At 51.5% G+C, this 102880-nt stretch carries 102 protein-coding genes, 2 tRNA genes and 6 pseudogenes; 71 read left to right on the forward strand and 39 right to left on the reverse strand.

Going from position 1 to position 102880, the window contains the following annotated elements:
• Positions 1 to 206: 206 nt before the first annotated feature.
• Genes H9X84_RS08155 through H9X84_RS08165 form a run of 3 tightly spaced genes read right to left on the reverse strand, consistent with a single transcriptional unit; the run spans position 207 to position 4322 of the window.
• Positions 207 to 1745 (reverse strand): ATP-binding protein, encoded by a 1539-nt coding sequence (locus tag H9X84_RS08155; RefSeq protein WP_205133799.1) that lies wholly within the window; start codon positions 1743 to 1745, stop codon positions 207 to 209.
• A gap of 6 nt (positions 1746 to 1751) precedes the next feature.
• Positions 1752 to 3131 (reverse strand): VWA-like domain-containing protein, encoded by a 1380-nt coding sequence (locus H9X84_RS08160; protein ID WP_330612308.1) that lies wholly within the window; start codon positions 3129 to 3131, stop codon positions 1752 to 1754.
• A gap of 15 nt (positions 3132 to 3146) precedes the next feature.
• Complete coding sequence (locus H9X84_RS08165; protein WP_205133800.1) at positions 3147 to 4322, reverse strand: leucine-rich repeat domain-containing protein; 1176 nt, start codon at positions 4320 to 4322, stop codon at positions 3147 to 3149.
• A 240-nt stretch (positions 4323 to 4562) separates the two neighbouring features.
• Between H9X84_RS08165 and H9X84_RS08170 the strand changes: the two genes are divergently transcribed.
• A tRNA-Arg gene (locus tag H9X84_RS08170) sits at positions 4563 to 4639 on the forward strand.
• 186 nt (positions 4640 to 4825) lie between these two features.
• Here H9X84_RS08170 and H9X84_RS08175 read toward each other — a convergent pair.
• The 4 genes from H9X84_RS08175 to H9X84_RS08190 form a co-directional block, all read right to left on the reverse strand.
• On the reverse strand, positions 4826 to 6220 hold the full coding sequence (locus H9X84_RS08175) for a site-specific integrase (RefSeq protein ID WP_205133801.1): 1395 nt from the start codon (positions 6218 to 6220) through the stop codon (positions 4826 to 4828).
• Between the two features lie 20 nt (positions 6221 to 6240).
• Positions 6241 to 6447 (reverse strand): helix-turn-helix domain-containing protein, encoded by a 207-nt coding sequence (locus H9X84_RS08180; RefSeq protein WP_003510854.1) that lies wholly within the window; start codon positions 6445 to 6447, stop codon positions 6241 to 6243.
• A 526-nt stretch (positions 6448 to 6973) separates the two neighbouring features.
• Complete coding sequence (locus tag H9X84_RS08185) at positions 6974 to 7216, reverse strand: helix-turn-helix domain-containing protein (protein WP_003510855.1); 243 nt, start codon at positions 7214 to 7216, stop codon at positions 6974 to 6976.
• Complete coding sequence (locus tag H9X84_RS08190; RefSeq protein ID WP_243423656.1) at positions 7209 to 7634, reverse strand: sigma-70 family RNA polymerase sigma factor; 426 nt, start codon at positions 7632 to 7634, stop codon at positions 7209 to 7211. Before H9X84_RS08190 ends, H9X84_RS08185 begins: the two co-directional genes overlap by 8 nt.
• A gap of 495 nt (positions 7635 to 8129) precedes the next feature.
• On the opposite strand from H9X84_RS08190, the gene H9X84_RS13305 reads away from it, so the two are divergent.
• On the forward strand, positions 8130 to 8351 hold the full coding sequence (locus H9X84_RS13305; protein WP_330612309.1) for a helix-turn-helix transcriptional regulator: 222 nt from the start codon (positions 8130 to 8132) through the stop codon (positions 8349 to 8351).
• A gap of 169 nt (positions 8352 to 8520) precedes the next feature.
• Here the strand turns inward: H9X84_RS13305 and H9X84_RS08200 are convergent, their stop codons facing one another.
• From H9X84_RS08200 to H9X84_RS08230, 7 genes are all read right to left on the reverse strand, one after another.
• Positions 8521 to 8892, reverse strand: a complete 372-nt coding sequence (locus H9X84_RS08200) for a metal-dependent transcriptional regulator (RefSeq protein WP_205133803.1) — start codon at positions 8890 to 8892, stop codon at positions 8521 to 8523.
• A gap of 11 nt (positions 8893 to 8903) precedes the next feature.
• Positions 8904 to 10652: an ABC transporter ATP-binding protein gene (locus H9X84_RS08205; protein ID WP_205133804.1), complete on the reverse strand. Its 1749-nt coding sequence runs from the start codon at positions 10650 to 10652 to the stop codon at positions 8904 to 8906.
• Positions 10645 to 12426 (reverse strand): ABC transporter ATP-binding protein, encoded by a 1782-nt coding sequence (locus H9X84_RS08210; protein ID WP_205133805.1) that lies wholly within the window; start codon positions 12424 to 12426, stop codon positions 10645 to 10647. Before H9X84_RS08210 ends, H9X84_RS08205 begins: the two co-directional genes overlap by 8 nt.
• A gap of 126 nt (positions 12427 to 12552) precedes the next feature.
• Positions 12553 to 13512: a helix-turn-helix domain-containing protein gene (locus H9X84_RS08215; protein WP_205133806.1), complete on the reverse strand. Its 960-nt coding sequence runs from the start codon at positions 13510 to 13512 to the stop codon at positions 12553 to 12555.
• Positions 13513 to 13517: 5 nt separating this feature from the next.
• A complete protein-coding gene (locus H9X84_RS08220; protein ID WP_205133807.1) occupies positions 13518 to 14930 on the reverse strand; it encodes an ABC transporter ATP-binding protein in 1413 nt (470 codons plus the stop codon).
• Positions 14931 to 14934: 4 nt separating this feature from the next.
• Positions 14935 to 15618: an energy-coupling factor transporter transmembrane component T gene (locus H9X84_RS08225; protein ID WP_205133868.1), complete on the reverse strand. Its 684-nt coding sequence runs from the start codon at positions 15616 to 15618 to the stop codon at positions 14935 to 14937.
• A complete protein-coding gene (locus H9X84_RS08230) occupies positions 15618 to 16223 on the reverse strand; it encodes an MptD family putative ECF transporter S component (RefSeq protein ID WP_205133808.1) in 606 nt (201 codons plus the stop codon). Before H9X84_RS08230 ends, H9X84_RS08225 begins: the two co-directional genes overlap by 1 nt.
• A 401-nt stretch (positions 16224 to 16624) precedes the next feature.
• Here H9X84_RS08230 and H9X84_RS08235 point away from each other — a divergent pair, with 401 nt between their 5' ends.
• On the forward strand, positions 16625 to 16954 hold the full coding sequence (locus tag H9X84_RS08235; protein WP_003510872.1) for a plasmid mobilization protein: 330 nt from the start codon (positions 16625 to 16627) through the stop codon (positions 16952 to 16954).
• Positions 16915 to 18264: a relaxase/mobilization nuclease domain-containing protein gene (locus H9X84_RS08240; RefSeq protein WP_205133809.1), complete on the forward strand. Its 1350-nt coding sequence runs from the start codon at positions 16915 to 16917 to the stop codon at positions 18262 to 18264. Before H9X84_RS08235 ends, H9X84_RS08240 begins: the two co-directional genes overlap by 40 nt.
• A gap of 6 nt (positions 18265 to 18270) precedes the next feature.
• Here the strand turns inward: H9X84_RS08240 and H9X84_RS08245 are convergent, their stop codons facing one another.
• The 20 genes and pseudogenes from H9X84_RS08245 to H9X84_RS08340 all read right to left on the reverse strand — a co-directional run.
• Complete coding sequence (locus H9X84_RS08245; protein ID WP_205133810.1) at positions 18271 to 20016, reverse strand: ABC transporter ATP-binding protein; 1746 nt, start codon at positions 20014 to 20016, stop codon at positions 18271 to 18273.
• The gene (locus H9X84_RS08250; RefSeq protein WP_205133811.1) at positions 20013 to 21797 is read right to left on the reverse strand and encodes an ABC transporter ATP-binding protein; all 1785 of its coding nucleotides are present in this window, start codon (positions 21795 to 21797) and stop codon (positions 20013 to 20015) included. The genes H9X84_RS08245 and H9X84_RS08250 overlap by 4 nt, the downstream gene beginning before the upstream one ends.
• Positions 21798 to 21858: 61 nt before the next feature.
• Positions 21859 to 22476: a TetR/AcrR family transcriptional regulator gene (locus H9X84_RS08255; RefSeq protein WP_205133812.1), complete on the reverse strand. Its 618-nt coding sequence runs from the start codon at positions 22474 to 22476 to the stop codon at positions 21859 to 21861.
• Between the two features lie 117 nt (positions 22477 to 22593).
• Entirely contained in the window at positions 22594 to 24681 is a 2088-nt protein-coding gene (locus H9X84_RS08260; RefSeq protein WP_205133813.1) for a heavy metal translocating P-type ATPase, read from the reverse strand.
• A gap of 57 nt (positions 24682 to 24738) precedes the next feature.
• Complete coding sequence (locus tag H9X84_RS08265; RefSeq protein WP_122789722.1) at positions 24739 to 24999, reverse strand: DUF6110 family protein; 261 nt, start codon at positions 24997 to 24999, stop codon at positions 24739 to 24741.
• Between the two features lie 177 nt (positions 25000 to 25176).
• On the reverse strand, positions 25177 to 26079 hold the full coding sequence (locus H9X84_RS08270) for an AraC family transcriptional regulator (protein WP_205133814.1): 903 nt from the start codon (positions 26077 to 26079) through the stop codon (positions 25177 to 25179).
• A gap of 38 nt (positions 26080 to 26117) precedes the next feature.
• Complete coding sequence (locus H9X84_RS08275; RefSeq protein ID WP_205133815.1) at positions 26118 to 26366, reverse strand: heavy-metal-associated domain-containing protein; 249 nt, start codon at positions 26364 to 26366, stop codon at positions 26118 to 26120.
• A 129-nt stretch (positions 26367 to 26495) separates the two neighbouring features.
• Positions 26496 to 27164, reverse strand: coding sequence for a class I SAM-dependent methyltransferase (locus H9X84_RS08280; protein WP_205133816.1), 669 nt, complete (start codon positions 27162 to 27164; stop codon positions 26496 to 26498).
• Between the two features lie 492 nt (positions 27165 to 27656).
• Positions 27657 to 27839: a hypothetical protein gene (locus tag H9X84_RS08285; RefSeq protein WP_205133817.1), complete on the reverse strand. Its 183-nt coding sequence runs from the start codon at positions 27837 to 27839 to the stop codon at positions 27657 to 27659.
• Positions 27836 to 29695 carry an antirestriction protein ArdA gene (locus H9X84_RS08290; protein WP_205133818.1) on the reverse strand — a complete coding sequence of 620 codons (1860 nt, stop codon included), beginning with the start codon at positions 29693 to 29695 and terminating at the stop codon, positions 27836 to 27838. Before H9X84_RS08290 ends, H9X84_RS08285 begins: the two co-directional genes overlap by 4 nt.
• Before the next feature lie 12 nt (positions 29696 to 29707).
• Positions 29708 to 30235, reverse strand: a complete 528-nt coding sequence (locus H9X84_RS08295; protein WP_205133819.1) for a hypothetical protein — start codon at positions 30233 to 30235, stop codon at positions 29708 to 29710.
• Entirely contained in the window at positions 30225 to 32321 is a 2097-nt protein-coding gene (locus H9X84_RS08300) for a type IA DNA topoisomerase (protein ID WP_205133820.1), read from the reverse strand. Before H9X84_RS08300 ends, H9X84_RS08295 begins: the two co-directional genes overlap by 11 nt.
• On the reverse strand, positions 32318 to 33214 hold the full coding sequence (locus tag H9X84_RS08305) for a CD1107 family mobile element protein (protein ID WP_330612311.1): 897 nt from the start codon (positions 33212 to 33214) through the stop codon (positions 32318 to 32320). Before H9X84_RS08305 ends, H9X84_RS08300 begins: the two co-directional genes overlap by 4 nt.
• A gap of 250 nt (positions 33215 to 33464) precedes the next feature.
• Positions 33465 to 33746 carry a DUF4315 family protein gene (locus H9X84_RS08310; protein ID WP_087314357.1) on the reverse strand — a complete coding sequence of 94 codons (282 nt, stop codon included), beginning with the start codon at positions 33744 to 33746 and terminating at the stop codon, positions 33465 to 33467.
• A complete protein-coding gene (locus H9X84_RS08315) occupies positions 33733 to 34506 on the reverse strand; it encodes a phosphoadenosine phosphosulfate reductase (RefSeq protein WP_207750548.1) in 774 nt (257 codons plus the stop codon). Before H9X84_RS08315 ends, H9X84_RS08310 begins: the two co-directional genes overlap by 14 nt.
• Positions 34481 to 34930 carry an XF1762 family protein gene (locus H9X84_RS08320; RefSeq protein WP_205133822.1) on the reverse strand — a complete coding sequence of 150 codons (450 nt, stop codon included), beginning with the start codon at positions 34928 to 34930 and terminating at the stop codon, positions 34481 to 34483. The genes H9X84_RS08315 and H9X84_RS08320 overlap by 26 nt, the downstream gene beginning before the upstream one ends.
• Positions 34931 to 34943: 13 nt before the next feature.
• Positions 34944 to 36842 (reverse strand): C40 family peptidase, encoded by a 1899-nt coding sequence (locus H9X84_RS08325; RefSeq protein WP_205133823.1) that lies wholly within the window; start codon positions 36840 to 36842, stop codon positions 34944 to 34946.
• A pseudogene (locus H9X84_RS13400) lies at positions 36843 to 37859 on the reverse strand (DNA cytosine methyltransferase).
• Positions 37847 to 38485, reverse strand: a complete 639-nt coding sequence (locus H9X84_RS08335; protein WP_205133824.1) for a hypothetical protein — start codon at positions 38483 to 38485, stop codon at positions 37847 to 37849. Before H9X84_RS08335 ends, H9X84_RS13400 begins: the two are co-directional and overlap by 13 nt.
• A 2-nt stretch (positions 38486 to 38487) precedes the next feature.
• Positions 38488 to 38826, reverse strand: a pseudogene (locus H9X84_RS08340) (VirB4-like conjugal transfer ATPase); the annotation flags it as partial.
• A gap of 37 nt (positions 38827 to 38863) precedes the next feature.
• Between H9X84_RS08340 and H9X84_RS08345 the strand changes: the two are divergent.
• The 16 genes and pseudogenes from H9X84_RS08345 to H9X84_RS08410 all read left to right on the forward strand — a co-directional run bounded on the left by H9X84_RS08345 (position 38864) and on the right by H9X84_RS08410 (position 53722).
• Positions 38864 to 39022 carry a hypothetical protein gene (locus tag H9X84_RS08345; RefSeq protein WP_243423658.1) on the forward strand — a complete coding sequence of 53 codons (159 nt, stop codon included), beginning with the start codon at positions 38864 to 38866 and terminating at the stop codon, positions 39020 to 39022.
• A complete protein-coding gene (locus H9X84_RS08350) occupies positions 39019 to 40908 on the forward strand; it encodes a C40 family peptidase (protein WP_243423660.1) in 1890 nt (629 codons plus the stop codon). Before H9X84_RS08345 ends, H9X84_RS08350 begins: the two co-directional genes overlap by 4 nt.
• Before the next feature lie 21 nt (positions 40909 to 40929).
• Positions 40930 to 41664 carry a phosphoadenosine phosphosulfate reductase gene (locus tag H9X84_RS08355; RefSeq protein WP_207750549.1) on the forward strand — a complete coding sequence of 245 codons (735 nt, stop codon included), beginning with the start codon at positions 40930 to 40932 and terminating at the stop codon, positions 41662 to 41664.
• Entirely contained in the window at positions 41651 to 41932 is a 282-nt protein-coding gene (locus H9X84_RS08360; protein WP_205133825.1) for a DUF4315 family protein, read from the forward strand. The genes H9X84_RS08355 and H9X84_RS08360 overlap by 14 nt, the downstream gene beginning before the upstream one ends.
• Positions 41922 to 42650, forward strand: coding sequence for a DUF4366 domain-containing protein (locus tag H9X84_RS08365; RefSeq protein WP_205133826.1), 729 nt, complete (start codon positions 41922 to 41924; stop codon positions 42648 to 42650). Before H9X84_RS08360 ends, H9X84_RS08365 begins: the two co-directional genes overlap by 11 nt.
• The gene (locus H9X84_RS08370) at positions 42647 to 44749 is read left to right on the forward strand and encodes a type IA DNA topoisomerase (RefSeq protein WP_205133827.1); all 2103 of its coding nucleotides are present in this window, start codon (positions 42647 to 42649) and stop codon (positions 44747 to 44749) included. Before H9X84_RS08365 ends, H9X84_RS08370 begins: the two co-directional genes overlap by 4 nt.
• The gene (locus H9X84_RS08375; protein WP_243423662.1) at positions 44736 to 45272 is read left to right on the forward strand and encodes a hypothetical protein; all 537 of its coding nucleotides are present in this window, start codon (positions 44736 to 44738) and stop codon (positions 45270 to 45272) included. Before H9X84_RS08370 ends, H9X84_RS08375 begins: the two co-directional genes overlap by 14 nt.
• 12 nt (positions 45273 to 45284) lie before the next feature.
• Positions 45285 to 45839: pseudogene (locus H9X84_RS13455) on the forward strand (antirestriction protein ArdA); the annotation flags it as partial.
• 483 nt (positions 45840 to 46322) lie between these two features.
• Positions 46323 to 46511: pseudogene (locus H9X84_RS13460) on the forward strand (hypothetical protein); the annotation flags it as partial.
• A gap of 39 nt (positions 46512 to 46550) precedes the next feature.
• Entirely contained in the window at positions 46551 to 47144 is a 594-nt protein-coding gene (locus H9X84_RS13465) for a DUF3846 domain-containing protein (RefSeq protein WP_420314291.1), read from the forward strand.
• Positions 47141 to 47317: a hypothetical protein gene (locus H9X84_RS08385; protein ID WP_205133829.1), complete on the forward strand. Its 177-nt coding sequence runs from the start codon at positions 47141 to 47143 to the stop codon at positions 47315 to 47317. Before H9X84_RS13465 ends, H9X84_RS08385 begins: the two co-directional genes overlap by 4 nt.
• 421 nt (positions 47318 to 47738) lie before the next feature.
• Positions 47739 to 47912, forward strand: a complete 174-nt coding sequence (locus H9X84_RS08390) for a helix-turn-helix transcriptional regulator (RefSeq protein ID WP_205133830.1) — start codon at positions 47739 to 47741, stop codon at positions 47910 to 47912.
• Positions 47913 to 48383: 471 nt separating this feature from the next.
• Positions 48384 to 49709 (forward strand): hypothetical protein, encoded by a 1326-nt coding sequence (locus tag H9X84_RS08395; RefSeq protein ID WP_205133831.1) that lies wholly within the window; start codon positions 48384 to 48386, stop codon positions 49707 to 49709.
• Between the two features lie 6 nt (positions 49710 to 49715).
• Positions 49716 to 51350: an HD domain-containing protein gene (locus H9X84_RS08400; protein WP_205133832.1), complete on the forward strand. Its 1635-nt coding sequence runs from the start codon at positions 49716 to 49718 to the stop codon at positions 51348 to 51350.
• Entirely contained in the window at positions 51340 to 52542 is a 1203-nt protein-coding gene (locus tag H9X84_RS08405; protein ID WP_205133833.1) for a DNA methyltransferase, read from the forward strand. Before H9X84_RS08400 ends, H9X84_RS08405 begins: the two co-directional genes overlap by 11 nt.
• Positions 52543 to 52546: 4 nt before the next feature.
• Positions 52547 to 53722: a dCTP deaminase domain-containing protein gene (locus tag H9X84_RS08410; RefSeq protein ID WP_205133834.1), complete on the forward strand. Its 1176-nt coding sequence runs from the start codon at positions 52547 to 52549 to the stop codon at positions 53720 to 53722.
• Positions 53723 to 53828: 106 nt separating this feature from the next.
• Here H9X84_RS08410 and H9X84_RS08415 read toward each other — a convergent pair whose 3' ends face one another.
• The 3 genes from H9X84_RS08415 to H9X84_RS08425 all read right to left on the reverse strand — a co-directional run bounded on the left by H9X84_RS08415 (position 53829) and on the right by H9X84_RS08425 (position 56077).
• Positions 53829 to 55172 carry a relaxase/mobilization nuclease domain-containing protein gene (locus H9X84_RS08415; protein WP_205133835.1) on the reverse strand — a complete coding sequence of 448 codons (1344 nt, stop codon included), beginning with the start codon at positions 55170 to 55172 and terminating at the stop codon, positions 53829 to 53831.
• Positions 55133 to 55462: a plasmid mobilization protein gene (locus H9X84_RS08420; protein WP_205133836.1), complete on the reverse strand. Its 330-nt coding sequence runs from the start codon at positions 55460 to 55462 to the stop codon at positions 55133 to 55135. Before H9X84_RS08420 ends, H9X84_RS08415 begins: the two co-directional genes overlap by 40 nt.
• A 246-nt stretch (positions 55463 to 55708) precedes the next feature.
• Entirely contained in the window at positions 55709 to 56077 is a 369-nt protein-coding gene (locus H9X84_RS08425) for a helix-turn-helix transcriptional regulator (RefSeq protein ID WP_205133837.1), read from the reverse strand.
• Between the two features lie 300 nt (positions 56078 to 56377).
• On the opposite strand from H9X84_RS08425, the gene H9X84_RS08430 reads away from it, so the two are divergent.
• The 8 genes from H9X84_RS08430 (at position 56378) to H9X84_RS08465 (ending at position 61102) form a co-directional block, all read left to right on the forward strand.
• Positions 56378 to 56761 (forward strand): hypothetical protein, encoded by a 384-nt coding sequence (locus H9X84_RS08430; RefSeq protein ID WP_205133838.1) that lies wholly within the window; start codon positions 56378 to 56380, stop codon positions 56759 to 56761.
• A 2-nt stretch (positions 56762 to 56763) separates the two neighbouring features.
• Positions 56764 to 56961 carry a helix-turn-helix transcriptional regulator gene (locus tag H9X84_RS08435; protein WP_205133839.1) on the forward strand — a complete coding sequence of 66 codons (198 nt, stop codon included), beginning with the start codon at positions 56764 to 56766 and terminating at the stop codon, positions 56959 to 56961.
• 14 nt (positions 56962 to 56975) lie between these two features.
• A complete protein-coding gene (locus tag H9X84_RS08440) occupies positions 56976 to 57563 on the forward strand; it encodes a stage II sporulation protein M (protein WP_205133840.1) in 588 nt (195 codons plus the stop codon).
• A 10-nt stretch (positions 57564 to 57573) separates the two neighbouring features.
• Positions 57574 to 57759, forward strand: a complete 186-nt coding sequence (locus H9X84_RS08445; protein ID WP_207750550.1) for a cysteine-rich KTR domain-containing protein — start codon at positions 57574 to 57576, stop codon at positions 57757 to 57759.
• Between the two features lie 523 nt (positions 57760 to 58282).
• Positions 58283 to 58714, forward strand: a complete 432-nt coding sequence (locus H9X84_RS08450) for a sigma-70 family RNA polymerase sigma factor (protein ID WP_205133841.1) — start codon at positions 58283 to 58285, stop codon at positions 58712 to 58714.
• A gap of 5 nt (positions 58715 to 58719) precedes the next feature.
• Complete coding sequence (locus tag H9X84_RS08455; protein ID WP_119345203.1) at positions 58720 to 58953, forward strand: helix-turn-helix domain-containing protein; 234 nt, start codon at positions 58720 to 58722, stop codon at positions 58951 to 58953.
• A 526-nt stretch (positions 58954 to 59479) separates the two neighbouring features.
• Positions 59480 to 59686, forward strand: a complete 207-nt coding sequence (locus tag H9X84_RS08460) for a helix-turn-helix domain-containing protein (protein WP_080906690.1) — start codon at positions 59480 to 59482, stop codon at positions 59684 to 59686.
• A 21-nt stretch (positions 59687 to 59707) separates the two neighbouring features.
• Positions 59708 to 61102, forward strand: coding sequence for a site-specific integrase (locus tag H9X84_RS08465; RefSeq protein ID WP_193499870.1), 1395 nt, complete (start codon positions 59708 to 59710; stop codon positions 61100 to 61102).
• A 189-nt stretch (positions 61103 to 61291) separates the two neighbouring features.
• On the opposite strand, the gene H9X84_RS08470 is transcribed toward H9X84_RS08465, so the two are convergent.
• A tRNA-Arg gene (locus H9X84_RS08470) sits at positions 61292 to 61368 on the reverse strand.
• Positions 61369 to 61668: 300 nt separating this feature from the next.
• Between H9X84_RS08470 and H9X84_RS08475 the strand changes: the two genes are divergently transcribed.
• The 15 genes and pseudogenes from H9X84_RS08475 to H9X84_RS08545 all read left to right on the forward strand — a co-directional run bounded on the left by H9X84_RS08475 (position 61669) and on the right by H9X84_RS08545 (position 74416).
• Complete coding sequence (locus tag H9X84_RS08475) at positions 61669 to 61872, forward strand: helix-turn-helix domain-containing protein (RefSeq protein WP_205133842.1); 204 nt, start codon at positions 61669 to 61671, stop codon at positions 61870 to 61872.
• A gap of 259 nt (positions 61873 to 62131) precedes the next feature.
• A complete protein-coding gene (locus H9X84_RS08480; RefSeq protein WP_205133843.1) occupies positions 62132 to 63031 on the forward strand; it encodes a DUF6017 domain-containing protein in 900 nt (299 codons plus the stop codon).
• A 5-nt stretch (positions 63032 to 63036) separates the two neighbouring features.
• A complete protein-coding gene (locus H9X84_RS08485; RefSeq protein WP_205133844.1) occupies positions 63037 to 63516 on the forward strand; it encodes a PcfB family protein in 480 nt (159 codons plus the stop codon).
• Positions 63516 to 65285 carry a VirD4-like conjugal transfer protein, CD1115 family gene (locus H9X84_RS08490; RefSeq protein ID WP_205133845.1) on the forward strand — a complete coding sequence of 590 codons (1770 nt, stop codon included), beginning with the start codon at positions 63516 to 63518 and terminating at the stop codon, positions 65283 to 65285. The genes H9X84_RS08485 and H9X84_RS08490 overlap by 1 nt, the downstream gene beginning before the upstream one ends.
• A 29-nt stretch (positions 65286 to 65314) precedes the next feature.
• Positions 65315 to 65443: pseudogene (locus H9X84_RS08495) on the forward strand (Maff2 family mobile element protein); the annotation flags it as partial.
• A gap of 652 nt (positions 65444 to 66095) precedes the next feature.
• The gene (gene tet(W), locus H9X84_RS08500) at positions 66096 to 68015 is read left to right on the forward strand and encodes a tetracycline resistance ribosomal protection protein Tet(W) (RefSeq protein WP_002586627.1); all 1920 of its coding nucleotides are present in this window, start codon (positions 66096 to 66098) and stop codon (positions 68013 to 68015) included.
• Between the two features lie 50 nt (positions 68016 to 68065).
• Positions 68066 to 68833 (forward strand): class I SAM-dependent methyltransferase, encoded by a 768-nt coding sequence (locus tag H9X84_RS08505; protein WP_002586626.1) that lies wholly within the window; start codon positions 68066 to 68068, stop codon positions 68831 to 68833.
• Positions 68834 to 69004: 171 nt separating this feature from the next.
• Positions 69005 to 69427, forward strand: a complete 423-nt coding sequence (locus H9X84_RS08510; protein WP_002586616.1) for a sigma-70 family RNA polymerase sigma factor — start codon at positions 69005 to 69007, stop codon at positions 69425 to 69427.
• Positions 69420 to 69632, forward strand: coding sequence for a helix-turn-helix domain-containing protein (locus tag H9X84_RS08515; RefSeq protein WP_002586615.1), 213 nt, complete (start codon positions 69420 to 69422; stop codon positions 69630 to 69632). The genes H9X84_RS08510 and H9X84_RS08515 overlap by 8 nt, the downstream gene beginning before the upstream one ends.
• A gap of 497 nt (positions 69633 to 70129) precedes the next feature.
• Positions 70130 to 70528 carry a plasmid mobilization protein gene (locus H9X84_RS08520; protein WP_002596229.1) on the forward strand — a complete coding sequence of 133 codons (399 nt, stop codon included), beginning with the start codon at positions 70130 to 70132 and terminating at the stop codon, positions 70526 to 70528.
• Entirely contained in the window at positions 70500 to 72125 is a 1626-nt protein-coding gene (locus H9X84_RS08525; RefSeq protein ID WP_002596230.1) for a relaxase/mobilization nuclease domain-containing protein, read from the forward strand. Before H9X84_RS08520 ends, H9X84_RS08525 begins: the two co-directional genes overlap by 29 nt.
• A complete protein-coding gene (locus H9X84_RS08530) occupies positions 72115 to 72501 on the forward strand; it encodes a cysteine-rich VLP domain-containing protein (RefSeq protein WP_002596231.1) in 387 nt (128 codons plus the stop codon). The genes H9X84_RS08525 and H9X84_RS08530 overlap by 11 nt, the downstream gene beginning before the upstream one ends.
• Positions 72502 to 72573: 72 nt before the next feature.
• On the forward strand, positions 72574 to 73368 hold the full coding sequence (locus H9X84_RS08535) for a replication initiator protein A (RefSeq protein WP_006356266.1): 795 nt from the start codon (positions 72574 to 72576) through the stop codon (positions 73366 to 73368).
• Entirely contained in the window at positions 73365 to 74207 is an 843-nt protein-coding gene (locus H9X84_RS08540; protein WP_002596233.1) for an ATP-binding protein, read from the forward strand. The genes H9X84_RS08535 and H9X84_RS08540 overlap by 4 nt, the downstream gene beginning before the upstream one ends.
• 14 nt (positions 74208 to 74221) lie before the next feature.
• Positions 74222 to 74416, forward strand: a complete 195-nt coding sequence (locus H9X84_RS08545; RefSeq protein ID WP_002596234.1) for a transposon-encoded TnpW family protein — start codon at positions 74222 to 74224, stop codon at positions 74414 to 74416.
• 64 nt (positions 74417 to 74480) lie between these two features.
• Here the strand turns inward: H9X84_RS08545 and H9X84_RS08550 are convergent, their stop codons facing one another.
• On the reverse strand, positions 74481 to 74681 hold the full coding sequence (locus H9X84_RS08550) for a hypothetical protein (RefSeq protein ID WP_002596235.1): 201 nt from the start codon (positions 74679 to 74681) through the stop codon (positions 74481 to 74483).
• A 225-nt stretch (positions 74682 to 74906) separates the two neighbouring features.
• On the opposite strand from H9X84_RS08550, the gene H9X84_RS08555 reads away from it, so the two are divergent.
• The 28 genes and pseudogenes from H9X84_RS08555 to H9X84_RS08690 all read left to right on the forward strand — a co-directional run bounded on the left by H9X84_RS08555 (position 74907) and on the right by H9X84_RS08690 (position 102653).
• Positions 74907 to 76523 (forward strand): recombinase family protein, encoded by a 1617-nt coding sequence (locus H9X84_RS08555; protein ID WP_002596236.1) that lies wholly within the window; start codon positions 74907 to 74909, stop codon positions 76521 to 76523.
• Between the two features lie 87 nt (positions 76524 to 76610).
• A pseudogene (locus H9X84_RS13105) lies at positions 76611 to 76706 on the forward strand (Maff2 family mobile element protein); the annotation flags it as partial.
• A gap of 23 nt (positions 76707 to 76729) precedes the next feature.
• Positions 76730 to 77596: a VirB6/TrbL-like conjugal transfer protein, CD1112 family gene (locus H9X84_RS08565; protein ID WP_205133846.1), complete on the forward strand. Its 867-nt coding sequence runs from the start codon at positions 76730 to 76732 to the stop codon at positions 77594 to 77596.
• A gap of 18 nt (positions 77597 to 77614) precedes the next feature.
• Complete coding sequence (locus H9X84_RS08570) at positions 77615 to 78040, forward strand: PrgI family protein (protein ID WP_205133847.1); 426 nt, start codon at positions 77615 to 77617, stop codon at positions 78038 to 78040.
• A 7-nt stretch (positions 78041 to 78047) separates the two neighbouring features.
• The gene (locus tag H9X84_RS08575; RefSeq protein ID WP_205133874.1) at positions 78048 to 80441 is read left to right on the forward strand and encodes a VirB4-like conjugal transfer ATPase, CD1110 family; all 2394 of its coding nucleotides are present in this window, start codon (positions 78048 to 78050) and stop codon (positions 80439 to 80441) included.
• Entirely contained in the window at positions 80442 to 82202 is a 1761-nt protein-coding gene (locus tag H9X84_RS08580) for a C40 family peptidase (RefSeq protein ID WP_205133848.1), read from the forward strand. It begins immediately after the preceding gene.
• Positions 82203 to 82233: 31 nt separating this feature from the next.
• Positions 82234 to 82482 carry a DUF4315 family protein gene (locus H9X84_RS08585; protein ID WP_205133849.1) on the forward strand — a complete coding sequence of 83 codons (249 nt, stop codon included), beginning with the start codon at positions 82234 to 82236 and terminating at the stop codon, positions 82480 to 82482.
• Positions 82472 to 83617: a CD1107 family mobile element protein gene (locus H9X84_RS08590; protein WP_205133850.1), complete on the forward strand. Its 1146-nt coding sequence runs from the start codon at positions 82472 to 82474 to the stop codon at positions 83615 to 83617. The genes H9X84_RS08585 and H9X84_RS08590 overlap by 11 nt, the downstream gene beginning before the upstream one ends.
• Positions 83618 to 83731: 114 nt before the next feature.
• Positions 83732 to 84217, forward strand: a complete 486-nt coding sequence (locus tag H9X84_RS08595; protein ID WP_205133851.1) for a helix-turn-helix transcriptional regulator — start codon at positions 83732 to 83734, stop codon at positions 84215 to 84217.
• Positions 84218 to 84234: 17 nt separating this feature from the next.
• Positions 84235 to 85017, forward strand: coding sequence for a YkvA family protein (locus H9X84_RS08600; protein ID WP_243423665.1), 783 nt, complete (start codon positions 84235 to 84237; stop codon positions 85015 to 85017).
• A 1-nt stretch (position 85018) separates the two neighbouring features.
• A complete protein-coding gene (locus tag H9X84_RS08605; RefSeq protein WP_205133852.1) occupies positions 85019 to 86911 on the forward strand; it encodes a hypothetical protein in 1893 nt (630 codons plus the stop codon).
• A gap of 14 nt (positions 86912 to 86925) precedes the next feature.
• On the forward strand, positions 86926 to 87228 hold the full coding sequence (locus tag H9X84_RS08610) for a hypothetical protein (RefSeq protein WP_205133853.1): 303 nt from the start codon (positions 86926 to 86928) through the stop codon (positions 87226 to 87228).
• A gap of 3 nt (positions 87229 to 87231) precedes the next feature.
• The gene (locus H9X84_RS08615; RefSeq protein ID WP_205133854.1) at positions 87232 to 88725 is read left to right on the forward strand and encodes a hypothetical protein; all 1494 of its coding nucleotides are present in this window, start codon (positions 87232 to 87234) and stop codon (positions 88723 to 88725) included.
• A gap of 11 nt (positions 88726 to 88736) precedes the next feature.
• Positions 88737 to 89327, forward strand: coding sequence for a DUF1294 domain-containing protein (locus H9X84_RS08620; RefSeq protein WP_243423666.1), 591 nt, complete (start codon positions 88737 to 88739; stop codon positions 89325 to 89327).
• Positions 89328 to 89407: 80 nt separating this feature from the next.
• Positions 89408 to 91570: a DNA topoisomerase 3 gene (locus H9X84_RS08625; protein WP_205133855.1), complete on the forward strand. Its 2163-nt coding sequence runs from the start codon at positions 89408 to 89410 to the stop codon at positions 91568 to 91570.
• The gene (locus tag H9X84_RS08630) at positions 91501 to 92157 is read left to right on the forward strand and encodes an LPD16 domain-containing protein (RefSeq protein WP_243423668.1); all 657 of its coding nucleotides are present in this window, start codon (positions 91501 to 91503) and stop codon (positions 92155 to 92157) included. The genes H9X84_RS08625 and H9X84_RS08630 overlap by 70 nt, the downstream gene beginning before the upstream one ends.
• Positions 92158 to 92172: 15 nt before the next feature.
• Positions 92173 to 93207: an ArdC family protein gene (locus tag H9X84_RS08635; RefSeq protein ID WP_205133856.1), complete on the forward strand. Its 1035-nt coding sequence runs from the start codon at positions 92173 to 92175 to the stop codon at positions 93205 to 93207.
• The gene (locus tag H9X84_RS08640; protein WP_205133857.1) at positions 93204 to 93428 is read left to right on the forward strand and encodes a transposon-transfer assisting family protein; all 225 of its coding nucleotides are present in this window, start codon (positions 93204 to 93206) and stop codon (positions 93426 to 93428) included. The genes H9X84_RS08635 and H9X84_RS08640 overlap by 4 nt, the downstream gene beginning before the upstream one ends.
• Positions 93412 to 93636: a transposon-transfer assisting family protein gene (locus tag H9X84_RS08645; RefSeq protein WP_420314290.1), complete on the forward strand. Its 225-nt coding sequence runs from the start codon at positions 93412 to 93414 to the stop codon at positions 93634 to 93636. Before H9X84_RS08640 ends, H9X84_RS08645 begins: the two co-directional genes overlap by 17 nt.
• A gap of 10 nt (positions 93637 to 93646) precedes the next feature.
• The gene (locus H9X84_RS08650) at positions 93647 to 93979 is read left to right on the forward strand and encodes a plasmid mobilization protein (RefSeq protein WP_205133858.1); all 333 of its coding nucleotides are present in this window, start codon (positions 93647 to 93649) and stop codon (positions 93977 to 93979) included.
• A 129-nt stretch (positions 93980 to 94108) separates the two neighbouring features.
• Positions 94109 to 94417, forward strand: a complete 309-nt coding sequence (locus tag H9X84_RS08655) for a hypothetical protein (RefSeq protein ID WP_205133859.1) — start codon at positions 94109 to 94111, stop codon at positions 94415 to 94417.
• A gap of 80 nt (positions 94418 to 94497) precedes the next feature.
• A complete protein-coding gene (locus H9X84_RS08660) occupies positions 94498 to 95946 on the forward strand; it encodes a relaxase/mobilization nuclease domain-containing protein (RefSeq protein ID WP_205133860.1) in 1449 nt (482 codons plus the stop codon).
• Between the two features lie 296 nt (positions 95947 to 96242).
• The gene (locus H9X84_RS08665) at positions 96243 to 96599 is read left to right on the forward strand and encodes a YodL domain-containing protein (RefSeq protein ID WP_205133861.1); all 357 of its coding nucleotides are present in this window, start codon (positions 96243 to 96245) and stop codon (positions 96597 to 96599) included.
• A gap of 39 nt (positions 96600 to 96638) precedes the next feature.
• A complete protein-coding gene (gene dndB, locus H9X84_RS08670; RefSeq protein WP_205133862.1) occupies positions 96639 to 97682 on the forward strand; it encodes a DNA sulfur modification protein DndB in 1044 nt (347 codons plus the stop codon).
• Positions 97675 to 99138: a DNA phosphorothioation system sulfurtransferase DndC gene (gene dndC / locus H9X84_RS08675; RefSeq protein WP_205133863.1), complete on the forward strand. Its 1464-nt coding sequence runs from the start codon at positions 97675 to 97677 to the stop codon at positions 99136 to 99138. Before dndB ends, dndC begins: the two co-directional genes overlap by 8 nt.
• Positions 99139 to 99148: 10 nt before the next feature.
• Positions 99149 to 101131, forward strand: coding sequence for a DNA sulfur modification protein DndD (dndD, locus tag H9X84_RS08680; RefSeq protein ID WP_205133864.1), 1983 nt, complete (start codon positions 99149 to 99151; stop codon positions 101129 to 101131).
• A 2-nt stretch (positions 101132 to 101133) separates the two neighbouring features.
• Entirely contained in the window at positions 101134 to 101523 is a 390-nt protein-coding gene (dndE, locus tag H9X84_RS08685; RefSeq protein WP_205133865.1) for a DNA sulfur modification protein DndE, read from the forward strand.
• Positions 101523 to 102653 (forward strand): cysteine desulfurase family protein, encoded by a 1131-nt coding sequence (locus H9X84_RS08690; protein ID WP_205133866.1) that lies wholly within the window; start codon positions 101523 to 101525, stop codon positions 102651 to 102653. The genes dndE and H9X84_RS08690 overlap by 1 nt, the downstream gene beginning before the upstream one ends.
• The last annotated feature ends 227 nt before the right edge of the window (positions 102654 to 102880 follow it).

A 102880-nucleotide genomic window follows, 5' to 3' on the forward strand; every position in this document is an offset into this window, starting at 1 on the left:
ATAGTGGCTCATAGTTCCTCCTAGTTTAATGGATGTCTTTGCAAACACCATTTTACCAGAAACTGTGAGTCATTTTTACTTGTTGCACTTAGATTATAAATTCAAACCATAAAAAACAGAACTTCAGATGTATTTCACATCTTCATAAGCAAACAAAGAAAGCCGGAATCCTTGCAAAGGATTCCGGCTTTCTTATTTTTCTGAAATCAGAACAGCAGGTTCACGCTGTCCTTCGCCTTAGCGATGTCCTCCAGAATGGACTTCTGTTTTTCCTCAAACAAGAGCTCTTTATTATAGCGATAGTAGGCGTCGCTGCCGTTTTCGCTGATGAACTGTACACTGTAATAGTTGGCCGTCAGCTCCGTCACAAAGATCACCATTTCCTGTCCTGTACCGAAGGTTTCCTCTAAGAAGGCGAAGGAATGTTCCAAAAAGGCGGCGGCTTCCTCTACCAGACCTTCCCGCTCCTCTACCAGCGCGGCAAACTGCCCTTTCAGGCTATCGAAGGCCTCGTCCTTTGTCCGGGCACCGCTTTCCTTGGCTTTTTGTCCGTAGCCTTCCAGCAGGTCCAAAGCAGCCCTTCTGGCTCTGCTTTCATGCTTATCCAGCAGATTGGCCTTCTTTTCCCGGTCATAGCCCAACCGCTCTTCCTCCAGAAATCCTTCCAGCAGAGTCTCCCAGGCAGTCTCCGCACAGTAAGGGCTCTGGAACCGCTCTTTTGCCTCCAAAAGCGCCTGATGAACCTTTGTGGTCCGTAAATCCGCCTCATAAGCCGCTGTAAAGGCTTCTGTCAGCCGGCTGAGCAATAACCCCATGACACTCAAACGCTCGTCAAAGGGCGCGTCCTGGAGCTTCTGAACGGCATCCTTGCCATACTGACCCCGCAGAATGTCCTCCACCTTGTAATCCGTCTCGTATTTCCGGTAAAGATCCAGATAATTTGCAAAATCCTTGGCGATCTTTCTGTGCTGGAGATACTGATATACCAGCCCTTCGTCCGGTGTAATGCCCAGCCCTTCATAGACCTGCAGCACATTAGAAAGATCCTCCCAGCCTCTGGCCGTAACGAAGCGCTTTCCGTCCACTGTGGTCTCCATGGCGTAGAAATTGTTTTTCTTGATCTCCAGATAAGACAGCACGGCCCCATGAATGCCCTGTTTCCAGGCATATTCCTTCCAAACAGGGAAGTCCGGCTCCACATCAATCTTCTTCACACGGTCCAAAGTCACCACGTCGAACTCCCGGACGCTCTTGTTGTACTCCGGCGGATTGCCTGCCGCCACAATGATCCAGCCTTCCGGCAGCCGATGAGAGCCAAAGGTCTTGGCCTGCAGAAACTGCAACATAGCAGGGGCCAGTGTTTCGGAAACACAGTTAATCTCATCCAGAAACAAAATCCCCTCTTTTAAGCCCGTTTCCTCCATTTTGTCATAAACAGCGGCGATAATCTCGCTCATGGTGTATTCTGTGACGGCATATTCCTTTCCGCCGTAGTTCTTATGGCTGATAAAAGGCAGGCCAATGGCGCTCTGGCGGGTATGGTGGGTGATGCTGTACGCCACCAGTCCAATGCCGCATTCTCTGGCTACCTGCTCCATGACCGCCGTTTTGCCGATCCCCGGCGCCCCCATGAGCAGAATGGGCCGCTGGCGCACCACAGGGATCTGATATTCCCCAAAATCATCTTTGGCAAGATACGCCGCGATGGCGTGTCGGATCTCTTCCTTCGCTTGTTTGATATTCATGGTCCTTTACTCCTTGTTATATGAAATTTCCAGATCTTCTTTGCCTAATACCACCTTCATGGCCCAGGGCGGTACTTCTCTTTCGTTATAGGCCCCGTCGTCCAGAAAGACAAACGCCGTGTCATAGGACGGGCGCTTTTTGGGGAACTGCCCCCAGCCGTCGGTAAAATAGATCAGCCCTTTCAGGCTTTGAAAAGCCTTTTCCTCCATGAGCTCCTCCACATAGGAAAACACCGGCCGGAAATCTGTTCCGCCGCTGCCCCGCAGGTCAAAGGCGGCCATGTACTGGGCCAGCTCCTCCTGGGAGGTGATCTTCTGATCCTGCTGTATTTTGGCGTCGCACTGTATGATGTGGAGATTGAACTTGTGGAAAAAACTCTCACTCTGGCGGAGGATGGCATAGGTCTCCTCCAGGAACCGCCGTACCACATCTCCCTCGCAGGATTCGGAGGTATCAATGGCAATGACCAGCTCCTCCACCTTTTTTACTTCCTTGTACTCCAGCGCCTCGATCAGGGGCATATTACCGTAAAGCTGAAGGCCATAGGTATAGAAAATATAGTCATAGCTGTCGTCGTCCACCTGAATATCCTCTTTCCAGGTAACGAACTTTTCCAAAAACCGGCGGTAATCATACCGCTCCCGGTTCTCCACCCGCAGGTATTGCAGCAGATCGCCGGCTTCTTCCCCGGCGTCCTTGGAAAAGGTCTCCAGATCCGTCTGCATTTTTTCGCTGATCTCCCGCCATTTTTCTTCCATTTCCTGACGGCGCTCCTCCTCGCTCTGAGAAGGATCGTCCTGATTTTGATTCCGGTCGTTGTCCTGATCCTGCGAATCGTCGTCCTCTTTTTTCTTCTCCCAGAAAACATGGTCGTCCACCCAGAATTCCAGCTGTAATTTGCCAAATTCCTGGATAGACAGTTTTTCCTCCTGCAATACCTGATAGATCCCCTCCGCCGTCAGCACCTTCAGCCGCCGGCGCAGCTTTTCGTACCATTCCTGCCGCCGGTCAGAAACCACCAGCCGTACGGCGGAAAAAGGCAGCACATCCACCATGGACTCCACAGCCATATCGCAGGCCAGGTTCCAGTATTCCTCGTCCCGCTCCCCCTGATGGAAGGGATGGCGGAACAAACAGTGCAGCAGCATATGCAGATAAGCCCGGTTCACCAGCACCGGGTCTGACTGATACCGCTCCATCAGATATCTGGGGTTGAACAGTATTTTCTCCCCGTCCGTCCCCACATACAGAGAGGACAGGTTCATTTCGTAGCGCAGGGCACTCAGCGCCATATCCAGAAACCGCATGGATAAATACAGCTGATTCCGGGAGGCGCTTAAAATACGGCTGCCCAGCTCAATTAAATTACGGTGTGTTTCATTCACAAATCCACCCTCTTTTTATAAGTCAAAGGTCTTTTTCTTCTTCTGGAAATGCTGGTGCTCATATTCCAGCAAAAACCCTGTGATTTCTGTTTTCTTGGCTTCTCCCGCCTTTTTCAGCAGCGCCGCCGTACTTTCCGCCGTCAAAAGCCCCCACTGGGCAAACAGGCGGATCTTGCGCAGGTCCCCCATGGAAATATAGTAAGAAGCCGCCCACAGAAAATGCTCCTTTAGATACTGGAGATAATCCGCCTTCCTGTTCTCCTGAAGGCGGTAGGGGTATTCCAGACGGTACATTACCAGAAACAGCACCATCAATGCCTCGTCCTCCCGCCGGGTCAGATAAAACAGCTCGTCAAAACGGCGGAAATCAATGTCGGAATTGCCGATGCACTGGCGGAAGAGATGGCCCGTCCCATAATTGACCTGATGGAACTGGCGGGCAGGGGTATCCTCGATATATTCATACTGATAATCCGGCAGCAGCAGCTTAGCTGTCTCTCCGTTTTCAAAGGTAATGGTCAGATGCAGCTCCTGATTCAGCACCGAAATCAAATCGGCGATATGGCGGCATCTGCCAAAGGAAAGCATCCGCAGATGGTCGCAGTTCAAAAACAGGCCCGTACCCAGATCCCACGTCGTTCCGGGGATATGGATCTGTTCCATATTCCGGCAGTTATAAAAGGCATAGCCGCCGATCTTCTCCACCGTCTCCGGCAAAATCATTTTTTTCAGACTGCGGCAGCCATAAAAGGCATAGCCCTCGATCTCCCGCAGACCCTGCGGCAGCGCCACAGACTCCAACGCGGCACAGTCCGACAGCAGATGATCCGACAGTCTTTCCAACCCTTCCGGCAGATGCAGCAGCGTCAGCGCCGTACAGCCATAAAAGGCATAGGGGCCGATCTCCGTCACCGTATCCGGCAGGAAAATCTGTTCCACGGCAAAGCCCTCTGCCTCCTTGGGCGGTGCTTTGCGCTCCTGCGGGACCACAGGCACAAAGGACAGCTGTGTTTCCTCCTCTTTTTCCGCCTTCGGAAGTTCCGCGGCCACAGCAAAGGCATAAGCCCCCACCGCCGTCACCGGCTTTCCTTCGATCCTTTCCGGCACCCGCAGCACAGACGCCCGTCCCTCGATGCCGATGATCTTTGCCCCGTCTTCCAACAGGGTATATTGTATCCTTACAGAACCCATAGTCGTTCCTTCCTTTTCTTTTTTAGGCAATGCCTTAATATATAATTATACTAGGGTTTCCCTATGGCTGTCAAAGAAAAAAGACTTGACGGCGGCAAAGAAACTCTCTAAAATAAAAAAGAAGTCCGCGCCGCGGACTTCAAACATGTCTCTGTAGCTCAGCAGGATAGAGCGTCCGCCTCCTAAGCGGCAGTTCGTTCGAATCCGTTTGGGCGGAAAAATTGAATTTTTTTGATATATGTCCCAGTAGCTCAGTTGGATAGAGCACGAGCCTCCTAAGCCCGGGGTCGCACGTTCGAGTCGTGTCTGGGACGCCAAAAGCTCCGCTGCAAGCCGTTTTTCGCCGGTTTGCAGCGTTTTTTATTTTTCTTCTCCCGGCCTGCCGCTCGTTTGAGGCCGGGAGGATTTTATGCGCTGCTATGTATATCCTGCTAAGAAGAAACGAACGATTTCCACGTCCTTGCTAAGAAAAATCCCATCTTTGCTAATTGGAGTTTTCGGACTTACCTGCCGCCCGGTGCCGCCGAGAGCAGCGCAGCCAGGGTATTTGCCAGTTCCGGCGACTGCCGGAGCTGTTCCACCAGGGCCTCCAGGTCGAGCGTCGCCGGTGCCGGTTCCTTCGGCTCCTCCGGCGGGCGGACCGCCCGAAGATCTGGCTTGGCATAGAAGGCGCTCTCAAACTTCTGGGCGTTGATCTTGCGGTCCTCGTCCAGGATATGGGCATACACGCTGGTAATCATGTCGATCTCCGCATGGCCCGTGTCGCCCTGGGTAGCCTTCAGGTCGCCGTGGTTCAGTTTCAGCTTGTAGGTGGTGCTGGAATGACGGAGGGAATGAAAGACCACTCTGGGCAGCCTCGCCTTCTCCCGTAGCTTCTCAAACTCCTTTAGGATGATGCGGTCCTCACAGGGGCGCCCATTGGGCAGCGCCACCACCAGGTCAAAATCCTGGTACTCGTCACCGAGAAATCCGCGAAGCTCGTCCTGGGACTTTTTCCATTCCCGCAGGATGTAGGCCAGCGTCTTGGGCAGCCATACCTTGCGGATACTGGAGTCCGTCTTGGGCTTTTTCAGAATCACCCTGGTGCTGGTGTTGGGAAACAACGGCGTAAAGATGTGGTAGACATCCTTCTGCCCCAGCATCTCAATGGCCCGCTTGGAGGCCCGCGCCAGCTCCTTGTCGATGAAAACATAGGCGTTGTCATCAGCAATATCGTCATCGGAGATGTGGACATTGTTCCAGGTCAGCCCCAGGATCTCACCCATCCGCAGGGAGCAGGCAAAGGACAGGTTCATCGCTACATAGAGCTTGCTGTCCGTACACTGATCCAGAGCAGTGCGGATCATATCGGCGGTCCAGATGTCCCGCTTCTTATACTCCGTCTTGGGCAGTACCACATTGTCAAAGGGGTTCTTGGCGATCAGCCCCCACCGTACTGCCTGCTTGAAAGCGCAGCGCAGGAGTTTGATGATCTTCTCAATGGTGGAATTGGTCACAAAGTCCGTCTTTGCGTGATGGGTCCTTGTATTCACCGCAGGGGTTTTCTGCAAAGTCTGGATGTACTTGTCCACTACTCGCGGGGTGACCTCCTGCACCTTCATATCCCCAATGATGGGGTTGATGTAGTTGGCGATTGGCGAGTTTTGGCTGTCGTACATGGAAACGCCCCACTTCTTTTCTCCGTAGAGGGAAACAAAGTCCAAAAGAAATTCTGCGATGGTCTGGTTGCTGGGCGGAAGAAAGGTCCCCGTGAACTGCTGGTTCTCCACCTCCGCCTTGCGCTTCAATGCGTCCTGGTAAGAGGTGCGGGTTTCCCATTTCTGCCGGGTCTCACCATTTTCATCCGTATAGTTGTAGACAATGGAATAATTCTTTTTGCGTTTGATAATCGAAGCCATAACGATACTTCCTTTCTAAGTCATAGGTCAAGTGACTCCAGCCACTCATCGAATGACCGCTTGGAAATGCGTATGGCGTTGCCAATTCGTACGATCTTAAAGTGTCCTTCCTTCACGAGAAGATAAGCGGATGTTCGGCCAATACCCAGGATTTGAGTAATGTCCTCAACCGTATAAGTTCTTCGCTCCGGGGACTCCTTCTTCGTACCGTTCCATGCTTGTGACATGGCAGCCCCCTTTCTAAATCAGAAACGGCACGAATAAGAATGGCTCATAATTTACCCATTCTCATTTTACCGCGCCGTTTTGTGTTTGTCTGCTGCTAATCGAAAAGTTTACGAACTATCCATAAACTTAAAGCAACAGGATTTGCTTAAAAAGAGAGAGGCAGAAAACGGACGGCTGCTGGCACAGCTCCACGGGAATTTCACCCCGGCCCATGCTGATGGGTGCGGCGCACGATGCTTTGCGGGCGTCCAATGCGCGAGTCTCATTATCCTGCCTGCGTATCCTCGCCCACAGGCTGCCACACCTGTTTTGCGGCCTGGTGTTCGTCGCTCTCCTGTTTGGTAGGGGTCCCGTCCTGCGGACTTGCAACAGGGTCATGGCGCACCGGCCGACCGGCTCCACGCAGACAGATCGTATCCGTCTGCCTTATACTGCGCCGGAGGCCACCCGCCGGGCTTTCTTTGTCAAGGAGCTATAACGGGACGCCGCGTGGAAAGGGGAAAACACGCAGCGCCCGGCCCTGGATCAGCTCAGGTCAAAATCCAGGATGGAGATAATCAGCTTTGCTTCCAGCCGACCGCGCAGATCTTCGTCCACCTGGGGACGGGGATAGCCGTCAGGGCCATAGCTCGTCCGTGTAGACAGCGCGGCGATGTAGCCGGAATAGTGCCGGACTACCCGGCTCACCGCTTCGGGGTCTCCTCCGACAGCGGCGGCGATCACCGGGTAAGGGATCAGCGATGCCCGCGTGCACGCAGATTTAGTCATCCGCTTCACCTCCCATCAGCTCCTTCAGCAGCCGATAGGCTTTATGCCTGCGGGTATTGACCGTCCGGCGAGGCATGTTTATGTACCTGGCGATCTGTGCGTCGGTCATCCGCAGGAACCAGTGCATCATAAAGATTTCCCGGTCCTCCTGGGACAGCCCCAGAAGCGCCTCGGCCAGCCCGTCGTCCTCGATCAGGATCACGGCCCCTCCCACAGGGAAGGTCGTGTATTCCCACGAGTAGCGGTCATAAACCGCAAGCTGGGCCATTTCGGCCTCGGACAGCTCCTCCAAAGACGCGAAACGCTTCTGGCGTTGGCTGATCTGGCGATAGCCGTTGCACGCCTCGCATTTCAGCACCTTCTTGCAGTAGCTGTCAAAGGCGTACTGCTTGTGCTCGTAGTGGCGGTCAGGTTTCAAGTTCTCACCTCCCTTCGTGCCGGGAGGCAATTCTTTTCTTCCCCTTTCGCTCACTACTCGTTCACGAGAGGTCCTGTTTGGCTGGTTTTCGGGATCTATCTGAAAAAATTTTTTGCCGCTCATACTTGGCTCCTTTCGTTTCGTTCAGATTGACAGGCCGGAACGAAACGGGGCGGGGAGCGGCAGCCCACGCCCAGGCGCAGGCGGTCACGGGGACGGGCTTTGTTGGATATGAGCCGCAGTATATAAAAAGCGAGCCATAACTCACTTTCATGAGCATGGCTCGCTGCTGCGTTATTGGAATATTTTTCGTAGTGGCATGGGCGTCCGCCGCATAAGCGGTAAACCCCGCCTTATTTTGACCTCCTTTGTGTTGGCGCTCTCATCCATATCTCCCTTTACTCCGAAATATGAGTTATAACTCACTTTACATGAGTTCTATGGTTATTTATATGAGCGGAAGCACACCCTACAATGATGTAGAGGTGATGTGCAGTGAACAATCCGCTGGATCTATTTGCATGGAAGGTGCGGTCAGAACGGAAGCGGCAGCATCTGACGCAGAAGCAGTTGGCTGAACGCCTCGGTATGAACCCCCGCACGATCATAGATTTGGAGACCTGCCAGAGTAATCCGAAATTTGAAACGGTGGTCCTTGTCGCCAAAGAATTGAATATCAGCGTGGAAGCCGCCATCTTCCCGGAAATGGTAAATTAGACAGTCTCGAAAACAGTCGTGGACTTCTTTGCCGGGAAAAGCGAAGCAGAGATTGAAAAGTTTATCGCACTCTGCAAACAGGCGGAAGCCTTCCAAAAAGACGAGTAACGCGGTCGGGTTCGATGTGCCCGGCCGCGTTACTGTTTCACCCGTTTGCTATGCGGGCAGTTTATTCTTCTTTTGTTTTATAAGCATTTTTCAGACGCTCGAAGGACTCCTGGCTGATAACATGCTCCATCCGGCAGGCATCCCTTTCCGCTGTTTCCGGGTCTACGCCGGCTTCAATCAGTCGGTCAGTAAAGAAGCGGTGCTTTTCGTAGATCCGCTCCGCCACTTCCTGGCCCACATCGGTCAGATGCAGGAAATAGTCGCTGTCCATTGTCAGGAACCCCCCTTCACGCAGCGTCGCCACCGCATGGCACACGCTGGGCTTTGACACCTCCATGTGCCGGGCCACATCTACGGAGCGCACCATGCCCATCTTCTTATGGAGAACAAGGATGGCCTCCAGATAGTCCTCCCCGGACGCATGAAGTTTCATTAAGACCTCCCTTACTGTATTCGCCAGCCTTCGGCTTGTTCGCGGATCTGGATGAACTTTTTATAAGTCCCTTCCTGTTGCAGCAGTTCCTTATGCGTACCCCTCTGAGCCACAGTTCCGCCATCAATCACAAGGATTTGGTCGGCGTTCTCAATCGTGGCCAGACGATGGGCAATCGTAATAATAGTTTTACCGTGTGTTAGAGCAGAAATCGCTTCTTGGATCAAATGCTCATTCTCTGGATCAATACTTGCGGTTGCCTCATCCAAGATAACAATGGGAGCATCCTTGAGCATCGCCCTGGCGATAGAAATTCTTTGCTTTTCACCGCCGGAAAGCGAAGAACCCCCTTCACCAATCACTGTGTCATAACCGTCCGGCAAAGCCATTATGAAGTCGTGACAGCGGGCTGCTTTTGCGGCGGCGATAATCTGTTCATCCGTAGCGTCCGGGCTGCCGAATTTAATGTTATTCTTGATGGTATCCCGGAACAAATAGACATTCTGAAAAACCATACTGATATTTTTTAGCAAGCTATCGCAGGTAAATCGGCGAATATCTGTTCCGCCAACGGTAATCGTTCCGCTGTTCACATCATAGAAACGAGCAATCAGGTTACACAGCGTAGATTTTCCGCTGCCAGATGGCCCCACGATGGCCGTTGTGCTATTTTGCGGAATTTTGAAGTTCAGGTCATGCAGAACAATCCGGCTGTCATATCCGAAAGAAACATCCCTAAACTCAATATCATAGGTTGCCGGTTTTATATCGGTGCCATCCTGGTCGATATAGTTTACATTCTCTAATGCTTCCAACTTGTTCATGGCAGAGTCCACAACTCCAAGCGTATGGGCCGCGTCATTGATATTCTCCACACTGCCGAACATCACAAAAGAGAACAGGACAAACATCAGGAAGAACGCCATACTCATTTGTCCCTGCAATGCCTGCCATGCACAAATAAAGACAATTCCCATCGAAGCCAGTTTCAAGGCAAACAGATGCAGACAATTAAATGGAGTAAAGCCTTTTTCCACCTTGATATGAATATCTTTCAGATCTTTACTGGCATTGCGAAAGTTTTCAATAGATGCCCCTTCCTGTCCAAAGGACTTCACAATGGAAAGACCCCGGATATATTCAATCGCCGCGCCGGACATATCTTCCATTGCTTTATGGGTTGTTGCAGCGGTTTTTTCACTGTGTCTGCTGATCCCCTGCAAAGCCAGCGCCGAAAGAACAACACCGACAACAGAAATAACTGCAGCGACGGGGCTGAAAAAGATCAGGCATAAAACGATGGCAATAAACTTTGCATATCCATTGATGATGACATCCACCATTTTCATGCCCTGTAATTCCAAAGTAGACAATTCCGTGGTAACACCTGCCAGAATGTCACCGACACTGTTCTGTGAAAAGTACCCAAGGGGAACCCGTTTCAGTACATCGCCCAGATGAATACGCTGTCCGGCGGCCACTTCATATCCAATGCTTTCCTGCAACACTGCCCGGAGATAAGAAAGCAGGAAGTTCAGCACAATCGAGCCAATAATGATCCACAGCGTTTGCCAGATTAAAACAGTATCAATCGCAGTATTCGTCCAGTATGCCTGGATCGCTTTATCCAGCGCGAATGCGGCTGCCATTGTAGGAATAGCAGTAGACAGACTGCTGAAAAAGGAACACACAGAACCTAGATAGAGGCGGCCTTTATATTTGCCAGCCCATCGGATAATGCGTTTCATTGACTTAAACATTGACAGCCACCTCCTTTTTCTCGCCCACAGACCAGTTCTTTGCACCAATATGCGCCTGCCACATATCCGCATAAAGCGGGCAGCGTTCCAGGAGTTCCTCCTGCTTTCCGCAGTCAACAATCTGTCCTTTCTTCAGAACAACAATCTGATCTGCGTTTTGAATTGTAGACAGACGATGGGCAATCACCAGCAGGGTCTTTCCTTTGGAAAGGGCCATGATGGATTTCTGGATTTTATCTTCATTCTGCGGGTCAGTGAAGGCAGTTGCCTCGTCCAAAATCACAATAGGCGCATTTTTCAGAATTGCTCTCGCAATAGCGATCCGTTGCTTTTCTCCGCCGGAGAGCCGCTTGCCAGCATCACCGGCCGGGGTATCATATCCTTTTTCCAGCCGAACAATAAAATCATCGCAGCAGGCCGCTTTTGCGGCGGCATACACTTCCTCATCCGTAGCATTTGGATTACCCAGGCGGATGTTCTCTTTGAGAGAGCAGTTGAATAGGAAATTGTCTTGTGTCACAAAACTGACCAATTCGGAAAGCTGTCGGATGGAAAGTTCCTTGATATTCGTGCCGCCGATGGAGATGCTGCCGCCGGTCACATCCCAAAATCGGGCAATTAGGCGGGCAACGGTGGACTTGCCGCCACCGGATGGCCCAACCAGGGCTGTAAAACTTCCCTGCGGCATTTTCAAGCTGATGTCATGTAACACTTCGTTTTGTTCGGTGCTGTCATAGGAGAAAGACACATTCTGTAAAACAATATCTGTGTGCTCAGTAGGAACAATCTTGCCTGCATCCGGTAATATGGGCAGGTTCAGGATTTCGTTTGCAGCTTCTACTGCGTACTCCATTGACTTTGCCTCATTGATAAACGTGGTGGCTTTCATCAGCGGGCCGACAATACTCAGCGAAAGAATAATTCCCATCGCCAGTTCAGCAGGCGTGATGCTCCCGCTCTGCATCAACAACAAACCGATGGGAAGTACCCCCAAGAGGGTGGTAGGCATAATCGCCATCATCAGGTTCATTGTTTTCCAGGTGCTTTTGAACCATGCCAGAGTAAAATCCTTAAAGGACTTTACCGCTCCCACAAATTTTTCATAGGATCTGGTGCTCTGATTGAATGCCTTAACAACCTCAATGCCTTCCACATACTCAATGATGACATTGTTGACATGGTTGTTTGCCTCCATATAAGCTGCGTACTGGCTGTTATAGTTCCGCATGAGAAAAAACATGGGGATCATGGCCAGAACCGGGGCAATCAGGACTGCAAGGCCCAAACGCCAGTCAATCGCCAGCATCCAGATAAAAATGGCAATCGGAAGGAGCAAGTTCGATGTCAGCTCCGGGATCATGTGAGCCAGAGGCGGCTCCAAATCCTCCACCTTGTCCATGATAATATTCTTCAAGTAACCGATCCTTCGCCCCAATACTTCGCCAAGGGGCGCCCTCATCAGGCGGTTTGCGATTTTCAGGCGGATGCCTTCCAGTATCGTGTAAGCGGAGATATGTGCCAAAATTGTGGAAATGCCAAAGCAGATGACACGGATCAGGTATCCGCCTACGCCTACCAGACACCAGAGCATGATGTTGTTCAAAGTAGCGGTCCGGTTAATGAACAGGAGAAGAATTTCATACACCGCCCAAAACGGAACAAAGCCTCCGGCAACACTTAAAATGGCACACAAAACTGAGAGGGTCATTTTCCCTTTGCATGGCCCTGCAAAAGAGAAAAGTGTTTTTACCCAGTTCTCTTTCTGTTGCTTCATAGTAGTTCACCTCTTTCACTCGGTTTGGTCAGCAAAAGAAAAAGGATGGTTAAACTCTGCTAACCATCCTTAATGCTACCATGATTCAATTTTTCTTTCCGCTCCACACGGCCTTTTCTGCACCAATCAGATAATTGATTTTCGGTATTCTAACGGCGTTTTCCCCATTGTCTGATGAAATGCAGAAGCAAATTTGCTGGGACTGTCATATCCTACAAGTCCCGCTATCTCAGCCACCTTCAGCGTCTTATCGGATCGCAGCAAAGAAGCGGCATAGTTCATTCGGTAATTCCGCATATATGTGAAAATTGGGCTGCCATATACCGACTTAAAACAATTTTTCATGGGAGTTAGAGCGATGTCAAACCGCTCGGAAAGCTCCTCTAATGTATAGTTCTGTGTTAAGTCCTGAGTTAGGAGCGCCTGAATTGCTTTAATCTTCTCAATCTGCCCTTTGTAGAAATACGGGCGTTCTTCTGTATGCCCTGCCAATTCCAGAGCATCCAGATACAACAGCAGCTCCAGCACCTTGATTTTGAAATAATCCCTCTTGATTTTGACCGGAACATTGTAAAGCTCAGAAAAGATGTGTTCAATCGCCGGTTCACCAGGAATGACATAGGGTGTACGGTCACTGCAATATTTATTTTGTAATTCGTAAAGGTCAACAGAAAAGCCCTTCATATAGGCTGGAATTTCTTTTGCCGCGGTTTCCATTTGAAAGCCAATGGAAATACCGTGGTAGTGGCAAAGGGGAAATTCTACTTTGCCGGAATGATGGATGCGGCGATCTACCCGAAGATCGCCAGCCTCTAAATAGCTAAAGGCATTTTGGCCGACTTCCTGCTCAATGCGCCCTTCTCGGCAGTGGTCTATACAAAGCAGATCCATATCTGTCTGGAAGCCCGAAACACACTCCTTCATGTGGAAATCATTATACATGAGAAATACACCGGGAAAGACATGATAGAGCGTCATCATGCCTTCTCCGGAGTTATCGCTTAAACGCATGACCTTACAATCATCTGACTCGATTAGGTTTTGAACATTCGGGCCGTAGTACATTTCCCGGAATAGTTCCGGCATAGACGCTACCTCCTTTCTATGGAGCATCCCTCCATATCAAATATTTTATCACAAGTCCGGCCCAAAAACTCAAAATCATGGGAAACAATGATGATAACTTTATTCTCATCATTCAACTTGCGGATCATATTGCTCACTTCCAGCATACGGTGATAGTCCAGGCCACTGGTCGGCTCATCAAAGACAAGTACATCCTTGTTGGAGAGAATAGCGGTTGCCACCGCAAGGCGCTGTTTCTGACCTCCTGACAGGGCCATCGGATGGCGGTCTTTGAAATCCAGCAAATAAAAAGACCTGAGAATTTCTTCAATCCGCTCCGGCGGACAATCCGGCTGCGCCAGTTCACATTCGTTCCATACGCTGTCTGAAAAAAGCTGATGGTTCACATCCTGCATAACACAGAAGCTGGCCTTATTGCGCTGTTTTGCTTTCAGTGTTTGCCCATCCAGTCGAACCGTTCCGTTCACTTCTTTCAAAAGCCCGCACAGGCAGCGCGTCATCGTCGTTTTTCCTGCGCCGTTATGACCGACAATTCCCAACACTTCACCCCGTTTTGCAGAAAAGCCAAGACCACTGAATACTGGCTGCTTATCAAAAGCACAGGAAAGATTTTCTACGGACAAGCCTTCCTGCGCTCCTGGCAGATCAGCGGGAGGTAACTCCATCACAGGATGGACAAGACCTCTAAGTCCCATCCTGATACGCTGCTCATCCGAAAGACTGCGAAACTCGTTCCCGGAAAATATCTGAACGATTTTTCCCTTTTGAATGAAGATTGCCCGGTCAATCAGATCCATCAGGAAATATAGGCGGTGTTCGGCAATAACAACCGTCCGCCCTTCTTTTTTGATCTGGATAATCTGCTGGCGTAAGGTGTCAATCGCGTCGGCATCCAAATTTGCTGTCGGCTCGTCCAGCACAAAAACGGACGGGTTCATGGCATATACAGAGGCAAACGCAAGACTTTGTTTTTCCCCGCCAGACATGGAAAAAATGTTTCTTCCCAAAAGCGATTGAATTTTCAGGGCGGAAACAGTGGCCTCATAGCGCTCTTTGATTTTCTTTGGTTCGACGCCTGCATTTTCCAGACCAAAAGTAATTTCGCTGTCCGAGTCAATATTGAAAAACTGAGATTTCGGATTTTGGAACACAGAGCCAACCTGTTCTGCCAGACGGTACATTTCTGTTTTCGGCACTTCCATACCGTTTACAATCGCCCGGCCAGATAAAGTACCGCCCTCGACAAAATGAGGGATTAAGCCGTTAATCAGTTTTGTCACTGTGGTTTTGCCACAGCCCGACTCTCCTGTAAGGACAACACATTCTCCCTGATAGATATTCAGGTCAATATGGGAAAGCGTTCCCTGCTCTTTCTCATATTCAAAGGATACATCCTGAATTTGGATCACATGGAACACCTCCTTATCCCACTGTAATTGAAATTATGCAGAAAACCACACCTACCGCCAGACATAAAAAGTCCTGCACACCGAACTTCATTTCAATCATACTTGTCTTTGGCGCAGGGTTTTCAATACCCCGCGTAACAGCGGCGGCGGATAATTCTTCCGCTGTCGTTGTGGCAGAGATCATGGTCGGCACCAGTAAGCACTCAATTTTTTGTACTCCATGAATATTACGGAGCTTCATGGCATCCCGGATATAGCCGGTTTCTTCTTTTAAAGCCGGAAAATATCGGACAGTTACAGACAAAGGAATAATCAATCCCTGCGGGATATGCCATTTCCGAAGTGCAACCATCAATTCCCGGACGGGCGTTTTCTGTAATACCATTGTACCAACAATCAAACAAGGGAAAATCTTTCTTGCATAAGATACAATGATTGTGAAGCTGCTGGCTAAAATTTCCGGTCCGTTTGGAAATACATAGTATTGTAGCGCCAGACAAATTCCAAATGCGATTGCCAGTTTGCCTGCGGATTTTTGGCATCCGCAGGCAACGATCAGCAGGAGCAGAAAAATAACCCATGTAATTTCAACCCATACGGAGTGCTGGGTAAAGGCCACAATATTTGCCAGCACTAACAAAAGTAATTCTGTCCGTGGATCGAACCTTAATGTGTGCTTTTTGCCCGCTCCATTCATCACACAATTCCTGCCTTTACAAAGTGCTTTTTGAACAAACCTCTGGCGATAAAGGCTCCGATGATACCACCGATGATTGGAGCAACAAACAGAACGATTAGCATCGCATTGGATGACAGAGCTTCAACTGCCGCGACATAATCAGCGGGCATTCCCTGTTCCGTAATCTGCGCCAGGAAATCGGCCTTAAACAACCAGATGGGAAGGGGAGAACCAACCATTCCCATCGAAAAAATCACATAGGCAATCGAATTTCCCTTGAAGCTATTATATTTAGTCACCGCCCGGACAACTTCGGCCAAAATGCAAGTTGAAGCCATTGAGATCAGGATCACCAGGGTAAATTGTCCAGTGGCAAAATAGATGAGAGCAGTGATAAGCCCCATCAGGAAAACTGCACCCAGTTTTTGAACCTTTGCGACCATCAGCATAAAGGGAATGCCTGCAAACACAGCGATGAAGCCAGGCATCAGCATCCAAAGAACAGGGTGAATACCTCCCAGAAGCATGAAGGCAAAGTTGATAACAAAGTAGATTGCGGAAAAGATACCGATGGTAATGAGGTCTTTTCCTTTCAGTTTTTTGTCCGTACTCACTTCAGACATTGAAAATTCCTCCTTTTAGTTAGGTTGTGCTAACCTGTAGGCTTTTTGAAAGCGCCCTTCGGCGCTTACAGTAACCATCATAGCAGACCTGAAAAGTCTTTTCCACTCCAATCAGCCTTTTTTGTTCCAATCAGACGATTTCTTTTTATCAGAGTTTTGCTTGAGTGAATTTTATTGTTCTTATGAAATTTACAGTTTAATTTTACTCTGCTTAAGCCATTTCGCTTGTTAAGGATTGTAGTATTAGTAGAGGGGGAAAACGAGGGTAGGGTTACGGTAGCAAGCACAGCCAGCGAGTACCCACTGGCGGATTTTGTGTTTAGGGAGACCCCTGCCCCTAAACACAAAAATTGCTTGCTGGGATAGTCCCAGACCCTTATAAGAAACGGAGGCGAAATGGCATGGCAAATCGAAAACGAAATATCCAGATGAAGTTCTGGGTGACAGAGGAGGAAAAGCGGCTCATCGACGAGAAGATGAGCCAGCTTCCCACAAAGCGATATGGCGCCTACCTGCGGAAGATGGCGATTGACGGGTATATCATCCAGGTGGACACCACCGACATCAGGGAGATGACAAAGGCCCTGGGCTCCATCGGCCGGAACATCAACCAGATTGCCAAGAGGGTGAACGCCGGCGGCCCCGCTTATCAGGCCGATATGGAGGAGATACGGGAGAGATTGGAGCAGATATGGCAGTTACAAAGACGCATCCTATTAAGTCAACGCTGAAAGCGGCCATCGACTATATCTGCAATCCAGACAAGACGGATGGGAAGCTGCTGGTGTCCTCCTTCGGCTGCACCGCGGAAACCGCCGACATCGAATTTGCATGGACCCGCCGCCATGCTATCGACAAGGGCACGAACCTGGGCCGCCACCTCATCCAGGCGTTTGAGCCTGGGGAGGTCACGCCGGAGGAAGCCCACCGGATCGGCATGGAGCTGGCGCGGGAGGTCTTGGGCGGCAAGTATGAATTTGTTCTCACTACCCACATAGACAGGGATCACGTCCATAATCACCTGATTTTCAATGCGGTCAGTTTTCAGGACCACAAGCACTATCACTCCAACAAGCGGAGCTATCACTTCATCCGCCACGCCAGCGACCGCATCTGCAAGGAGCATGGCCTGTCTGTCATCGTCCCCGGCCGGGACAAGGGCAAGAGCTACATTGAGCACCAGGCAGAACAGGACGGCACCAGCTATAAAGCAAAGCTGCGCTCCGCCATCGACCGGCTTCTGCCCGGCTGCGCCGACCTGGAGGACCTGCTCCGCCGCCTCCAGCGGGAAGGTTACGAGCTGAAACGGGGCAAGTACATCTCCGCCAGGGCTCCGGGCCAGGAGCGGTTCACCCGTCTGAAGACCCTGGGCGCCGACTACGCTGAGGAGGCCCTGACCGCTCGGATCGCCGGAAGGCCCAGCCCCTCCCGCCAACCGAAGCAGCGCACCGGGAAGCCCAGCCTGCTCATCGACATCCAGAACAACATCAAAGCCCAGCAGAGCGCCGGCTACAAGCATTGGGCGAACATTGAGAACTTGAAGCGAGCGGCGGAAACGCTGAACTTCCTGACGGAACATGGCATCGGAAGTTTGGAGGAGCTGTCCGAGCGGTGCGACGGGGCGGCGGCCGCCACCGCCAGGGTGAAGGCGGACCTCCGGGCGACGGAGAAGGAAATGGAGCGGCTGACCCTCACCATGAAGCACGCCGCCACCTACCGCCAGCTCCGGCCCCTGTATGAGGAATACCGCCAGTCCAGGGACAAGGAGAAATTCCTCCGGGGGCATGAGGGCGAGATCATCCTGTTCGAGGCGGCGGCAAGGGAGCTGAAACGCCTGGACGCCGTACCCCTGCCCGCCGCCCAGCGGCTCCGGACAGAAATGGATGAGCTCACCGCCAGAAGGACCGCCCTGCAATCGGAATACAGGAAGGCTCAACAGAAAGAACGGGAGTACGACACCCTCAACCAAAACGTCCGTATCTTACTGGAACGGTCAGAGGATGTTGTACTCCCGAAGGAAAGATCGAATGAACTTGAATAGACGGAATTAACCCAGCCGCCACTGGGCGTTCTCGTTTTGAAGCTCCACCATACGGCGGTAGAGGCCGCCCTGCTCCATCAGCTCCGCCGGGGTGCCCTGCTGGGCCACATGGCCGTCCTCCAGCACCACGATGTGGTCGGCCCCTGCCACGGTGCGCATCCGGTGGGCGATGACCAGCACTGTCTTGCCCCGGAGCAGGCGGGAGAGGGCGGCCTGGACGGCACTCTCGTTCTCCACGTCCAGGCTGGCGGTGGCCTCGTCCAGCAACACCACCGGCGCGTCCTTTAGAAGTGCCCGGGCGATGGAGATCCGCTGCCGCTCCCCGCCGGAGAGGGTGGAACCGTTCTCCCCGATCACCGTCTGATAGCCCTGGGGCAGTTTGCGGATAAATTCGTCGCATTGGGCGGCCCTGGCAGCCTCCAGCACCTCCTCATCGGTGGCGCCCCGGCGGCCCAGACGGATGTTCTCCATCACCGTGTCCCGAAACAGCACCACGTCCTGGAACACCATGGAGTAGGAGCGCAGGAGGGCCTCCGGGTCCACCGTGGACACGTCCGTCCCGCCCAGGGACACCTTCCCGCCGGTGACATCCCAAAACCGGGCGGCCAGCTTGCAGGCGGTAGACTTCCCGCCGCCGGAGGGTCCGATAAGGGCGGTGACTTCCCCCTGGCGGGCGGTGAAGCTCACATCCTCCAGCACCCCTGCACCCTCCCGGTAGGCAAAGGAGACATGGTCAAAGGTGATGTCGTAGCGGTTGGGGCGGAAATCCTCCGTTCCCGTCTGAACCGGCTGCTCCAGAATGGAGCGCATCCGTTCAATCTGCAGCTTGGTGTTGAAGGTAGCGGCGATATTCTGGAGCACCACCCCCAGGGGATCATACAGCCGGGCGGCAGCAAAGAGGAAACCCAGGAAATAGAGGAAGGGGAGCTCCCCGGCCAGCAGCAGCGCCCCGCCGGTGAGCACCGTGGTGGCAAGCCCCAGCCGCAGGAAGGCCTGGGCGGAGCAGACGAACACGCCGGTGGCCAGCTCGGAGCGGATGGAGCTGCCCTCCATGGCGGCCAGCTTTGCCTCCAGGCCGTCAAGGTACCGCTCCTGCCGGTGGCAGGCCTTGATGTCCCGGATGGTCTCCAGCCCCTCCTGAATGCAGTCGGCCACCGCCCGCTTGTTCAGGATATTTTTCGTTCCAAAGGCGTCCTGGATCTTCTTACTTCCCGCTGTCAGCGCCACCGCCACGGGCACCACCCACAGCACAGCCAGGGCCATGCGCCAGTCACAGGCGAACATGCACACCCCGATTACCAGTGTGGAACCGACGGAGGCGAACAGCTGGGGCACATAGTGGGAGAACATTTGATCCAGGCTGGAGCAGTCGGCAATCATGGTGGAGGTCAGGTCGCTGAGATCCCGGTTGCCGAAGAAGGACAGGGGGAGTCTCCGCAGCGTCTCTGCCAGGCTCACCCGGCGGTTGGCGCTCTCCCGGTAGGTGGCGATGTAGAGGGAGGCGTACTGAAACCAGTGGAGGACGAACAGCAGGATCAGCACCACCAGGGCAAAGCCCACATAGATCCAGAACCCGTCCATGGGACTGCCGCCGCCCTCCAGGCAACCCAGAAGATGCTGAACCGTGAACAGTACCGCCCCCACGGGGAACATGAGGGCCAGATTGCACACAAAGCACCAAATCACGGCCTTCACCAGGTCTCTGGCACCCTTCTCGCTGAGGGCGAAGATATGTTGTAATTTCTTTATCATACCGCTGCCTCCTTTCCAACCTTCCACTTTGCGCTACGCTGATAGTCCGCCCACATGGCGGCGTAGACACCGTTTCTTTCCAGCAGGGCGCTGTGATTGCCCTGCTCCGCAATCTTTCCCTCGCTGAGGACGATGATGTTGTCCGCGTTCTGCACCGTGGACAGCCGGTGGGCGATCATCAGCACTGTTTTATTCCGGGTCAGCGTCTCAAAGGCCTTTTGGATCTGATGCTCATTCTCCGGGTCGGCAAAGGCGGTGGCCTCGTCCAGTACCACGATGGGGGCGTCCTTCAAAATGGCCCGGGCCAGGGCGATGCGTTGCTGCTCCCCGCCGGAGAGATAGACGCCCTTTGCGCCCACCACCGTGTCCAGCCCCTGGGGCAGTTTTTCCAGGATGTCATCGCACTGGGCGGCATGTGCGGCGGCAAGCACCTCCTCCCGGGATGCATCCGGCCGGGCAGCCCGGATATTCTCCAGCAAGCTCTCCTTGAACAGCCGGGTATCCTGGAACACAAAGGCCACCTGCCCCATGAGGGAAGCGCTGTCCAGCTTCCGCACGTCCGCGCCGCCCACGGTGACGCTGCCGCTGTCCACATCCCAGAACCGGGGAATCAGGCTGGCGGCGGTGGTCTTTCCCCCGCCGGATGGACCCACCAAAGCCACCACCTGGCCGGGCTGGACGGAAAAGCTCACATCCTCCAGCGCGGGCCGGTCGGCGCCGGGGTAGGTGAAGGTCACGTGTGCAAAGACCACGGCGTCGCCAGCCGGCTTCTTTTGTACCTTCGATTCCTCCATGGGCTTCTGGCTCAGGATCTCGTCCAGGCGTCCGATGGCCTCGTCGGCCTCCATTACCGCCTCGCTCATATACATGATGCGGTTGATCATCTGACCGCAGGCAGGGGCGAACAGGGCGTAGAAGATCAGGTTCACCAGCGCGGTACGCACATCCCCGCCGGAGGCGATGAGCAGCGCCGCCGGGATCAGCAGGGCGAAGGCTCCGTTGATGAAGGTGAGGAAACAGGTCTGGCCCGTCCGGCAGCTCATGGCGTACTGACTGGCCAGGTCGCTGTAATCCTGGATGGCGGCATAGAAGGCCTTGAAGGAGTAGACCGTCTGCTGGAACATCTTCACCACCGGGATGCCCCGGACATACTCCACCGCCTCGCCGCTCATGCGCTCGATCTCCTGTTGATAGCGGTGGAAAAAGCCGGCGTTCTTGCCGCCCATCATCATGCACATGGAGAGCAGCGCCAGCACCATGGTGAGCAGACACAGCAGACCCATCCGCCAGTCAAAGAGGAACAGTACCACGATGGCGGCGATAGGCGTCACTGCCGTGGCGGCCAGGTCGGGGAGCTTGTGGGCAAGCAGGTCCTCGGTGAGCCCGGCGTTGTCGTCAATGAGCTTGCGCAGCCGCCCCGACTGGTTCCCGGCAAAAAAGCCCAGGGGGAGTTTCAGAACATGGGTCATGGCGGCGCGCCGGATGTTCCGGGCGGTGCGGAAGGCCGCGATATGGGTGGACATGAGGGCGGCAAAGTACAGCAGGATGCTGCCAACGGCAGTCCACACTGCCATCCAGCCCCAGAGTCCCAGGTTCCCGGCCCCGTCCAGGCCGGGCCAAGTGGACAACACGCTTCTGGCCACCAGCCAGACACACAGATACGGCGCCAGCCCCAGCACCGCCGACAGGGCGGACAGGATACAGCCCAGGATCGTTAGATTCTTGTGCCCGCCCGCATAGCCCAGGATGCGGGTCAGGCTGCTTGGTTTCTTTTGCTTCAAAGTGATCCCTCCTTGTTAAAATAGTTAGTCGAAGCTAACCTGTATTCAAAAAAGATAGGGGTTAAGCCCCCATCAATTTCAGCCATCCGGCGGTATAGAAATCGCGGAGTTGATCCACGTCCCGCAGCGCCTGCTCCCGGGGCATATCGTGGATCACGATCTCAAAAATGCCACTCATCATCCCGCTGGCGATGATGTGACACAGAGACTGGCTCAGTTCCGGAATGTCCCGGCCCAGACGGCGGAGCACCTCCATGTATTGGAGGGTGTACTCTACCTCCACCTCCACCATGCTGTGGACGAAGTGCTCATAGCTGGTACCCTCTGCGCGGGTGAGGAGCAGCTTCACCGGCTCCCGGTGCTGGCAAATGTAGTCCACCATCCAGTGGACGCAGTTGCTGGATTCCTCCCCCATGTGATCTGGCTGCTGCTCCTCAGGCAGTTCGGCAAAGGAAGTCTGGGCCTCCATGAACCGCCCCATCAAAGCGGCCGCGTGCGGCTCCACGATGGAGGCAAAGAGCGCCTCCTTGCTGGAGAAGTAGCCGTAGAAGGCCCCGGTGGTTACCCCAGCGTTCTTTACGATCTGCCGCAGAGAAGCCCCTTGAAAGCCCTTGTCCAGAAATTCGGCCATGGCCGCCTCATGGATTTTTTCCAGCGTGGCGTTAGACTTTTCTTCCATAGACTCTCTCCTTATAACAGCGTTATATAACACTGTTATAATACGACTGGAGCAGTAGTTTGTCAAGTGGAATACGAAAAAAGCCCGGCGCATACGCGCCGGACTCTGTCAGGAAACTTAATCTTGCTTTTTCTGGGGCAGGGCAGTCATACTGTGGAGGCTTACGCCAAGAGTAGACAGGTTGTGGAGCATGGCGGAGGTGGTTGGAGGCAGAATGCCCGTCACGCCAAGACCGATGAGCGCCCCGTTGAACCCGATGACAAAGCGGTAGTTATTCCGGATGCGGCGCATCAGGGCCATGGCCAGCTGCCGCAGGCGCACCAGCTCCCACAGGCTGTCGGCGGCAATGGTGATGTCGGCGATCTCCCTGGCGATGGCCGCCCCATCGCTGATGGCGATGCCGGCATCCGCCTCGGAGAGGGCCGGAGAGTCGTTGATGCCGTCTCCCACCATAAGGACAGTATGCCCTTCCTTCCGCAAAGCGGCCACATACTCCGCCTTGTCCGCTGGGAGAACCCCGGCCCGGAAGTCATCTACTCCCAGTTGCTCCGCAATGGAAGCGGCGGTACGGGGGCTGTCCCCGGTCAGCATCACCAGTTTTTTTACGCCCAGATTTCTTAGGGCAGATAGGACCTCCCGCGCCTCCTCTCGCAGAGGATCGGAGATGCAGATTACGGCGGAGAGCACCCCGTCGATGGCCAGATAGAGCTGGGAATACTCTGGGGGCAGCGCGTCGAACTTGGCCCGTTCCTCCTCTGGGATCACGCACTTCTCATCCTCGAAGATGAAGTGGGCGCTGCCGATGCGCACCTGCTCTCCGTCCACCGAGCTGGCAATGCCGTGAGCAACCAGGTACTCCACCTTAGCATGGCGTTCTTCGTGGCTCAACCCTCGGCGTTTGGCCTCCTCTACCACAGCGTTTGCCATAGAGTGAGGGAAATGCTCCTCCAAACAGGCGGCAAGGCGCAGCATCTCCGCCTCCTCCATACCATTGAAGGGGATGACGCGGGCCACCCTGGGGCAGGCATGGGTGAGGGTGCCGGTCTTATCAAAGACAATGGTATCGGCGCTGGCCACAGCCTCCAGGAACTTGCCGCCCTTGACCGTGATGTGCTCCCGTCCCGCCTCCCGCATGGCGGAGAGCACCGCCAGGGGCATGGCCAGTTTCAGGGCACAGGAGAAGTCCACCATAAGTACCGACAAGGCCCGGGTCACGTTCCGGGTGAGGGCAAGGCTCACCAGGCTGCCGGCAAAGGTATAGGGCACCAGTTTGTCCGCCAAGTTGGACGCTTTGGCTTCGGCGGCAGACTTCATCTGCTCAGACCGCTGGATCATCTCCACAATCTGGTCATAGCGGCTCTGGCCGGTGGCCTGCTTCACCTCCAGGACACACTCTCCCTCCTCCACTACGGTGCCGGCGTACACCGCGCCGCCGCGCCGCTTGGCCACGGGGACGGACTCGCCGGTGAGGGACGCCTGGTTGACGGTGATCTCCCCCTCCTCCACCACGCCGTCCAGGGGGATGACGCTTCCGGCTCGAACCACGACCCAGTCGCCGGGTCTGATCTGGCCGATGGAGGTGAGCACTTCACCAGCCTCGGTTTTCAGCCACACCCGATCCACATGGAGAGACAGGCTCTCTGCCAGGTCGGCTACGGATTTCTTCCGAGTCCAATCCTCCAGCAGTTCACCGATCTCCAACAAAAACATGACAGTGCCGGCAGTACCGAAGTCCCTGCGGCAGACGGAGATCCCGATGGACAACGCATCCAGCATCTCCACCTTGATCTGACGATGTCCCAGGCAGCGCAGACCTCTGTGCAGAAAGGGGATCATGTGCCAGACAATCCGGGCGATCCGCAGCGGGGCGGGCAAAAACAGGGTAGTGGCTGCTTTCAACGCCACCTTTCCCACCAGTTTCTCCTGGAACTCTCGGTTCAGAGTCCGGGTGCTGTGGCCGGGCAGGGTGACGGATGACTCCGCCCCGGCCCAAGTGAACGCGCCGAGGGCGGAGAGGACGGCTTCCCGGTCTCCCGTATAGGTTACGATGACGCAGCAGGTGCGCTCATGGACCACGGCCTCCCGGGTCCAGGGCTGTCCCTTCAGCCAGGTTTCCAGCAGATCCGCCTGGCGAATGGATATATTTTTTTGACGGAGCCGCAGACGCATCCGCCCCCGGCTCTCATGTACGATGGTTGCTTGCATACTAAATCTCTCCTCATGGAAAAAAGGGAGCCGTTTTCCGGCTCCCTTCCGCAATTTTCAGGCTTCCTGATCCTCCACCTGGGTCTCAGCTTCCTTGGCGGCTCGGGTCTCGTTGATGTCCTTTGCAGAGGCCAAGATGTCGGCGGCGTTCTCCTGCACACAGGTCACAGTTTCCATCACGCTATCCTTCATCCGCAGGCCGGCGGCGGTAATGTGAGTATAAGCTTTCTTGGCGTCTTTGCTGGTGAGCAGCTTCACGCCGACGGAGCCGAACAGAGTGCCGCCCACGAAGCAGGCCAGTCTGACATAGTGTTTCATCATGGAAATCTTTCCTTTCTGCTTTATTTGTGTTTGTAGCCCGTAATCATCACCATGACCATGCAAATCACGGCGCCCCAGGCCCAGAAGCGATGTTGTTTCATTGAAATCTCCTCCTGTCCGGAAACAAGATTTTTTATGTATCTAAGTATTATAAAGGATAAACAATGCTGTGTCTCACCGAATCGGACGATGTTGTGCCGGTTCAGACATTTTTCGATACACGGTCGGCGACATACCATACTGCCGCCGGAAGGCGGCGGAGAACTGGCTGGCACTGCTGTATCCCACTGACTGGGCTACCCCCAGCACGCTGAGGGAGGAGTCCCGCAGCAGCTCCGCCGCGCGCTCCATCCGCCGCTGCTGCAGCCAGGTGTGGACCGGCAGTCCGTACAGGCGGCGGAACCCCTCCTTGAATGTAGTTGCAGAGAGGCAGGCACGGCGGCTCAAAGTTGATATGGAGAGGGGTTCGTCCAGATTCTCCTCCATATATCGGCGGGTTTCTGCCAAGGTCCGGATCATCTCCTGATCCAGCACCGGGGCCATTTCCGCCGCTGGTTCCCCCTGGGCAGAGAGTAGATACAACAGTTCCACCGACTTCCACACGCACCAGCGTGCCCGCTCGCTCCGGGGCAAACGATCCAGGTCAGCAAAGGCCGCCTGGCTCCAGGGAGAGGGACCCTCCACGGCGCAGCCGCCCCGGCTGGCCATCCACCGCCGCACTTGCTCCGTGTTCAAGGCCAAACCGCCCAGCAGGCGGCAAATGGTTTTTAGACTCTCCCGGGCGCCCCGGGCGTCCACCGCCACCAGCACACCCTTTAAGCCGGTCTCCACTCTGGCATGGGTCAGATCAGAGATGTCGGTGAGGAGAAGCACCTGCCGGGTACCTAACCTCAGAACCGAACCATCCCGCCGGGTCAGAGTCACCATCCCGGCCAGGCAGAACAATACCTCAAAGTGCAGAGGTTCCAACCGGAGGGGCAGAGGGAATGACCTCTCGCACAGGGAGAACAGGCAGGCTCGCGCACCAGGCATCACTTGTGTCCATTCCCCCTGTTTTGACAAAAATTCTGCCAGCATCCGCTTGCCTCCTCTCCATTGATCTGTGTCTCAGATACTTATCGGCCAAACAGCCCTTTCTTGTGCCAGGATTCCTTCCAAATCTCCCCCACATCATAGCCAGTGGCGGAAATAGCCGCCTGTAAAGTCTCTTGATCCAGTTCCATTTCCGTGATTACCACAGTCTCTTTTTTACTCCGAGATGAAGTGACCTTCTTCACCGGAAATGCTTTCCGCACCGCATCGTTCACATGGCTCTCGCACATACCGCACATCATGCCGTCTACTTGGATTGTGTATTTCCACATCTTCTGTCCCTTCATTCTTCTTAAAGTCCGTTTCGCTGGTTCCAGCATATACGGTACACTTCATCAGAAGCATTCCAATGGTTGAATAGTAAGTCAAATGCTGTGCTCAGCCGCACCATTTGCCGCTTTTTATGAGATGCCACTCGGTTCTTCATTTTCCAAAAGGCTGCTGTTTTCCCGCATCGCCAGAACGCAGAGCCAATGCTTTTTTGCATTCCGATTTACGATGATCTCAGAAAAACCTGCCTCGGTGAGAAAACGGGCAAGTTGGTCTCCATCGAAGATCCTCATCCCATCAATGACAGAAAGCCACTTGCTGGCGTGGGGATCTTCTCCGTCCGACTCATTGACGATCAGAAAGATGCCGCCCGGCCGCAGAGTTCGGTACACCTCCCGGAAGCTCTCCGTAGGACCAGGCCAGAAATATACAGTTTCAAATGCGGTCACTAAATCAAATACGCCATCCTCGAAGGGAAGGCAAGACACATCTCCCTGTATGATACGGCAGCGGCTGGCTTGCAGCCCCTTGCGGTTAACACTCCTGGCCTTTTCCACAGATATTTCTGAATAGTCCAGAGCAGTAATAGTCGCAGCCGGATATTTTCGCAAAAGCGCCCGAATGTTCCGACCACCACCGCAGCCCAGTTCTGCAATCTCGGTGGGACCTGTTTCAGGCAAATGGCTAAGGCCCCAATCCGCGAGGACAGCATGGGCATGATTCATGCTGCCCACCATGCACCTGCCCAGCAATCCTTTCGGCTTGCGGGTATTGTTGAAAAAAGCCTTTAATATTCCCATAACTTCCTCCAGGAGTCGAAATTATAGTTAGCATTGACTAACCATAATTCATTATAAATCCTTTCTTGCGGAAAAGCAATATACAAGTATGCTATCATGCTATTTTCCGCTATGGGAAATGTGGAAAACGGCCGCTCCGCCGATGGAAAACAGATATTCACGGCCCGATGGAAAAACTGCCAGCTTTCCCACAGCCCGCAAATATTGTTTCCCACAGCTCCGCAGACATGGCCGTTTACGCACATTCCCACAGCGCCTGCTGCTGCGAACATCCTTCCTGTCCGATCCTGATTGAAAGAGAAAAAAGAGAACAAAAAAAGAAGTGGGAGCGTTACCCTCGGTCCAAACCGAAGGCGGCGCTCCCACTCTGTTATGGAAAAGTGTTCAAAACAGCCTCTTTGTCCCCCCTCAAATCAGAGGGAGAGGCCCACATGGGGAAATCATAAGGGCGGCTCCCGGAAAAGCCGCCACAGGCGATTTTTCAGCCCGTTTTCAACCCCTATTCCCGCATTTTTTCGAGCGTGCGGACTGGTAATGGGGACAGGCGATGAGGACTGCCCGGAAACTCTGCTTGCAGGGATGGACGCAGCCCTTGCAGAGCTTGTTATACTTGCGTCTGCCGTTCTCCCCCAGGAAGAAGGACCATTCCAGCCGCCACTTCTTGCTCCGGCTCATAGGTCGTGCTCCGGGGGCTTCTTCTGCTGAGTCTTGTCCGGGGGCTTGCGCTCGCCGCACTCCCGCTTGGCCTCCGCCAGCCGTTCCCGGATGGAGGGCTTCTTCTCCGGCGTGGTCCTGCGCGCCTCACCCTGGGCCTTCTCTAACTCCTCGCCCTTGCGACCGTTGTTCAGCACCCCGTCGATCATCCCGTAGTCGTCCTCCAGGGTCATCTCGGCGGTGCGGAGCGGGTTCTCCGGCTCCACCGGCAGGGCGATGATCTGCCCGTTCAGGCTGATGAACTGTTCCGGCTGCTTGAAGTGCTCCGTGTATTTCTGCACCTGCTCCGGGGTCAGGGAGGTGAAGGACTCCTCACCCAGCCCCACCACCAGGAAGGTGCCGGCCATGACGTCGTAAATCTCCCCATGCTCATCCCGCAGGCCCCGGTTCAGCTCCAGGCCGATCAGCTTGCCCTCATCGTTGCAGACCAGCCCCACCGGGTCAGAGAATGGATAAGCGGTGGCAATATCGCCGCCCACCTCCGCCTGTAACGAATGGAGGCCGGGGTCGATCTCCTTCACATAGGGCTCCTTCATGGGCTCCACCACCAGGACGGTCATCTTCTCCGGGGCGGCGTGCTCCTGGGCCTCCTCGCTGCGGATAGCGAAGGAACGGGAACCATTGCCCATGATGAGGTACTTCCCATCATCAGACTGATGGTGCAGACCGTACCCGGCCGCCTCCATCTGCTCCCGGCTCATATCCGTCACATAGAAGGTCCCCCTGGGGGTGCGTACCGTTTCGCTGGTCTCCCGGTCATCCGGGGAGGGCACCGTGGCCTGCCCAGCCAGCTCCGCCTCATACTCCCGGCCCGCCTGCTCCGCAAAGGCCAGCATCTCGTCCACATGGGACTTGTCCGGGTTCTGGATGGCCTCCCGGATCACCGCCGGATCAAAGTCGAGAAATTCTTCATAGCCGGTGGCGTCCTTGAACTTCTCGATCTCCGAAGGGAGATAGTCCTCCTGGGTCTGCCCCAGGGCGGCCAGCTTCTCATCCAGGGCAGAAATGCGGCCGGCCATCAGGTTTTCGTAGATCTCCTCCTTGGCCGCGTGCTCCTCCGGGTGCTCGGCGGCGTACTGCGGGTCGTGCTGGCGGAAGAACTCGTCCATATCGTAGGCGATGTCCATCGCCCACTCGGATTTTTCCTCCTCGGTCAGCTCCTTTGCGTCCTGGAAGGTCATCACCCGGTATTCCTCCGGGATGCTTCCGTGTTCGCCGTCGTAATACTCATGGAAGCTGCTCCCGGTATCCCGCACATACCCCAGGTTGGTGAACTCGCCGCCCTCCTCCAGGGCGACGTCCCGGCCGTAGGCCTCATAGTCGATGTAGTTCCGCAGATGCTCCGGCACCTGCATGGCATCCAGTTCCTCGATGTAGTAACGGCCCAGGTCGTCGTGGTCGTGGATGTCGGGGTAAATGTCGTAGCAGTCCAGGTTCTCGGTCAGGTTGATGATCTCCTGCAAGCTGCCCGAATGGTCGCCGATCTCCATCGCCGCCTGGAACTGTTCATACTCGCCCTGGCTCATCTCGTCCAGCTTGGAGGCCAGGTAGTTGAGCTCGTCCAGGCTCTCATACTCGCCCAGCTTGTCATAGAGGCCGTCCACATAGCAGTCATAGTCGGTAATGAACCACTCCTCATAGGGCTGGCCGAAGTCGTCCTTCTGCCCAATGCCGATCCGTTCAAACACCTTCTGCATCTCCTCCGGCGTGGTGGGGAACTTCACCCATTCGCCCACCAGGTCGCCCTCGTTGTACTTGCCCAGGTTGGTGATGAAGGCGGCAAAGGGATAATCTTTGTCATAGTCATAATGGGGCATAGCGACACCTCCTTACAGCTCCGGCTCAGACTTCCCCTTGTGGGGCGCCTGAGCCTTATTTTTGTTCCTGCACTCCTGTTTGCTCTGTTCCAGCCGCTCCTTGACGGAGGGCTTGCGGTCCGCCTGCTTCGCCTGGGGGCGGTCGTGCTGCCATGAATCATCCGTGGGGAACAGATACCCCCGGCTGGTGAAGCACCCCCGGTCCTCCTCCAGGGCGCGCCGGCCGAAGGGGGCGGGGTCAATGGCGGCCCGGAGGTCGTCTGTCAGGTCGATGGTCAGTTTCTCCTCCAGGTACTCCCAGCCCAGGTCCTCCAGGGTCTGGACATGGGGCTCCAGCACGAAGCAGTCCACATTTTTCTCAAATTCCAGGAACTGCTCCGCCGTAGTCAGCCGATAGGGTGACTCCTGGACAGCGGCCAGGAGGTCACGGTCCTCCTGAGAGAGGGCGGCGATGGCTTTCGCCACCGCCGCCCAATCCTCCTTGCTCATGCTCTGCTCCGCACCTCCCAGGGAAATATCCGGGATCGCCTTATCTGCCATTCAAGCCCTCTTTCCGTTTGGGGAACTCCAGTTTGAAGCGGACATACTTCTCGCCGGTATCATCCAGCACCACCACCGCGTCATAGGCGGCGCCCTTCTTTTCAGACCACATCCCCTTAACGGAGGTGCGGCCCTTCTTCAAAAGGTCGGCGGCCATCTTCTTTGTCAGCTCCTTCTTGCGGGAGGTCCAGAAACGGTCGTCCTTCCACAGCACGAAGCGGCAGGAGCGGTCGGAGCAGTAAAAATTCTTCTTGCCCTCATAGACCGGCTTGCCGCAGCGGGGGCAGAGGCCCACGGCCTCCCGCTCCGGGGCAAACAGCTTCTGGCCCTCCTCGGAGATGTGGGAATAGGTTTTCACCAGCTCCCGCGTCATGTCAGAGATCCCCGCCATAAAAGCGGCGGGGTCGCCTGCGTCCCTGGCGATGGCGGTCAGCTTCTGTTCCCACTCCGCCGTGAGCATGGGAGAGGTCAAAGTATCCGGCAGGACGGTGACCAGGTTGATCCCCTCCTTGGTGGGGATGAGGCTTTTGCCTTTGCGCTCCACAAACCCGGCCGCCACCAGCTTTTCCAGGATCGCCGCCCTGGTCGCCGGGGTGCCCAGGCCCTTGCGCTCGGCGTCCTCCGGCATCTCCTCTTTCCCGGCAGTCTCCATCGCCGCCAGGAGGGTGTCCTCCGTGTACGCCTTGGGCGGGGCGGTGAAGTGCTCGGTGACAGCGGCCTCCACCCGGTCAAAAAGTTGACCTTCGGTGAAGTCCGGCAGGGCGGCGGGTTCCGCCTCGTCCTCCGGCTGATCCTTCAGGGAGGCGCGGAAAATGCGGTCGATCTCACGCCAGCCCTCGGAGAGGATGCGCCGCTCCTTGGCGGTGAAGGTCTGTCCACCACAGTCAAAAGCGGCCGTGACTGCTTCGTACACATAGGGCTCCGCCGCCGCGCACAGCAGTTCCCGGCACACCAGCAGGAGGATATTGCGCTCGCCCACGGGCAGTTCGGATAGACTGGCCTTCTCCAGCTCCAGGGTAGGGATGATAGCGTGGTGGTCGGACACCTTCTTGTCATTCACCAGCAGGGACACATCCGGGAAGAACTCCCCGCACCCGCCAAAGGGCGGCACCTTGGCTGCCAGGTGGAGGACCGCCGAAGCGGTCTCCGCCATATCAGCGGTCAGATACCTGCTGTCCGTCCGGGGATAGGTCAGCAGCTTCTTCTCGTAGAGGGATTGCGCGTAGTCCAGCGTCTGCTTGGCCGTGTAGCCGAACAGGCGGTTGGCCTCCCGCTGCAAGGTGGTCAGGTCGTAGAGCCTGGGCGGCGCCTCTTTCTTCTGTTCACGGGTGACGGAAGTGCAGACCGCCTCCGCGCCGGCACAGGCCGCCCGCAGGGCCTCCGCCTCCTCTGGGGCAGTAATCTTCTCGGACACCGCTTCGGCCCCATCCAGGGTCAGGCGCACATGGTGGTACTTCTCCTTGCGGAACATTGTGATTTTGCTGTCCCGGTCCACCAGCATGGCAAGGGTGGGCGTCTGGACACGCCCCACATTCAGGGTGCGGTGGTATAATACCGAAAATAATCTTGTGGCGTTGATCCCGATGAGCCAGTCCGCTTTCTGGCGGCAGAGGGCAGACTGATACAGCGGGTCATACTCCGCGCCGGGGCGCAGGCCGGCAAAGCCCTCCCGGATGGCCGCGTCCTCCATCGAGGAGATCCACAGGCAGGAGAAGGGCTTCCGGCAGCCCGCCATCTCATAGACCAGCCGGAAGATGAGCTCGCCCTCCCGCCCGGCGTCGCAGGCGTTGACCAGCTCCGTCACATCCGGGCGCTCCATAAGGCGTTTCAGGTTCTGGAAGGCGTCCTCTTTGCCCTTCGCCAGCACATAGCGGAAGGGCTCCGGCAGGATGGGAAGATCGTCATACTTCCACTTCTTATAGCCGGGGTCATACCCAGCCGCGTCCATCGGGGACACCAGGTGTCCCACACACCAGGAAACGATGAACCCATTCCCTTCAAAACAGCCATCGGCCCTGGATGCGACACCCAGGGCCGACGCAACGGCTTTTGCAACACTCGGTTTCTCGCAGATCACCAGCTTCATTTCGTATCCTCCACTTCTTCCTCCGGTTCCGGCTCGTCCTCGTTGATATATTCCTCCTCATCCTCAAAATCATAGTCGTCCGGGTCGGCGCTGACCTTTGCGCCCTGCTTGGGCTTGATAAACTTGATGTAGGCGAAGGCTCCGCCGCCGCCCAGCACCACCAGCGCCAGGACCAGCGCCAGGGCGCCCATGCCCCCGGACTTCTCCGCCTCCGGCTCCGGTTCGGGTTCCGGCTCCGGCTCCGCGCCGGCGCACTCGGCCATATTCACCGCGCACACCTCGCAGGAGGTGTTCACCGCCCCGGCCTGGCATTTCTCCGTACAGGTGCAGACCGCCGGCGCCTCCTGGGCCTCGCCATCCTCCATCAGTGCCAGGAGGTCCGCCTCGTCCACCTGGTTCAGGAAGTGGACGGTCTGCGCCCCCTCGTCGTCCCGGTCGATGATGAGATAGAACACATTGCCGCCCTTGGTCTCCACGGTGATGAACTGTTTGCCGGAGGAAGCCCCGCCCAGGTCGTCGATAAGGGAGAGGTTCCCATCCGGGGTGAGGGCGGCTCCTCCTCCATCGGAGAGGCCGGAGGGGAGCAGTTCCAGCAAAGCGGAGAGGTCTGCCCCATCCAGAGAGAGGGAAAAACTGCCCGTATCCGTGATGGTCAGGTAATCGGAATGAACATAGCCCTCCCGCTCCGGCAGAAGCACCTTGACCCACTCGCCCTCGGTGCCGATGACCTCCACCTGCGCCCCGTTGGGAAGCTGGGTGAAGGCGTCATTGTCCAGCCCCGCGCCGGTGCGGACATTCAGATTGCCACCGCAGGTGGTCACGGTGCCGGTGCGCAGGGGCTCCAGCCCCTCCAGGTTGGGGGTGAACAGGATACCATCCTCGGTGACAGTCACGGTTCCCAGGCTGCCCAACAGTTCGGTGAGCTGGTCCAGGGTGTCACCGCTGGCCTCTGCATTATCGCCGCTGGCAGTATCTTCATCATCGGAAACCGTGATTTCCGGGGTCTCGTCATCCTCCGTGAGGTCTGCCTCCGTCTCGGTGTAGTAAGGTTCACCCTCCCCGCCGCCGGCAAAGGCAGGGATCGCAAAGGCCGTGGCACAGAGCGCCACGGCCAGCGCCGCCGTAAACAAGCGGATGATTGTTTTATTCTTCATACTCGGCGTCCTCCATCTCGTTCTCGCCGGGGTCAGCCGACGCCTCCGCCTCCATCATGCCCTCCGGCAGGGCGATGAGGCCGCTGGCGTATGCCTTCAGGAAGGCCGTCAGCTCCCGGTTGTCCATCTTCACCGCCTTAACCATGCGGACGATCTCCAGGTTCTCCTCCTCCACAAGCTGCGCCTCCAGAGAGCGGAGGCGCTTCTGCTGCTCAGAGATCTTCTCCTTGGTCTTTTCGATGTCTCGGCGGATTTTTTCAACAGTTGCCATGTGTGCAATTCTCCTTTCCAAACCGTTCTTTCCATGAGTAGTTGCGGCCCAGGCCCTGGACCGTTTTCAAATTGGGACGGGCGTTGTCCTCCAGCGCGATGGCCCGCCGGAACAGGTCCGGGTGGTGGTCCCGAAGCCGGATGATCTCCTCCGCCCTCATGCTGGGGCAGAAGAAACAGGAGGACTTGCCCGGCTGGGGAAGCCCCGCATCATCAATGGCCTGCTGACAAGCCCCCCGGTCCCATCCCCATTCCATCAGGGGATACCACTTGCTGTACTTGGGGTCGGCCAGATCCCCCAGCAGCACCTTGTCGCTGCGGTAGCCTTCGCCGGCGTCGTAGCCGATGAACTTGACCACCCGCTTGCCCGCCGCCCATACCTTTTGACACGGCGGATAATGGTTGCAGAACTTTTCCTGCGGCCCGATCTTGTGTTTCAGGGAACACCGCTTGAAGCCATAGGCCATAGAAGGCAAGGTGCCGCTCTGCAAACACTCCTGTTCCAAGGTCAGCCGCTTTCCGTCCCGCGTGGTCTTATACACTCTGGTAATGGGCGGCATCCCGTGGTCCTTCAGCCAGCGGTCCATGATGTCCAGGTAGGCATAGGTGTGGGGATGCTCCGCCCCAGTATCCGCAAAGAGGATCAGGTCTACCGGGATATGGTGCTGGTGCAGACCGACTAAAAGGGCGGTGCTGTTGACACCGCCCCCGTAAGAAACCATATTGATGTGTGTTTCACCTCCCGTTCCATTCTTTTTCATATCGGTATTTCATTTGTGCGGGATACAGAGGTTCGGAAGGACGGCGTTTTCCGGTCCACATCTTGCCTCCGGCCAGGCCGGCGCATTTCCAGCCTGCCGCCCGGAGACTTACGCCATTCTCCGTATCCAAAATGTAAGTGATGATTTTTCGGTATCCTATGGTCCTGGCTGCCCGCGCCGCTGCGCCGTAGAGGAAACTGCAAGCATTTTGCGTCCCATCCGTACACAGCCGGTTTACTTCGAGGGTCAGCCCGTCATCCAAATACCGGCTGACAGGCCGCCCCACGATAGCGACGCCCACAAGTTGCCCATCCACCATACAGCCCAGAGAGAACTTGTGCCCCCGCACCGGCTTATGGTGGCGGTGGTGCTCAGCGACAAAGGCATTGGCCTCGGCCAGGGATACCGGCCGTAATGTGAGCATGGCGCACCTCCCATCAGTTGTATGGAGGTCTGGCATACGCATAAAAATGAGATTGCCAGTAGCTTGTGTTCAAATTAGTGTAGGAAATCGGGTCGCCGCAGTGCAGCATCATCCCGTCCCCCACATAGATGCCCACATGGGAGATGCCGCTGGTGTCATAGGTGCCCACAAAGAACACCAAATCGCCCGGCTGGGGGTCGGATACCGGAGTGGAGATATTGTAGAGCCCCTGGGCGCCCAGCCGCCCGGTGTTACACAGGCCGGTGCGGGTCAGCACATAGCTGACAAAGCCGGAACAATCAAACGATGTCTCCGGGCTGCTCCCGCCCCACACATAGGGGTATCCCAGGTATTTCTCCGCCTCGGTGATGAGGGTGGCAAACCGCTCATCCGTCAGATACTCTGCGGGGATGTCCCAGGCCGTGGGCGGGTTCTCAATGTACTTGCCCACATACCCGGAGGACGGGAACAGGTCCGGCCGGTTGCCCAGAGTGGACATATACACGGCGTACATGGAGAGCTGGTCCTCGCCCATGATGTAGACCGGCACATGGGAGAGGTCGAAATTCTCCAGCGTGACGGTGCAGATATACCAGGTATAGGGAACCTCCACCTCGTACTCATTGCCCTCGTTGTCCGTCCTCGTTTCTGTCCGATACCTTGTTTCGGTGGTCACGGTCTCGGTGAGAATGTACTGCTTTTCAAACAGCATCTCCAGATCCCCTTGCACCTCGTCCAGGGTAAACACCCCTTCATGGAGGGCGGACAGGATGGACAGCAGCACATAGGGGTCATGCTCGATCTCGTCCAGCTCAAAGTGATACTCGTCGTAGTCGTGGGTTGCCTCATAGGTGTCCAGGTACTCTTGTAGTTCCGCCTCCATCTCACAGTAGGCGGCCTCGGCCCCGGTCAGATCCGCGTCCTCGGAGAGATAGGAGGACGCCACCAGGCCGGAAGTCCCGCCCCCGAACATAGAGGTACAGGACTGCATCAACCCCATGATGAGCATGAGGATCAAGCCGATCCCGCCCACGATGAGAAGGGTGTGCTTGTTCTTGGTGACGAAGCCGCCCAGCTTCTGGGCGATGGTCCCGCCGCCCTTCTTCGCTGCGGAGGCGGCGGTCTGGGACGCCTTGCCCGCAGCCTGGGCCGCGCCGGTCCCTGCCCGATGTGCGGCGGCATACTGCTTTTGCAGCCGCTTTTTCTGCCACAGGCGGGAGATGGGGTTACTGGATGCAAGCTGGGGATTTTCCATGACGGACTTCCGCCAGTAGAAATCGGCATTGGCTTTCACCGCTGCCTGCTCCGCCTGCTTCACATCCCGCCAGGGTTTCAGTTTCCGGTCCGCACGCGCCTGATGGAAACGCCGGCCGCCATAGCCCACGGCCTTCTCGATCTGCCGCTCCCCCAGGTGGCCGGCCTGGACGCCGGAGTTCTCGCCCTCCACCTTGCTCACCTCGCCGTGGAGGGTGGACTTGACCTCCTGCACCGGCCGGGATAAGGGATTGCCATGCTCCTTACCGGGAGGCTTTACGGGAACGGCGGCCTTTGCCGCGTCCAGCTTATCCGCCGCCTTGTCGGACTTGCGGACAGCTTTTTTCAGTTCCGGCGCCGTCTGGTCTGTCTCGGAAAACTGCAAACGGGAGGAAGGGCGGTCCCTGGCCGCCTCACCCTCCCGAAAGGTGTCGCGCCGCTTTCGCCGCGCCTTTTTCGCCTGTCGGTGTTCCCGGTGTCCCACCACCTCGTCCGCCGCCCGGTTCAATGCCCCCGCCGTTTCATCCGCAGAAGAATAATCCTGCTCCGGGGGACGGTCCGAAATATGGGTGGCTTCGCCAGTCACCAGGTTCACCGAGATGGCCCCATCACGGGTCATCTTCTGCGCCTCTTTTTCGGAGGCTTTCCATTCCTGCATTTATCCGTCACCTCCTCCGTAGGGGCAGATGCCGGCGCACGCCCCGGTCTCTATCAGGGAAATGTAGTGAAAAATGGGATAGGCCTGGGGCGGGCAGACCGCGTTGCCCAGGGTTTTCAGCCGCAGGGCCCGGTCCTTCGTGTCCTCCGTTATGCGGGGGACGTCCTCCGGCTCGCCGGCCCAGAGGATACGGCCGTCCATCCTTTCGGGAAGCCCATGAGCCATTCCACCCAATCCGGGTTCAGCGCCGCCTTCTCCGACAGGGGCTGCTCCTGGTGGATCACCTGTGCCGAAAGGTTGCTGGACGGGGACTTGCCCCGGAAGGCCGTGGGTTTCAGGGTGGAGCGGTAGCCCTCCGACGCCGCCGGCGTCAGGTAGAACACCGCCGCCGACAGGCTCAGGCTCCAGATCGTCCCGTCCCTATTCCGCTTGCGGAAGATCCCATTGTCCGACAGGTACACATCCAGGTTTGCCGCGTCCCTGCAGGTGGATTTGTCGGAGGCAAGGGGCGTGGGAAACATCAGCCGCGACGATAAAAGTTCGCTGGCGCTCATGCCACGCGCCGACGCCGCAAGCCGGAAATACGAATGGGAGAACAGCGTATCCCGCTTTTGCCAGGTCAAAAATCGTTTTGTCGAGCCCCATATTGATGAAGCCAGCAACATTTTCCCCAAGCACCCAACGGGGCCGCAGCTCGGCAATAACCCGGCACATCTCCGGCCACAGGTAGCGTTCATCCGCAAAGCCCTTCCGCTTTCCCGCGGTGGAAAAGGGCTGGCAGGGGAAGCCGCCGGAGAGGATGGTGACTGTTTCAAGTCCTGTTTTCTCAAAAAACGCCTCCTTCGTAAATGTGGTGATGTCCCGGAACTTCGGCACGTTCGGCCAGTGCCGCTCCAGGACGGAATAGGGATAGTCCGCCCATTCACACTGGCAGACGGTCTCGAACCCGGCCGCCTCCGCCGCCAGGTCCAGACCGCCGATGCCGGAGAACAGGCTTACATGGGTCAGTCGCTCCATACCTCGTCCCCTTCAAGGTCGCCCTCATCCTGGGGCTCCTCCACCACATCCTCCAGGCGGACCATGCGGTGGCGGCGGATGATGGACTCCTCCAGGATGTCCTGGGCGGCGTTGCTGTCCTCCGGGAGGCCCAGGCTGCGGTAGAGTTTTTTCAGCACCTTCTCATAGCTGCCTGCCTTTTTCTTCAGGCGGAGGAAGTCCTTCTCCGTCTCCGCCTCCGAAAGTCTGCGGGCCAGGGAGTGATAGAGAACGATCAGGTTGTAGATGTCGCCCACCAGCATACGGAAGCCATAGCCGGGGATGATGTACTCATCCTTATACTTCTTGGGCTTCGGCTCCTCCACGGGCACCGGGGTGGCCTCCGCCAGCTCCTTTGCCATAAGGTCCTTTAGGTCTTTGGGGTCGCCGAATACCAGGTAGCGGCCGGGGATGCCCCAGCCCTGGAATTTCTCCTCGGCGATCTCGCCGTAGCGCTTCGCCGCGTCCAGCACATGGAACACGTCCTCCTCGTCCTTGATCCGGCCCGCCAGGAAGGCGAGCTGGTGGAGAAGGCCGTACAGGTGGACCTCATCGTTGATATGGTTCAGATAGGTTTTACCCTCGATGACATACAGTTTGTTTTTCATATTCACGCCTCCGTTTCTGCCGCCGTGTGTTCCACCTCGCTGGGCTTGGTGGTGAGCAGTTTATAGAGTTCGGTATCCTTCGGGAAGTCATCCGCAAAGGGCAGGATGACATTGTTGAAGAACAGCAGCCCGTGGCCGGGATCGGAATTGGTCACATAGGCAAGCTGCTCCGCTGAAATGCCCAGCCGCTCCGCCAAAATCTTGCGGTCGCCGGCGGCCTGGTTGAGCATATAGATGAAATCGCTGTTTTCCAGGATGTTCTCGATCTCCGGGGAGGAGAGCAGGTCCTTGGGGTTCTGGGTCGCCCCGGTAGGCACGCCGCCCCATTTTCTAAACCGACGCATCCTCTGGCGTGCCGAGCCCGAAGGAGTCCCCCGCATGACCGAGGATACCGACAACCGGGCGTTGCGGCTGAAAACCCTGGGGAACGCAGTCTGCCCGCCCCAGGCCTATCCCATTTTCCAGTACATCGCCATGATCGAAACCGGGGCGTGTGTCAACATCTGCCCCTATGGAACAGGAGGTGACGCACCTTGAAAGAATGGAAAGCCCCCGAAAAGGAGGCGCAGAAGATGACCCGTGACGGGGCGGTATCCGTCAATCTGGTCACGGGCGAGACGACCTATCCCTCTGACCGGACGCCGGAGCAGGACCATTCCGTATCCGGCGACACGGCGGGCGCCGCTGGAAAAGCGGTGGACCGTGCGGAACTGCACCGGGAACAGGCAGCAGCCAAGAAGAAGCGCCGGAAACAGCGCAGAACCTACCGGGAGGGCGAGGCGGCAGCGGGCCGCCCATCCTCCCGATTGCAGTTTTCCGAGGCAGACCATGCCAAGCCGGAGCTGCAAGGGGCCATCCGCAAGTCGGACAAGGCGGCGGACCGGCTGGACGCGGCAAAGGCTGCTGTTCCGTCCAAACCGCCATCCCCCCAGCATACCAATCCGCTGTCCCGCCCCATCCAGGAGGCAGGCGCAGCGATCCACGGCAAGGTCCGGGAGGTGGAGCAGGAAAATTCCGGCGTCCAGTCGGGCCACCTGGGAGAACGCGGTATTGAGAAGGTTGTGGGCTACGGAAACCGCCGTGTCCAGAATTGGCGGGCGGAACGCAAACTGAAACCCTGGCGGGACGCGGCAAAGGCGGAGCAGGCGGTAGTCAAGGCCAATGCGGATTTCTACTATCGGAAAGCCGTGGCGGAGAACCCCCAGTTTGCATCCAATCCCATCTCCCGCCTGTGGCAGAAACGGAAGCTGCAAAAGCAATATGCGGCGGCATACTGGGCGGCGGGCAAGACCGCCCAGGCTGGAAAAACAGCGGAGGCCACGGCAAAGGCGGCCAAGAAAACCGCCCAGGAGTCCAAGCGAACCGCCCTTTTCCTGAAACGGCATTGGAAGGGCGCGCTGATCGTGGGCGGCATCGGCCTTCTGCTGGTGATGCTGCTGGGCTCCCTGCAATCCTGTTCCTCCATGTTCGGTGGCGGGATGTCCAACATTATGGCGTCCTCCTATCTCTCCGAGGATTCCGATATGCTGGCGGCGGAAGAATCCTACTGCGCCAAAGAGGATGAATTGCGGGAGTACCTGGACACCTACGAGGCCACCCACGACTATGATGAGTATCACTTCGACCTGGACGAGATCGAGCATGATCCCTATGTGCTGATCTCCATTCTGTCGGCGCTCCATAAAGGGGTGTTTACCATCGATCAGGCACAGGGCGACCTTCAAACCCTCTTTGATAAGCAATACATCCTCACCGAAACTGTGACCACGGAGACCCGCTATCGGACAGAGACACGGACGGACAGTGAGGGCAACACCTATACGGTTCGGGTGCCCTATACCTGGACCATCTGCACCGTCACGCTGGAAAACTTCGACCTCTCCCATGTGCCGGTCTACATGATGGGCGAGGAACAGCTTTCCTTGTACGCCACCTATATGTCCACCCTGGGCAACCGCCCCGATCTGTTCCCATCCTCCGGGTATGTGAACAAGTACATCGACAACCCGCCCACCGCCTGGGAGATTCCCGCTGAATACCTGACGGACGAGCGGTTCAACACCCTCATTACCGAGGCGGAAAAATACCTGGGTTATCCCTATGTGTGGGGCGGCAGCAGTCCCAGCACTTCTTTCGATTGCAGCGGCTTCGTTAGTTATGTGCTGACCAACAGCGGCCTGTGCAATACCGGGCGGTTGGGCGCTCAGGGGCTCTACAACATTTCCACCCCGGTATCCGACCCCCAGCCCGGCGATCTGGTGTTCTTCGTGGGCACCTACGACACCAGCGGCGTGTCCCATGTGGGCATCTATGTGGGCGACGGGATGATGCTGCATTGCGGCGACCCCATCCAGTATTCCAACCTGAACACGAGCTACTGGCAGTCCCATTTCTATGCATATGGCAGACCGCCGTACAACTGATGGAGGTGATGAAGCATCAATATGGTTTCCTACGGGGGCGGCGCCAACAGCACCGCCCTTCTGATTGGGCTGCACCATCACCGTATCCCGGTGGACCTGATCCTCTTTGCAGATACGGGGGCGGAGCATCCCCATACCTACGCCTATCTGGATGTGATGGATTCCTGGCTGAAGGACCACGGGATGCCGCCCATTACCAGAGTGTATAAGACCACCCGTGACGGAAAACGGCTGACACTGGAGGATGAATGTCTGCAAAGTTGCAGCCTACCATCCATTGCCTACGGCTTCAAGCGGTGTTCCCTGAAACACAAGATCGGGCCTCAGGAAAAGTTCTGCAATCATTACCCACCGTGTCAAAAGGCGTGGGCGGCGGGCAAACGGGTGGTCAAGTTCATTGGTTACGATGCGGGCGAGGGCTACCGCAGCGACAAGGTGCTGCTGAGAGACCTGGCTGACCGAAAATACAGCAAGTGGTATCCCCTGATGGAATGGGGATGGACGCGGGACGATTGCATCCGGCAGATCGAGGCGGCAGGGCTGCCCCAGCCGGGAAAATCGTCCTGTTTTTTCTGCCCCAGCATGAAACCCGACGAGATCACCGCCCTGCGGGAGCAGCATCCCGATTTGTTCCGCCGCGCCCTGGCGCTGGAGGACAACGCCCGGAAAAACCTGAAAACGGTCAAGGGCCTGGGGCGGAACTATTCCTGGAGAGAACGATTTGGAAAGGAGTTTTGCACACATGGCAACGGTTGAGAAAATCCGCAAGGACATTGAAAAGACGAAGGAGAAGATTTCCGCCCAGCAGAAGCGCCTTCGGGAGCTGGAGGCCCAGCTCACCGAGGAAGAAAACCTGGAGATCGTCCGCATGGTCAAGGCGGTGCGGATGGACAACAAGGAGTTGACCGCCTTCCTGAAGGCCTACGCCAGCGGCCTTATCACCCTGCCCGACGGGATGATGGAGGTGGAGGCGGCGCCGGACCCCGACGACGAGGATATGGAGGACAGCGACCATGAAGAATAAGAAAGTGATCCGGCTGTTTACGGCGATGTTGACGGTGGTTCTGTGCATGACCGCCTTCTCCGTCACCGCCTTTGCGGGTGGTGGGGATGGCGATTACTACACCGGGGAGTCCGCCGAGACGCCCCCGGAACCCACCGAGGAACCCGCCACCGGGGGCATGGAGCCGGAAGGCCAGCCCCTTACCCCGGAGGGCAACGCTACGCTGGTGGACGATTATTACGGTGACAAGCAGCTTATCACCGTGACCACGAAAGCGGGCAACTATTTTTACATCCTGATCGACCGGGCCAACGAGGACAAGGAGACCACCGTTCACTTCTTGAACCAGGTGGATGAAGCCGACCTGATGGCGTTGATGGAAGATGGACAGACGGAGGAAAAGCCCGCGGCTTGTATCTGCGCCGAGAAATGCCAGGCCGGTGCGGTGAATACTGCCTGTCCGATTTGCGCGGTGAATATGAGCGAGTGCGCCGGAAAAGCGCCGGAGGTGGAGCCGGAGCCTGAACCGGAGCCGGAGAAAGAGTCCGGCAGCGGCGGCGCCCTGGTGCTGATCCTGATGCTGGCAGCCCTGGGCGGCGGAGCCTTCGCCTATATCAAGTTCATCAAGCCCAAACAGGGCGCAAAGGTCAGCGCCGACCCGGACGATTATGAGTTCGAGGACGAGGAATACGAAAACGAGGATGTTCCTGAACAGGAAGAACAGGAGGACCAGAATTGAGCAAATTGGTGATCTGCGAAAAGCCGAGTGTAGCAAAGAGGATCGCGTCGGCCCTGGGTGTCACATCCAGGGCCGATGGCTATTTTGAAGGCAGTGGCTGGCTCATTTCCTGGTGCATCGGGCATCTGGTGGGGCTGGCAGACGCGGCCGTCTACGATGACCGCTACAAGAAGTGGCGGTATGAGGACCTTCCCATCCTGCCCGACCCCTTCCGCTATGTGGTGTCCGAGGAAAAGGCGGCCCAGTTCCACATTCTCCGCTCCCTGATGGAACGCCCAGATGTGACAGAGCTGGTCAACGCCTGCGACGCGGGGCGCGAAGGTGAATTGATCTTTCGGCTGGTCTATGAGGCCGCCGGATGTTCCAAGCCTTTCTCCCGTCTCTGGATTTCTTCGATGGAGGATGCGGCGATCCGGGAGGGCTTTGCCGACCTGCGCCCCGGCGCGAACTATGATTCTCTGTATCAATCGGCGCTTTGCCGCCAAAAGGCGGACTGGCTTATCGGCATCAATGCGAGCCGCCTGTTCTCCGTCCTCTACCACCGCACCCTGAATGTGGGGCGGGTGCAGACGCCCACCCTGGCGATGCTGGCCGACCGGGACAGCAAGATCGTCCTATTCCGCAAGGAGAAATACCATCATGTGCGGCTGGCGCTGGAGGGAGCCGAGGCGGTCAGCGACCGTATTGTTTCCCCGGAGGACGCCCAGGCCATCCGGGATACCTGTGACGGGCAGCGGGCCGTGTGTGTATCCCTGGTGCGGGAGAAAAAGACGGAGAAGCAGCCCAAGCTGTACGACCTGACCACCTTGCAGCGGGAGGCAAACCGGGTGTTCGGCTACACGGCCAAGCAAGCCCTGGACTACGCCCAATCCCTCTATGAAAAGAAGCTGCTGACCTATCCCCGCACGGACAGCCGGTATCTGACCGGTGACATGGCGGAGACCGCCTCCGTGGTCCTGCATCTGGCGGCACGAGTGGCGCCCTTCGACGCCTGCCCGGAGTTTTTCCCCGATGTTCTGGCGCTGGTGAATGACAAGGAGGTATCCGACCACCACGCCCTGATTCCCACCCTGGAGCTGGAAAAGGCGGATGTGCCTGCGCTGCCTGTAGGCGAGCGCAATATCCTTCTTCTGGTCTGCTGCAAGCTGCTGTGTGCGGCGGCGGAGCCTTTCGTGTATGAGGTGGTCACGGCCACCTTTGACTGCAGCGGCCACACTTTCACGGCAAAGGGAAAGCAGGTGCTTTCCCAGGGCTGGCGGGCCATCCGGGAGGTGTTCCGTTCTTCCCTGAAGGAGAAGCCGGAGGATGAAGATTCCGAGAGTGTCCTTCCGGCCTTGACCGAGGGGCAGGTCTTTGAGCCGGTCGCCGCCTCCGTCACCGAGCACTTCACTTCGCCTCCCAAGCCCTACACCGAGGACACCCTTCTGTCGGCTATGGAGAACGCGGGCAAAGAGGACATCCCGGAGGATGCGGAGCGGCGCGGCTTGGGCACCCCGGCGACCAGGGCGGCCATCATTGAAAAGCTGGTGTCCGGCGGATTCGTGGAGCGCAAGGGCAAGAACCTGATCCCCACAAAGGCAGGCGTCAACCTGGTCACGGTGCTGCCGGAACTGCTGACCTCTCCCAAACTCACGGCGGATTGGGAGCAGCGGTTGAACGAGGTGGCAAAGGGTCAGGCGTCGCCGGAGGACTTCATGGGCGGGATCGAGGCGATGGCGGCGGAGCTGGTGCGGAAATACTCCCACATTTCCGAGGATGGGCAAAAGCTGTTCCAGCCGGAGAAGGAGACGGTGGGCCTCTGCCCCCGCTGCGGCAAACCGATCTACGAGGGCAAAAAGAATTTTTACTGCTCTGACCGCTCCTGCCGCTTCGTGCTGTGGAAGGATGACCGCTTCTGGACCAGCCGTCGCAAGGAAATAACCCGGAAAATGGTGGCCGACCTTCTGAAAAAAGGCCGTACTTCCGTCAAGGGGATGTGGTCGGAGAAGAAAGGTTCCACCTATGACGCCGTGGTGATCCTGGACGATACCGGCGGCAAGTATATCAATTTCAAGCTGGAGTTTCCCAAACGAAAGGATGGTGTGCATGGCAAAAAATAAAGCTGAGGTCAACTTCATGGAGCATTTGAAACCGCTGCTCCCCGCTGGCGGTGACGCAAGCGATCTGGAGGCGGCGGCCCAGACGCTTGCCGGACTTTCCCCGGAGGACCGTGACCTCCTGGCCGCTGTCCAGGAGTCGCCCTATCGTCTGACCACCCTGGAGCAGTTCCGGGAGTTTCCCGCCAACACCGAGTATTTTGTCCTGGAGCCCAACATCCGCAAAGTGGAGGATGTGGGCTGGCGCTATCTGGCGCAGCATTTGGACGTCCTTCTGCCCCCGGAGCTGCTGGACGCCATTGATCCCGTTCCCTTCGGCAATCATGCCATGCAGGAGGAACAGGGCTGCTTCACCAGTAGAGGCTATCTCACCCTCTCCGGCGACGAGTGGGAGCATGAGCGCCCCAGGGAGAGACAGACAGAGAAAAAGCCCTCCATCAAGGAGCGGCTGGAGCAGAGCCGGAAGGAATGTGCCAATCAGAGCAAGGCGCAGCCCCATAGGGAAAAGCCTGCACCGGAGCGATAAGGAGGTGTCGCTATGCCCCATTATGACTATGACAAAGATTATCCCTTTGCTGCTTTCATCACCAACCTGGGCAAGTACAACGAGGGCGCCCTTGTGGGCGAATGGGTGAAGTTCCCCACCACGGCGGAGGAACTGAAAAAGGTCTTTGAGCGCATCGGGATCGGCGCGAAAGACGACTTCGGGCAGACCTATGAGGAATGGTTTATCACGGACTACGACTGCTATGTGGACGGCCTCTATGACCTGCTGGGTGAGTATGCCAACCTGGACGAGCTGAACTACCTGGCCTCCAAGCTGGACGATATGAGCCAGGATGAATACGAGCGGTTCCAGGCTGCCATGGAGATCGGCGATCACACGGGCAGCATCCAGGAGCTTATCAACCTGACGGAGAACCTGGACTGCTACGATGTTTACCCCGACATCCATGACCACGATGATCTGGGCCGGTATTACATCGAGGAACTGGACACTATGCAGGTGCCGGAGCATCTGCGCAATTACATCGACTATGAGGCATACGGACGGGACATCGCCCTGGAGGAAAGCGGTCAGTTCACCGACCTGGGCTATGTGCGGGACACCGGGGACAGCTTCCATGAGTATTACGATGGCGAGCGCGGCAGCATCCCGGAGGAATACCGGGTGATGACCTTCCAGGATGACATCCCCAAAGAAGAAATTTCGGAATGGGCTATGGACCTTGCCTACGATATGGACGAGTTTTTCCGGCAGCACGATCCGCAGTATGCCGCCGAGCACCCGGAGGAACACGCGGCGAAGGAAGAAATCTACGAAAATCTGATGGCCGGGCGTATCTCCGCCTTGGACGAGAAGCTGGCCGCCCTGGGACAGACCCAGGAGGACTATCTGCCTTCGGAGATCGAGAAGTTCAAGGACGCCACCGGCTATGAGGAATGTCTGGATGTGGCCCCCCAGGCAATCCGGGAGGCGATCGAAAACCCGGATCAGTCCCATGTGGACGAGATGTTGGCCTTTGCGGAACAGGCAAACCGGGAATATGAGGCGGAGTTGTACGGCCAGCAAGCGGCGCCCACCCCGGATGACCGGGAGACCGGCGAAACGGTGCGGACCCCCAGGGGCACCTTCCATGTGACGGATATGAGCCGGAAACAGATGGAGGCGGCCGGATACGGTTTCCACCACGAGTCCGAGGACGGGAAGTATCTCATCATGGCCAACGGAAGCCGCGCCTTCGCCATCCCCAGCGGAGCTGCCCCCGAACATACCGCGCCGGAGAAGCTGACCGTCCTGGTGGTGGAGCCCATGAAGGAGCCCTATGTGAAGGAGATCGCCCCCGGCCTCCATGCGCTGCAAGCGGAGGTGGGCGGCGACATTGCCGCCTCCTATCCCTTTGACGATCCGGTGGGGCTGGTGCTGAATGATGAAGGCAAGCTCATCGGTCTGGACCTGAACCGTTCCCTCCGGGACGAGCATGGCGAGATTTACGACATTGTGGCGGGCACCTTCCTGGTGGTGGGCCTGGGGCCGGAGAGTTTCGCGTCCCTGCCCCCGGACATGATCCAGAAGTACACTGAGCAATTCAAGCGGCCGGAGCTGTTCGCCAGCATCAACGGGCAGATCGTGTCCGTTCCCGTGGAGCCGGAAAACCCGCTGCGCACGGCGGAAATGACCCTGGAGGATGATTACGGCATGATCGACGGGATCATCAACAACGGCCGCCGTGGGGAGGAATTGGAGAAAGCCCAGGCCGAGGCGCGCAGGACCACGCCGGAGAAAAAGCCTTCCATCCGGGAGCGGCTGGAGGACGCAAAGCGGGAGTGTGGGTCGCGAAAAGGCCCGGACAAGCCCACCCCGCAGAAGAGGCCCCCGGAGCTGGGCGACTTATGAGCCGGAGCAAGAAATGGCGTCTGGAATGGGCGTTCTTCCTGGGCGAGAACGGCAGGCGCCAGTATAACAAACTCTGTAAGGGCTGCGTTCATCCCTGCAAGCAGAGTTTCCGGGCGGTGGTGGTGTCCTGTCCGCACTATCTTTCCCGCCGTTCCAAAAAGTGTGGGAATTAGAGTTCAAAATGGGCAAAGAAACCGCATGTAGCGGCTTTTCCGTGTAGGGGCAGTATGATTTCCCATGTGGAGTGGCAGAGCGTTTCTGCATAGGGAAAACGCCGGATTTTCATCTTTTATCAAGCAAAATGGGAGCGCCACCATCGGATCAAAGTTGTCCGACGGTGGCGCTTTCTTTTTTGGGATATAAACTTTTGAAAGGCAGTTTGTGAAGTATTTACTTTAAATTCAAACTAAGATGTGCATGTCAATTTATCAGTTGATCCTGTTAAATATAAGTTGTTTTCTTCTGTAGTGACCTTAAGTGGGAACCCAATTTTAGGCACGGTAGCACAAGAATACTTGACGTTTTTCTCTCAATTATGATACTCTATGATTAAAAATGAGGAAATATGAGGAACAGTATACAGAGGTGGTTTGAATGAACAGAGAATATATTACTCTTAACGAATTGGCCAAAAGTCTGAAAATCAGCAGGGCAACTATTGATCGCTGGCGAAAAGAGGGCATGCCTTATTACAAAATTGGTAATGGAGTTCGTTTTATAGAAGCAGAGGTCAATGAATGGATAACACTTTATAAATCTCAAAAATAACTTCGCTGGTACGAATGGAGATTATTATGGTGCATCTAAAATATTTATGGCTAATTTTGGTAAGGAGTACACGCAATTTATTACATAAATTGCCTACTATATTTTCTTATTTTTTTCTGGCATTTAGCGTTATATGCTGTTTGATAATTCTATTTCCTAGTTGCTTTAATAAGGTACCAGTGCTTTCATATTACATTATTGAGGAAGAGCTTCCCATAACCTACACATTGAATGGTGAAGTAAAAGTGCTCGATAAGGATGGAAATATAATTAATAAAAATATTGAAGTATTTGTCGGCGGGTATAGTACCTTTTTAGAATCAGAACATTTTAATCTAATATTTTCCGCCCCTACAACAGATGAAGTGTATGTTGTAATTCGGTATGAAGTAAATGGGAATATGGACGAATTCACTGAGTGTTTGGAAATTAAGAATAATAATCATTCAATCACAAAGGAGTTTATTATTTATGCCTGATATTTTTGAGTTTGGGATCATTGGAATGGGACCGGCTGGAATTGGAATGGCAATGAGTTTGTGCAGAACATCCATTAATAATATTAAGAATACAATATGCTTTGAGCGCGGGAGTTATCCCAGCGCAAAAATTTGTTCTGCTTTTTTGCAAAATGAATGCTGCCATTCCGATATATGTACTGTTATTTCTGGAATTGGTGGGGCTTCGACTTTGAGTAGTGGAAAGATCAGCAATTTCCCTGCTGGAAGTGGTTTAGTGGAATTTTTTGATTCGGAACAACAGTTAAAAGAATTACTTAATGAGATTATTTTGTTCTTATCCAACAAAATTGTTTTAAAAAAGGTGGAAATTGACAGCAAAATCAAAAAAGATGCGCAAGAATTTTATGAGCAGCGACATATTAAATATAAATATTACGATGTTTACGAGTTTGATGGGAAGGACTATAGAAATTTTATTCAAGATACCATCCAAGAACTTAAAGATCAAGGGCTGCACATATTTGATAATTCGGAAGTTATAGATGTCAATCGTGATCCCAGTGACTTATATTTTTGTGTCAAAGTTAAGACGCCTAATGGTGAGAGAGTGTTCTTGATTCGAAATTTGATACTAGCAACAGGAGCGCTTGATATTCAAGACAGGCTCATAGAAAAAATAATTGGATCAGTTAAAAATCAGTATGAAATAGGCGTTCGGATTGAAGCTCCAGCTAGTGCCTTTGGTAATATACTATCAACACATGGCGATTTAAAACTTAAATGTGGCTCTGGGCGAACATATTGTGTAACAGCTAACGGGAAAATAATTTCTTATCAAACTGGCGGAGCAATGTTCTTAGAAGGAAGCATGGAATCTTCCGAAACAACTGACTATACAAATTTGGCAGTTTTAGTAAAATGCAATGATGATAAGGAAATCTGCAATTTTTTCAAGCGATATTATGAGGATTTTTGTGGACTTCCAGTCAAGCAAAGATTAGTAGATTACATAAATGGTAAGATAAGCAATAATACAATAAATGCTACATTAACTTCCGCTGTTTATGGTGATATTAATACTCTATTTCCCACTTCTATTAACGATATGATCAAAGGGTTTATTGACGATGTTATAATAGGCGCGATGGGCATATCAAAAGATGTAGTAGTTGTTGTAGCTCCTGAATTAAAAATCTTAAGGAATTTGCAATTTAGTGAAAATTTTGAATTGGATAGAAATTTTTTTGTTATCGGGGCAGCAACAGGGAAATTTCGGGGCATACTTCAATCGTTTTGCTCAGGAGTAAGATGCGGACAATTATTAGGTAGGGAGTGAATTGGAATGTATATATGGGATGCACTTTACGGAAAAATCGAATTCAGTCCTTTGGTTTATAAGTGCATGCTATCTCCTGAAGTTCAGCGTCTTCGTGAAGTTAGGCTGTGCAATATTAATTCTCTTTGTATTACAGGGAGTTCAAATACAAATCGCTTTGAACATTCTGTAGGAACCGCATATCTTGCAGCACTCAATATTAATTCTAATCTACAGAAGCATTTGAAAATCAGTAAAAAAGAAAAAGAGACATTTATAATTGCGGCTCTACTACATGATGTAGCAAACGGCCCATTTGGTCATTCTTACGAATATATTATGGAGAAAAAGGGGTTTGTTCCAGAACAGGGATTAGGGGATGTGTTTACAGATGTAGCTTCTTTAGGTAAAGGTGCACATAAAAATATTTCTCCCTTTGAAACGATTTTCTTTGGAAAACTTCGAGCTTTAACTTCCATACTCAATACGGAACAAAAAGAAGCGATTTCACAAATAATTGCCGGGAACCATCCTTTAAGCAAATTAATAAGTGATTCTATAGATCTCGATAACATTGATAATGTGTTTAGGATGGCCTATCACATGGGGCTTAACTTTAGGAAAGAAGCCCCGGTAAAACTTGCCGAGTCGATGTTTATAGAAAATAATTGTATAGTCTTTTTGCAGGAAGCTAAGACATATCTTGAAGAGTGGTATACTATAAGAGAGAAAGTTTATAAGTTTTTATTATTAAATCCTCAAGAATTTGCAGGAAAATACATGCTTACGGAAGCAATGGATATATTGTTTGAGTGTATATCTCAAGGCAAGGCAGAAGGCCGCGATATAAAATGGAACTATACTGATTATCAGTTAATGGAGGAATTGAACCAGCTCAAAGAAACCTGGCTCAAGCGTAAAACATTACTCCTCGAAAATATTGATACTGGAGTAGTAAATAAAATCAGAGAAACAGAACCTGAGGATAGTCAAAGGCTTTTATTGGAGGATTATCTTGAAAGTCTAATATTATCAGTGCCAATTAAAGAAAAAGGGAAAACTGGTCAAAGCAATAAGATAGCATTGAGCCCTAATTTTTCTTATAAGTTTGAGGAAAATGGTGCAGTTACAATAGAGAATCGGAATATGACCTTTGAGATTAGCGAAAGCAAGTTATATAAAGTGGTCAATATTCGTTACAATTCATCGCAGATCATTTCAAGACTTATGACGGGAGATTTATATCAATGTTTGATGATCCTTGAAACTCAGGATATTAGTAAATACGGTGCCTTTCTGGAATACTCAAAGCGCATAGCTATTGAAGATGAGTTGGAGGCTAGAGTCAGAACAAGCAAAGATTTTTCGCGTTTAAACATTGGACTTCACCCCATACTCGATGTAAACAAGACTGAAAGACAACTCAAAGTAACATTTAAAGGTGTAAACGCCCCTGTTGTTATTGGGAATATGGCATCAAAAAAGTTACTAATTGGTGTCTTTATAAAAAATGAGCCTTATGGCTTAAGGCATGCAAAATTCTCGCTGGGGAAAAATCAAAATAAGCTCATTGACATTGTAACAGAATACTTCGCCTCTTATTTTGAAAATGGTGCGAAGGTCGTTCCATTGTATGAGGAGGCTGATAGATATGGACAATAGTGAAATTAAGAAGAGATTAAATAGTATAAATTGGAATTTTGATTTTACAATCGACTATGGAGGCGATGCCCTCCACCCTTTTAATTGTCGTAGATACTATTCTTATCCTGCAACTTTTATTCCAGAAATACCTTATGCGATGATTGAAATATTGTCTCAAAAAGGGGATGTTGTTTTAGACCCGTTTGGAGGAATTGGAACCACATTTATACAGTCTTTATCTTTAGAGCGGATACCATATTCTTGTGATATTAATCCAGTTGCTACAAATGTATGCAAAACTTTGTATATGTTATTTGATCCTTCTATTAATAAGGAGATAATAAGGGAGCAACTGTTGCAGTTGTGCGAAGGGTACGATGAGACAAAGGACTATACAACAGGCCTTTCAACGCAACGAAAAGAATTGAGCGGTTGGTTTGAAAAAAGTACATTCAATGAAATATCTTTCTTATTTTACAAATTTGATCATCTGCAAGATAAAGTTGTTCAAAATGTGATGAAATTGATTTTATCCAGCATTCTTGTAACACTTTCCAGTCAAAATAAGGGGTGGGCCTACATAGCAGATAATGTAAAGCCCAAAAAAGACGAATTAAGAGAAAAACCTGTGTTTGATCAATACGCAATTTCCACGAAAAATTTGATGAATGATGTTATTGACCATGCGCATCGCTTACCAAGCAGTTTTGTAGCATTTTATTCTAAAATTTCCCATGAACCTCGTATTTTCGAGAACTCTCTCGTTAATACTCCTATAGAATCAGAAACTGTAGATTTGGTAATTACATCTCCACCATATCCTCGAATGATTGACTATGTTAAGTCTCAGCGACTCTCTTTTAATTTTTTTAATGAAAATTTTGCGGATTATGTTGGAAGAGAAACAGGAGCTAGATACAGAAGAAGTCGCCGAGATTGCTTGACTAGTTATGAACAAGACATCTGTCAAATTAATAAAAAAATCTCTGATGTACTAAAGCCTGGTGGTTATTTCTGTGTTGTTCTTCCTGATTATGATGCAAAAGACCTCCGAAAGAATGTTATTGACAGAATTGTTGAAGATTACACCAAGCTTGGGATGGATAAAGTGTTTGAGGTTGGCAGATATATTCCAAGTCATAAGCGAACCCTAAGCATACAATGGGCTACGCTTGTAAATGAACGAATATATATTTTCCAGAAAGGGTGAGACAATGCCTTTTGAGAGTGTAATCATTACCGGAACTTCTTGTGCGGGGAAAAGTACAATCGCCCAAAAGCTGTGTAATGAAGTTGGTATTTGTTTTGAACAAGTAAAAGCTATTACAACTAGGGATAGACGCCAGGATGACTTAAACTATGAATATGTAAGTAACGAAGAATTTGATCAACTGCTTGCAGGCCAAAATCTGCTGGTGAATAGTACATATCGCGGGAAAAAATATGGCATTAAAAAAGAAGAGTATAACAAGTTACTAAGGCAAAACAAAATCCCACTTCTTATAATCACTCCAGTTTCTGCTGCAGAACTTTTAGCAGAGAATCAAGAAAAATACATGAGTATTTTTCTTGATTCCCAAGACGACATATTACTTGATCGTTTAATTGAACGATCAAGTAATACGCCTGATAAAAAAACTAAAAAATCGTTTTTTGAGCAAAATGAAATAGACCGCAGGTATCAAGATAAAGCTCACTACATTGTCAACAATATCGACCTAGAATCAACAGTTAGTTTGATTACTTTATTGTGGAAATACCAGAATTGTGGAGGTGCGTTATCTCAAAAGATAATCACCTCCATGATTAAATGCGGAATGCTTCTAAGAAATGCCGATCCCAAAATGGTAAAGGGTGCGTCATATGACTTGCGCCTAGGCGATGAGTATTACTATGATGGTAAAATACAAAAATTATCGGACAAAAAACCATTTTTGACTATAGAACCATACGACTATGCAGTTGTTTCTTGCATGGAAACCGCATGGATGCCTAGAGATATTATTGCTAAATTTGGATTGACAGTAGGATTATTTTGCCAAGGAGTAATCCTTTCTAACGGGCCACAGATTGATCCGGGATTTCGTGGCACACTATTTTGTTTGCTGTTCAACACTTCCAATCGCGCTGTTCACCTGAAACGAGGAAAACACTATGCTACAATAGAATTTAATAAGCTAATAGGATACGCTGGACCATATGAAGGAAAATATCAAGGTAAAACACATATTATTGACTATATTCCTGAAAATGCGTTGCATGGGGCAATTAATGAACTAAAAAAAGAAGTAGAACAATTAAAAACAGAAAGTCGCATTATGCAAAATATATATTTGGGAGTAGTCGCATTAATGTTTGCGATCATATCCATTTTACTAGTCATCAAATAAATTTACTGTATGAATTCTTAGTAGTTGATTCCCTGCACATAAATAAGTTTCAGTAACCATTCAAAGTTGGCAACAGTTCAATTACTGTGTATATTTCTATGCCGCTCTAAAATAGTTCTAATTCCATACTTGCCCTTTGTCCCTTTTCTCTTTCCATTAGGACATCTACATTCTGGCGGAGGGTGTCATACTCCCTTTCTTCCCGCTGTATCTTCCGAAGTTCCGTTTGCAGAGCAGCCTTGTGAGCGGAGAGTCCATCCAGTTCTGCTTTCAGCTTTTCGGCTGAAGGGAGTCTGGGAAGTCCTGCCTTCTTGATGTCCCTGGCTGCCGCCTCGAACAAGATGATCTCGCTTTCAAACCCACGGAGGAATTTTTCCTTGTCCTTTGATGCCTTGTAGCGGTCATAGACGGGTTTTAGTTTGCGGTAGGTGTCGATCTGCTTTCCCAGGAGGGCAAGGTTGGTGATTCGCTGCTCCGTATCCCGCAGGCTCTCCCTGGTGCGGATGGAAGCGGCAGCAACGGCGTCGCACCGTTCTACCAATTCCTCATAGCTTCCGATGCCGTGTTCGGTGAGAAAGTTCATGGTGGCGGCTGCCCGTTTCAGATTCTCAATGGTCGCCCACCGCTGGTATCCGGCGCTCTGCTGAGCCTTGATATTGTTCTGAATGTCAATGAGCAGGCTGACCTTCCCGTTGCGCTGCCGGGGCTGTCTGGAGGGCCTGGGGCCTCCGGCAATCCGGCTGGCAACGGCTTTTTCTGTGTAATCGGCGCCCAGGGTTTTGAGCCGGGTAAACCGCTCCTGATCCGGCGCTCTAGCGGAGATATACTTTCCGCACTTGATCTCGTATCCTTCCCGCTGCAAGCGGGCAAGCAAATCTTCCAGGCTGGAGGATGCGGGTATCAGCCGGTCGATGGCGGCTTTCAGCTTTGCTTTATAGCTGGTGCCGTTCTGTGCGGCCTGATGCTCAATATAGCTCTTGCCTTTGTCCCGGCCGGGGACGATAACGGACAGACCGTGTTCTCGACACAGCTTATCGCTGGCCCGGCGTATCTCATGGTAGCTGCGCTTGTTGGAATGGTAGTGCTTGTGGTCGGTAAAGCTGACCGCATTGAAAATCAGATGGTTGTGAATATGCCCCTTATCAATATGGGTGGTAAGTACAAACTCGTACTTGCCACCCAATATTTCTTTTGCCAGCTGCATCCCAATCTCATGGGCTTCCTCGGCGGAAACCTCCCCAGGCTCAAAGGCTTGGATCAGGTGGCAGCCTAGGTGTGTGCCCTTGTCAATGGAATGGCGGCGTGTCCATTCAAATTCAATGTCTGCGGTCTCGGCAACGCAGCCGAAGGAAGATACCAGCAGCTTACCGTCCGTCTTGTCGGGATTGCAGATATAGTCAATGGCCGCTTTCAGCGTTGACTTAATAGGATGCGTCTTTGTAACTGCCATATCTGATCCAGCCTTTCCCAGATTTCCTCCATGTCGGCCTGATAGGTGGGGCCTCCGGCATTGACTCGCTTGGCGACCTGATTGATGTTCCGGCCAATGGCGGACAGGAGCTTGTTCATCTCCTTGATGTCCCTGGTGTCCACATAGATGATGTACCCGTCAATCGCCATCTTCCGCAGGTAGGCCCCGATCCGCTTTGTCTGGAGCTGGGCCATCTTCCGCTCGATTAGGGTGCGCTCTTCCGCTGTTACCGGGCAACGCAGGATGATGGGGCGTTTTCGATTTACCATAGGGCGACACCTTCCTTTCTGCATAAGGGTTTGGGAGTATCCCAACAAGCAATTTTGTGTTTAGGGGAAAGGGGTTCCCTAAAGCAAAAATTCGCAAGTGTGGCTACACTTGCTGTGCTTGCTCTACGCTCCTTCCCCCGTAAATACAATGCCGGGAACATCTTCATCTGCCCACAAAATCCCGGATTTTTCAAAAAAGAAAAGGGCGGCAGAGCCGCCCTGGAGAAACGAAAACAGAGGATGCTTTCACACACCCCCCGTTTCTTTCGCTAATTGTTCAATTTTCAGCGCCCCGTCGATTGCGCCCTCAATGACTGGTAAATAGTGCTCCGGGCAAAGTTTCAGTTTGTGGCTGACACGCTGCCGTTGTGCGCTTTCCTCCCGCATGACCTCTGGATTAAAGTATCGTTCCACGGGAAGTCCACACACTTTGATAAGCTGTATAATAACCGGCAGAGCGGGAATCGTACCCTCGTTCTCGATATTTGCGAGATACCGGGAGTCGATGTTGACGATTTCCGCCAATGTCCTGCGCGACAGATGCTTTGCGTTCCGTGCGGCTTTTACGTCGGCACCGAAAGTTTCAAAACCGGGGCAATCTTCAATATTCGCCATATAGCATCACCCACTTACATTTTATATTTCATACTTTGCCCGTGGAATGTTGCTATATGTATCAAAACTGCATTTTATTATTCATATTTAGTAAAAGAAGACAGGCTATTAGATTGCCGATGTCGCTACAATCTAATGGCCTGTTTTTGTAATCTTATTGTTTTGTTTTCTTCAAGTAGTTTTTAAGGGATTGGTATTCTTTTTAATCTCTGGCAAGGCGTATACCCTATTGACACCGACAATCAGGAGTGATATATTTATAACATCATGAAGTTACAAATATATCACTCGGAGGCTGTTATGAAAAAAATTAGTCTAAGGACACTTATGTTTGTTCAAGCCATTGTCGCATTTTGTATTCCTGTATACTATCACTTGATGGTGGTTTACAGGTTGAACTCCAATGCGCCGGTGTGGATTGCAATTATTCTTCTGGCTGTTGTAAGTTGGCTGAAAAGAAATTCTGATGTCATGGATGAGTATGCTAAAAAGACTATGCAGATCGCAGATGCAATCTGCTTTAAGGTTGCACTTGTCTTTATGGGAATTATTATCTTTCCCTTTTTGCTGCTGGATGGCAATTCTCCATATTTAGCTGGTTATCTTTTGACGGGCGGTATTTTTATTTTAGTGCTAGTTCGAGCCATTGTCTTTTACTGGATTGATAAAAACGGGATGGAATAACAATGTTAAAAACAAAGATTAAAGAATATAGAGAAAAAGAAAATATGAAACAAAGTGAGTTAGCCGCATTGATTGGGGTTCGCAGAGAAACAATCGTTCATTTGGAAAATGGGCGATATAACCCATCTCTCAAACTGGCAATGGATATTGCGAAAGTCTTTCATACGACGGTGGAAGAGTTGTTTGAATTTACAGACTGAAAGAAGGCATGGGTATGTTTGGTAAAACAGCAAGATTTTTTGGTAAGCACATCTTAAAATTATTTTTGTTGACACTCGGAGCAATAGTTTTACTTACAATCGTTTTTTTCTATTATTATGAACAAAATCCTGCGTATGCAATAGAAGAAATACAATCTTTTAAGGCTACGACTGCTAATCTCATAACCTCAGACAATAAGATTTCTTTCATAGCTCTATTTCTTAACAATATCAAAGCAGGAACATTCTATTTACTATTTGGCTTTATTGCACCACTATCTGTCCTTGTGACCGTAATACTGACTAAAAGTTTAGGGGCCTCACTTGTATATTCGCAAGTAGAAAATTCAATTCCAGCGTGGAAAGGCTTACTGGTTAATGTTCTTCCACACGGCATATTTGAATTATCGGCGGTCTGCCTTTGCATTTCCGTTGGCCTTTATATTGGTACATATTGGTTTCGAAAAAATAAAGTTTACAGAGGAAAACAACTGATAAAATACACCGTAATATTGTATGTTTGCCTTGTCTTTCCGCTTATGCTTTTGGCTGCACTTATTGAAGCCTACATTACTCCACAACTTGGGGCCATGTTCTTATGAGGATGAAATTATGAGTGAAAATTGGATATTGTGTCCGATATGCGGAAGTAAAACAAGATTGAAAATCCGTGAGGACACTGTGCTTGAAAAATTCCCTCTATATTGCCCAAAATGTAAACACGAAACACTGATCGAAGTTCATCAACTGAATATGTCCGTTATCAAAGAGCCAGACGCTAAGACGCAGAGCCGATAACACCGAGGGAAAACCTCGTAGGTTATCGGCTCTGTTTTTATATTCTCAATGATCTGCCCGGCGGCAGAAAAGAAAAAAAACGCCGCGGGGCAGACGGCTTTCTGCGCGCAAAAGCACTTTCTTCACGGCGGTTCGATTCGAGCCGCCGTTTTTCTTTGCCCTGACAGCTTCCGCGGCGGCATAAAAGGAGGATGCCGCCATGCTGCGCCGGATACTATCCCCGCCTGATCTGACAAGGATTAGCCGCTCAAAAAAAGCCCGTTCCAGTCGGCGGAGAGGTTCGGCCATGAGTATGAACTATACCATGTAAACAATCTGCATATTACTTGCTATTGCGCCCGGTGGGTCTGTGACCTGCCGGGCGATTTTTGTCGTTTCCTGCGGTCAAGATGGCTGGCCGTTGATTTTCTCAAATTTTCTTCAAAAAGGAGGCGCTTAGCGGGCAGAACACGCTCTCGCAGGATTGGTAGTAGCGGAAAGGGAGAGAACCACCTGATCCCCCCATGGAAAGGGGGTGAAACTGATGGAATCTGACCCCCGCGACTATGGCGAGCAATGCCGGTTCGATGCTTTTTGCAAGAAGGTATTGCGAAACGAGGCCAGAGCCTACCTGCGGAACATGAAACGCCAAAGAGAGCGTGAAGCCTTCTTTAGCGACTTGTCCCAGGCGGAACTGGACAAGCTCTGCGTCGTGGATCGTTACCCCAGCGACAGCATTGTGTTCTCGTCGCACGGCTACGATCTACATATCGACAACGAGCTTGTGGCCGAGGCTTTCTCCGCTTTGCCGCAGATGGAGCAGAGCATTTTGATTTTGCACTGCACCCTGGACCTGGCAGATGGAGAGATCGGCAATCTCGTTGGGATGTCCCGGAGCGCCGTTCAGCGGCACCGGACGAAGGCGCTGCAGGAGCTGCGCGAAGCATTGTCGGCGCTGATGCCGAAAGGAGGCTGAGGAAGATGACAGAGCCCATCCACAAGGGAAAGGACCTGCCGCCCGTTTGGGTGATCCATGCGGCCTCCAGCGGTGACAGCGAGGCCATGGAGCAAGTGCTGCGGTACTACGACGACTATATGAGTCGCCTGTGTACCCGTACGCTCTATGACAAGGACGGAACCCCTCATGTGTGCGTGGATACCCACATGAAACGCTGTCTGGAAATCCGACTGATCCGGGCTGTGATGCGCGCCTGATCCTTTCCGCTCTGGCAGAAAGCAAGCGGCTTACCCTTTCCTCCTTTGCCGATGCCAGGGCCACCCCACCTTGACAAAGAAAGCCTTCGGGCAGCATAAGGCAGACGGATACGATCTGTCTGTGTGGAGCTGGTCGGCCGGTGCGCCATGACCCTGTTGCAAGTCCGCAGGACGGGACCCCTACTAAACAGGTGAGCGACAAAATCAGGCCGTAAAACAGGTGTGGCAGCCTGTGGGCGAGGATGCACAGACAGGATAATGAGACTCCCGCGTTGAACGCCCTCAAAGCATTGCGCGGCGCACCCATCAGCATGGGCCGGGGTGAGATTCCCGTGGAGCTGCGGCCAGCAGCCATCCGTTTTTTGCCTCTTTTATTTTCAGATAAATCTTCTGCTTTTCTGTTTACGGATAGTTCGTAAACTTTCCATTAGCAGCAGACAAACCCGAAACGGCGCGGTACAATGAGGGTGGAAGTTATGAATGAACACCTCATTGCGTGCCGTTTCTGACAGGAAAGGAGGCTGCTGTGTCAGAGATTCAGAACGGTACGGAGAAAAGGCCTTTGGAGTGCCGCACCTATACGGTCAATGAGGTTGCCCGTATATTAGGCGTCAGTCGGACACAGGCATACCGCCTTGTGCAGGAGGGCCTTTTCAAAAGCGTACGAATTGGTAACGCCATACGAATTCCCAAACGGTCGTTTGACAAGTGGCTGGAGCCGCTTGACCTGTGACACAAGAAAGGAAGGTTCGTTATGGCATCCATTATCAAAAGAAAGAAAAACTATTCTATTGTTTATACCTATGTGGACGAGAACGGCGAAACCAAGCAGAAATGGGAAACCCGCACTTCCTACCAGGAGGCATTGAAACGCAAGGCAGAGATTGAGAGCCAGAAAAGCTCCAACTCCTTCCTTCCGCCCACCAATCAGAATATTGCGGAGTTCCTGTCGGACTTCGTCTCCCTCTACGGCGAAAAGCGGTGGGGTGTGTCCATGTATGACAGCCAGAACTCGCTGATTGCCAACTACATCAACCCCATCATCGGGGATATGAAGGTGCAGGACATCACCACGCGGGTGGTGGACAAGTACATCCAGACCTTGCAGAAAACCCCTGCAGTGAACACCAGGACACACCACGCCAAAACGGAGTTTGTCACCAACGCTACCATCGAAAAGATCATCAAACTTCTCCGCTGTGCATTCAAGCAGGCGGTTCGGTGGGAACTGGTTGCAAAGAATCCCTTTGACAATGTGGTGCTGCCCAAAGTGGAATACAAGAAGCGGGACATCTGGACAGCCGATATGATCCGCACCGCCCTGGACCAGTGTACGGATAGCAAGCTCTATGTGGCAATGAACCTGGCCTTTGCCTGTTCGCTGCGCATGGGTGAGATTCTGGGGCTGACCTGGAGCAATGTTCACATCTCCGATGAAGAAATCGCTGATGACAACGCTTATGTCTATATCGACAAGGAGCTGGCGCGGGCCTCCAAGCGGGCCATTGAGATGCTGGGGCAAAAGGACATCTACCATGTGTTCACGCCGCTGTTTCCCAACACCAGCACCAGGATCATCCTGAAGAAGCCCAAGACCGATTCCAGCATCCGCAAGGTGTGGCTGCCCAAGACCCTGGCTTACATCCTGCGGGAATGGAAATCCGCGCAAGACGAGCTGCGGGCGCTGCTCCGCGACGAGTATCAGGACTACGATTTGGTGGTGGCACTGGCCAATGGCCGCCCCTGTGAGGACCGTATCATCCTGAAGTCGTTTGAGAAGCTGCGGGAGAAAGCAGGGCTTCCCAAAGTGGTCTTTCACTCCCTGCGTCATTCCAGTACCACCTATAAGCTGAAGCTCAACCATGGCGACCTGAAGGCCACCCAGGGCGATACGGGCCACGCTCAGATCGACATGATCACCAGCGTGTATGCGCACATTCTGGACGAGGACCGCAAGATCAACGCCCAGAAGTTTGAGAGCGCCTTCTATGCCAATCCTGACCTGCGTTCGGTTCGGCCCCCGGAGGAACCGAAGGAACCGGCACCCGCCACATTGGATTTGGAGGCCCTGGTAGAACAGCTTCGCAAGTCGCCGGAACTGGCCAACACACTGGCTGCATTGCTGGCGTCGGCCCCATCCGAAAAATAGGGCGGAAAAATCGTATTAGCAAATCGGCGTTTTTTATTAGCAAGGCCGGAAAAATAGTTCGAAGCCAATTAGCAGGCATACAGCGGAAAATGTATAAAATTGTTCCGGCGGAGCGGCAAAAACGCTCCAATGAAATGATAACAAAAAACCGCTGTAAACCATCAAAAAACGGCTTACAGCGGTCATTTTTGGCACCCCCGGCTGGGTTCGAACCAGTGGCCTGTCGCTTAGGAGGCGACCGCTCTATCCAACTGAGCTACGGGGGCTTATACAGAAAATATTCAATTTTACAGGGCTCCAGGATTCGAACGATTCGATTTTTAGGAGTATGGCGTGCCGCTTGGTACATCGTCCGTTTCATAATTTGCCTTGTTGTTTTATCCGAAATTGTATTGCCTGGTTACTGGTCAATCTGCATAAAAATCCCTGTGATGCCGCCTCGTGACGGGGCGTTCAGAAAGTCAAATTAGCAAATTCTTAGCAGGAATGGTGTCTGACAGGGCCTTTCCCATCAGGGAAACCGGGCAGGTATGGGCAAAATGCCGACAAGAAACGGGAGGCAGATTATGAGTGCATCGGGCGGAAAGCAGACGCCGAAAAACAGAACCTATACCGTGGAGGACATAGCCGCTATCCTCGGCATTGGAAAATCCTCTGCCTATAAGCTCGCAAACTCCGGCGAGTTTCAGACGATCCGGATTGGAAACATGATCCGCATTTCCAGAAAATCCTTTGAGGATTGGCTGGGGATGGAGGACAACGAGGAGTAAGTAATGAGCAACTGAATACAGACCGGCCATCTGCCGGAGCAACGCCATAGGTTACACAAACCTGTGGCGTTTTTTATGCCCTGCCGAGGGTGCATGAAACTGTATGAATACGGGTGGGAAATACCCTGTTTTTTTGCCTGTGGGCGGCGAAAGTGAAACCTCCCATATTCTTTCCCTCATGGGAGGCGGGGTGGTGATACAGGGTCGAAAATCCGCCGAAACGAACACTTTTCAAAACCGAAGGAAGGAGGTATCCAATATGGCGGTATTCCGCATTGAGAAAACCCGTGATTATACGGTGATGTCCAACCACCACCTGCGGGACAAGTCGCTCTCGCTGAAAGCGAAGGACCTTCTCTCCCTCATGCTCTCCTTGCCGGAGGAATGGGACTATACCACCAAGGGGCTGGCTCGGATCTGCAAAGATGGCGTTGACAGCATCTGCGCCGGGGTGCGGGAGCTGGAGGAACACGGCTATGTGATCCGCCAGCGGGTCCGCAACGCAAACGGTCAGCTCGGCGCCATCGAGTACACGATCCTGGAGCAGCCCAGACCGCCGGAACCTAAACCGGGAAAACCTGAACGGGAAAATCCAGTCTTGGATAATCCTGAACAGGCTTTACCTGTCTTGGCAGAACCTGAACAGGAAAACCCCGCACAATTAAATACTAAAGAATCAAGTAAAGATAAATCAAAAAAAGATTTATCAAGTACGGAAGGATCAAATCCTATCCTATCAAGCCCCCAAACCCCCAGGGGCCCGGATAGGGCCGGACGGGATTGGATGTGGGAGCGAGAGAGCTATCGGGAATTGATTTTGGAGAACATCGAGTATGACTATCTCATCCAGAACCACCAGCTTGACCGGGACCGTTTGGATGAACTGGTGGAGCTCATGGTGGACACGGTGTGCTCCAACCGGGAGATGATCCGTATTGCTGGGGACGACTACCCGGCGGAGGTGGTCAAGTCCCGGTTCCTGAAGCTGAACAGTTCCCACATCGAGTATGTGCTGGACCGGATGCGGGAGAACACCACCTATGTCCGCAATATCAAGAAATACCTGCTGGCCGCTTTGTATAACGCCCCGGCCACCATCGACAGCTACTACACTTCCCTGGTGAGCCACGATATGTACGGCGGCGGAGATCGGAGGTGATGTGCGTGCAGGAAGAAATCACCCAGGGCGTGGTCTCCCTCTCGGTGGAGACCGGCAAGATGACGGCGGACCTGCTCCAAAAAGCCGTGAAGAAGGTGCTGGATGAGATGCAGAAGAAGCCATCCCAGCGCAGCTTACACCAGGGAAAACAGACCCTGCACCAGCTCAAACAGCATGGGGCCTCCCTGACCAACATTGAGATCACCGAACAGAACATTAAGGCGTTTTCGGCGGTGGCGAAAAAGTATGACATCGACTATGCCCTGAAAAAGGACCCCACCACGGAGCCCCCGCATTACTATGTGTTCTTCAAGGCGAAGGATAAGGACCAGCTCCAGCCGGCCTTTAAGGAGTTCACCGCCATGACCCTGGGCCGGGAGAAGCGCCCCACCATCCGGGAGCGGCTGGCCCAGGCCCAGGAACAGGCCAAGACCCAGCACCGCCAGCGGGAGAAGGTCAAGACCAAGGACCGGGAGGTGACGTGATGACCGATAAACTGAAAAAGCAGCTCATCCTCAACCTTCCGTATCTCATCTTTGTGTATCTCTTTGACAAGCTCTGCCAGGGCGTGCGGCTGGCTCCTGGGGCTGACGCCTCGGAGAAGCTGCTCCATATCGGGCAGGGCTTTTCGGCGGCCTTTGCCAGCCTGGCGCCCAGTTTCCATCTGCTGGACCTGTGCGTGGGCGCCGCCGGCGCGGTGCTGATTCGGCTGGCGGTCTACTCCAAGGGCAAAAACGCGAAGAAATACCGCCGGGGGATCGAGTACGGGAGCGCCCGATGGGGTACTCCGGCCGACATCGCCCCCTACGCAGACCCGGACTTCTTCCAGAACGTCCTCCTCACCCAGACGGAACGGATCACCATGTCGAGTCGCCCCAAGGAGCCCAAGTACGCCAGAAATAAGAATATTTTGGTCATCGGCGGTTCCGGCAGCGGCAAGACGCGGTTCTTTGTCAAGCCCAACCTGCTTCAATGCCATTCCTCGTATGTGGTCACGGACCCCAAGGGCACCATCTTACAGGAGGTCGGCGCCCTGCTGGAGCGCAGGCAATATCGTATCAAAAGCCTGAACCTCATCAATTTCAAAAAATCCATGAAATACAATCCCCTGGCGTATATCCGCAGCGAAAAGGACATTTTGAAACTGGTGAACGCCCTCATTCTCAACACCAAGGGAGAGGGCGAAAAGAGTTCCGAAGATTTTTGGGTCAAGGCCGAGCGGTTATACTATTCTGCCCTCATCGGCTACATTTGGTATGAGGCGGAGCCGGAGGAGCGCAACTTCATCACCCTGCTGGACCTTATCAACGCATCAGAGGCCAGAGAGGATGACGAGGAGTTTCAGTCCCCGGTGGATCTGCTGTTTGCCAAGTTGGAAAAGGAGCCGCCGGATCATTTCGCCGTGAAGCAATACCGCAAATTTAAGATGGCTGCCGGCAAAACTCTGAAATCCATCCTGATTAGCTGCGGCGCCCGCCTCTCTCCCTTTGATATTCAGGAGCTGCGGGACCTTATGGCGGAGGACGAACTGGAGCTGGACACCCTGGGCGACCGGAAATCGGCGCTGTTCGTCATCCTTTCGGACACGGACAGCACCTTCAATTTTGTGGCAGCACTCATGTACTCCCAGCTTTTTAACCTCCTTTGCGACAAGGCGGACGACTTCTACGGCGGCCGCCTGCCGGTCCATGTGCGGTGCCTCCTGGACGAGTTCGCCAACATCGGGCAGATACCAAACTTCGATAAGCTGATCGCCACCATCCGGAGCCGGGAGATCTCGGCTTCTATTATTTTGCAGTCACAAAGTCAGTTAAAGACCATCTACAAGGACGCCGCAGACACCATTGTGGGCAACTGCGACAGCACCTTGTTTTTGGGAGGCAAGGAGAAATCCACCCTGAAAGAAATCTCGGAGCTGCTGGGCAAGGAGACCATCGACAGTTTCAATCAATCCGAGAACCGGGGCAGCCAGGTCTCCCACGGCCTTAACTATCAGAAATTGGGAAAGGAGCTGATGACACAAGACGAACTGGCAGTAATGGACGGAGGCAAATGTATTTTCATGCTGCGGGGCGTGCGCCCGTTCCTTTCGGACAAGTACGACCTGACCAGGCATCCCGATTACAAATATACTGCCGACGCCGACAAGAAGTACCTCTTTGATATGGAACGGTACATGAAACGCAGACCGGCCATCGTAAAGCCGGATGAGCCTTTCGAGATGTACGAATTGACAGCCGCAGACCTTCAATAACGATTCTACAACGAAAGGAAATATGAATTATGGATTTTTTCACTAACGCTATCGACGTTTTGCAGACTCTGGTCATCGCCCTGGGCGGTGGCCTGTGCGTGTGGGGCGGCATCAACCTTCTGGAAGGTTACGGCCAGGACAACCCCGCCTCCAATGCTCATGTACGGTAAGGAAGCAAGCAACCGAAAACAAGAGATAGACCGCCAGCACTACACTATTCCGAACCAAAGACCAAAAGATAAGCATTGTGGGAAAATCTAAACTTTTGGATTTTCCTACAATGCCAACTACGGCGGAATCCCTCCCACTCCTTATATCTTTCTGTATACATTGAATTTGTATTTAGTAAAATGCAGACAACACCACGGATCGGCTTTTGGTTGGACAATTCCAACCAAACACCACAGCAGACAGCAGAAAACATTCTGAACGCTAGGAAGCCGGTATGATTGTTACATATAAGGGGAAGAAAAATTTCTTTTAGGTACTTGCTTTCCTAAAACTGATGTGATACAATGATTTAATCCAGAAAAGGAGTAAAAAATATGCGGCAAGGTATTCTTAAATAAAACTATAATCAAATAGTGGGAACAAAGGATTATGATAGCTCCTTTTGTAGGGGCTTAGTTTTTTGTACCCAATTTAAGAATACTTTTGCCTTATCAATTTTGACATATCCCCAAAAACAGCAATCACAAACAGGTGTATGCTGTATATGTGTATGTCCGCAACTTATAATCCCCAGTGGTAAAAGTATTTTACTGCTGGGGATTTTTATGCCCTTTGGGGCTGTAAAGGGAGGACAATCACATGAAAATAATCAATATTGGAATTCTTGCCCATGTAGACGCTGGAAAGACGACCTTGACGGAGAGCCTGCTATATGCCAGCGGAGCCATTTCAGAACCGGGGAGCGTCGAAAAAGGGACAACGAGGACGGACACCATGTTTTTGGAGCGGCAGCGTGGGATTACCATTCAAGCGGCAGTCACTTCCTTCCAGTGGCACAGATGTAAAGTTAACATTGTGGATACGCCCGGCCACATGGATTTTTTGGCGGAGGTGTACCGCTCTTTGGCTGTTTTAGATGGGGCCATCTTGGTGATCTCCGCTAAAGATGGCGTGCAGGCCCAGACCCGTATTCTGTTCCATGCCCTGCGGAAAATGAACATTCCCACCGTTATCTTTATCAACAAGATCGACCAGGCTGGCGTTGATTTGCAGAGCGTGGTTCAGTCTGTTCGGGATAAGCTCTCCGCCGATATTATCATCAAGCAGACGGTGTCGCTGTCCCCGGAAATAGTCCTGGAGGAAAATACCGACATAGAAGCATGGGATGCGGTCATCGAAAATAACGATGAATTATTGGAAAAGTATATCGCAGGAGAACCAATCAGCCGGGAAAAACTTGCGCGGGAGGAACAGCAGCGGGTTCAAGACGCCTCCCTGTTCCCAGTCTATCATGGCAGCGCCAAAAATGGCCTTGGCATTCAACCGTTGATGGATGCGGTGACAGGGCTGTTCCAACCGATTGGGGAACAGGGGGGCGCCGCCCTATGCGGCAGCGTTTTCAAGGTTGAGTACACCGATTGCGGCCAGCGGCGTGTCTATCTACGGTTATACAGCGGAACGCTGCGCCTGCGGGATACGGTGGCCCTGGCCGGGAGAGAAAAGCTGAAAATCACAGAGATGCGTATTCCATCCAAAGGGGAAATTGTTCGGACAGACACCGCTTATCAGGGTGAAATTGTTATCCTTCCCAGCGACAGCGTGAGGTTAAACGATGTATTAGGGGACCAAACCCGGCTCCCTCGTAAAAGGTGGCGCGAGGACCCCCTCCCCATGCTGCGGACGACGATTGCGCCGAAAACGGCAGCGCAAAGAGAACGGCTGCTGGACGCTCTTACGCAACTTGCGGATACTGACCCGCTTTTGCGTTGCGAAGTGGATTCCATCACCCATGAGATCATTCTTTCTTTTTTGGGCCGGGTGCAGTTGGAGGTTGTTTCCGCTTTGCTGTCGGAAAAATACAAGCTTGAAACAGTGGTAAAGGAACCCTCCGTCATTTATATGGAGCGGCCGCTCAAAGCAGCCAGCCACACCATCCATATCGAGGTGCCGCCCAACCCGTTTTGGGCATCCATAGGACTGTCTGTTACACCACTCTCGCTTGGCTCCGGTGTACAATACGAGAGCCGGGTTTCGCTGGGATACTTGAACCAGAGTTTTCAAAACGCTGTCAGGGATGGTATCCGTTACGGGCTGGAGCAGGGCTTGTTCGGCTGGAACGTAACGGACTGTAAGATTTGCTTTGAATACGGGCTTTATTACAGTCCGGTCAGCACGCCGGCGGACTTCCGCTCATTGGCCCCGATTGTATTGGAACAGGCATTGAAGGAATCGGGGACGCAGCTGCTGGAACCTTATCTCTCCTTCATCCTCTATGCGCCCCAGGAATACCTTTCCAGGGCTTATCATGATGCACCGAAATACTGTGCCACCATCGAAACGGCCCAGGTAAAAAAGGATGAAGTTGTCTTTACTGGCGAGATTCCCGCCCGCTGTATACAGGCATACCGTACTGATCTGGCCTTTTACACCAACGGGCGGAGCGTATGCCTTACAGAGCTGAAAGGATATCAGGCCGCTGTCGGTCAGCCGGTCATCCAGCCCCGCCGTCCAAACAGCCGCCTGGACAAGGTGCGCCATATGTTTCAGAAGGTAATGTAAAGATACATAATCGTCAAGACGGCAACAATCAGAAGTTATGGAGGGTAACAATGGAATATAGTAAGGAAGATTTAATGGAAGCAAAAAAGCAAATTTGGGGAGTGGGAGAGAACATGGGAACAGAGGAAAGTAAAAAAATCTGGGAGGAGAACGCACAATTTTGGGATAATGCAATGGGTGACGAATCTAATGAATTTCACAGAGAGGTAGTGCGTCCCAAAGTAACGGAACTTCTATCTCCTAATCCTGCGGATTACATTTTGGATATTGCGTGTGGCAATGGAAATTATTCTTCGTATCTTGCACAAAGAGGCGCTTCGGTTGTCGCTTTTGATTACAGCAAAAAAATGATAGAATTGGCTAAAAGACGGCAATCACAATATGCAAAACAAATTGAATTTTGTGTGGCGGATGCGACCGATAGAAAAAGTATATTAGAATTAAAAAGAAATCGAGCCTTTACGAAAGCAGTTTCTAATATGGCAATTATGGATATTACGGATATTGAACCACTTCTTATGGCTGTTTATGAACTGTTGCAGGAAAGCGGAATTTTTGTCTTTGCAACGCAACACCCTTGTTTTGTCACGTTGACTGAAAAATATATGACACCGCACAGTTACTATGATATAGCGATTGAAGGGCAACCGAAAGAGCAGATTTATTATCATCGTTCCATACAAGATATTTTTAACCTTTGTTTTAGAGCTGGATTTGTCATTGATGGATTTTATGAAGAATGTTTTAAAACCAACAAAGAAATTCCTATGGTAATGATAGTAAGGCTTAAGAAGGTAAAACGTGATAGCTTAAAATAAATTCAAGTTTGTCGGGTAAATAGCAAACCCAGCCGAGCCAGTCAACGGTCAAGATGAACGGCGCATATGCGCAGCCGTTGACAGCCCCGCCCGCCTTTGCTGGTAGGCAATCAAGGGGCGACAGCAAGAAGTGCCACCGCCCCGCACTATTATTCAGAAAGGGGAATTTCCATGACCGACCAGATAGCCTATCAAGAATATATCCAGCGCAGGTACAACGCCTTTTGCAAGACTGTTATCCGCTGTGCCGCCTTGGACAAGATTTTGAAGCTTAAACGGCAATGGGAACGGCAAGTTTCCCTTGACTATCTGATGAACGAGAAGTTTGTCCAGTTTGCCGCGTCGGAGCCGGACGAGGAATACCCATTTACCGTCTGCGGTCAGACCGTCCTGCTCTGCAACGCCGCCCTTGCCGACGCGATCTCTGTTTTGCCGGAGCAGACGCGGGAAGAAATCCTGCGCTATTACTTTCTGCGCCAGCCGCAGCGCGTGATCGGCGCGTGTATTGGCCGGTCACGCAGCACAGCGGGGCGGCATATCCAGCTTGCCTTGCAGCGGCTACGCGAAGAAATGGGGGTGAGCCGGTATGAGTAGACTTCTCCCCTATGAAACAATCCTCAAAGCCCGTGAGGGCGACCCAGAAGCCGTGAACGCTGTCCTGCTCCACTACGCCGGATATATCCGCTATTTCTCAAAAGTGAACGGGCAGGTCAACGCCGAGGTGGAGGACTATGTAAAGCAGCGGTTAATTGACTGTCAATTCAAGTTCCGGCTTGACGAACCACCGGACAAGTCATAAAAACTGAATACCAGCCGCCACCGACGCGGCCAGCGAAAGCAGTAAGTCTTGAAAAAGATTTACTGCTTTTTTTGTTGTCCGGCTCCGCTCCCGGCCATTTTGCCCCCTGCCGGTTGTAGTAGTAAGCGAGGAGGGAATTTTTCTGCCCTGGTGTTTGGCATTTGGAGCATTTACCCGTAGTAGAGGGCAAAGAGAAAGGATTTCTCCAACACCGGGTAGAAACCACTGCGTCCGGTGTCATTTTAGCGAAAGCGGGCAGGAATGCCCTTTACAGGATTAGTAGTAGCAGAAAAAGAGAAACAAACTTTTGTGGTTGCAGTTTTCCAAAAAAGTGGCGGACGGAAGTGAGAGAAAGTTTGCAGTCACGGAGAGCAAGTTTCTACCACGGTGCCAAAATCCGCAATTCTGCAGTTTTGCCCCTCGCGGGAAACTTGTTGGGGAGTGCCTTCCCCAAACCCTGCTCATGCGCCCTTACGGGCGAGAAAGGAGGTCACACCATGCGAAAGAAATACAACACGCCCCACCGCAGCCGCGTTGTGAAAACCCGGCTGTCCGAAGATGAGTATGCCGACTTCACAGCGCGGCTTGCGCCCTATGGTATCAGCCAGTCCGAATTTCTCCGGCAGGCGATACGGCGGGCGACCATACGCCCGGTTGTCCATGTGTCGTCGGTCAATGACGAGTTGCTTTCCGCTGTCGGGAAGCTGACAGCCGAGTACGGCAGGATCGGCGGCAACCTCAATCAGATTGCCCGGTATCTGAACGAATACGGCGTACCCTACAACACCCTTTCCGGCGAGGTACGCGCCGCCATATCCGACCTTGCCGTCCTCAAGTATGAAGTCCTCAAGAAAGTAGGTGACGCGGTTGGCAACACTCAAGCATATCAACTCTAAAAACGCCGACTACGGAGCCGCCGAGCAATATCTTCTCTTTGAGCATGACGAGTTTACCATGAAGCCCGTCCTTGATGAAACCGGCAGGCTTATCCCCCGCGAGGACTACCGGCTGTCCACGCTGAACTGCGACGGGGAGGATTTTGCCGTTGCGTGTATGCGGGCCAATCTCCGCTATCAGAAAAACCAGCGGCGGGAAGATGTGAAAAGCCACCACTACATCATCAGCTTTGACCCGCGGGACGGGCCGGACAACGGCCTGACCGTAGACCGGGCGCAGGCGTTGGGGGAACAATTCTGTAAAGAGCATTTTCCCGGCCACCAGGCCCTTGTCTGCACCCACCCGGACGGGCATAACCACAGCGGCAACATTCATGTGCATATCGTCATAAACAGCCTGCGGATTGAGGAAGTGCCGTTCCTGCCCTACATGGACAGGCCGGCCGATACGAAAGTCGGCTGCAAGCACCGATGTACCGACGCTGCCCTGCGCTACTTCAAATCCGAAGTCATGGAGATGTGCCACCGGGAGGGGCTTTATCAAATCGACCTCTTGAACGGCAGCAAGAACCGCGTCACCGACCGGGAGTATTGGGCGCAGAAAAAGGGACAGGCCGCGCTGGACAAGCAGAACGCCCCCATGATTGCCGATAGTATCACGCCCCGGCAGACCAAGTTTGAAACGAACAAGGAGAAGCTGCGGCAGACCCTACGGAAAGCCCTTGCCACCGCCGCCAGCTTTGACGAGTTTTCCTCTCTGTTGCTGCAGGAGGGTGTGACCGTCAAGGAGAGCCGGGGGCGGCTTTCCTACCTCACGCCGGACAGGACAAAGCCAATTACCGCCCGGAAGCTGGGCGACGATTTTGACCGCGCCGCTGTCTTTGCCGTTTTAGAGCAAAACGCCGCCAGAGCAGCCGAAGCGCCAGCCAGATCCCCCGATCCCCCACGCACCATAAAAGACCGCTTGCAGGTTGCCAGAGCCGAGATAGCCGCCCCGAAACAGGACGGAGTGCAGCGGCTTGTGGACATTGAGCAGAAAATGGCCGAGGGCAAAGGCCGGGGCTATGAACGCTGGGCGAAGATACACAATCTGAAGCAGGCCGCCAAAACGCTGTCCGTCTACCAGCAATACGGCTTTACTTCCCCGGAGCAGTTAGAAGCCGCCGTTGACACCGCCTATCAGAAAATGCGCCAGACCAGCGGCGAACTGAAAGCACTGGAAACGAAGCTGCAAGGGAAAAAGAAGTTGCAGCGGCAGGTGTTGGCCTACGCCCAGACCAAGGCCGCCCGCGACGGGCTGCGGGCACAGAAATCCGAGAAAGCCCGCGCCGCATACCGGCAGGCCCATGAGAGCGATTTTATCATAGCCGACGCAGCAGCCCGGTATTTCAAGGCGCATGGCATTACCAAGCTGCCCGCCCGGAAAGCGTTGCAGGCCGAGATCGAGCAGCTTATCTCCGAGAAAGACGGCCTGTATAACACCTATCACGAACAGAAACAGCGGTTCAAGGAGTTGCAGACCGTCAAGCGGAACATCGACCAGATTTTGCGCCGGGACGAGCCGCACCGCAGAAAGGAGCAGAGCCATGAGCGATAACCTGCCCCACATGGACTACCGCCAGCACCGGCGGGCGCGGCGGCTGGTACATGAGTGCTGTAACTACGATGAGGGGAACTGCCTGCTATTGGACGACGGGGAGCCTTGCGTGTGCGTCCAGAGCATTTCCTTTTCCCTCATGTGCCACTGGTTCCGTGTGGCTGTCCTGCCCCTTGACGGGGAGCTGGCCGCAGCCCTCTTGTGCCGGGGAAGCCGGAAACGGTGTGCCGTCTGCGGGGCGGCCTTTGTCCCCAAATCCAACCGGGGAAAATACTGCCCCGACTGCGCCGGGCGCATGAAGAAAATCAAAGCCGCCGAGAGAAAGCGGAAACAAAGGCAGAGATGTCACGCTTTAGAGCCTTTCAAACCCGCATAAATCAAGGCTTTTTTCGTGGGTGTCAAAGGGTACGCGATACATTTATCCTTTTCCCCCGGAAACGGCGTTTTAATGCGTGACAATACGCCAAAATCAACCCGAACACAGGGAGGTGATCCTATCGCTGATTATATCAGGGCAGACACGCGGCTGCCCGCCTATCTGCCGTATCCCCGTTTCCTGCTGAAAATGGAGATTTCACAGACCGCCAAGCTGCTGTATTCGCTGCTGTTAGACCGTTCCACCCTCTCCCAGAAAAACAAGTGGCTGGACGACGAGGGCAGGATTTATATTATCTATCCCATCGCGGAGATAGCAGAAATACTGGATAAAGGCAGCACCACCATCAAGGGGGCGCTTAATGAACTGGACACGGCGGGGCTGTTGGAACGGGAACGGGGCGGCTTCTCCGCACCGAACCGGCTTTATGTCAAAGTACCGCCAGTGCCACAGGTACAGTTTTCAGACCAACTGATGGCCGGAAGTCCGCCCCTCATAGAGCCGGAAAACCGTCCTACTGATGGTCAGAAAACCGACCTTATGATGGTCGGAAAACCGTCCCCTAACCAAACTACTATAAACAACCTTACAGAGAGCCAAACAAAGGGAGTGAGTGGGGGGCCGTCCGCGCCCTATGGCCGATATGGAAATATTTTTCTGTCACAGACCGAATACGACGAGTTGCAGGCAGAGTACCCTGACAGGCTGGAACGGTTCATCGAGGAAATGAGCCGCTACCTTGCCGCCAACGGGAAAAGCTACCAGAACTATGCCGCCGCCCTGCGGATATGGGCGGGGAACGACAAAAAGGAAGCCCCTAAAAAGGGCATACCAGACTACTCATGCAAGGAGGGCGAGAGTTTATGAAGAATGAAATCAACGCGGTTTTGGAGAATATGACGACCACCATCCCGGAGCCGGAGGACTACACCGGCGAGGACGGTTTACTGTACTGCGGCAAGTGCCGCAAGCCGAAAGAAGCCTATTTTGCGCCGGATAAGGCCGCTATCTTCGGGCGCGACCGCCACCCGGCAGAGTGCGACTGCCAGAGAACCGCCCGCGAGGAACGGGAAGCCGCCGAAAAGCGGCGCAGACACCTTGACACCGTGGAAGAACTGAAACGCCGGGGCTTTACCGACCCCACCATGCGGGACTGGACTTTCGAGAACGACAACGGCAGGAACCCGCAGACCGGGCTTGCCCGCCGGTATGTGGAGCATTGGGAAGATATGCGGACAGACAATATCGGCTGCCTGTTCTGGGGCGGCGTAGGCACCGGCAAAAGCTACCTTGCAGGCTGTATCGCAAACGCCCTCATGGAGAAAGAAATCCCCGTCCGCATGACGAACTTTGCTCTTATCCTCAATGACCTTGCCGCCAGCTTTGAGGGGCGCAACGAGTACATTTCCCGCCTTTGTCGTTATCCGCTGCTGATCCTTGACGACTTCGGCATGGAACGCGGGACGGAATACGGGCTGGAACAGGTGTTCAATGTGATTGACAGCCGTTACCGCAGCGGCAAGCCGCTGATCGTCACGACCAACCTTACGCTGGACGACCTGCACAACCCGGAGGACACCGCCCATTCCCGGATTTATGACCGCCTGCTTTCCATGTGCGTCCCGGTACGCTTTACCGGCGACAACTTCCGGCAGGAAACCGCCAAGCGGAAAATGGAGAGCATGAAGAAACTGATTACCGACTGAAAGGAGTATTGCCTATGGCAGATAACAAGCAGCACGACACCCGTACCACCCGCCGCCCTGACTGTGTGACGGAAATCCGCATGGGCAATTCCGTCCTTGTCGTGTCCGGCTATTTCAAGAAAGACACCACAACCACAGCCGCCGACAAAATGGCGCGGGTACTGGAAGCGGAAGCCGCTGCTACACAGGAGCCGACTTATCCGGCGTGAACCGGGGCATGGAAAAGCGGCCATGCCAGGGAGCATGACCGCTGGAACGAAAATCGGAAGTGCTTTAGCAATTCTTAATCTCATTCTCTATAAAATAATTTGCAATTTCAAAGGCTTTTATTCTTCTCTTTGCCAATGTGATTTGTGATTTATAACGCTCGGAATTATCCTTTGATTCAAATGTTTTTACTGTTTCTCTTAGCTTGTGCAGAGTTGAATCAATTTGCCTTTTGGCCGCGGTTAATTCATCTATTGTATACTTCATGTTTTCTCCTTTAACTTCTGATTTTTTTGTTAAATCAGAGTATACCACGGAGTTATGAACTTTTCTACTGCAAATATGGGACGACAACCCATACCATAAAAATCGGAAAATTGAAAAGCTGTAAAGAAGCAAATTTAACGCTTTTGCCGCTGTACAGCCCCCGCCGTTCCGTGGTACAATGAAACCACGGAATAGTGGGGCTGGCTGTCGGAAACGGAGGATTTTATGTTAAGACAAGCCACCCAAAACCTCATTACCGCCCTTTATCCGAGATTGTCCCACGAGGATGAATTGCAAGGCGAGAGTAATTCCATATCGAACCAAAAAAGGATACTCGAAACCTACGCAAAACAGAACGGCTTTACCAATCTGCGCTGGTACACCGACGACGGTTTTTCCGGCGCGAACTTCCAGCGGCCCGGATTTCAAGCCATGCTTGCGGACATTGAAGCCGGGAAAGTGGGTACGGTCATCGTCAAGGACATGAGCCGGTTAGGGCGAAACTACTTGCAGGTAGGGTTTTACACGGAAATGCTGTTCCCTCAAAAGGGTGTGCGTTTTATCGCTGTCAACGATAATGTGGACAGTGCCAGCGAGGGCATGGACAACGATTTTACCCCGCTGCGAAATCTGTTCAATGAATGGCTGGTGAGAGATACGAGCAAGAAAATCAAGGCAGTGAAAAAGTCAAAAGGCATGAGCGGCAAGCCTGTTACCAGCAAGCCGGTTTACGGCTATGTGATGGACGAGGACGAGAATTTTATTATAGACGAGGAAGCCGCCCCGGTGGTGCAGCAGATTTACCAGCTTTGCCTTGCCGGGAACGGCCCGACCAAGATTGCCCGTATGCTGACGGAGCAGCAAATCCCCACGCCGGGGACGCTGGAATATCAGCGGACAGGCAGCACCCGCCGTTATCACCCAGGCTATGAGTGCAAATGGGCGACCAACACCGTCGTTCATATCCTCGAAAACCGAGAGTACACCGGATGTCTGGTGAACTTCAAAACGGAAAAGCCTTCTTATAAGGTCAAGCACAGCATAGAGAACCCCGTCGAGAAGCAGGCCATTTTCGAGAACCACCATGAGCCGATCATCGACAAGGAAACATGGGAACGGGTGCAGGAGTTACGCAAACAGCGCAAACGCCCGAACCGCTACGATGAAGTGGGGCTGTTCTCCGGGATTTTGTTCTGCGCCGACTGCGGCCATGTGCTGTATCAGCAGCGGTATCAGAACAAAGACCGCAAACAGGACTGCTACATCTGCGGCAGCTACAAGAAGCGCACCCGCAACTGTACGGCGCACTTTATCCGCACCGATCTGTTGACCGCTGGTGTCCTGGCAAATCTCCGGCAAGTGACCGAATACGCAGCCAAGCATGAGAGCCGGTTTGTGAAACTACTTGTCCAGCAGAACGAGATCGGCGGCAAGCGAAAGACCGCCGCAGCCATCAAGCAGCTTGAACAGGCGCAGGAACGCATTTCTGAAATCAGCCGCATTATCAAGCGGCTGTATGAGGACAATGTAAACGGCAAAATCAGCGATGAGCGTTTCATGGAACTGTCGGCTGACTACGAAGCCGAGCAAGCGGAGCTGAAAAAGAGAGCCGCCGCCCTGCAAGCCGAACTGGACAAGTCACAGGCAGCTACCGTCAACGCCGAGAAATTTATGGGCATTGTCCGCAAGCACCTTGCCTTTGAAGAACTGACCCCCACTCTCTTGCGGGAAATGATCGAGAAAATTGTGGTGCATGAGTGCAGCTATGATGAGAACGGCACCCGCAGGCAGGACATTGAGATTTATTACAGCTTTGTCGGCAAGATTGACTTGCCCGAATAACCGCCCGACCTATCCGACACAATGGCCAAGTGTCGGATAGGAACGGCAAAATTTTTTGCACTTCTATTGCTTCTTTATCACACATAAGCAAAGAGCCAGGGCATCAAGCAGCTCATGGCTGGCGGCGGTGTCGCTCTCATCGGAACCACTCTGGTACCTTTACTTTCCGGACTCTTCGGTTAATCCATCACAAGGAGGCTTAGCCCATGCAAAGCATACTCGACCAGATCACTGAATGGCTGAAGGAAATGCTTATCAGCGGCATTATGGGAAATCTGTCGGGGATGTTTGACTCGGTCAACCAGCAGGTTGGCGAGATTGCGGGCGATGTGGGAATGACCCCGGCGAGCTTTTCGCCGGCGGTCTTTTCCCTGATCCGAAACATCTCCGAGTCGGTGATCGTTCCGATAGCAGGCCTGATCCTAACCTTTATTGCCTGCTACGAGCTGATTCAGATGATTATTGAACACAACAACCTGGCAAACTTTGAGACCTGGATCTTTTTCAAATGGGTTTTCAAGACCTTTATGGCAGTGATGCTGATTACCAACTGCTTCAATATCACCATGGCAGTTTTTGATGTGGCGCAGCATGTCATTTCACAAAGCGGCGGTATCATCCAGGGCAGCACGGCGATAGATGCCGATGCCCTTGCCTCGATGCAGTCTACGCTGGAGGCCATGGACTTAGGACCGCTATTGGGTCTGTATCTGCAGACCTTTATCGTGCAGGTCACCATGATGGCACTGTCCGCCGTCATTTTCGTGATCGTCTATGGCCGTATGATCGAGATCTATATGGTCACCAGCCTGGCTCCGATTCCCTTTGCCACCTTCGGCAACCGTGAACAGAGTCACACCGGACAGAATTATCTTCGCTCACTGTTTGCTTTAGGCTTCCAGGGCTTCCTGATTATGATCTGCGTAGGCATTTACGCGGTGCTGATCCAGAGCGTAGCCTTCTCGGATGACATTGTTATGAGCATCTGGGGCGTGCTGGGATATACAGTGCTGCTGTGCTTCACATTGTTCAAGACCGGTTCCCTGGCAAAAAGCGTCTTTGCGGCGCACTAAGAAATGAGGTGAAATCCTATGGCCGCATTTATTTCTGTTCCCAGAGATTTATCCAAGGTGAAAACCAAGGTATTCATGAACCTGACAAAGAGGCAGCTGCTCTGCTTCGGTGCCGGAGCGCTGATCGGCGTTCCGCTCTTCTTTGTCTTAAAAAGCACCGGAAATATCAGCTTTGCGGCGATGGGTATGATCGTTGTGATGATGCCCATGTTCTTCCTTGCCATGTATGAAAAGGACGGACAGCCGCTAGAGGTGGTGGCGAAGCATTTCTATGATTCCCGCTTCAAAAGGCCGAAGGTCAGGCCCTATAAGACCAACAATTACTACGCTGCCGTGATGCGACAGTATCAGGCGGAGAAGGAGGTAGAACGTATTGTTTGCAATCGTGAGAAAGATTCTGGATCCCGTTCTCAGGCTGTTCGGAAAGAAAAAGAAGGAGCCTGAGCTCCGCATGCCCAAGGGCCTTTCCAAGGAACAGCAGAAGCAGCTTCGTGAGATCCAGGAAAGAAATACGAGAGATCCGAATATCCCGCAGACCGCACAGGACAGCATTCCGTTCCAGCGAATGTTTCCGGACGGCATCTGCCGCGTGTCGGACAACTATTACATGAAAACCATCCAGTTTCAGGATATCAATTATCAGCTTGCCCAGCAGGAGGACCAGACCGCAATCTTTGAGGAATGGTGCAGTTTCCTGAATTTCTTCGATAGCTCCATTCGCTTCGAGCTGTCCTTCATGAATATGGCAACGGACGCTGCGGATTTTGAGAAAATGATCCGCATTCCCTTCAAAAAGGATATGTTCAATCACATCCGTATTGAGTTCAGCTCCATGCTGAAGCGCCAACTGGCCCAGGGCAACAACGGTCTGACTAAGACCAAATATCTTACCTTCGGTATCGAGGCTGATTCCATGAAGCAGGCCAAGCCGAGGCTGCAGCATGTTGAGATTGACCTTCTGAACAACTTCCGCAGGCTGGGAGTCAGGGCGAAAACCCTATCCGGCAAGGAACGCCTGCACCTGATGCATTCCATGTTCCACATGGGTGAAGGTGACAACGAGAAGTTCCTCTTCGACTGGAAATGGCTTGTGGGAAGCGGCATGTCCGTAAAGGACTTCATTGCCCCGACCTGCTTCGCCTTCCCCAAAAGCCGTGTATTCCAGATGGGCGGGCTTTACGGCTCCATGTCCTATCTACAGATTACAGCCTCTGACCTGAGTGACCAGATGCTGAAGGATTTTCTGGAGATGGAATCCAGTCAGATCGTTACCATGCACATTCAGTCCGTGGATCAGAATAAGGCAATCAAAACCATCAAACGTACCATTACAGAGCTGGACCGCAGCAAGATTGAAGAGCAGAAAAAGGCAGTTCGCTCCGGCTACGATATGGATATCATTCCTTCCGACCTTGCTACCTACGGTAAGGATGCGAAGGCACTTCTGAAGGAGCTGCAGAGTCAGAACGAGCGAATGTTCCTCTTGACCTTCCTGGTGATGAACACCGGAAAAACGGAGGCAGAGCTGGAAACCAATGTGTTCCAGGCAAGCTCCATCGCTCAGAAATACAACTGCAATCTGCGCAGGCTGGATTATCAGCAGGAGCAGGGCCTCATGTCCTCTCTGCCGCTGGCTTATAACCAGATTGAGATCCAGCGCGGCATGACCACAAGCTCCACGGCTATTTTTGTTCCGTTCACCACACAGGAGCTGTTCCAGTCCGGTAAGGAGACCATCTATTACGGTCTGAACGCACTTTCCAACAACCTGATTATGGTGGACCGAAAGAAGCTGAAGAACCCAAACGGCCTGATTCTCGGTACTCCCGGTTCCGGTAAATCCTTCTCTGCAAAAAGAGAAATCACCAATGCCTTTCTGGTCTCCGATGACGATATTATCGTCTGCGACCCTGAGGCTGAGTACACCGCACTGGTAAGAAAGCTTGAAGGTCAAGTTATCAAGATCAGTCCTTCCAGCACGCAGTATATTAACCCGATGGATATCAATGCCAATTACTCTGAAGAGGATAATCCGATTGCCCTGAAGGCAGACTTTGTTCTGTCTCTCTGCGAGCTGATCGTCGGCGGCAAGGAAGGTCTGCAGCCGGTAGAAAAAACGGTTATCGACCGCTGTGTCCATCAGATCTATCAGAAATACTTTGAGGATCCGAGACCGGAAAACATGCCAATCCTGCAGGATCTGTATGAAGCCCTTCTGAATCAGGAGGAAAAGGAAGCCAAGCATGTGGCAACAGCTCTTGAAATCTATGTCACCGACTCTCTGAATCTGTTTAACCATCGCACCAATGTGGATGTGCAGAATCGTTTCGTCTGCTATGACATTAAGGAACTTGGAAAGCAGCTGAAGAAAATCGGCATGCTGGTGGTTCAGGATCAGGTCTGGGGACGTGTTACTGCCAACCGAAATGCCGGTAAAGCAACCCGCTACTATATGGATGAGTTCCACCTGCTTCTGAAGGAGGAACAGACCGCAGCCTACAGTGTTGAGATCTGGAAGCGATTCCGTAAATGGGGCGGCATTCCAACCGGTATCACCCAGAACGTCAAGGACCTTCTGTCCTCCAGAGAGGTCGAAAACATCTTTGAGAACTCCGATTTTATTATCATGCTGAATCAGGCTGCCGGAGACAGGCAGATCCTGGCCAGTCAGCTCAATATCTCTCCTCATCAGCTCTCGTATGTCACCCAGTCCGGTGAAGGCGAGGGCCTTTTATTTTACGGAAATGTCATTCTGCCCTTCGTGGATCACTTCCCGACAGACCTTGAGTTGTACAGCATTATGACCACCAAGCTGGCTGAGGTTCAGGAGGCAAAGGAGGCCTAAATGGAAAAGAAGCAGGAAAAACAGCCTGTCGGTCAGAAGCTCCGCAGGGAGCGTGAAGGCGCAGACAATACCCTGCGTCAGAACCGGCAGAAGGCAGAAAAAAAGCCTGAGGGCGATGCCGGGAAAAAGAAGGCCCAGCGAAAGCTCATTCAGGCAGAAACAAAGAAATCTAAGAAAAAGCTGCATTTTGTGGATCCGGAGGGCAAGAAAGCCCCCGGTTCTGCGAAGAATCCGGCAAGTGCAGCAAGGGCAATGACGCATACGCCTGCAGCTGCCGTTTCCGGCAAGCTCCATCAGGCGGTCAACAGCAATAATGAGGACCGAAATGTGGGCGTGGATGCTGCACATTTCACAGAAGGCACTGCCGAGGGCACGGTCCATGCTGCAGATCACATGGTCTACAGCCACAAGCTGAAGAAATACTCCAAGGCACAAAAGCTGGAGGCTAAGACGGATAAAGCCAATATCGATGCCATGTTTCAGGAGGCAATGCAGAATAATCCCGGCGCAGCCTCCAATCCCTTTTCAAGGTGGCGGCAGCGTCAGGAAATCAAAAAGCAGTACGCAGCTATGAAGGCCGGACAGGATGCAGCGCATACCGGCGCAGCGGCAAAGGGCTCCAAGAGGTTTACGGATACGCTGAAGGAAACCGGCGAACGGCTTTTGCAGTTCGTAAAGAACCATTCTCACATCATCATTCTGATGCTCTGTGCAGGGCTGATGGTTCTGGTTATCTCCGGCATGGTGTCCTCCTGTTCCATGATGATGAACAGCATGGGCAACACCATCCTGGGCACTTCCTTTACCGCTGAGGATGAGGATCTTCAGGGCGCGGATACAGATTATGAGGCACTGGAAACAGCCCTTCGAAACAGCATCAACAACATTGAATCCGAATATCCCGGCTACGATGAGTATCGCTACAACCTGGCTGAGATCGGTCATAACCCTTATGAGCTGGCAGCACTTCTGACGGTGCAATTTGAAAACTATACCCGATCCCAGGTGCAGGCCGAGCTGCAGCGAATTTTCGGCGAACAGTATGAGCTGACGCTTGAGGAAGAGGTAGAAATCCGAACCCGCACAGAAACGCGAACCGGCACCAGCTCCTACACGGATCCGGAAACCGGCGAAACCTACGAGGAGGATTATGAGTACGAAGTTGAGGTGGAATACGAATACTACATTCTCAACGTCACTCTCACCAATACCGGCATCGGTGTGGTGGCAAGGGGCTCCGGCCTCACGGATGATCAGCTGGAACGCTACGATGTACTGATGGAAACCAGAGGCAATCGCGATGATCTGTTCGGTGATGTGAATTTTGCAGTTCCCGGCAGTGAATATCTGGATTATGACATTCCGGGTGAAGCCCTGACGGACGAAAAGTTCCGCAGGATGATCGAGGAAGCTGAAAAGTATCTTGGCTATCCTTACGTCTGGGGCGGCTCCAGTCCGAGCACCAGCTTCGACTGCTCCGGCTTTGTATCCTGGGTCATCAATCATTCCGGCAACGGCTGGAATGTTGGTCGTTCTACTGCAAATGGTCTGATGGGCTACTGCGATATTATCCGCAAGTCCGAGGCCAAGCCCGGAGATCTGATTTTCTTCCAGGGCACCTATAACACAAGCGGCGCTTCGCACGTCGGAATCTATGTCGGGGGCGGCATGATGATCCACTGCGGAAACCCGATATCCTATGCGTCTATCGAAACGAGCTACTGGCAGCAGCATTATTACTGCATGGGACGTATTCGATAAATCGACATTTTTCGACAAGGAGGAATCTGATATGAGCGCAAGACTCGATAAAATCGCTGCGGAGCGTGAAAAGGCCCGCAGGAAGCGTGATGAATGGGACGCTCGCATGAAGGAGTGGGACCAGAAATACCGCGAACAGGAAAATGCGGAGATTCATGAGATGGTCCACGCCGCCAGACTTACGCCGGAGCAGCTGGCTGAGGTTCTGAAAAGCCTCCAGCACGGCACTCCCGATATGTCCCAGTATACGAATGAGGAGGAAAACAACGATGAGATTTAAGAGATTTACGGCAGCTATGCTCGCCGGTGTCCTGATGACCTTTTCCATGGCAGGCACTGCCTTTGCCTATACCGGAGAGACGGAGCCTGCGGAAAGCACCGCGTCTGCTTCGGAAACAGAAGCTGTGAAGCCTGCGGAAACCAAGGCAGAAAAGCCTGCAGAAACCACTTCACAGGAGGAGGCTCCCTATAAGGTAACGGTCGATGAGGATGGCAATTATACCTTTACCCTGGGTGATTATGAATGGAGCTTCAACCCTGAAAAGCAGGCAGAAAATGAGAAAATCGGCACGGTTACTAATGTAAATTCCTATCTTCATCTTCGCACCGGAGCCGGTATGAACTATGAGATCATCGGGCATCTGCTCCCCGGCGCACAGGTCAAGGTCGTTGGTGAAGACGGTGACTGGTACAAGGTAGTTGTTCCGGAACAGAGCGGCTATGCACACAGCGATTATCTCCGCGTGATGGAAAAAGCCTCTGAAGGCAGCGAGGTAAATGAAGAGCTTCTGACCTTCCTGCTTACTATGATGTTCCAGAGCCAGCAGCAGGTATCCGAGGGTCACGGCTTGACTCCTCCCGGCAATCTGACTCTGGTGGATGATATCGGTCCTGTAAAAGGAGCCGGTCAGCAGTTCATTACTCTCGTCAGCAAGAATGGAAATACCTTCTATATGGTGATTGACCGCGATGATGACGGCGATGAAAATGTGCATTTCATGAACCTGGTAGATGAGGCGGATCTCTTTGCCCTTCTGGATGAGGATGCCCAGGCGGCCTATCAGGAGGAACACAGAACTCCTGTTGTGACGGAGCCTCAGCAGACCGAACCTGAAAAGGAAACCGCTCCTGCAGATCTGGAGCCTGAAAAGCCTGCAAAGAAAAGCAACTGGGCTCCCCTGATGCTTCTGGCAATCTTCGGTATCGGCGGCATCGGCTTTGCCGGATACAACTTCATGAATAAGAAGAAAAAGGAACAGGAAGCTGCAAGGCCTGATCCGGATGCTGATTACCAGGATGATGACGATGAAGAATATGACATCCCTGAAGAGGACGATTACGAGGAGGATGAAGCCGATTCTGTAGACGGTGAGGATGATTATTCCGAAGCCTTCAGTCCCGACGGTGAAGAATAAGAAAATGGGCTAAAGCCCGGGCGGCCAGGTGGTCGCCTGATACATAACATCAATTCGCAATCCCTTGACAAAATATTTGTCAAGGGATATGATGTATACATGGAGGTCGATACCATGGAAGAAATTATTAGATTTCAAAAGTATATGCTTCTTATTAGAAGAACTGTCGGTTGGACTGCCGAAGAGTTTGGAGAAAAAATCGGCGTTACCAGACAGACTATAAACAATTTAGAAAAGAATAATCGCGATAAGTTTAAGCTGAACAAAACACAGTACATCGCAATGAGAAGTGTGTTGGACGCTGAGATGTCAAAATATCCTGATGAAACTGAAATGCTTCGTCTCATTCTGGACGTTTTTATTGATAATCCGGAAAATTACCCGGATGAAGACAGAGAACGTTTGCTTAACAAAGCGAATATGTTAACACCATCAATTTTGGCAGGTACTACTTCTAGAAAAGATGTATCTAAGGAATTAATAGCAGTCGCAGCTGCTGTTGGGTTTGCTGCCGCTTTAGCACCTCTTAGTATTGGCCTTGCCGCAGGTAGTACAGTGACAGCAGGATGGTTAGCTAAAACGATTTTCCGCAAGGACTAAATTGGGAAGGAAACGGCATGAAAAGGTATAAAACTGATTTTTCTGAAGAAGAATTGAAAAAAGCGCTTCATGCCAACGAGCAGGAAGCACAAGCTTTAATAGATAATCCTGACAAGTGGGCACAGTTTAAAGAAAAACTGGATGCATTTATTCGAAAGGCATACAAACTGCCAGTAATTGGTGGATTGATCGATGATATCGTGAGTATGGGGCAAATGGTTGACTCTTATGTTAAGAAGGAGTATCGGGATGTTCCAGTAACATCGATTATCTCGGCAGCAGGAGCTCTGATCTATGTATTAAGCCCTATAGATTTAATTCCGGACGCTATTCCCATAGTCGGGTACATTGATGATGCTGCTGTAATTCTTTTGGTTCTGAAGCTGGGTGTGGGGCATGACTTGGAGAAATATAAATCCTGGCAGGACGAATGTCGAAAAGATGCTCTTGCGAGTCTAGAGGAGATTACAGGAAAGCTGATACAAGAACTAATCGGTGAAGCGACTCTTGGAGCAATTGTTCTATGTAGCAATAACATGTTTAGAGTTCTCGCGGTTGATAACGATAGTATTGATATTGAGGAAACTCCATATCCTGCGAGGGTTTATTATTTGAATCTTCCGACGCAGATTCTTAGAGATATGTTTCTTGAGTCAGAAAAAGATTATCTTGATTTTATGAATGGAATGATTGAGCATACGGATTTTGCTTGGTCTCCAGTTGGCAAATTATCTGCCGTACATGAGGCAGATTATAGTCAGTACGAGGCATATTTCGCGCTGATAGAAAGGGATGCTTAGGATGAACGAGATCGTTGAAAAATTGATGCAGACAATGCCAGAATCCCCGACGGAATTGACTGATTCCAATTGTAAGAAAATCCGTGCTTATATGCCTGTGCCAAATGATTTTAAAATACTATGGGCGGAAATCACCTCTTTTTCAGGTTATCCTGCGGGTGTAGTGATTACTGATAAAGGCATTGTTTTTAAGGCTTCAAGAAAAGCCCTTAAAGAAAACAAGACAAAAGAAAAAAGCCGTGAAAAAGAATTGAAAATCTACTATCAGATCATCTTGTGGGACTATTTTTCACCAGATCAATATACCTTTGTGAAGGAACGGATTGATGGAAAAGATGTTTATGTGTTGAAGTCAGAAGGAAAAACTATTTCGATGTTTGACAATAAAGCAATCTATAGCTTTTTTGAAAGCTATGGTGCAGAGCTGGATCGCATTGAAATGGAGGCTTACGATTTTAATGCAGAGGCAGCTTTCAGCGAGGTAGAAACTCTCGGATTTGAGCAGACAGCATTTCATGCAGCATACGGTGCTGATCAGTCATCTACAGGGCATGGTATATATGCAGAAGAAGGTGGAGCTATTTTAGATAAGCTTCATGGAGACCAATCTACAGTGGTAGGACGTGATAATGCCAAAAATGGGCCGGATAAACTCATAAATGGCAAACCTGTACAGTGCAAATTTTGCAAAGATGCAGGTTCAAGTATTGGGGCCTGTTTTAAGAAGAATCCTGAAACTGGCATGATGGAATATCGATATTTCGATTTGAAATCCGGAAAGCCGATGCAGGTAGAGGTCCCTTCTGATCAGTATGAAAAAGCGCTGCAGTCCATGCAGAACAGAATCAAAAAAGGACAGGTACCAGGGGTTACGGACCCAGATGCAGCCAAGGATCTTGTGCGAAAAAGCCGTTTGACTTATAACCAAGCGCGAAATCTTGCGAAAGCAGGAACTTTTGAATCGCTCACCTATGATGTTGCAACCGGTGCAGTTACATGTTCCTTTATCGCAGGTATTTCCTCTTTGGTTTCTTTTGGGTTGGTGTTTTGGCAGACAAAGGACAGAAAAAAAGCTCAAGATGCAGCAAATGATGCAGCAATCCAGGTGTTTGGTCCTGTGTTTGCAGCAAATATTATTTCAAACCAGATTGCGCGAACAGGACTGACTGATGCAATGATTCCTCTGTCTGAAAAAGTGACTCAGATGCTTGGTACAAAGACAGTCCAAAACCTTATTAATGCAAAAAGAGTTCTGCTTGGCCAGAATAAGATTTATGGAAATGCTGCAAGTAAGAGCTTTACGAAAGCGTTACGCAGCAATGTGGTTTCAGAAGGGGTTATGTTTGTCGTATTCTCTGTTCCTGATACATACCGGGTTATCACCAGTAAAATATCCGGTGCACAATATCTTAAAAACATGGTGTCTCTCGGCGCTGCATTTTTAGGAAATATTGGTGGAGCTTACGGAGCAGGATTAGCAGCAGGAGCAATCGGCGAGAAACTTGGGAAAAAGATCAACAAAAAAGTTGGTGCTGCAGTAGGATTTGCAGGAGGGTTATTAGGCGGAACTGTTGCGGGGGTTACGGTTAAGTCTCTTGCAGGATTATTCAAGGAAGACGATGTCGTTATTACGGCTCGTCTCTTCAATGCTGTTGTGGCCAATATGGCTGTTGAGTATTTTCTGCAGGAAAAGGAAGCCGATAAACTCATTGAGCTACTAAATGAAGATAGTAAAGAAATCGGAAAACTGCAGAGAAAACTACTCGGTTCTTCGAGGCAGTACTATGATGTAGAACAGTTCCTTACGCCTTATTTTGACAAGGCAGTAAATAGCCGAGAAACGATAAAGGACGAGGATGTGCTCCAGTTCACATTGCAACCGTCATTTGCTTAAGGAGGGTAAGCCATATGAAATGCTCATGTTGTGGAAAGAAAAAGAGACTATTTGAGTCTTTTGAGGAATTAGATACGGCGGTAAGTGTATGCGTTGAGTGTTCAAAAAAGCTATACAAATACCAGGATTATATGAAAGAAAAAAACGAGAATGAAGCAAAGAAAATTCTCGTCGAGGTAAAAGGGACAAAGAATTCGCCTGAATTTGAGGTTTGGCTTGATGCATTTCTACTAAGATTTAAAAAGAAAGAAGACGTCGGACAGACAGGCAATTCTAGTACAGAGTCCTCTGAAAAAACAACTACAGTCGAGGAATAATAAATGGATGAATACTTCTGTCCTAAATGCGGGGCAATACTAAATGACCAGTATGGATTTGATCCAAATGGCGGAACCTGGCGCTGTACAGAATGTGGCGAACTTCTAATGGATGATGATGTATATAACGGTGATTCGTTTGAAGGAGTAGCTTGGTATTGCGATAACTGTGGCGCTCTTTTGAATCGCCAGTCAGGTTTTTCCGACAGTTATGGTTCCTGGACCTGTACGGAATGCGGACATCGTAATGGAACAACCGAAAGCGATATTATCAGCGAGGATCCTGAGTTCGAATGCCCAAATTGTGGTGTGGCGTTGGATTTCCAACCGGGTTTCAATAGATATGATGATGACTGGGAATGCACTGCCTGTGGGTCGCACTTACACCATAGTTACAGCAGCGATCAGCACTCTGTTGTTGAAGAACCGAAACATAAATGTCCAAACTGTGGCGCAGGTCTAGATGATCAATGGTGCTTCGCGGACTATCAGAATAATTGGAAATGTACAGAATGCGGCGCACATCTACATCACAGTTACAGTGACGATGAATATACCGTCATGAAGCATATTTGTCCGAACTGTGATGCTCCCTTAGATATACAGTGGGGCTTCAATGAATATGATGACGATTGGGAATGCACAGAGTGTGGAGCTCACCTTCATCATGATTACAGCGATGATGAATACGAGGAAGTAGATTCAGATAGCTCTTCAGACGACGATGATGACGAAGATGAAAGTGATGACAGTTCTGATAGTTATAGTTCAGGCTACAGTTATTCTTCATCATCAAGTGCACCTTATAATTCATCGAACAACAAGAGCAACGGATACAGTAGCGGACAGAATTATAGTAGTTCGCATACATCATCGGCTAACACATATTCGTCGAAGCCTAAAAAGAAAGCAAATTGGAAATTGCGAATAATCGGAACTCTTTTCCTTATTGTCGCAGTTATCATTGCTGCTGGGTATTATGAAATCAAACTTCTTATACCAGTCGGACATGCATCCACTGATTTAGTCGGTCGGGATTACGAATATGTTGTAGACACTTTGAAGGAAGCTGGTTTCAGCAGCGTAACATCCACGGAAATTGCAGATTTACCTTTGAGTAAAATCTCTGAAGAGAATAAAGTGGATGCAATAAAAATTGGTTTCGCAGACGAGTTTATCGTAACTTCAAAATATCCATCCAATTTCCCGGTAGTCATTACATATCATACTCTTGAAAAATACGCAGTTCCGATGTCTTCAAAAGAAGCTAAAGGTGCTAACTACAAAGATGTGGTGGATCGCTTTAAGGATGCGGGTTTTGAAAATATAACGCTTGAAGTGGAATACGACATTATAACCGGTTGGATGACCGATGATGGAGAAGTAAAATCGGTAGTAATAAATGATGACAAGAAGTTTTCTTCAGGGAAAGAATACCGAGCTGATGCTGAAATCGTTATTACATATCATACATACCGCAGCAACAAACCGAAATAAGGAGGTCAACAATGTGGGGAATGAGTCCATTTATGACATATCTCGTAATCATTAACATTGCGGGCTTTCTTCTGTACTTAATAAATACTATTCTATATCGGTTTACGGCAGAGGGGCAAATAGATGCGGTATTAACAATAGTCTCTTTGCTTGGCGGTTCGCTGGGAATCGTACTCTCTATTCTGATTTTTGATAGAAAAGCAGAAAAAGGAAATATGATGTCCCGAGTGTTCGTGTCGTGTATTCTTGTTATACAGATTGTGCTGTTTTTGGTGTTGCGCGGTCATTATGCAGATCACCTAACGTTGGCCTTTTGGACTTTCTTTGATAGGCATAAAATTCTGGTTGCTTATCTGGTTATCATCAATTTTGTAACCTTTGCAGCATTTGCCGTCGACAAAATAGCTGCAATAGAAAGGAAATCCAGGATACGAATCGTAACATTGCTTGCTTTATCTTTCTTTGGCGGCTCTGTCGGTGGACTGATTGCAATGTATCTACTTAGACATAAGACAAGAAAAGATTACTTTACCGTTGGCATTCCGTTGATAATGATTATGCAGGTAGTGCTGCTGTTCTATGCTATGAATGCAGCCTGGTAATATAACTTAATGCTATCCTTACATACCCCTTCTTCCCTAACCGGTTGGAGGGGTAATTTTTATGTGAGGAGGTAATCAAATTGAAGCTTATTATCACAGAAAAACCGTCTGTCGGGCAGGCCTACGCCAAGGTCCTCGGTGTGCGGGATCGCCACGACGGATATCTGGAAGGCGGCGGGTATATCGTCAGCTGGTGCGTTGGTCATCTGGTGGAGCTCTCGGAGCCGGAGGAATATGACGGCAGGTACAGCAAATGGGAGTACGCAGACCTTCCCATCATTCCGGAGGAATGGAAATACCGTGTTTCTTCCGGAACGAAGAAGCAGTTTGAGATTCTGAAAAAGCTTATGGCAAGAGCTGATGTGGACAGCATCTGCAACTGCTGTGATGCCGGACGCGAGGGCGAACTGATTTTCCGCCTGGTCTACAACAAATGCGGCTGCAAAAAGCCGGTGGAACGGCTCTGGATCTCATCCATGGAGGACAGCGCTATCAAGGAAGGCTTTGAAAATCTCAGGCCCAGAACTGAATATGATTCTCTTTATGAGGCAGCCCTTTGTCGGGAGCGTGCAGACTGGATCGTCGGCATCAACGCTACCCGGCTTTTTTCATGCCTTTACCGGCACACGCTGAATGTCGGCAGGGTTATGACTCCGACGCTTGCCATGGTGGTAATGCGTGAGGCTGCAATCAAGGCCTTTAAGCCGGAACCCTTTTACACGGTGCAGCTGATTACAGATCAGGTACAGGCAGGTGGTGAACGAATGAAGGAACGAAATCAGGCTGCGGAAATTGTCGAAAAATGTCGAACGGCAGGAACCGCAAGAATCTCGAAGGTCACGCAGAAAGAAAAATCCGAAAAGGCTCCCCTCCCTTACGATCTGACCAGCCTGCAACGAGATGCCAACCGCATGATGGGCTTTACAGCACAGCAGACGCTGGATTACACCCAGTCTCTCTATGAGAAAAAGCTGGTGACTTATCCCCGAACCGACAGCCGGTACCTTACCGAAGATATGGCAGGTATGCTGCCTAAGCTCGTTCAGAAAATTCAGGAAGAAACCGGCATTGCTGCCGACAAGAGTATTCCGGTCCATGCACAGCAGATCATCAATGGCAAGAAGGTCACGGATCACCACGCCATTATTCCCACAAACAGCATTCAGCGTGCATCAATTTCAGAGCTACCCAGCGGAGAAAAGGCAGTTTTCCAGCTGATTGCTACCAGGCTTCTCTGCTCTGTCGGAGATTCGTTCCGATACTCTGAGACCGCAGTGGAAATGGAATGTGCCGGTGAGATCTTTACCACAAAAGGAAGAACCATTCTGGATCCTGGCTGGAAGGCAATTCAGGAGTCCGTTTATCCTCCGAAGAAGGAAAAATCTGAAGAGCCGGATACCATTCAGGCTATCTCTGAAGGCTCCGTTCTCATTCTCTCCGATGTGAAGATCAAGGAGGGTCAGACCTCCAGCCCGAAGCATTTTACGGAGGATACGCTTCTTCAGATGATGGAGTCCGCCGGTGCCGAAGAAATGCCGGATGAGGTGGAACGCAAAGGCATCGGTACTCCTGCAACCCGTGCCGGAATTATTGAAAAGCTGGTGCAGAAGGGCTTTATCGAGCGACGCGGCGACAAGAAATCAAAGCATCTTGTTTCTACAGACAAGGGCGATGCGCTGGTCACTGTGGTTCCGGAGCAGATCCAGTCCCCATCCCTCACTGCAGACTGGGAGGAAAAGCTTTTGGAGGTGGAACGCGGCAATTATGATCCGAAGACCTTTATGGCAGAAATCAGTGGCATGATTACCGGACTCGTGAAGAATTACGAAGCTGTGAAAGGCGCAGACACCTTGCTTCCTTCCAGGGAGAAATCCGGAAAGGTCATCGGCAGCTGCCCGTCCTGCGGCAGTGATATTGCAGAAATGCAAAAGGGCTGGTTCTGCACCAACAAGAATTGCAGATTTGCAATCTGGAGGGACAACAACTATTTCAAAAAGCTGGGCAAGAAAATGACTCCGCAGCTTGCAGAGCAGCTGATCCGCAAGGGCTCTGCACCATTGAAGAATTGCCGTTCCGAGCGTACCGGCAAGACCTATAACGCTACGGTGACAGTCAGCCCCGGCCAGAACGGCGAAGCAGTATTTTCATTACAGTTTGACAAAGGAGGAAAGGCATGTCGAAAAGCATTCGTTTTATCGATAGTCAGTATCACGATCTGTTCCGTATTCCTGACGGCGGCATGATCCAGGTCACTTACCCGGACCGCAGCTTTGCTGCCAAGTGCGAATATGTGGACGATTATCATCTGAAGGTGGCAAATGAGCTCTTCCACATCTGCCAGTTTGCAGAGATTCTGGAACGCGGTGGTGGAAGCTGCCAGCCGGAGCCGATTCTTGAATTAGACAGAGCCGCATGGGACATGGGTCACCGCGGCTTTCTTGCTGTTCAGAGCAGTGAATTCGGCTGGGATTACACCTTCTACGATAAGGAATTCCATGAGCTGGACGGCGGACAGCTTGATGATCTGGAGATTTCCCTTCAGGAGGCTCGCAATGCATTGGCTGCAGATTTTGGCTGGAGCAGGCGCTCCATGACGCTGATCAGCTACGACGATTTCATGGAAAAGGTGGAGGGAAATTATCTCCGCTCCGCCGAGATGGCCATGGAGGATGACTACGGCATGATCGACGGCATCATCAACAATGGAAAGAAGCAGGAGTCAGAGGAAAGGCAGTCGGTTCTGGAGCAGCTGAGGACTGCAGAAGTACCGCAGCCTCCGGAGCTTCCTGTGAGAACTCCCTCTCGTGATGAGCCGGAGCGATGCTGGTAAGGAGGTGCAGAAACTATGGCAAAGCAGATGAACGCACAGTCTCAGTTTGATCGTGTTACCGAGATTACCAAACAGCTGGAGGAAGGAATTCAGAACCTGTTTGAATCGGATAAGTTCAAAACCTGGCTTACCACAATGTCACGCTTTCATGATTATTCGCTGAATAACACGCTCCCCATTGCCAGCCAGAAGCCGGATGCCACTCTGGTAGCTGGTTACACCTCCTGGCAGAAGAACTTTGGCCGTCAGGTCAACAAGGGTGAAAAGGCAATCCGTATTCTCGCTCCTGCACCCTACAAGAAAAAGGCTGAGGTTGATAAGGTGGATCCTGCAACCGGTGTGATCCTCACAAATCCGGACGGCAGCTCCGTGAAGGAAACGAAGGAAATTGTGGTTCCGGCCTTCAAGGTGGTCAGCGTTTTCGATGTCAGCCAGACTGATGGTCGAGAGCTTCCTTCCCTGGGAGTCAATGAGCTGACCGGCGATGTGGCGCAGTATGACCGCTTCTTTGAGGCGTTGAAGCTGAGCTGCCCGGTGCCCATTGCATTTGAAGAAATTGCAACCGGCGCGAAGGGCTACTTCCACACCGTTGAAAACAGAATTGCAATCCAGCAGGATATGAGTCAGGTGCAGACCATTAAGACCGCAATTCATGAAATGGCACACCAGAAGCTGCACTCTATCGATCCGCAGGAGGCTCCCGCTGAGGAGCCGAAGCTTACCCGAAACAGCAAGGAGGTTGAGGCAGAATCAGTTGCCTATACTGTCTGCCAGCACTATGGTATCGAGACCTCTGATTACAGTTTTGCGTATATTGCAGGCTGGTCCAAGGGCAAGGATACGCCGGAGCTGAAGGCTTCTCTGAATCGCATCCGAGTGGCTGCCAATGAGATGATTACTGAAATCGACGGGCATATGGCGGAGCTGGAAAAAGCAATGGAGCAGACCGAGGAACGCAACTCCGTTCTCGCTGATCTTCATGCAAAGGCTGAAGACCGCAGCCTCCCTCATATTCCCCATAAATCCAAAGCAAAGGAGGAAATCCGATGACCTTTACCGTAGAAGAAATCAGCCTGCTTCTGGAGGTGGATCACTCCACCCGAAGAGCTTCTATGCAGGCGCTGATTGCTCTTTTGAAAATTACTGAAAGTGCGGAGCTCCGCAGCCTGTTTCGTCAGCTTGGCGGCAAGCTCTATGCCATGAGCGATAAGGATTTTGAAGCCGTGGACTTTGATTCCTGGAAGGAGGATTTTGATGCAGAAAATGAATAATCAGGAGCTCTTCTTCACCGATGACGAGCTGAACCTCATGATGATTTACAATCCCGGTTCCAGAGAAGGTCTGATTGCAGAGCTGACGCAGATGCAGTCTCAGCTGACCGGCAGAGATAAGGAGCTTCGCCGCTGGACAAAGTCGGTTCTTTCAAAGCTCTCTGCCATGTCCGATGAAGTATTTTCCTCCCTGGAGCTTCTGCCCTGAGGAGGTACCCATGGAGAATAAGGATCACATTTTGTTATTTCGTGTCGGCAAAAGTGAGCTGGAGCGTATTCAGCAGAAAAAAGCGGAGGTGGGCATCCGAAGTATGGCTGCCTATCTCCGCAAAATGGCTCTGGAGGGCATCTGTATTCAGCTGGATCTGGGCGATGAGCTGACCGAAATCCGCGCTCTTCTCGGTCGCTGCAGCAGCAACCTGAATCAATATGCCAGGGTGGCTAATACCTCCGGCAATATTTACGCCGAGGATATCAAGGATCTGCAGCAGCTGATGACTGAGATCTGGGACAATCAAAGAGCACTTTTGAAGCGACTCTCGGATATCTGATGAAGTAATTCATCCGGCGCGGACTTCTCCGTGCCGTACATAATCTGACAAAAATCGACACGCTTGCATTGGAAAAATCTGCGTCGATATAATGAAGTCAGAAATAAACTTTGGATGGAGGTACTGCATATGACTGCTATCAAATATATTCTGAAAATGATCCTGAAGCTGGCTGCGCTGCCGGTAATTCTTATTCTTCGCATTGCCATGCTGCTGACAAAAATCGTTGGTTATGTTGGTTCCTATATCATGTCTCCGGTGATGTTATTCATCCTGGGCTGCGGCATTTATTGCCTGGTAAAAACTCGCTGGACCGATGTGGCAATTCTCTTTGGCATGGAGGCTGTCATCGGACTTCTGATGTTTGGCGGACTCTGGATCTACTGCAACGCAATGGACCTTTGCGATAGCCTGACGGACTTCCTGCCCAGCTGGTAAGAACTCAATAGATTGCGCTGGAAAATGTCTCTTCGGAGGCATTTTTCTTTTGCCAAAAATTACAGAATTGAGGTGAACCAATGGCTGCAACGAGACTCATTGCGCTACATATCAACAAGGGAAAAACGGTGGGCCAGTGTCTAGCGGACCGCACCGACTATTCTCAGAACGAAAAGAAAACCGATAACGGAAAATATATCAGCGCCTATGGCTGTGATCCGCGAACCTGCGATGAGGAATTTCTCTTCTCCAAACGTCAATACGAGCATATCACCGGACGGCATCAGGCCCATGATGTGATTGCTTATCAGATCCGTCAGTCCTTCAAACCCGGTGAGGTCACACCGGAGGAAGCAAACAAAATCGGTTATGAGCTGGCAATGCGCTGGACCAAGGGAAAGCATGCCTTCATCGTGGCAACGCACATTGATCGCGCCCATATTCATAACCACATCATTTACAATTCTACCTCTATGGACTGCACCCGGAAGTTCAAAAATTTCTTCCTCTCCGGCATGGCTGTAGCAAGGCTGAGTGATCTGCTTTGTCTGGAGCATGACCTGTCCGTTATTGATCGCAGGCCCTACGATGAACGCGAGAAAAGAACGGACTTCCCGAAGCGTCCAACCTACAGAGATTCTATCTGCGAGGCCATTGATGCTGCGCTACAGAAAAAGCCGAAGTCCTTCGAGGAACTGATCCATTTTCTGCAGGAGGACGGTTATCAGTACAAGCCAGGAAAACAGCCCGCGCTGAAGGGACCGGATCAAAAACGCTTCATCCGCTTCCGCTCTCTAGGCGAAGGATATTCTGTTGAAGAACTGGCTGCAGTAATTGCCGGAAATGCAGAACACCGCAGCAAATTCCAGAGCAAAAACAGAACTGGTACCGGCAGCATGCAGACGCAAAATTCTCGCCGTATGTCCTTCCTCATTGATATTCAGGAGAAGATGCACGAGGGTAAAGGCCGGGGCTATGTTACCTGGGCGAAGAACTTCAATCTGAAGCAAAGAGCTGAGGCAATGCTGTTCATGAGGGAGCATAAAATTGAAAGCTTTGAGGAGCTGGTACGCCGTGCGGATGAAGCCTCCGGTCAGGCTGATGACTTTCTGAATTCCGTAAAAGCAGATGAAACCAGGCTGCAGGAAATCGCAGTACTGAAAACGCATATCGTGAACTTTTCTAAGGCGAAGCCTGTCTTCGATGCCTATAAAGCCAGCGGCTACAGTAAGAAATTTTTCGAGGAACATCGTGATGTTCTGACGCTCCGTCGTGCTGCGAAAAAGGCCTTTGATGAATATCTGGCAGCTCATCCGGATCAGAAGTCACTGCCCCGTGTGAAAGAGCTGAATGCAGAGTATGCGGAGATCCTGTCCCGCAAGAAAAAGAACTATCAGAGCTATCGTGCTGTCCGAAAAGAAAACGAGGAATGGCAGATTGCCAAGAGCCTTGTTGCTGCTATCCTTCAGGAGGAAACCCGCCAGGAAGAGGAACAGCGCAGGCAGCAGAATCAGGAAAAATCACATTAAGAAACAGAAAACCCGGTGCAGGAAAACGGCAGCAAACCGTCCTCCCTGCATCGGGCATTTTTCTTTTTGGCAGCAGTATATAAGCGTCTGTTTTACAGATGCGCAGCCGGAGCCGCAGGCCTCCGTTCTCTGGGGATTGGGGAAGGATTCCTCAACAAGCAAGACGGCTTTGTAATACAAAGACACTGCTTGCAGATTTGCGAATGTTTGTTTCTCGAAAGACAAACAAAACAATTTACAAGACTTCCAAAATGCAGTATAATACAAACATTGAGCATTAGAATTGGGGGACGTATATGAGCGAAGGTATTATTGAGCGCTGTCTGTCATACTATTCAGGGCTCATTCACCCGGTTTATGAGCAATACAAATTGAAGAATGATGCGAAATACGCCATTCAGAGATTTTGTTCTCTAGGATTGCTTTCTGAATATTCAATTAGACCAGCAGTTAGTGATTACGATTTATATGAGCGAGGTGCATTAGTGGGAAGCGACTCGCTGGAAAAATTAACGGAAGCAATGATTGCCAAGAAGAATGAGCGCAGAAACAACAGTGTTTCTGCTGGAGATGTTATTAAAATATATCGTGCAAGTGCTCGGTATTTTTATTATGTTAATCCAGTTGGGTTACAGCAGCTGAATGCATTTTAACTATGTTTCGTTAACTTGAGTGATTTATGAGGAAGAAAAATGGACAATGCATCTTTTGTTTTTCCTGCAGTAAAAGGTATACAAGCAAATAAAGAATATTTTACAGCAATGGTTCCTTTAGAGATTATTCCCAAAATTTTTCAGTTTGCAGATGAAGAATTACCTCCTGAAATAAGGGCTCAGAGAATTCTGAATAAATCTCGTATTCCTGAAATGCGGGATTATATTATCAATAATCCTGAGTCATATGTATTCTCTTCCCTAACGGTATCAGTTGATGGAGCAATGCTCTTTGAGCCGATTAATGAAGTGGATCCCATGATTGGTCATATCTCTATTTCCATGAGCGCAAGGTTTTTGATAAATGACGGTCAGCATAGGCGGGCTGCAATAGCTGAAGCAATTAAGATTAACCCTGACTTGAAACATGAACATATTTCAGTAGTGTTCTATCATGACAAGGGGCTTAAATCTTCTCAGCAGATGTTTTCAGATCTTAATCGATATGCGATACGACCTACCAAATCAATAAATATTTTATTCAATTCTAGAGAAGAATCATCCATTATCGCGAAAGAAGTTGTAAAGGATGTCTCGGTATTTACAGGATTGACAGAAAAGGAAAAAACGACTGTTTCAAATAGATCGAAGGCATTGTTTACATTAAGTGCTATCAGCACTGCTACTATCGAATTGCTGAAAGATGTAAAACTTGATATGCCGGAAAAGACTAAATTGGCCATCGAATTCTGGAATGAAGTGGCTTCAATTATGCCAGAATGGCTTGCGGTAATGAGACAGGAAAAGCGTTCTTCCGAAGTAAGAAGTGGCAGTATTTGTTCGCTAAGTATTACGCTGGTGGCCATTGGACATGGCGGTAATAAACTATTACATACTTATCCACATGACTGGAAGGAACGGATTGCTAATTTGGCAAAGGTAGACTGGAAAAAAGATAATCCTATTTGGAATGATCTGGTTTTTGTAAATGGTAAAGTGGCAGCTAACAGGTCTTCCCAAAAGGCACTATCTACTTATATCGAAAAAATAATGATGGAAGAGACTGGTGAAACGAATGGCTAATCTAACCAGAGATGATATTAGAGAAGTAATTGAAACAATAAAAGGGTTATATCTCGAAGATATGATCCCGTGGATTTGCGGATATAGTGGTGGTAAAGATTCTACTGCAGTTGTTCAGTTGGTATGGATGGCGCTTTCTGAGTTGCCTAAAGATAAACTGAAGAAAACGGTACATGTAATTAGTACAGATACTTTGGTAGAATCTCCAGTTGTTGCAATTTGGGCGACAGAGTCACTTCGAAAAATGACCGAGCGAGCAAAAGCCGCTGAATTACCTATTATTCCGCACCGCCTTACCCCTGCAATAACAAATACATTCTGGGTAAATTTGATTGGAAGAGGTTATCCATATCCAAGAAGAGATTTCCGGTGGTGTACCGATAGAATGAAGATCGATGCCTCCAACAGATTCATAAAAGAAGTTCTGGATGCTGAGAGCGAGGCTATTATGGTTCTTGGTTCTAGAAAAGCAGAAAGTGCAACTCGTAGAGCTGTAATGGAGGGTTATGAGAAGAAGCGCTATAGAGATCACCTCAGCCCTAACGGATCATTTCCAAACTCTTATGTGTTTACGCCAATTGAGAATTGGCTGAATGATAACGTATGGCAGTTCTTGGTTCAGTATGAGAATCCTTGGGGACATTCTAATAAGGACTTACTCGCTATGTATAGCGGAGCCTCTGCAGATGGTGAGTGCCCGTTAGTTATCGATACTTCAACCCCTTCCTGCGGAAATAGCCGTTTTGGATGTTGGGTATGCACGATGGTAACTGAGGATAAGTCTATGGCCGCCATGATTCAGAATGACGAAGAAAAATCATGGATGCTTCCAATGCTCGATTTTCGAAATTATATTGCGGGAGATTGGGACACGGATAGGAAGCGTCGCGATTTTAGAAGACGCGATGGTCATTTGACTTGGCATAACAACAGATTGGTGCATGGCCCTTATACGAAAGAGGCTCGTGAAGATTTTTTAAGAAGACTGCTTCAGGTGGAAAAACTTGTTCATGAGATTGGTCCGGATTCGATTAAGGATATTCCTTTAATCACAAAAGATGAGCTGAAGTTAATTCGTCAGATATGGCTTGATGAATTTCATGAGTTTGAAGACACTCTTCCGACGATTTATGAGGAAGAAACTGGGCTGCCTTACGATGATGGTAGTATCGGAAAGAATAAATATTTTGGTGCCCAGGAAGCAGCACTGCTCACAGAAGTCTGTGCTGACATGTGTGAAGGTGAAACACTTATGCCTCAGATGCTTAAGGCCCTTTTGGATGTTGAAGCTAAAGCAGCAGCAATTGCAAATAAGCGAAATGTAATCAATAATCTCGAGAAGGAAATCAAGAAGGCCTTTTATCGAGACGAGGAAGAGGCAGAAGAAATTGCTTCAGCAAGAGCAACGAAGCTTTCAGAAGCCATGGAAGAAAACGACGAAGAATTTGTAGAGTGAGGTGAAGTAGGTGTTTTTTACCAAAGTAGAATTACACAATTTCGGTATATACAAAGGCACACATGAGATGACCCTCACTGACAAGATTGGCGATAGGAATATAACTCTTATTGGTGGTCTGAATGGCCGAGGAAAAACCACTTTCCATGACGCGGTTCTCCTTGCGTTATATGGAAAGCAAGCCTTGAAGTATATACAAGAGAAAGAAAAATCATATGAGAAGTTGTTGCTTGACCATATCAATAAGCACGCGACGGATGATGAGACTTATGTTGCAGTAACGTTAGTTCTGGAAGATGAGACAGAAATCCGAATTAAGCGAATGTGGAAAGCTCGTGGCAAGAAAATAGATCAACAGACCATTGTTGAAAAGAATGGTATTGCGGATAAATATCTCGGCGATAACTGGAGCTATTACATCGAAGAAATTCTTCCGTTCGGTATTGCTCGTTTCTTCTTTTTCAATAATGAGAAAATCACTCAGCTTGCCGATGACAGTTCTTTTGAGCAGATAAAGAGCTCAATAAAGTCAGCCATTGGTGTTTCAACCATTGAAAAAACAATTGAGCATATCGATGAAGTTATTCGCAGGAAAAAGAGCGCGCTAAAATCATTTGAAACAAGTGAGCTGAATCAGGAATATCAGGAAGTGGAGCGTGAAATCAGCGAAATTGACCAGAGATTAGAAGAGGCTCAGAGGGAACTTAATAAGCTTGAATTGCAGTGCCAAAAATTAGCAATTCAAATCGAAGCTAAAGAAAATGAGTTTTGGTCTTCTGGTGGCGACTTAAGTAGAAATAGAGATGCCATCAAGGCTGAAATGAACAGAATTTCTGATGTGGCGGAACAAATTCAGCAAGAGATAATGCAATTGGCTTCCAGTGCAGCTACGCCACTTGCATTATGCAAAGATCTGGTAGTTCAATCTTATAATGAAGAGCAGGAACAGCTACAGGGCGATGTAAAACGTCATACAGATACAGTTGTAAACAACAGTTACCAAAGAGTAATCAGTCGTTTGAACGAAAGTAATCTTCCTCTCGAAGTACTAGACTTAGTAAAACGAATAATCAGCGATGAATTAGTTGGACATATTAGCGAAGCAGTTCATGAGAACAGAATTAGTATGTCTCCAGTTAGCTTGATGCTTTATGAGAAGCTGATTTCTGAGTTCTTCCCCGGTATTTCGCAAAAGATTATAGGACTTGTATCTTCCTCTGATGCGCAGGAAGCAGAGTACCTGAGCCTTGATGCACATTTAGGCGCAGCGGACGATAAAACTCTTGCAATGCAGCTTTATGAAGCACTTAAAAGCATTGAAAAAGAGAAAGCATTAGCAGACGCTGATTATCAAAGAAAATCGGATTCCATTGAAAGCATGAGACGCCAGAGAGAAATTCTGGTTGGAAAACGTATCCGCCTCATCAAAGGAATGGCTGAAAAAGAAAACACCAATGATGACAACATGCGTATCATCAAATATGCTGCAATGTCTATTGAGACTTTAACAGAGTTTAAGAAGCGTTTGCAGAAGGAAAAGGTGGAACGACTCTCTAATACTGCGACCACGTGCTTCCAAACACTTGTTGAGAAGAATTCGTTAGCCAAGAAGATTGATATCAACCCGGATACTTTGGATGTTACTATTGTCGGAGTGGATGGAAATGAATTATTGAAGAGTCAGCTTTCTGCTGGTGAACAGCAAATGTTTGCTGTTGCGATTGTTTGGGCGCTGGCACTTTCTTCTGGATATAATGCTCCGGTAATTGTCGATACACCTATGGCGCGTCTCGATTCTTCGCATCGTACAAACTTTGTCACTAAATACCTTCCGGCTGCCAGCTCTCAGGTTATGGTGCTATCAACTGATGAAGAAATCTATGGCAGATATTTGGATATGGTTCGTGAGAATGTTGTTGATTACTACACTCTTCTATATAGAGAAGAAGAACGCTGCACTTCTATCGTGCAGGGTTATTTCGGGGAGGCTTGATTATGATTGCTAAACATTTTAAGCTTTCTCAACCGGAAAAAGATCGTCTGATTCGAATAAAAGCAAAAACAGGAATTCAGAATTGGAACATTATTTGTCGTTGGGCTCTCTGCTGGTCCTTGGCTGAGCCGACCCCTCCGGGAGGTATTGATCCTTTATCTGATAGCAATGTTGAAATGGATTGGTCTACTTTTGCGGGTGAGTATTCAGAAATTTATGAAGCTATAATTCGCCAGCGTTGTATTAACGATGGCTTTGGCGATGATGAAAAGACATTGGCGAAGTATTTCAGACTGCATCTGAACCGAGGTATCAATCACTATAGTTCAAGAGATGTACTGAAGAATTGTGCCGATCTTTTGAAGTCTGCTGTTGCAAAAGAGGTGGAGTAATGGCTGTATATCTTGACTATAATGCTTCCGCACCGGTTGATCCTCGTGTACTAGATAGAATGATTGATGTCTACCGATTACACTATGGCAATGCAGATAGTAGGACTCATACTTACGGTACTGATGCAAAAGAAATAGTTGCTGAATCCAGAAAAACAATTGCTGAGATTTTGAAGGTTGACAGCACAGACGTCATCTTTACCAGTGGTTCAACCGAAAGCAATAATATGGCAATTTTAGGATTGCTGGAGTATGCGCTGGAGACTGGTAGAAATCACTTTATTACTACTGCTATTGAACATAAATCAGTCCTTGAGGCTATGAAATATCTTCAAAGCAAAGGCTGTGTTGTAGACTATATCTGTCCTGATGAATCAGGTCGAATCAAGGCAAGTCAGGTGCTTGAGCTTGTTACGGACAAAACACTCCTTGTCTCAATGATGCATGTTAATAGTGAAACTGGCATTATCCAGCCTATCGAAGAAGTTGGCGAAGCGCTTGCCGGAACCAAAACTTATTTCCATGTAGATGGAACACAGGGATTCGGCAAACTCAATGATGCTTTAAGAAATACCAAGTATAACATGTTGAGCATTACAGCGCATAAATTAGGCGGTCCTCAGGGAGTTGGTGCACTGATTTTGCGTAGAGACAAAACATATCGTCGACCTCCTGTGAAACCACTTCTGTTTGGAGGACAGCAGGAACGAGGATTCAGGCCCGGAACAACACCGGTCGCATTAGTTGCCGGGTTTGGAATGGCTGCAAAACTTTGTGATCAAGAAGCTGCAATGCATATGAAAAAGTGCCAGGAAATTAAAGATAATTTCCTGAAGGCTATTGAATCATTGAATTATGTAGTTAATGGAGATCAACAATACTGTCTTCCCAACACAATCAACATAAGTTTTACTGGGGTCGATGCAGAAGGATATTTTGTATCTTTGAAAGATGAATATGCCTTTTCAAACGGATCTGCATGTAATTCTGGAAGCCATGCGCCAAGTTATGTGCTGACTGCTATGGGACTTGATGAAAAACGCGTTAGCGAAGCAATTCGTATTTCCTGGGACGCTAATGTCAAAGCAGACTTTTCATCTTTGCGCAGGTATGTTGAATCAGTTATATAAGGTCAAAATGGAACCGGCTGGTGCAGGAATGCGCCAGCCGGTTGTTTTAATCCAGACTAAAGAAATTCGAATCTATTTCGTATACAGCATAGGATTGGGTAGTGTCAACAGTTTTGCGCAAATTGGTTTGCAAGCTCTGGTGTGAATGAAGTCAGCCAGCAATGGAGGTATCCTTAACGGCAGCCTCCAGGTGCTTCATGTTCATGTACTTTTTGTTGCCCCACTGG

The organism is Anaerotignum lactatifermentans (assembly GCF_016902535.1).
Lineage (GTDB): Bacteria > Bacillota > Clostridia > Lachnospirales > Anaerotignaceae > Anaerotignum > Anaerotignum lactatifermentans_A.

Bases quoted from the DNA above. Each gene is read 5' to 3' on its own strand.
- H9X84_RS08475 (WP_205133842.1), top strand. From the start codon at position 61,669: ATGAGTGCATCGGGCGGAAAGCAGACGCCGAAAAACAGAACCTATACC.
- H9X84_RS08375 (WP_243423662.1), top strand. From the start codon at position 44,736: ATGGCAAAAAATAAAGCTGAGGTCAACTTCATGGAGCATTTGAAACCG.
- H9X84_RS08205 (WP_205133804.1), bottom strand. From the start codon at position 10,652: ATGTTTAAGTCAATGAAACGCATTATCCGATGGGCTGGCAAATATAAA.
- H9X84_RS08245 (WP_205133810.1), bottom strand. From the start codon at position 20,016: ATGATAAAGAAATTACAACATATCTTCGCCCTCAGCGAGAAGGGTGCC.
- H9X84_RS08555 (WP_002596236.1), top strand. From the start codon at position 74,907: ATGTTAAGACAAGCCACCCAAAACCTCATTACCGCCCTTTATCCGAGA.
- H9X84_RS08270 (WP_205133814.1), bottom strand. From the start codon at position 26,079: ATGCTGGCAGAATTTTTGTCAAAACAGGGGGAATGGACACAAGTGATG.
- H9X84_RS08320 (WP_205133822.1), bottom strand. From the start codon at position 34,930: ATGCTCACATTACGGCCGGTATCCCTGGCCGAGGCCAATGCCTTTGTC.
- H9X84_RS08210 (WP_205133805.1), bottom strand. From the start codon at position 12,426: ATGAAGCAACAGAAAGAGAACTGGGTAAAAACACTTTTCTCTTTTGCA.
- H9X84_RS08545 (WP_002596234.1), top strand. From the start codon at position 74,222: ATGGCAGATAACAAGCAGCACGACACCCGTACCACCCGCCGCCCTGAC.
- H9X84_RS08515 (WP_002586615.1), top strand. From the start codon at position 69,420: ATGAGTAGACTTCTCCCCTATGAAACAATCCTCAAAGCCCGTGAGGGC.
- H9X84_RS08300 (WP_205133820.1), bottom strand. From the start codon at position 32,321: ATGAAGCTGGTGATCTGCGAGAAACCGAGTGTTGCAAAAGCCGTTGCG.
- H9X84_RS08590 (WP_205133850.1), top strand. From the start codon at position 82,472: ATGAGATTTAAGAGATTTACGGCAGCTATGCTCGCCGGTGTCCTGATG.
- H9X84_RS08480 (WP_205133843.1), top strand. From the start codon at position 62,132: ATGGCGGTATTCCGCATTGAGAAAACCCGTGATTATACGGTGATGTCC.
- H9X84_RS08615 (WP_205133854.1), top strand. From the start codon at position 87,232: ATGGATGAATACTTCTGTCCTAAATGCGGGGCAATACTAAATGACCAG.
- H9X84_RS08225 (WP_205133868.1), bottom strand. From the start codon at position 15,618: ATGAATGGAGCGGGCAAAAAGCACACATTAAGGTTCGATCCACGGACA.
- dndC (WP_205133863.1), top strand. From the start codon at position 97,675: ATGGCTAATCTAACCAGAGATGATATTAGAGAAGTAATTGAAACAATA.
- H9X84_RS08310 (WP_087314357.1), bottom strand. From the start codon at position 33,746: ATGGCAACTGTTGAAAAAATCCGCCGAGACATCGAAAAGACCAAGGAG.
- H9X84_RS08690 (WP_205133866.1), top strand. From the start codon at position 101,523: ATGGCTGTATATCTTGACTATAATGCTTCCGCACCGGTTGATCCTCGT.
- H9X84_RS08155 (WP_205133799.1), bottom strand. From the start codon at position 1,745: ATGAATATCAAACAAGCGAAGGAAGAGATCCGACACGCCATCGCGGCG.
- H9X84_RS08445 (WP_207750550.1), top strand. From the start codon at position 57,574: ATGAGTGAAAATTGGATATTGTGTCCGATATGCGGAAGTAAAACAAGA.
- H9X84_RS08540 (WP_002596233.1), top strand. From the start codon at position 73,365: ATGAAGAATGAAATCAACGCGGTTTTGGAGAATATGACGACCACCATC.
- H9X84_RS08665 (WP_205133861.1), top strand. From the start codon at position 96,243: ATGAGCGAAGGTATTATTGAGCGCTGTCTGTCATACTATTCAGGGCTC.
- H9X84_RS08410 (WP_205133834.1), top strand. From the start codon at position 52,547: ATGCCTTTTGAGAGTGTAATCATTACCGGAACTTCTTGTGCGGGGAAA.
- H9X84_RS08440 (WP_205133840.1), top strand. From the start codon at position 56,976: ATGTTTGGTAAAACAGCAAGATTTTTTGGTAAGCACATCTTAAAATTA.
- H9X84_RS08420 (WP_205133836.1), bottom strand. From the start codon at position 55,462: ATGGTAAATCGAAAACGCCCCATCATCCTGCGTTGCCCGGTAACAGCG.
- H9X84_RS08290 (WP_205133818.1), bottom strand. From the start codon at position 29,695: ATGCCCCATTATGACTATGACAAAGATTATCCCTTTGCCGCCTTCATC.
- H9X84_RS08520 (WP_002596229.1), top strand. From the start codon at position 70,130: ATGCGAAAGAAATACAACACGCCCCACCGCAGCCGCGTTGTGAAAACC.
- H9X84_RS08490 (WP_205133845.1), top strand. From the start codon at position 63,516: ATGACCGATAAACTGAAAAAGCAGCTCATCCTCAACCTTCCGTATCTC.
- H9X84_RS08255 (WP_205133812.1), bottom strand. From the start codon at position 22,476: ATGGAAGAAAAGTCTAACGCCACGCTGGAAAAAATCCATGAGGCGGCC.
- H9X84_RS08390 (WP_205133830.1), top strand. From the start codon at position 47,739: ATGAACAGAGAATATATTACTCTTAACGAATTGGCCAAAAGTCTGAAA.
- H9X84_RS08585 (WP_205133849.1), top strand. From the start codon at position 82,234: ATGAGCGCAAGACTCGATAAAATCGCTGCGGAGCGTGAAAAGGCCCGC.
- H9X84_RS08395 (WP_205133831.1), top strand. From the start codon at position 48,384: ATGCCTGATATTTTTGAGTTTGGGATCATTGGAATGGGACCGGCTGGA.
- H9X84_RS08465 (WP_193499870.1), top strand. From the start codon at position 59,708: ATGGCATCCATTATCAAAAGAAAGAAAAACTATTCTATTGTTTATACC.
- H9X84_RS08610 (WP_205133853.1), top strand. From the start codon at position 86,926: ATGAAATGCTCATGTTGTGGAAAGAAAAAGAGACTATTTGAGTCTTTT.
- H9X84_RS08605 (WP_205133852.1), top strand. From the start codon at position 85,019: ATGAACGAGATCGTTGAAAAATTGATGCAGACAATGCCAGAATCCCCG.
- H9X84_RS08600 (WP_243423665.1), top strand. From the start codon at position 84,235: ATGAAAAGGTATAAAACTGATTTTTCTGAAGAAGAATTGAAAAAAGCG.
- H9X84_RS08655 (WP_205133859.1), top strand. From the start codon at position 94,109: ATGACTGCTATCAAATATATTCTGAAAATGATCCTGAAGCTGGCTGCG.
- H9X84_RS08335 (WP_205133824.1), bottom strand. From the start codon at position 38,485: ATGAAAAACAAACTGTATGTCATCGAGGGTAAAACCTATCTGAACCAT.
- H9X84_RS08635 (WP_205133856.1), top strand. From the start codon at position 92,173: ATGGCAAAGCAGATGAACGCACAGTCTCAGTTTGATCGTGTTACCGAG.
- H9X84_RS08275 (WP_205133815.1), bottom strand. From the start codon at position 26,366: ATGTGGAAATACACAATCCAAGTAGACGGCATGATGTGCGGTATGTGC.
- H9X84_RS08505 (WP_002586626.1), top strand. From the start codon at position 68,066: ATGGAATATAGTAAGGAAGATTTAATGGAAGCAAAAAAGCAAATTTGG.
- H9X84_RS08425 (WP_205133837.1), bottom strand. From the start codon at position 56,077: ATGGCGAATATTGAAGATTGCCCCGGTTTTGAAACTTTCGGTGCCGAC.
- H9X84_RS08630 (WP_243423668.1), top strand. From the start codon at position 91,501: ATGTCGAAAAGCATTCGTTTTATCGATAGTCAGTATCACGATCTGTTC.
- H9X84_RS08565 (WP_205133846.1), top strand. From the start codon at position 76,730: ATGCAAAGCATACTCGACCAGATCACTGAATGGCTGAAGGAAATGCTT.
- H9X84_RS08240 (WP_205133809.1), top strand. From the start codon at position 16,915: ATGGCAGTTACAAAGACGCATCCTATTAAGTCAACGCTGAAAGCGGCC.
- H9X84_RS08580 (WP_205133848.1), top strand. From the start codon at position 80,442: ATGGAAAAGAAGCAGGAAAAACAGCCTGTCGGTCAGAAGCTCCGCAGG.
- H9X84_RS08645 (WP_420314290.1), top strand. From the start codon at position 93,412: ATGCAGAAAATGAATAATCAGGAGCTCTTCTTCACCGATGACGAGCTG.
- H9X84_RS08430 (WP_205133838.1), top strand. From the start codon at position 56,378: ATGAAAAAAATTAGTCTAAGGACACTTATGTTTGTTCAAGCCATTGTC.
- H9X84_RS08295 (WP_205133819.1), bottom strand. From the start codon at position 30,235: ATGGCAGATAAGGCGATCCCGGATATTTCCCTGGGAGGTGCGGAGCAG.
- H9X84_RS08405 (WP_205133833.1), top strand. From the start codon at position 51,340: ATGGACAATAGTGAAATTAAGAAGAGATTAAATAGTATAAATTGGAAT.
- dndB (WP_205133862.1), top strand. From the start codon at position 96,639: ATGGACAATGCATCTTTTGTTTTTCCTGCAGTAAAAGGTATACAAGCA.
- H9X84_RS08215 (WP_205133806.1), bottom strand. From the start codon at position 13,512: ATGCCGGAACTATTCCGGGAAATGTACTACGGCCCGAATGTTCAAAAC.
- H9X84_RS08620 (WP_243423666.1), top strand. From the start codon at position 88,737: ATGTGGGGAATGAGTCCATTTATGACATATCTCGTAATCATTAACATT.
- H9X84_RS08575 (WP_205133874.1), top strand. From the start codon at position 78,048: ATGCCCAAGGGCCTTTCCAAGGAACAGCAGAAGCAGCTTCGTGAGATC.
- H9X84_RS08230 (WP_205133808.1), bottom strand. From the start codon at position 16,223: ATGTCTGAAGTGAGTACGGACAAAAAACTGAAAGGAAAAGACCTCATT.
- H9X84_RS08180 (WP_003510854.1), bottom strand. From the start codon at position 6,447: ATGTCACAAGCATGGAACGGTACGAAGAAGGAGTCCCCGGAGCGAAGA.
- H9X84_RS08550 (WP_002596235.1), bottom strand. From the start codon at position 74,681: ATGAAGTATACAATAGATGAATTAACCGCGGCCAAAAGGCAAATTGAT.
- H9X84_RS08265 (WP_122789722.1), bottom strand. From the start codon at position 24,999: ATGAAACACTATGTCAGACTGGCCTGCTTCGTGGGCGGCACTCTGTTC.
- H9X84_RS08165 (WP_205133800.1), bottom strand. From the start codon at position 4,322: ATGGGTTCTGTAAGGATACAATATACCCTGTTGGAAGACGGGGCAAAG.
- H9X84_RS08530 (WP_002596231.1), top strand. From the start codon at position 72,115: ATGAGCGATAACCTGCCCCACATGGACTACCGCCAGCACCGGCGGGCG.
- H9X84_RS08365 (WP_205133826.1), top strand. From the start codon at position 41,922: ATGAAGAATAAGAAAGTGATCCGGCTGTTTACGGCGATGTTGACGGTG.
- H9X84_RS08660 (WP_205133860.1), top strand. From the start codon at position 94,498: ATGGCTGCAACGAGACTCATTGCGCTACATATCAACAAGGGAAAAACG.
- H9X84_RS08235 (WP_003510872.1), top strand. From the start codon at position 16,625: ATGGCAAATCGAAAACGAAATATCCAGATGAAGTTCTGGGTGACAGAG.
- H9X84_RS08185 (WP_003510855.1), bottom strand. From the start codon at position 7,216: ATGACTAAATCTGCGTGCACGCGGGCATCGCTGATCCCTTACCCGGTG.
- H9X84_RS08385 (WP_205133829.1), top strand. From the start codon at position 47,141: ATGAGCCGGAGCAAGAAATGGCGTCTGGAATGGGCGTTCTTCCTGGGC.
- H9X84_RS08325 (WP_205133823.1), bottom strand. From the start codon at position 36,842: ATGCAGGAATGGAAAGCCTCCGAAAAAGAGGCGCAGAAGATGACCCGT.
- H9X84_RS08400 (WP_205133832.1), top strand. From the start codon at position 49,716: ATGTATATATGGGATGCACTTTACGGAAAAATCGAATTCAGTCCTTTG.
- H9X84_RS08285 (WP_205133817.1), bottom strand. From the start codon at position 27,839: ATGAGCCGGAGCAAGAAGTGGCGGCTGGAATGGTCCTTCTTCCTGGGG.
- dndE (WP_205133865.1), top strand. From the start codon at position 101,134: ATGATTGCTAAACATTTTAAGCTTTCTCAACCGGAAAAAGATCGTCTG.
- H9X84_RS08315 (WP_207750548.1), bottom strand. From the start codon at position 34,506: ATGAAAAAGAATGGAACGGGAGGTGAAACACACATCAATATGGTTTCT.
- H9X84_RS08360 (WP_205133825.1), top strand. From the start codon at position 41,651: ATGGCAACGGTTGAGAAAATCCGCAAGGACATTGAAAAGACGAAGGAG.
- H9X84_RS08650 (WP_205133858.1), top strand. From the start codon at position 93,647: ATGGAGAATAAGGATCACATTTTGTTATTTCGTGTCGGCAAAAGTGAG.
- H9X84_RS08640 (WP_205133857.1), top strand. From the start codon at position 93,204: ATGACCTTTACCGTAGAAGAAATCAGCCTGCTTCTGGAGGTGGATCAC.
- H9X84_RS08280 (WP_205133816.1), bottom strand. From the start codon at position 27,164: ATGGGAATATTAAAGGCTTTTTTCAACAATACCCGCAAGCCGAAAGGA.
- H9X84_RS08455 (WP_119345203.1), top strand. From the start codon at position 58,720: ATGACAGAGCCCATCCACAAGGGAAAGGACCTGCCGCCCGTTTGGGTG.
- H9X84_RS08435 (WP_205133839.1), top strand. From the start codon at position 56,764: ATGTTAAAAACAAAGATTAAAGAATATAGAGAAAAAGAAAATATGAAA.
- H9X84_RS08450 (WP_205133841.1), top strand. From the start codon at position 58,283: ATGGAATCTGACCCCCGCGACTATGGCGAGCAATGCCGGTTCGATGCT.
- H9X84_RS08535 (WP_006356266.1), top strand. From the start codon at position 72,574: ATGCGTGACAATACGCCAAAATCAACCCGAACACAGGGAGGTGATCCT.
- H9X84_RS08510 (WP_002586616.1), top strand. From the start codon at position 69,005: ATGACCGACCAGATAGCCTATCAAGAATATATCCAGCGCAGGTACAAC.
- H9X84_RS08345 (WP_243423658.1), top strand. From the start codon at position 38,864: ATGACCGAGGATACCGACAACCGGGCGTTGCGGCTGAAAACCCTGGGG.
- H9X84_RS08200 (WP_205133803.1), bottom strand. From the start codon at position 8,892: ATGAAACTTCATGCGTCCGGGGAGGACTATCTGGAGGCCATCCTTGTT.
- H9X84_RS08595 (WP_205133851.1), top strand. From the start codon at position 83,732: ATGGAAGAAATTATTAGATTTCAAAAGTATATGCTTCTTATTAGAAGA.
- H9X84_RS08570 (WP_205133847.1), top strand. From the start codon at position 77,615: ATGGCCGCATTTATTTCTGTTCCCAGAGATTTATCCAAGGTGAAAACC.
- H9X84_RS08260 (WP_205133813.1), bottom strand. From the start codon at position 24,681: ATGCAAGCAACCATCGTACATGAGAGCCGGGGGCGGATGCGTCTGCGG.
- H9X84_RS08355 (WP_207750549.1), top strand. From the start codon at position 40,930: ATGGTTTCCTACGGGGGCGGCGCCAACAGCACCGCCCTTCTGATTGGG.
- H9X84_RS08175 (WP_205133801.1), bottom strand. From the start codon at position 6,220: ATGGCTTCGATTATCAAACGCAAAAAGAATTATTCCATTGTCTACAAC.
- H9X84_RS08415 (WP_205133835.1), bottom strand. From the start codon at position 55,172: ATGGCAGTTACAAAGACGCATCCTATTAAGTCAACGCTGAAAGCGGCC.